The organism is Pseudomonas sp. MWU16-30322, from assembly GCF_020515535.1.
Classification (GTDB): domain Bacteria; phylum Pseudomonadota; class Gammaproteobacteria; order Pseudomonadales; family Pseudomonadaceae; genus Aquipseudomonas; species Aquipseudomonas fluorescens_H.
This window is the reverse complement of record NZ_JAIWYL010000017.1, coordinates 1-95320: the sequence shown is the minus strand read 5'-3', so window position 1 is coordinate 95320 and position 95320 is coordinate 1. Positions and strand designations below refer to the sequence as shown.

Below are 95320 nucleotides of genomic sequence, written 5' to 3'. Positions count from 1 at the left end.
AGCAGTATATTGCCCAAACCCAAAGCAACACCCTGCTCTCACCTTCGGATGATGCCTCGCAATGACTGACCAACCTCGCTCTCTGGCCTCAACGCTGTTCCCGGTTGGCCTGTTATTAATCGCCATGGCTTCCATCCAGTCCGGCGCCTCTCTGGCCAAAAGCATGTTCCCGGTGGTTGGCGCCCAAGGGACGACCACCCTGCGCCTGGTTTTCGCCAGCGTTATCATGCTGTTGCTGCTGCGCCCATGGCGCGCCAGGCTGACCGCTCAATCCTTGCGCACGGTGATCGTTTACGGAATGGCGCTGGGCGGGATGAACTTCCTCTTCTATATGTCACTGCGCACCGTGCCACTGGGGATCGCAGTCGCACTCGAATTCACTGGCCCGCTGGCCGTCGCCATTTATGCCTCGCGCCGCGCAATCGACTTTCTCTGGATTGCCCTGGCAGCGGTCGGCCTGCTGCTTTTGATCCCGACCGGAGCGACATCAGCGGGAATTGATCTGGTTGGTGCCGGTTATGCCTTGGGCGCCGGCGTGTGCTGGGCGCTGTACATTCTGTTCGGCCAGAAGGCCGGTGCCGACAACGGCGTCACGACTGCGGCCCTCGGCGTGATGATCGCCGCATTATTCGTCGCACCGATCGGCATCGTGCATGCCGGTGCAGCGCTACTCACCCCGTCGCTGATCCCGGTCGCCATCGGCGTCGCCATCCTCTCAACCGCCTTGCCCTATACGCTGGAAATGGTCGCCCTCACCCGCATTCCAGCCCGCACCTTCGGCACCTTGATGAGCATTGAACCGGCCTTTGGTGCGCTGTCGGGGCTGCTGTTTCTGCAGGAATACCTCACGCTGTCACAATGGATGGCAATCCTCTGCATTATTCTCGCCTCGGTCGGAGCAACCATGACCATGGGCAGTTCCGCCAAGCCCGCCATTGCGGCAGATTGAAACAGGATTTGACGAAGGTCTGGCAATTGGCGTTCATTTAGGCCATGTTTAGGCCCCTTAACTCAGTGCCAGGCATGGATTTTTTCGGATAGGGATATCGAACCGCTTAAAGCGCAGGCGAATACAGGCAGACCCGAGCGCCAGACTCGCGGCTACCATAAGGACGGTAATGAAACGAATTTTGATACTGATCGCTGTATTGGCAGTAGCGGGGTGCGCAGCGACCTCCAAGACCCAAGTGAAGCACGGTAAAAAAGGGCTACACATCAACTGTTCCGGGCTGTCGTCCTCTTGGGACAAGTGCTACACCAGCGCCGCCAATGCTTGCGCCCCAAAGGGCTACAAAGTCATCGCCAAATCAGGGGACGCCGTGGAAGAGCCAGGCGACTACCCATTCGGTCTCAATCCGGCCGGCTATACCAGCCGCAGCATGATCGTCATCTGCAAATGAATCATTCTGGCTGCTCGCCTCGTCGAGCAGCCAGCTGACGCCCGATCTCCTCATGACTGGACTTCAATACCGTCCGTTGAATGTCCGGTGTCACCAGCATCCTCGCTACCACCAGTGCCCCGACACATTGCGACAGAATCGCCCATGCCAGGCTGTCGCTCTCCAGAATCTGTGCCCAACTGGCTTGCAGCCGACAAATCCACAACTCTGCCTGCTCACGAACCTGATCATCTGAACGGGCAATTTCCGCGCCCAGCGTCGGCAAGGCGCAGCCCGATTCTGGCTGCTCTACGTGGGCCATGCTCAGGTATTGTTTGAGACAGCGCTCCAGCCGCTCACGATCCTGTGCTCCCTGCCCTCCGAGTCGTTCCAGGCTTTGACACAGCTCGCGCTCGACGATGGCCGTGAACAGCGCGTCTTTCGAAGAGAAGTGACTATAGAAAGCTGCGCCACTGAGGCCGATAGCCTTCATCAAACCATCGACCCCGACAGTCGAAAAGCCCGAACGCTTGGCTGACAGCGCGCTGCTGTTCAGCAGTTTTTCTCGGGTTTCCAGCTTGTGACCAGCGGAATACCGCATGTACTTGCCCTCTTTATCGACCGCCTTGACGTTATCCGGATCCTAGCATAACGTTCGTTCACTTAACGATCGTTTACTAAAGGGATTCACCCATGAATAACAAGAAGGTCGTATTAGTGGTTGGTGCCGGTGATGCCACGGGCGGAGCGATTGCCAAGCGTTTTGCCAAAGAGGGTTTTGTCGCTTGCGTCACCCGCCGCAGCGCCGACAAATTGCAGCCGCTGGTCGACGCGATTAAGGCCGAGGGTGGCGAAGCACACGGTTTTGCCTGCGATGCGCGCAAGGAAGAAGACGTCATTGCCCTGATTGAAGACATCGAAACCCGCCTCGGCCCGATCGAAGCGTTTGTCTTCAACATCGGCGCCAACGTGCCTTGCAGCATTCTTGAAGAAACCGCACGCAAGTATTTCAAGATCTGGGAAATGGCCTGTTTCTCGGGTTTTCTCAATGCCCGCGAAGTGGCCAAGCGCATGGTCACCCGCAAACGCGGCACCCTTCTGTTCACCGGCGCCACCGCCGGGCTGCGTGGTGCTTCCGGATTTGCCGCATTTGCCGGCGCCAAACACGGTATCCGTGCACTGGCGCAAAGCATGGCGCGCGAGTTGGGCCCGATGAACATCCATGTCGCCCATGTAGTGGTCGATGGCGCCATCGATACCGACTTCATCCGCAACAGTTTCCCCGAGAAGTACGCGACCAAGGATCAGGACGGCATTCTCAACCCCGAACATATCGCCGAAAACTATTGGTACCTGCACAGTCAGCCACGGGATGCCTGGACATTCGAGCTGGACCTGCGCCCCTGGAACGAACGCTGGTAAGCCCCTCCTCCATAACAATAATCAGAGAGCAGCGAAGATGACGAAAACCGTGGAGTTCTATTTCGACCTCGGCAGCCCTGCCACCTACCTGGCCTACACCCAGTTGCCGAAGATCTGTGCCGAGACCAACAGCCAGCTGATGTACATCCCGATGCTGCTGGGCGGTGTGTTCAAGGCGACCGGCAACGCCTCACCGGCAATGATTCCGGCAAAGGGCCGCTACATGTTTCAGGATCTGGATCGCTACGCCAAACGTTATGACGTGCCGCTCAAGTTCAATCCGCACTTCCCGATCAACACGCTGACATTGATGCGTGCCGTCACCGGGATACAACTGCACCAGCCAGAACGCTTTCAGGCGTTTATCGATTGTCTTTTCAAGGCGCTGTGGGTGGAGGGGCGCCCTCTCGATGAGCCGGCCACCGTCGCTGCGGTATTGAGCGAACACGGCTTCGCCCCCGATGAAGTACTGGCCCTGACCGACGACGAATCGGTCAAGGCTGTACTCAAGAAGAATACGGAGACAGCGGTAAAACGCGGCGTGTTTGGTGCGCCGAGCATGTTCATCGGCAACCAGATGTTCTTCGGACAGGACCGGCTCGACTTCGTCGAAGAAGCCCTGCGCCAAGCCTGAATCAGCAGCAGAACTCAGGCGCTGGCAATAGCGCCTGAGCTTCAACCATTCAGATCGCCGCTGTGCGCGTGTTCAGCCACTCCAGCGCGGCCCCCTCAAGCAATGGACTCAGACGCTCACGCACTTCGGCATGGTAGGCGTTGAACCACTGCTTCTCTTCCTGCGTCAGCAAGGACGGCTCCAGGCAACGCGTGTCGATCGGGCACAGGGTCAGCGTTTCAAACTTGAGGAACTCGCCGAACTCGCTGCTTCCCGCCTCGCGGTTCATTGCCAGGTTCTCGATCCGCACGCCCCAACGACCCGGACGATAGGTGCCCGGTTCAATCGAGGTGATCATCCCCGGTTGCATCGCCGTTTGCGGTGCCGGTGCTGCCTGATAGGCGATCACCTGCGGGCCTTCGTGCACGTTGAGGAAATAGCCGACCCCATGCCCGGTGCCGTGACCGTAATCCACGCTTTCCGCCCAGATCGGCGCACGCGCGATGGCATCGAGCAACGGCGAGAGAATGCCTTTCGGGAATTGCGCTCGAGACAGAGCGATCACGCCCTTGAGCACGCGAGTGCAGTCACGCTTCTGCTCAGCCGTCGGCGTACCCACCGGCACCATTCGAGTGATGTCGGTGGTGCCACCGAGGTATTGGCCTCCCGAGTCGATCAGCAGCAAACCGTCGCCCTCGATCACCGCGTGTTCTTCTTCGGTGGCGTGATAGTGCGGCATTGCACCATTGGCATTGAACGCGGCAATAGTGTTGAAGCTCAGCGACACGTAATCCGGACGGCGCTCACGGGCAGCGGTGAGTTTTTCATCGATGGTCAGTTCGGTGATGCGCTCGCGGCCCCAGGCCGATTCCAGCCAGGCGAAGAATTCGCACAACGCCGCGCCATCCTGCTCCATGGCCTTGCGGATGTGCTGAGCATCGGCCTCGCTTTTTTGCGATTTGGCGAGGGTGGTCGGGTTCAAGCCTTCGATCAGTTTCACCGCACTGTCCAGGTTATGCAGCAAACCGCTGGTCACCCGCGCCGGGTCCACCAGCAGGCTCGCGCCGCTCGGTACAGCGCGCAAGGCGTCGGCGACTTCACGGTAATCGCGCAGGGTCACGCCGTCCCGTTCCAGCACCGCACGCAGCTCGGCATCGACTTTGCTCAAGGCCACGAACAGTGTTGCTTGCTGTTGATTGATCAACGCAAAAGAAACAAACACCGGGTTGAACGACACGTCGCCGCCACGCAGGTTGAACAGCCAGGCGATGTCATCGAGGGTGGCGATGAAGTGCCAATCGGCGCCGCGCTCCTGCAGGGTCTCGCGCAGTTTGGCGAGTTTTTCGCCACGGCTGACCGTCGCTTGCGGTGGCAGATGTTGATAGATCGGCGCGTTCGGCAGGCTCGGGCGGTCAGCCCAGACTTCATTCAACAGGTCGATGTCGGTGCGCAGACGCGCGCCGCGGGCTTCGAGCTTGCTGCTCAGGGTGCGCGCCGAAGCCACGGCCATCACCGCACCGTCGACCGCGACTACGCCACCTTCCGGGGTCTGCTCGGCCAGCCAGTCCAGCGGGCTCGGCTGCCCCGGTTGCAGCTTGACCAGTTCGATGCCGCTGCCCTTGAGTTCCTTGGTCGCCTGTTCCCAATAGCGACTGTCGGCCCAGACCCCGGCGAAATCAGCAGTCACGATCAACGTGCCAACCGAACCATGGAAGCCCGACAGCCATTGCCGCCCCTGCCAGTAGCCCGGCAGGTACTCCGACAGGTGCGGGTCAGCCGATGGCACCAGCAACGCATGAATGCCTTCGCGGCGCATCAGTTCACGGGTGTGCGCCAGGCGCTGGGGAACCGTTCCTTCGGTCAAAGTCTGGGTACTCATCATGTCTCCTGCCAATCACTTCATCGTTATTGTTCGTAGCCGTATAAACGGCTGGTTAAAGCCCTGTCGCCCAGAATGCCGGGGCACTGGCGCAGGCGCTTTTGATCAGTTCTGCCGCCTGATCGATATCGTCGGCGGTGGTGAAGCGGCCAAGGCTCAGGCGAATCGTGCGACCGGCCAGCCGTGCGTCGTGCCCCAGCGCCAGCAACACGTGAGAGGGTGTGTTGCTCGCCGAATTACAGGCCGAGGTCGCGGAAAAAGCGATCGAATGGCTCAAGGCTGCGCTGTTGAACTCACCTTCGCTGAAGGTCAGGCTCAAGGTATGCGCGATGCGCTGGCTGGCGCTGCCGTTGAGGCGCACGCCCGGCAGGCTCAGCAACTGCTCAAGCAACCGCTCACGCAGCGCCACGATGGACTTTTTCTCGGCATCGAATTCGGCAGCCGCCAAGGCGAATGCCGCGCCCATGCCGGCGATCTGATGCGTCGCCAGAGTCCCGGAGCGCAGCCCGCCTTCGTGGCCGCCGCCATGAATCTGCGCCTGCAAACGCTGTTGCGCGCGGGGGCCGACATACAACGCGCCGATGCCTTTTGGGCCATAGAGTTTGTGCGCCGAGAACGACATCAGGTCCACCGGCCACTGCTGCAGATCAATCGCCACTTTGCCGGCGCCCTGAGCGGCATCGACATGGAACAACGCCCCACGGCCGCGCACCACTTCACCGATGGCCGGGATATCGTTGAGCGTGCCGAGTTCGTTGTTGACCAGCATCAACGACACCAGAAAGGTGTCGTCGCGCATTGCTTCGCTGACCGCTTGCGGGGTGATCAGACCCTCGGCGTCCGGCACCAGATAGGTCACCGCGAAGCCGGCATCCTGCAATTGCCGGGCGGTATCGAGGATGGCTTTGTGTTCGATCTGACTGGTAATGATGTGGCCACCGGCAACGCCGCGCGCCTGGGCCACACCCTTGAGGGCGAGGTTGTTGGATTCGGTGGCGCCGGAGGTCCAGACGATCTGCGCAGCCTCGGCACCGACCAGTTCGGCGACTTGCCGACGGGCCTGCTCGACCGTTTGCCGGGCCTGCTGGCCGAAGGCGTGGGAGCTGGAAGCCGGGTTGCCGAAGTTACCGTGAAAACCCAGACAATCGATCATCACCTGGATGACCCGCTCGTCCACCGGGGTGGTGGCGGCGTAATCGAAATACAACGGACGTTTATTCATAAAAGACTCGCAGAGCGTGTTCCGGGATCAGGAGGCTCGTGTCTGCAAACGGCACAGCGCAGCCTTGTGAGCTGCGCCTAGGTTCGAGACCGTCATCAATACCTGATCGGATGCCGTTAAAGAAGAACAACTTCATTTAAAAGTGCGTAGGAACGCTCCTGAAGTCGAGCTTAACAGGCATCGGGCCGGCGGTTGAAGCAATGCGTCAGTGAAAGCTTTCGAGAAGCAGCGGGTACAGCGAAATCACCAACAGCGCCGCCATGCCCCAGTTGAACACGCGCAACCAGCGCGGGTCCTTCAGCACATTGCGCAGCAGCGTGCCGCACGCCGCCCAGACACCGACGCTGGGCAGGTTGATGATGGCGAACACCGCGGCGATCACCACCACATTGGTGAAATAACCCTGCATCGGCGTGTACGTGCTGATGGCACCGATGGCCATGATCCAGGCCTTGGGATTGACCCATTGAAACGCGGCGGCACCGAGATAGCTGATCGGCTTGGCCTCACCTTCGACGCCCTCGCCTACCGGTCCCGAATGGGCGATTTTCCACGCCAGGTAGAGCAAATACGCGGCACCGAGATAGCGCAACACGGTGTAAAGAATCGGGTAAGTCTGGAACACCGCGCCGAGGCCAAAGCCCACTGCGACCACCAATACGAAGAAACCGCAGGTAATGCCGAGCATGTGAGGAATGGTGCGGTTGAAGCCGAAGTTCACGCCCGATGCCAGCAACATGGTGTTGTTCGGCCCCGGTGTAATCGAGGTGACAAGGGCAAACAGGGCAAAGCCCAACAGCAGATCAAGCGAGAGGGTCATGGGAGCAATCCGTCGGGGGTCATTCAGGTGTTGACCCTATCGCACGGCAGCCCGCAAACCCACGGACAGTTACGCGAAAATAAGAGCAGTACAGTTTTCGATTAACTTGGACGACCGTGCAGCTGTATCGCACGTCCGGCGCTCATTTCAGCTTTCTTGTCGAATTGCGATTCGCCCAGCAGTGCCGCTTTCTTCGCGTGATATTCATCGAAGGACAAGCCGCTGCGGTTCAGCGCTTCCATCGCCAGTTCGCGGGTTTCTTCGGCGGTGTATGGCCGTTGTTCGGGGGCAACGTGGGTCGCGCAACCGGCAAGTACGGAAACAGCGAGCAGCAGCGAAACAGTCAGTAAACGATTCATGGGGAGCGTCCTGGCGAGCGGTGGTAGTCGATGGACAAAGGCTACGCCCGCGACCGTGCGGGCAAAAATCAACGCTCTCAATAGTGGCTATCAGGATTTCAGCTTTAACGCCCTCATATCTCCTAACGATCTATAAATATCGATTAACGTTCTTTTACGGAATAACCAGCAGCCGCTATAAATCCCTGCACGCGGCGAACAACTGTTGCTCCAGCAACTGTTGCCCAGGCAACAGCAGATCAACAAACCCGCCTGATATCTGCACAACCGACTCACGCCAGAACGCTCAAGCCCAGGTAATCCGGGCCTCTCAGGAATTGGTACAGCGCTTGCTCAAGCCTTGGCACTTACTCACTGCTCGCTGAGCAACTGTTGATAAAAAGGAACTCATCATGTCGCGTCCCCTGAAAGTCGTCGCCCTCTCCGGCGGCACCTGGCGTCCATCGCGCACTCTGGTGCTGACCCAAGCGCTGTTGGCCGAGTTGGCTGGGCATTTGCCAGTCGAGAGTCATCTGATCGAACTCGGCGATATCGCCCGCCCACTGGGCAGCGCTCTATCGCGTCAGGAGCTGAGTGCCGAGGTCGAGGCCGAACTGCAAGCCATCGAACAGGCCGATCTGCTGATCGTTGCCGCGCCGGTGTATCGCGGTTCCTATCCGGGCCTGCTCAAGCATTTGTTCGATCTGATCGACCTCAACGCGCTGATCGACACCCCGGTGCTGCTCGCCGCCACCGGTGGCAGCGAGCGCCATGCGCTGGTGCTCGATCACCAGTTGCGTCCGCTGTTCAGTTTCTTCCAGGCCGTGACCCTGCCCATTGGCGTGTACGCCACCGAGGCCGACTTCGCCGATTACCAGATCACCAGCGAACCGCTGAAAGCGCGGATTCGCCTGGCTGCCGAACGCGCCGCGCCACTGTTCGGCACGCAAATCAAACCGTTGCTGAAAATCGCTTAAGGAGCTGCTCATGGATGTTTTCTGGTTCCTGCCGACCCACGGCGACGGCCATTACTTGGGTACCACCCAAGGCGCGCGCCCGGTCACCCTGAATTATCTGAAACAAGTGGCGCAAGCCGCCGACAGCCTCGGCTACCACGGCGTGCTGATTCCCACCGGGCGCTCCTGCGAAGACTCGTGGGTGATCGCTTCGGCGCTGGTGCCGTTGACCGAACGTCTGCGTTATCTGGTGGCGATCCGTCCGGGGATCATTTCGCCAACCGTTTCGGCGCGCATGGCGGCGACACTCGATCGACTGTCCAATGGCCGCCTGCTGATCAACGTGGTGACCGGCGGCGACCCCGACGAAAACCGTGGCGACGGCAGCTTCCTGAGCCACAGCGAACGCTACGAAGTCACCGACGAATTCCTCAAGATCTGGCGCCGCGTGTTGCAGGGCGAATCGGTGGATTTCGAAGGCAAGCACCTCAAAGTACAGAACGCCAAGGCCCTCTATCCGCCAGTACAGAAACCGTATCCGCCGCTGTATTTCGGCGGCTCGTCGGACGCGGCGCACGACCTGGCCGCCGAGCAGGTGGACGTATACCTGACCTGGGGCGAACCACCCGCCGCCGTCGCCGAAAAACTCGCCGATGTGCGCGAGCGTGCAGCACGCCACGGGCGCAAGGTGAAGTTCGGTATTCGCCTGCACGTGATCGTTCGCGAGACCGCCGAAGAGGCGTGGAAGGCTGCGGACAAATTGATCGAACACATCAGCGACGAGACCATCGAGGCGGCACAGAAGTCCTTCTCGCGCTTCGATTCCGAAGGTCAGCGGCGCATGGCGGCGTTGCACGATGGTCGTCGCGACAACCTGGAAATCGCCCCCAATCTGTGGGCCGGCGTTGGTCTGGTACGCGGCGGTGCCGGTACGGCGCTGGTGGGCGATCCGCAGCAAGTGGCCGCGCGGATCAAGGAGTACGCCGACCTCGGTATCGAGAGTTTTATCTTCTCCGGTTATCCGCATCTGGAAGAAGCGTACCGCTTTGCCGAACTGGTGTTCCCGCTGTTGCCCGAGCCGTACGCAAGTCTGGCCGGACGCGGCGTGACCAATCTCACCGGGCCGTTTGGCGAAATGATTGCCAACGATGTGTTGCCCGGCCAAGCCAAGGCCTGAAAACGCCCATTGTAGGAGTGAGCCTGCTCGCGAAAGCGTGTATCTGCGACGGTGATGTCGACTGTGCTGACCACATCGCGAGCAGGCTCACTCCTACAGAGGATTGCATCGATTTTGAGGAACACCGTGTGACCGCCAAACCACAAAGTACCCTGCTCTCCCCGCTGCAGACTGCCCGCCAGTTGGCCGCTGAATTCGCCCTCACCGCCGTCGAGCGTGACGAGCGCGGCGGCACGCCGAAGGCCGAACGCGATGCCCTGCGCGACAGCGGCCTGCTGGCCCTGAGCATTCCCACCCGTTACGGCGGGCTCGGCGCGACATGGAGCGAAACCCTGCAGATCGTGCGCGAGTTCGCCAAGGTCGACAGTTCCATCGCCCACGTCTTCGGCTTTCATCACCTGATGCTCGCCACCGTGCGTCTGTTCTCGCGGCCGGAACAATGGCAGCCGTGGTTCGAACAGACCGCGCGACAGAACTGGTTCTGGGGCAACGCCCTCAACCCGCTCGACACCCGCACCGTGGTCAAGGATTTCGGCGGTTGGCGCGAGTTTTCCGGGAAGAAAAGCTTCTGTTCCGGCGCCAGCGATTCACAAATGCTGATCGCCTCGGCCGTCGACGAAAGTGCCGGCGGCAAATTGCTGATCGCGGCGATCCCCAGCGGTCGCAGCGGCATCACCCTGCACGACGACTGGAACAACATCGGCCAGCGCCAGACTGACAGTGGCAGCGCCACGTTCGAGCGGGTGCGGGTCGAAGAGTCCGAGCTGCTGCTTGATCCCGGCCCGTTGAGCACACCGTTCGCCTGCCTGCGTCCGCTGATTGCGCAATTGACCTTCACCCATATGTTTCTCGGCATCGCCGAAGGCGCTTTTGAAGAAGCCCGGCAATACACCCTGAGCGAAACCCGTCTCTGGCACAAATCCGTAGCCCGCAATGTGCGTGAAGACCCGTACGTGCTCGCGCATTACGGCGAGTTCTGGGTCGCGCTGGAAGGCATTCGCCTGCTGGTCGAACGGGCCGCCGCGCTGCTCGACGAGGCCTGGGCCAAAGGCCCGAACCTGACCGCAGAGGAACGTGGACATCTGGCCACGGCGATTGCCACCGCCAAGGTCGCCGCCAGTCGTCAGGGGCTGGAGATTTGCAGCCGCTTGTTCGAAGTCACTGGCGCGCGTTCGACCCTCGCCTCGCTGCGCCTCGACCGGCACTGGCGCAACCTGCGCACGCAGACCCTGCACGACCCGCTCGATTACAAACTTCATGAGCTGGGCGACTGGGCGCTGAATCAGGCGCTGCCGGTGCCGACGTTCTATTCCTGATCTTGCCTTTAATGGAGCGAGTCCCATGCAACTGCTGACCCTTCCGCCCTCACCCGCTCTGGCGACGTCGATCCGCGCCACCGCGCAGGTCTTCGAAGACCCCAAGTCCCAGGCCCTGCTCGCGCATCTGCAACAGGTCGCGCCGAGCGAAGCCAGCGTGCTGATCATTGGCGAGACCGGCACCGGCAAAGAGCTGGTGGCGCGGCATATCCACAATCTGAGTAACCGCCGGCATCGGCCGTTTGTCGCGGTCAACTGCGGTGCGTTCTCCGAATCGCTGGTGGAAGCCGAGCTGTTCGGCCATGAAAAAGGCGCCTTCACTGGCGCCCTCAGCGCCAAGGCCGGGTGGTTCGAAGAGGCGGATGGCGGCACCTTGTTCCTCGACGAAATCGGTGATTTGCCGATGGCGATTCAGGTCAAGTTGCTGCGGGTGTTGCAGGAGCGCGAAGTGGTACGCCTCGGCTCGCGCAAAAGCATTCCGATCGATGTGCGCGTGCTGGCCGCGACCAACGTGCAACTGGAGAAAGCGATCAATGCCGGCAACTTCCGCGAAGACCTGTTTTACCGATTGAACGTGGTCAATCTGGAACTCAGTCCGTTGCGCGAGCGGCCCGGTGACATCCTGCCGCTGACCCGGCATTTCATCGAGGCCTACAGCCAGCGCCTGGGTTACGGACGGGTCAGCATCAGCCCCGGCGCCGAACAGAAACTGCGCAGCTACAGTTGGCCGGGCAACATCCGCGAACTGGAAAACGTCATCCATCACACCCTGCTGATCTGCCGCAACGGCGTGATCGAGCGCGACGATTTGCGCCTGTCGAACCTGCGCATCGAGCGCCCGGACGATCAGCAGTCGAGCACCGACGACTCACCGGAAGCGTTGCTGGAGCGGGCCTTTCAAAAACTCTTCGAACAACAGGCCGGCGCCCTCCACGAAAAAGTCGAAGATGCCCTGCTGCGCGCCGCCTATCGCTTCTGCCATTACAACCAGGTGCATACCGCCGCGCTGCTCGGTCTGAGCCGCAACGTCACCCGCACGCGATTGATCAAGATCGGCGAACTGGCGGTGAACAAGCGGCGACTCACGGAGAACCTGCACGGTGAACGCCTGATTCAGTTGTCGATCTAGCCCACCAGATTGCAGTGCAGCGCATCGTCATGACTGCGGGCGATGCTGCTCAACACCTGGAACGAATTGAAGGTCACGGTTTTCGCCTGATGGGCGCGGATCAACTGCCAGAAATCCTGCTCACCGCTTTCATAGCGACAAAACGCCGCCTCTCCTGTCTCACGGCTCTGCCATTGCAGCAAGCTCAGCACCCGCCGACCGTCGTCGCTGACCTGGACGCTGGCGCTGACGAAGCCTGCGTAGCGCTGCGCCAGATGTTCGCTCTGCTGCGACAGCGCCGAGACCAATGCCGGTTGCTGGCGCGGCTCGATCTCGAATTCGATCAACTGGGTAAAACTGCGATTTTTCACTGAAGTTTGCATGAGAAGTCCCCACTCATCGTAAGACGAGTCTTGCGACTCGAAGGCCTGCAGGGTAAAACCTCTAGTTAAGTCAAGGTCAAGAGTCATTTTGCAAAATGATCACCAAGGAAAACCTGCACAAGCAACTCACCGTGGGCGAAGTCGCAGCGCGCAGCGGTGTCGCGGTCACTGCCCTGCACTTTTATGAATCGAAAGGCCTGATCAAGAGCCAGCGCAATGCCGGCAATCAGCGGCGCTATCCACGGGAAGTCTTGCGTCGGGTGGCGTTGATCAAGGTCGCGCAACGCCTGGGCATTCCGCTGGCGGAAATCGGCGAGGCACTGAAAATCCTCCCGGACGACCGTGCCCCGACGGCGGCGGACTGGAAAGTCCTGTCCGAACAATGGCGGCGCGAGCTGGACGAGCGAATCAATCAATTGACGTTGTTGCGCGACCGGCTGACCGGTTGCATCGGTTGCGGTTGCCTGTCGATGGAGGCCTGCCCGTTGCGCAACCAGGGCGATGTGCTCGGTGAGCAGGGACCGGGGGCGCATTTTCCGGACTGACGGCTCGTCGGGGAAAAATGCTGGCCGCGCAGACAGTTCTATAGTGAATCCTCCACAAATCCGGTGGAGTTCCACCCCGAAAACAAAGAACAGGGAGAACGTCATGAGCGTCAAACCCATTCCCGAGGGGTATCACAGCATTACCCCGTATCTCGGCATCCTCAAGGCCGCCGAGGCCATCGAGTTTTACAAAAAAGCCTTTGGTGCGACCCAGGTCATGCGCCTGGACATGCCCGACGGGCGCATCGGCCACGCCGAACTGCGCATAGGCGATAGCGCGATCATGCTTGGTACGCCGTGCGATCAAGGACCGTTGAGCGGCCCGGACAACGCGGTGTCGGTCGGTCTGCATCTGTATGTCACCGATGTCGACAAGTCCTTTCAGCGAGCGCTGGATGCCGGGGCGAGTGCGGTGTCGGAGGTCAAGGATCAGTTTTATGGTGATCGCAGCGGGACGCTGAAGGATCCCTATGGACACGTGTGGTTTCTGGCTACGCGCAAGGAGGATCTGACCGAGGAGCAGATCAAGCAGCGGGCGATGGAGATGTTCAGTCAGGGTTGAGATTTTCAGCGTTTGGGCTGGCCTCTTCGCGGGCAAGCCCGCTCCCACAGGGATCTCTGGTGTTTATACAATGGGTGTCACACAGAAAAACACTGTGGGAGTGGGCTTGCCCGCGAAGGGGCCGGCACTGCCGACACACATCACACTTCATGAACCACCACACCACGCTTCAACCCTTGCCCCGAATGCCGAACACTTTCAGGATGCATCCCACACGCACCTGAACAAGGATCAGCCCGATGTTTGCCGGATTCGTCAAAGACCAGCGCCACGTCAACGGCGTCGACATCGCCTACCGCCTCGGCGGCAGCGGCCCGGGGCTGTTGCTGTTGCACGGGCACCCGCAGACCCACGTGATCTGGCACAAGATCGCGGAACAACTGGCCGAGCATTTCACCGTGGTCGCCGCCGACCTGCGCGGTTATGGCGACAGCGCCCGACCGGCTGCCGATGAACAACACCGCAACTATTCAAAACGCGAAATGGCCAGAGATAACGTCGCGTTGATGCAGGCGCTGGGGTTCGAACAGTTCTCAATTCTGGCCCACGACCGTGGCGCCCGGGTCGCCCATCGCCTGGCCCTCGACCACCGCGCTGCGGTGCAACGGATGATGCTGTTGGACATCGCCCCGACCCTGGCGATGTACACGCAGACCAACGAAGCGTTCGCCCGCGCCTATTGGCACTGGTTCTTCCTGATCCGCCCGGCGCCGCTGCCGGAAACCCTGATCGAAGCCGATCCCGAAGCCTATCTGCGCAGTGTGATGGGCAGCCGCAGCGCCGGACTGGCGCCGTTCACCGAGCACGCGTTCGGCGAATACCTGCGCTGCCTGCAACGTCCCGGCAGCGCCCGGGGCATCTGCGAGGACTACCGCGCCAGCGCCAGCATCGATCTGGAACATGATCGTGCCGACATCGCCGCCGGCAATCAGCTTGAACTGCCGCTACGCGTATTGTGGGGCGCGGAAGGCACGGTCGGGCGCTGTTTCGACCCGCTCAAGGAATGGCAGCAAGTGGCAACCAGGGTCAGCGGCAAGGCGCTGCCGGGCGGGCATTATCTGGCCGAAGAAGTGCCGGAACTGCTGCTCGCCGAGGCGCTGGATTTCCTGCGCTGAACCGAGCCGTTCCTGGCCGATGCTATGCTGGCGGCTTGTGCCGCCAGTGCTCGCTCCCACATGTCCCAGAACAAAGACACCGTGCCCCTGCCCGAAGACTTGCGCGTGCTGCTGACCGTGATCCGCAAGAACGGTTTCGCCGCTGCCGCCGATGAGTTGGGCCTGTCCCCGGCCTACGTCAGCAAACGCATCCAGATTCTCGAATCGACCCTCGGCACCCGCCTGCTGCACCGCACCAGTCGCCGGGTGTCGCTGACCGAGGACGGCGAGCGGGTGCAGCGCTGGGCCTTGCGCATCCTCGATGATTTCCAGCAACTGCACGACGACCTCGCCGACGCCCACGACAGCCCGCGCGGGCGTTTGCACATCTGCAGCAGTTTCGGCTTCGGTCGCAACCATGTGGCGCCCGCCGTTTCGCGGCTGGCCGAACGGCACCCGCAATTGCAGATTCGTCTGGACCTGTTCGACCGCGCAGTGGACATCGTCAACGAGGGCTTCGATCTGGAAATCCGCGTCGGCGACGACCTGCCAGGCCAGCACATCGGCCGGCAACTGGTGAGTAATCGCCGGGTGCTGTGCGCTGCGCCCGAATACCTTGAACGCCGAGGCACCCCGCAGACCCTGGACGATCTGCAACAACACGACTGCCTGGTGATCAAGGAGCGCGACAACGCCTTCGGCGTCTGGAATCTGGACCGCAACGGCACGCAGGAAAGCGTCCGGGTCAGTGGGCCGTTGTCTTCCAACCACGGCGAGATTGTCCTGCAATGGGCGCTCGACGGACGCGGCTTGTTGCTGCGTTCATTGTGGGATGTAAAACCGTTGCTGGAACAGGGCCGACTGGTGCCGGTGCTGACCGATTACAGCCAGAGCGCCAATGTCTGGGCGGTGTACCCGACGCGGCTGGCCAACTCCGGCAAGCTGCGGGCGTGTGTGGAGTTTTTGCAGGGGCATTTCAAGGGTCTTTCTCTCTAACCCAAACACCACAAAACCCTGTGGGAGCGAGCCTGCTCGCGAAGGCGTCGGGTCAGACAATTGAGTGCTGACTGACACGACGCCTTCGCGAGCAGGCTCGCTCCCACAGAGTTAGACGTGTGTCAGGCCAGCCATGGGTTGGCGGCCAGGTGTTCGCGCTCGAACGCCTCGATCTGCTCACGCCGCTGCAAGGTACTGCCAATCGCATCCAGCCCCAGCAACAGCGCAGTCTTGCGTAAGCCATCAATCTGGAAATCGATGACTTCACCGTCCGCCAGTCGGATCTGCTGCGCGTCTAGATCGACACTGATCTGCGCCATGTCGGGCTGGCTCACCAGTCGGCCAATGCGCTGCACTTGAGCCTCATCCAGAGTGATCAGCAACACGCCGTTGCGCTGGCAGTTGTCGTAGAAGATCCCGGCAAAACTGCTGCCGATCAGCGCGCGAATGCCCATCTGCTGCAACCCCCACACCGCATGTTCGCGACTGGAACCGCAGCCGAAATTCGCCCCGACCACCAGAAAGTTCGCGCCCTGCCAGGCCGGCTGGTTCAACACGAATTCAGGGTTGGGCGTACCGTCGGCAAGAAAACGCAGATCGAAAAACAGCCCACGATCCAGACCCTGACGGTCGATACCCTTGAGAAACTGCTTGGGCATGATCACGTCGGTATCGACGTTGGCCGCAAGCAGCGGCGCGGCCCGGCCGCTGACTTGAGTGAAGGGTTGCAGACTCATGGGCGTTCTCCAAAGTGACGGATGTCAGTCAAATGGCCGTTGATCGCCGCGGCGGCGACCATGGCCGGGCTCATCAGGTGCGTACGCGCCCCCGCGCCCTGCCGGCCTTCGAAATTGCGGTTGGTGCTGGAGGCGCAGCGGTCGCCGGGGGCCAGCACGTCATCGTTCATCGCCAGGCACATCGAACAGCCGGACTGGCGCCATTCAAACCCGGCGTCGATGAAGATCTGCGCCAGCCCTTCGGCTTCGGCCTGGGCGCGGACCTCACTGGAGCCGGGCACGATCATCGCCCGCACATGCCCGGCCACCCGCCGCCCGCGCACGACGCTGGCGGCGTCACGTAAATCTTCGATCCGCGCGTTGGTGCAGGAGCCGATAAAAGCGTGACTGATGACGATATCGCGCAGCGCCATCCCCGCCTCCAGGCCCATGTATTGAAGGGCGCGGCGCATGTCCTGTCGCAGGATCGGATCGTCGATAGTCTGCGGGTCCGGCACCCGTGCACCAATCGCCGCCGCCTGATCGGGGCTGGTGCCCCAGGTGACCATCGGCTCCAGCAGACTGGCGTCGAGGTACACTTCGCGGTCGAACACGGCGCCGGAATCGCTGCGCAATTCACGCCATTTTTCCACGCCGCGCGCCCAGAGTTCGCCTCGTGGCGCGCGCGGTTTGCCGTTGAGATAAGCAAAGACTTTTTCGTCAGGCGCCATGAACGCGCCGCGCGCGCCCGCCTCGACCGCCATGTTGCAAATGGTCATGCGTGCTTCGACGCTCAGCGCATCAATGGTCGAGCCCGAGAACTCGATCGCATAGCCCGTGGCCCCCGACGCACCGATCCTGCCGATCAGCGCCATGATCACGTCCTTGGAAGTCAGCCCCGGCGCCAGTTCGCCATCCACCGTCACGCGCATACTTTTCAGGCGCTTGTAGACCAGCGTCTGCGAGGCCAACAGATGCTCGATCTCCGAGGTGCCGATGCCAAACCCGAACGCCCCCAGCGCACCGTACGTGGTGGTGTGGCTGTCGCCGGCGGCGATGACCATGCCCGGCAGGATGAAACCCTGCTCCGGGGCGATCACATGCTCGATGCCTTGGCGCTTGTCGAGAATATCCAGCAGTTCGATGCCGAAGTCCCGGCAGTTTTCCGCCAGATACGACACCTGCCGCGCACCGCCCGCATCTGGCATCGCCGCCACCCGTTTGGGGGTGGTCGGATTGACATGATCGACCACCGCCAGCGCCGTGGCCGGTCGCCAGACCTTGCGCCCGGCAGCGCGCAGACCGCTGAACGCCTGCGGGCTGGTGTATTCGTTGATCACCTGACGGTCGATATACAGCAGTACATGGCCTTGGTCGTCGAGGCGGCACACGGTGTGCGAATCGATGTGTTTGTCGTAGAGGGTTCTGGGGCTCATCAAGGCGCTCACTCAGGGAAATCCGGTGCTCTCCATCATAGGGAGCGCCGACCGGCCATCAATTGCCTGACAGTGAGCGCGGCATTCATGAATCGTGTTTGATCGGTTGATCATCAAACACCCCCTGTAGGAGCGGGCTTGCTCGCGAAGGCGTCCTCTCAGTCGACATCCTTATCGAATGAACCACCGCATTCGCGAGCAAGCCCGCTCCCACAGGGGGGTGGTGGCGTCTGGGCGGAAGTGCGAAACATTTACTTTCATATCGTCTTTCGGGATTTGTCCGGCTCATCCGTCCTATAGAGATGCAGGCCGTTCGCGTAGGCAACAGCCACGACCGCGCCTTTTACGGAGAACCATGCTGCGAAGCCCGTAGCAGAGGCTCCTCTCACCGAATCAAGACGCGCAATCATGTCAAAGAAATCCCGCTCGAAACTGTGGTTCCTGGTGCATAGCTGGCTCGCGTTGCCGATCTGGTTTTTTGTCCTGATCGTCTGTGTCACTGGCACGCTGGCGGTGGTCAGCCAGGAAATCGTCTGGCTGGCCAACCCGCAGATGCGTGCCAGCCCGCCGTCGGACGACGCACCGCTGCTCAGTTACGATCAAGTACTGGCGGCGATCAAACAAGCCGAGCCGCAGACACTGGTACAAAGCATCAGCCGTCCCGATGAGTCGCACTTTGCCCTGGACGTCGAAGTCAGCTACCCGGACGGTCGCTCGCTGACGGTCTATGTCAATCCGTACACCGGAGTCATTCAGGGCACCGCCCCCAGCTTCGACTTCAAGGCGTTCACCCGCGCCCTGCACGGCTGGTGGCTGGTGCCGTTCACCAACGGTTTCAGTTGGGGCTGGTATCTGGTGTCGTTTCTTGGCGTGCCGATGCTGGTGTCGTTGATCACCGGGTTGGTGGTCTACAAAAAATTCTGGAAAGGTTTTCTGCGCCCGACCCTGCGCATACGCCACGGCGCGCGGATCTTCTGGGGCGACTTCCACCGACTGTGCGGCATCTGGTCGATCTGGTTCATCGCGGTGATCTCCATCACCGGCATCTGGTTTCTGATCCGCGCGATCCTGTTCGATAACCAGATCTCCATTTCCAGCGAGCCGATCATTCCCGCCATGTCCCGGGATAGCGTGCCGATTTCGGCCGCCGGCACACCACCGCCGCGTATCAGCCTGGACCGCGCCGTCGAGATCGCCCAGCAGAAGATCCCAGGGCTGGAGGCCAGTTTCGTCAGCCTTCCAGGTAACGCCTACAGCCACATGAGCGTCGGCGGTCGCGGCTGGTATCCGCTGATGTTCCAGACCGCAACGCTCAATCCGTACAACGGCGACATCGCCGCGTCCCGCCTGCTGTCCGATCGCTCCTCGCTGGAGTTTGTCACCGAGTCGATGCGACCGCTGCACACGGGTGATTTCGGCGGCATCTGGATCAAGTTGATCTGGTTCTTCTTCGGCCTGCTGCTGAGCATGATGGTACTCAGCGGCTTGCTGATCTGGACCAAGCGCACGGCGCTGGCCACCGCCAATGCGCTGAAGCGCGAGGAAAAGAAAAACCGCATCCAGGCACAACCGGCCCGTACCCGTGTGCCTTCGGAGGTGAGCCTGTGAGCAAGTCCGGCACGATCACACCGCCCTCCCGACTGGCCCGTTTCTGGCACCAATGGCGCTTTCACCTGAATGTCCTGCTCCTGCTGATTCCGCTGGGCTTCATGCCCAAGTACTTCGCCGACGCTTCGCTGTTTCGCGGCGACAGCGGTTTGGGCCAACGGGAGATAGGCAACATCCAGGTCGGCCCGTGGAGCCTGCGACTGGCCGAATTGCGCAACGAAGCACCGACTCTCACCGGACCGGCCGGCTATATGAAGGATTTCAGCGCCGCCCTGTGCGATGCCTGTATCGAACAGGTCAAAGCTACCTACCTGCGCATCGGCAAGCCGCGCAGCCTGCGCGCCGCTGGCACTATCTTCTTCGGTACGCCGTACCGCATGGGCACACAAATGCCGATTCCGGAAAAGACCCGTCCCGACGCCGAACTGTGGATCACCATGGAAGGCTGGGACGGCAGCATGCATCAGGCCTCGATTCCCCTTAGCCAGGCCTCCCCCGCGACCCTCGCCTGGCTGAACCAACAAGGAGCCAAACCATGAACTGCGTTCAACGCCCTTCCCGTCTGCGGTTGCGCGCCGCGTTGCTGATGCTGTGCGCAGGCTTCAGCGCCGGCGCCCTGGCCCATAACCCGATGTGCGAATGCAAAGCCGTCGACGCCGAGCAGATCAAATGCACCGGCGGCTTTTCCGATGGCAGCGGCGCACCGGGGGTGACCCTGGACGTGATCGGTTACGACGAAACTATTCTGGTGCCGGGCAAGCTCGGCGCCGATTCGAGCCTGACCTTCAAGAAACCGGCGGCCGAATTTTATGTGCTGTTCGACGCCGGCCCCGGGCACGTCGTGGAAATCGACCAAGCCGACATCGAGGCCCCATGAGCACGCCCACCACCCAAGTCGTACGTCCGGCCGGCGCCGGGCATGAAACCCTGAATGTCCTGATCTTGTGTTTGCTGATCCTTGCCGTCGCCGGATCAGTGGTGGCATGGCGCGGGGTGTCCCATGAGCCGGAGCCGGTTTCCAGCCATCAACTCGATGCACGGCGCGACCTGAGTGCCGCCGAGCAAGGCATCTATGCCGACCTGCGGGTGACCCTCGACGAGATCCGCCTGCTGCGTGAAGAGCAGCAAAGCCTGCCGACCCCGCAAACTCTGGCCGAGGAAGGTTTCGCCCCGTTCGCTCAGGATGCCAGCTCGGTCAGCCGTGGCGGCCATGCCTGGCAGTTACTGGCGGACAGCGCCTATTACGGCCACAGCCAGTCGCCCGCCGTCGCCGGTTCGTTCGTGATGTTGCTGAGCGCCGACGCCAGTGCCGCGCCGGACATCTGGCTTAACCGCGACGCCGATCTGCAAACGCCTGCCGAGCTGACCGACGCAGCGCTGTCCGCCGCCGGCTGGAAACAGATCGTCGCGCAGTTCGATGCCGGCGTGACCCGCGAACATCGCCACTGAACCTTCGCCTTCACCCGAGAGAAGACCGCTTGCCCATGCTTATTTCACTGACTCGCCGTCCCCTCCTGCGCACTCTGCTGATAGGCCTGTGCGCGTGCCTGCTGAGCCCGCTGGCCAGCGCCGAACCGGGCAAACGCCTGCGCATCGGCATCACCCTGCACCCGTATTACAGCTATGTGGCGAACATCGTCGGCGACAAGGCCGAGGTGGTGCCGCTGATTCCCGCCGGTTTCAACCCGCACGCCTATGAGCCGCGCGCCGAAGACATCAAGCGTATCAGCGGCCTGGATGTGATCGTGCTCAACGGTGTCGGCCATGACGACTTCGCCGACCGGATGATCGCCGCCAGCGAAACGCCGAACATCAAGACCATCGAAGCCAACGAAAACGTGCCGCTGCTGGCCGCCACCGGGACCGCTGCGCGCGGCGCCGGCAAAGTGGTCAACCCGCACACGTTCCTGTCGATCAGCGCCTCGATTGCCCAGGTCAACAACATCGCCCGCGAGCTGGGCAAACTTGATCCGGACAACGCCAAGACCTACACCCAGAACGCCCGCGCCTACGGCAAACGCCTGCGGCAGATGCGCGCCGATGCGCTGGCCAAACTGACCCAGGCGCCCAACGCCGAACTGCGTGTGGCCACAGTGCATGCGGCCTACGACTATCTACTGCGCGAATTCGGCCTGGAAGTGACGGCCGTGGTCGAGCCGGCCCACGGCATCGAACCCAGCCCGAGCCAGTTGAAAAAGACCATCGACCAACTGCGCGAACTCGACGTCAAGGTGATCTTCTCCGAGATGGATTTCCCCTCCACCTACGTCGAAACCATCCAGCGTGAGTCGGGGGTGAAGCTGTATCCGCTGTCGCACATTTCCTACGGCGAATACACCGCCGACAAGTACGAAAAGGAAATGACCGGCAACCTCGACACCGTGGTGCGGGCGATTCAGGAGTCCGGGGCATGACGGTAAAAGAAACCCTCTCTGACACCCCGCCATCCCCTGTGGGAGCGGGCTTGCTCGCGAAGGCGCCGGGTCAGCCAACATCTTTATCGAATGACACACCGCATTCGCGAGCAAGCCCGCTCCCACAAGGGGTAAATGGGCCGACTCTGGATTTTGCGGAAGTCTCTCTGACCCTCGGGCGCACCACGATTCTCGACAACGTCACCTTCCAGGTTCAACCCGGCCACGTGCACGCGCTGGTCGGCCCCAACGGCGGCGGCAAGAGTTCGCTGATCAAGACCCTGCTCGGGCAAATGCCGCATCAGGGTCAACTGAGCCTGCACTGGCCCGGCCAACCCGGCACCATCGGTTATGTGCCGCAGGCGCTGGAATTCGATCGCGGCTTGCCGATGACCGTCGACGATTTCATGGCCGCCATGTGCCAGCGCCGGCCGGCGTTTCTCGGCTTGAGCAAGCACTACGCCAAGGCCATCGGCGAGGCGCTGGAACGGGTCGGCATGCAGGACAAACGCAAGCGGCGCATGGGCGCGTTGTCCGGTGGCGAACGTCAGCGCGTGTTGCTCGCGCAAGGCTTGATCCCGGCCCCGCAATTGCTGGTGCTGGATGAGCCGATGTCTGCCCTCGACGAAGCCGGGATCCAGGTGTTCGAACGCCTGCTCGGTGACTGGCGCGCTGCCGGCATCACCGTGCTGTGGATCGAGCACGATCTGGAAGCGGTCAAGCGTCTGGCCAAACGGGTCACCGGTCTCAACCGCCGCGTGCTGTTCGACGCTACGCCGCAACAGGCGCTGACTCCGGAACGCCTGTTGAGTCTGTTTTCCACCCATCCACGGAGCGCGGTCTGATGAGTTACGAAGCCTTTCGTTTGATGGTTCAGGGCTGGGCGTCGTCCGGTTACCTGCCGGAGGCGCTGGCCTACGGATTTGTGGTCAACGCGCTGCTTGCCGGCCTGTTGATCGGCCCGGTGCTCGGCGGCCTCGGCACGCTGGTGGTGGTCAAGCGCTTTGCGTTTTTCTCCGAAGCGGTCGGACATGCGGCGCTGACCGGTGTTGCCATCGGCATTCTGCTTGGCGAACCCTACACCGGGCCGTACGGCAGCCTGTTCGGTTACTGCCTGCTGTTCGGCATCCTGCTCAACTACCTGCGCAACCGCACCGGCCTGGCGCCGGACACCCTGATCGGCGTGTTCCTCTCGGTATCGCTGGCCCTCGGCGCGAGCCTGCTGTTGATTCTGGCCGGCAAGATCAACGTGCACATTCTGGAGAACGTGCTGTTCGGTTCAGTGCTCACCGTCAACGGCAATGACCTGCTGGTGCTGGCCATCGTCGGTTCGCTGGTCATGGCGCTGGCGCTGCCGTTGTACAACCGGATCATGCTCGCCAGTTTCAACCCGCAACTGGCGGCGGTGCGCGGCGTGGCGGTGAAGACTCTGGATTACCTGTTCGTGATTCTGGTGACGCTGATCACCGTCGCGGCGGTGAAGGTCATCGGCGCAATTCTGGTCGGCGCGTTGCTGGTGATTCCGGCGGCGGCAGCGCGGTTACTGAGCCAGTCGCTCAAGGGCTTCTTCTGGTGTTCGGTGCTGATTGCCACCGTCAGCACGCTATGCGGGATTCTCGCGCCGATCGTCTTCGATCTGCCGATCCCCTCCGGCGCCGCGATCATCCTGGTCGCCGGCATTGCCTTCGCCCTCGCCGCCATTGCGCGCGGGGTCGTCCCGAGTCTGAAAGGGAACCTTGGATAAATGACTTTCTCACTGCGAAAACTGACCCTGGCCATGGCCCTGTGCGGCGTGGTCGGCAGCCCGCTGATGGCGGCTGAAAACCCTGAACCGCTGCGCGTGCTGGCCTCGTTGCCCATCACTTACGGTCTGGGCGAAGTGCTGCTCAAGGGCACTGACGTCAGCCTCGAGCGCGCAGCTCCGGCGAATCTGCCGGGCAGCCGTCAGACCGCATACTTCACCGGTCGCGGCGCTCCGGCGCTGGGCAAACTGGCGAGCAATGCCGACGCGGTGATCGGCGTGCGCTCGCTGTGGGCCGATGATCCGCTGTACCCGATCGCGCGGCGCAGCAACATTCGCATCGTTGAAGTCGATGCGGCGCGCCCGGTCGACGGCGCCCTGCCGGGGATTGCCGTGCAGCCGGGGCTGAAGGTCGATGGTTTGAACAGTCAGCCATGGCTGGCGAGCAACAACATGGGACGGATGGCCGATGTGATCGCGGCGGATCTGGTGCGTCTGGCGCCGTCCGCCAAGCCGAAGATCGAGGCCAATCTGGCGGCGCTGAAACAGCGCCTGCTCAAGCTCAGCGCCGACAGCGAAGCGCGCCTGGCCGAGGCTGACAACCTGAGCGTGATGAGCCTCAGCGATCACTTCGGTTACCTGATCGGCAGCCTGAATCTGGAGCTGATCGGTCAGGACGCACGAGCAGATGCCGAGTGGACAGCCGAAGATCTGAAGAAACTCACGGCGACGCTGAAGGACAACGACGTGGCGCTGGTGCTGCATCATCGCCAGCCATCGGAGGCAGTGAAAGCGGCAATTGCCGCCTCGGGGAGTCATCTGCTGGTGTTGAGTACCGATGCGGCGGATCCGGTGGCGGAGCTGGAGGGGAATGTGGATTTGTTGCTCAAGGGGTTGAGCGGGGCGTAGTTTCAGTAATACCGCGTTATCGTTCTTCGCGAGCAAGCCCGCTCCCACAGGGGAGTTGTGTGCACCACAGATCCAATGTGGGAGCGGGCTTGCCCGCGAAGAGGCCCGCCAGAACAACACCATTGCCAGGAATGAAAAAACCCGCTGCCTGTCACCAGTCCAGCGGGTTTGTTTTTGGCGGATAAATTACTGAGCCGCCGCCTGCCCTTCCATCTTCTGACGCAGGCTCAGCGGACGCATGTCGGTCCAGACTTCCTCAATGTAGGCCAGGCATTCCTTCTTCAGGCCGCTCTTGCCCACGGTGCGCCAGCCTTCCGGCACGGCTTTGTAATCCGGCCAGATCGAGTATTGCTCTTCGTGGTTGACCACGACCTGAAAGAGGATGTCCTCGCGGTCGAATACTGACGTCATGCTGGTTCTCCATCGGTGTAAGGGTAGGCTGCACCTGGGGTGCAGCCGGGTATGTAGATAGAACGTTCAACGCTGCGAAAAATTTACTCGGCGGCGGTGGCGGCAGCCAAGGCGCGGCCGAAGATCTCGGCGACATGATCGATTTCGGCAGCCGTGATCACCAGCGGCGGCAGGAAGCGCACCACCGCACCATGCCGGCCGCCCAGCTCCAGAATCAGCCCACGCTTGAGGCATTCACGCTGCACCAGCGGTGCCAGGCGCGCGAATGCCGGCGGATGACCGAGGGCGTCCGGCGCGCCGTTCGGGTCCACCAGCTCAACGCCCAGCATCAAGCCACGACCACGAATATCGCCCAGTTGCGGGAAGTCGCGTTGCAGGATCCGCAGATGTTCGCTCAGACGCTCGCCCATGGCGGCAGCGTGTTCGCAGACCTTGTGTTCGAGCAGATAACGCATCACCGCCGAACCAGCCGCCATCGCCATCTGGTTGCCACGGAACGTGCCGGCGTGGGCGCCCGGCTGCCAGGTGTCGAGCCAGTCACGATAGACCACCACCGCGAGCGGCAGGCTGCCGCCGATGGCTTTGGACAACACCACCACGTCCGGGACAATGCCGGCGTGCTCGAAGGCAAACATCTTGCCGGTACGGGCGAAACCGCTCTGGATCTCATCGACGATCAGCGCCACGCCAGCCTTCTCGGTGATCCGGCGCAAGCCACGCAGCCACTCGATATCGGCCGGGATCACCCCGCCCTCACCCTGCACCGCTTCGACGATCACCGCCGCCGGCAACTGCACGCCGGCTTCAGGATCGTTGAGCAGGTTTTCCAGATAACTCAGGTTGGCTTTCACCCCGGCCGCGCCGCCGAGGCCGAACGGACAGCGGTAGTCATAGGGAAACGGCATGAACTGCACGCCGTTGCTGAGCAAGGCACCCAGTGGTTTCTTCGGCCCCAGGCTGCCCATCAGGCTCAGCGCACCCTGGCTCATGCCGTGATAACCGCCGGAGAACGACAGCACGGTGCTGCGCCCGGTGGCGGTGCGCACCAGTTTCAACGCGGCTTCCACCGCATCGGTGCCGGTCGGGCCGCAGAACTGGATTTTCGCCTCGGCCGCCAATGCCGGCGGCAGTAGCCCGAACAGGTCCTGGACGAACTGATCCTTGACCGGTGTGGTCAGGTCGAGGGTGTGCAGCGGCAGTTCATCGGCCAGCACTTGCTGAATCGCCTCGATCACCACCGGGTGGTTGTGCCCCAGCGCGAGGGTGCCGGCACCGGCCAGGCAATCGATGAACGTACGGCCCTCAACATCTTCGACATACAGGCCCTTGGCACGTTTGAGCGCCAGCGGAATGCGCCGCGGATAGCTGCGGGCATTGGATTCCTGCTGACTCTGCCGGGCCAGCAATGGTGACTCGTTGAACTGATACAGGGTTTCGGCCGGCGCGGAGGTGATCCGGGCCGACGACTCTTCGATAAGGCTGGTGGCGACTGACATCTCTCGACCCCTCAATACGCTATGGATAGTGACCAAAACAGCACACCGCACAGGTGCGCGTTCCGGTCGCGGGGCGCACATGCAGGTTTTCCTGTTCTGGAAACGCTTAAGCGGGGCGAGGATTTAGACCCCGGATCGAGTTGTCAGTCGGGCACCGCCAATGGCTTGTGCATTGCAACGCGGTGCAGGCCCTGATCGGTGAAGGCCGGCGCCGTCTCGCGGTAACCCAGGTGCCGATAAAAAGCCACGCCGATACGGGTGCTGGAAACGCTCACCTGTGGCACGCCACGAATCCGCAGCCAACCTTCAAGATCAGTCATCAGGGCGCGCCCTGCACCACGGCGAAACCATTCCGGCTGCACATGGCAAAAGCCGATGTCGCCGCTGCCCGCCGCCATGCCGACGCCCACCGGCTTGTCCTGCAGCAAGGCGATGTTCAAATAGAAATGCGGATCGGCAAGGTGCGCACTGATGACGTCGGCGGACTGTAGGTCAATCCAGCGGCTGAGCAGTTGCGGGTCGTTGCGGTGGTCGAGCGCACAACCGACGCGGATCGAACGCTCGATGATGCGGCTGATAAGGCCGGCGTCGGCCGGCCTGGCCGGGCAAATGCAGATCGGTGCTTCCATGGCGCGTTCCCTCAATCCATTGAGTCAGAGCAGCCCCGACCTTAACGCCGGGGCCGGCGAATCACCAATGCAGAGACGTTACATTTGATGTGCCACACCACAAATCCCAATTGTGGGAGCGGGCTTGCTCGCGAAGGCGGCGTGCCAGTCGATACGTTGCTGACTGGCACGCCGCCTTCGCGAGCAAGCCCGCTCCCACAGGGGATTTTTGGTGGTTCAGGCAGGTTGCAGCGGCATCGTCAGTTCCACCCGCAAGCCATCCGGGCGGCTGTCGAAATGCAGGGAGCAAGCGCAGCGCTGGACGATGGCTTGCACGATGGCCAGGCCGAGGCCGCAGCCGGTGCTCTGGCCGTTACGCCAGAAGCGTTGGGTCAGATGCTGCAAATCATCGGCGGCGATACCCGGCCCATGGTCGCGCACTACAAAGCGTGCGCGCTGGCCGACGGTTTCCAGACTCAATTCCACGCTAGCGTCCGCCGGGGTATGGCGCAGGGCGTTGTCGAGCAGATTGCGCAGCGCGGCAATCGACAGCACCGCCGGCATTTGCACCGGCGCACTGGAGAGCTGCTTGGGCAATTGCAGCTTGATGCGCTGACGCTCACCGCCGGCCGCATCCTGCATCGCCAGTTTCGCCACCTGCTCGGCGCTGCACTGCACGCCGTCGTCGAACGACAGACTGCCCTCGACCCGCGCCAGCAAGAGCAATTGCTCCAGCGTGCGGTGCATGCGGTCGGCGCCCTCCTCGGCCCGCGCCAGCGACTGATCGCGGGCGCTGCCTTCGGTCATGCGCGCCACCTGCAGGTGCGTCTTGATCGCCGTCAGCGGGCTGCGCAGTTCGTGGGCGGCGTCACCGGTCAGGCGGCGTTCACGCTCGATGGTCTTGCCGATGCGCTGGAACAGCTGGTTCTGCGTATCGAGCAAGGGTTTCAGCTCGCTGGGAAACGACTGCAACTGCAACGGCTCAAGCGAGTCGGCATTGCGTCGCATCAAGGCTTCGCGCAGTCGATTGAGCGGCGCCAGGCCCTGGCCGATGCCCAGCCACAACAGGCACAGACAACCGAGCAATGCCACGCCGACCGGCACCGAGGCTGCCAGCAGGATCGACATGTTCAGGGCTTCGCGCTCGATCTGCCGATCGGCGGTGGTGATCCGCACATCACCTCGCGCAAGGGTAAAACTGCGCCACGGCGCGCCATCGATCATCTGGTCATGGAAGCCCATTTTCTCGGCTTCCAGGGTTTGCTCGGGGCTGCTGTGGCTGCGGGCCAGAATCTCTCCGCGCAGCGAACTGACCTGACAGGCCATGCCGCCGGGAATGTTCAATTGTTCGGCACTGAAATGGGTGCCCTCGCCCTTGCTCGGCAGCGGCGGCAATTGCTCCAGCAACCCAGCGACCATGCGCGCCGAGGCTACCAGACGCTGGTCGAGGGAAAACATCATCTGATTGCGCAAGTCGCTGAGCATCCAGGCCGCGGCCAGCGCCCAGATCAGGGCGAAAGCGGCACCGAGGGTCAGACTCAGGCGCAGACGCAGACTCATCACTTCTGTTGTTCTCCATCATCGGCCGGCCCGAGGCGATAGCCCAGACCGCGCACGGTTTCGACAATACCCTTACCGAGCTTGCTGCGCAGGTGATGGATGTGCACGTTCAGCGCATTACTTTCCAGCTCGTCATTGAAGCCATAGACGCTGTCCTTCAACTGCTCGGTGGACAGCACCCGGCCACGGTTGTGCAACAGCGCCTGCAACAGCGATTGCTCGCGACGCGACAATTCCACCGGTTTCCCGGCCAGCGTGGTTTCACGACTGCTCGGATCGTAGGTCAGCGCACCGTGTTCAATCAGGTTGACGCTGCGTCCGGCGACCCGGCGCAACAGGGTTTGCAGACGGGCGAACAGCTCCCGTAAATCGAACGGTTTGAGCAGGTAATCGTCAGCCCCGGCCTGCAGGCCATCGACCCGATCGGTCACCGAGTCGCGCGCGGTCAGGATCAGCACCGGAATTTCCAGACCCTGCTGACGCAGTTGTTGCAGCAACTTGAGGCCATCTTCGTCGGGCAGGCCGAGATCGAGCACCATCACGTCGAATTCGGCGACCTTGAGCATCGCCCGTGCTTTCGAGGCGGTGTTGACGTGCTCGACCGTCAGGCCCTGCGCCGTGAGACCGGCCACGATACCGCTGGCGATCAGTTCATCGTCTTCACAAACCAGTACGTGCATGGGGGCTCCATGAGCAAAAACGCCATTCAAGCAGCCGAAGATTAAGCCGCAGTTATGCCAAGTGTACCGTTTAACGAGAGAAACGCTGCGTAGCCGCACCCACTACCGCAGTACGTCAGGTAAAGAGTCGGTCATCTACCTGCGTTCCAATCCGATCGACAACCGCCAGGCGCAACTTTCAAATTGAAACATACCGGGCATATTAAAAATCAAACTGTGCAACTAACATCGACTGCACACGATTAACAACAACGCTTTCTTCAACAACCATTAAAGGACTAAACATGTCTCGATTAGGAAAGGCCGTCGCTGTTGACTGGCGCTCAGGCAAAGACCAGATTTACTTCTTTTTCACGCACTACAACATATACTCGCGCTTCAGCCTGGCAGAAAACAAAGTACCTGAAAAATATCCTTTGGAGGTATCCGGGAATTGGGATGACTTTCATGACGCCTATCAGTTGCGGTTTGGTTTTACGACCACTGGACTCGACACTGACAGGATAGACGGAGACTTCCTGTGGCTATTTCATTATGGAGAGGATCGACTCACTCCCTATGTCACCAAATATGATCAGGACGATGAACGCTGCATCAGCACGGTTCCAGTTCAGGAATCACGCTGGCATAAACTTGTGCCTTACTTCGACCGGATCATTGCAGGAACGTGGTGGCAAACCATGCCGGGCCGAGCACAGTTGTTCCGTTTCCTGATGGACAACGGTAAGGCGCTCAGGCTTGATTTTGGTTATGAGACACTTGTCGAAGAAATCATTAATGATGAAACATGGCCTGGGCTGGCCCAGTATCAAGACCGAATCATGACGGGTGCGCAAAACGATCGTACGCTGGCGGACAGTTATTGGTATCTGTTTTTGGACAAGGATGAATACATCCGCTACAACATTCAGAAAAATCAGATTCAGTCCGGACCCACCCCGATTGACGACGAATCCTGGCCAGGACTGCTGCGCGGCTAAAAACACTTTTTTCAAGTAAGTTATTGTTGGCGATCAAGCATCGATTAATCGCCAACAATACTACACACCTTGTCCCTACCCGCCAGAACAGTCAAACCCGCAATCATATTAATAAGCTTTATCAAGCGAAGTTTAGCCATTGGCAAACAGCAAGATATCAGCGGCAACGAATAACTCCGAGTTACGAAATCTTGCCTTTATGTTTATCTGAATGACAACCGGCCCGCCGATATGATCAAGAGGCGAAAAAAACATGTGGCGCGTATACAATCTCCGAAATCCGCTGGCCCGGGTTGCTGATAACCCGAGACCTCTTGCAGGCATCAGCGCATCTGCTTCGGGCCGTCCATCGGACAGCGTGCGGGGCGGTTAATCATCGGTTAATCGCCATCCACCATTGTGCCCACACTTGCACAGGGACAAGGCTCCTCCATGCGTCATTTTTTTCTTTTGTTTGCACTGCTGATTTCCGGCCTGGCCCAGGCCGGGAGCAATCCATTCGAGACCAAACCGGAGTTTCTGCCGGTCGACAAAGCCTTCGTGCTGACTTCCGAACGCCTTGAATCCGGGGAAACCCAGCTGTTCTGGCAAATCACCGACGGCTATTACCTGTACCAGAAACGTCTGAAATTCGACGGTTTGCCGGCCGAGCAACAGCCGGCGTTGCCCGAGGGCGAGTCGCACAGTGACGAGTTCTTCGGTGAACAACCGGTATATCGCCAGGGGCTGGAAGTCAAAGTCCCGGCCTCGGCCAGCGGTCAGATCAAGGTCAGTTACCAGGGCTGTGCCGATGCCGGCCTGTGTTATCCGCCGCAGACCCGGGTTATCGATCTGGGCGGCAAAGCGACGTCGACAGCCAGTGCCGAAGCGCCGGATCAGGCCTTGGCCAGCAGCCTGCAACAACGGGCGCTGGGCTGGAGCCTGCTGGTGTTCTTCGGCCTCGGCCTGTTGCTCGCGTTTACCCCATGTTCGTTGCCGATGCTGCCGATTCTGGCGGGCATGATTGTCGGCAGTGGTGCCACCCCGCGCCGCGGTTTCGCCCTGGCCAGCAGTTATGTGATCTGCATGGCACTGGTGTATGCGGCGATGGGGGTGATCGCCGCCCTGCTCGGCGCCAACCTTCAGGCATGGCTGCAAAATCCATGGCTGCTGGGTGCGTTTGCCGCAGTGTTTGTGGTGCTGGCACTGCCGATGTTCGGCTTCTTTGAATTGCAGTTGCCGGTGGCCTTGCGGGATCGCCTCGAGCACGCCTCGCGCAGTCGCAGCGGTGGCAGCCTGATCGGTGCCGGTGTACTCGGTGCGTTGTCCGGTCTGCTGGTCGGCCCGTGCATGACCGCGCCACTGGCCGGCGCTTTGTTGTACATCGCGCAGAGTGGCAATGCGCTGCACGGTGGTTTGATTCTGTTTGCGCTGGGCATCGGTATCGGGGTGCCGCTGCTGCTGCTGGTGACCGTCGGCAATCGCTTCCTGCCGAAACCTGGCGCGTGGATGAACCTGCTCAAGGGCATCTTCGGTTTCCTGTTCCTGGCCACTGCGCTGCTGATGTTGCGCCCGGTGCTGGACGCCTCGTTGTGGCTGGGCTTGTGTGGCGCGTTGCTGCTGATCGCCGCGTTCTGTGCCTGGAAGCAATCGGAAGGCTTCGGCCGGGTCGCCCAGGTGTTCGGCGCCAGTTCGTTGCTGCTCGGCCTGTGGGGCAGCCTGCTGCTGATCGGTGCTGCCGGTGGCAGTGACGATCCGTATCAGCCGTTGCAGGTGTACAGCGCCGGCCGGGGCGTCAGCGCCACGCCGAGCGGGCATGAGGCGTTCACCACGATCAAGGATCCCGCAACCCTGCAACGCGAACTGGATAGCGCCAAGGCTCAGGGCCAATGGGTGCTGCTCGATTACTACGCCGACTGGTGCGTGTCGTGCAAAGTCATGGAGAAACAGGTGTTCGGCAAGGACAAGGTCATGCAGGCGCTGAGCGATGTGCGCCTGCTGCGCCTCGACGTCACCGCCGACAATGCCGCCAGCCGCGAGCTGCTCGGCCGCTACAAAGTCCTAGGGCCACCGAGTTTTGTCTGGATTGGCGCCGACGGCGAAGAACGGCGTAGCCAGCGCATCACCGGCGAAGTCGATGCCGATACATTCCTGCAACGCTGGACCACCACTCGAGACGCCAACTGATGCTGACGTTCACCCTCGGCACCTTCGCCATCGCGCTTAACCACCTGCTGCTGATCAGTGCCTTGGCGCTGGCGACCTTTGTCGGCTGGCGGGTGGCCAAGCGTGGCGGCGATAACCCCGAGTCGGCGCTGTTCAGCCTGTTCCTGTTGGGCATGCTTGCGGCGCGCGTGGCGTTCGTCGCCCTGTATTGGGGGCACTATCGCAACGACCCGTGGCAGATCATCGACCTGCGCGACGGCGGTTTCCTCGCCTGGCCGGGGGTGATCGTACTGCTGCTGGCTGCACTTTATCGCGGCTGGCGCCGCCCGGGCCTGCGTCGGCCACTGGGTTTTGGTGTGGCCAGCGGCGTGCTGTTCTGGCTGCTGGCGACCCTGTCGCTGAACATCTACGAACAAGGCACGCGCCTGCCGGAAATCACCCTGCGTAACGCCGCCGGTGAGACCATCCAGCTCAGCGACTATCAGGGCGGCCCACTGGTGATCAACCTCTGGGCAACCTGGTGCCCGCCCTGCCGGCGTGAAATGCCGGTGCTGGAAAACGCTCAACAACAACGCCCGGACCTGACCTTTCTGTTCGTCAATCAGGCCGAAAGCATGCAAAGCGTTGCCACCTTCCTCGAAACCCAGGGCTTGAGCCTGAACAACGTACTGTTCGACCGCAGCGGCCGACTGGGTCAAGCCGTGGGTTCCATGGCGCTGCCGACTACGCTGTTCTACAGCCCTGACGGACGTTTGCTGAGCAGCCACCTGGGCGAACTGTCGAACGCCAGCCTGGCCCGCGCCCTGGAAAACTTCGACATCCCGAATCCAACCGCCGCACCGGCCACCTCTGCAAGGAAACTGCCATGCCCCGCCTCCGCCACCTGCTGACGTTGACTCTGGGCACTGCCCTGCTGCACCTGCCGTCGGTTCAGGCCGCCGAAGAATTGCCCGCCGCGATCAAGCAGATCGAAGCCAAGGGCGCGAAAATCGTCGGCCAGTTCGACGCGCCGGACGGCTTGCGCGGTTATGCAGCGCAGTACCAGAACCGTGGCATGGCGCTGTACCTGACACCGGACGGCCAGCACGTCTTGCTCGGCAATCTGTACGACGCCGACGGCAAGGACTTGAGCAGTGAGCCGTTGCAGAAACTGGTCTACGCGCCGATGGCCAAGGAAATCTGGGGCAAGTTCGAAGCCAGCAACTGGATTCAGGACGGCAACAAGGATGCACCGCGTACCGTGTACCTGTTCAGCGATCCGAACTGCCCGTACTGCAACATGTTCTGGGAACAGGCGCGGCCATGGGTCAAGGCCGGCAAGGTACAACTGCGGCACATCATGGTCGGGATCATCCGCGAAGACAGCCCGGCCAAATCCGCTGCACTGCTGGCTGCGAAAGATCCGGCCAAGGCGCTGGAAGACCATGAGAAGGCTGGCAAGGCCAGCACACTCAAACCCTTGAAAGACATCCCGGCGGCAGTGCAGACCAAACTCGCGGCGAACATGCAGTTGATGGAAGACCTGGAATTGCAGGCGACTCCGGCGATTTTCTACATGGATGACAAGGGTGAGCTGCAACAGCAGCAAGGGGCACCTTCGCCGGAGAAACTGGCGAAGATTCTCGGGCCGAAATAAGTCCGGATTCTTTATTGCCTGATCTGGCCTCTTCGCGAGCAAGCCCGCTCCCACAGGGATCACCGCGGTCACTGTGGGAGCGGGCTTGCTCGCGAAAAGAACGATGACACGGTTTAACGGTTGCGCTCAGCCAAAAAGGTAAACAACACCTCGCTCACAAACTGCGGATTCTCCAGACTGGAGATATGCCCCGCCTCCGGCACCAGCACCCACGGGCAACCGATCAGTTCGGCCATTTCCTGAGCCTCTGACGGTGGCCGTGGTTTGTCCTGGTCGCCGCACAGCACCAGGGTGGTCGCGGCGTTCAGCTCGCCCAGACGCGGCAACAGGTCATCACGGCTGAACGTGATTCGGCCCATCGGAACGATGCTTTCGCGCAGGCGATCCGTGGTGTAGGCCGCCAGTTTGGCGCGGAAGTCCTGATACAGCGGCGACTGCGGATCGATGCCCGGACGGAAGAAGATCGGCACCACGATGTCGAGCAACTGTGGCGCAATCTCGCCGCTTTCCTCGATCTGCTTGAACAGCGAGAAATAGTATTGACGGGTAGGCTCAGGCTCGACGCCGACGTAGGTGTCCATCAGCACCAGCCCGTTGATCCGCTGCGGGGCCGACAAGGCCAGCCGCACGCCCCACATGCCGCCGACCGATAGCCCCGCCAGAGTGATCCGCTCAATCTGCAGATGATCGAGCAAGGCCTCAGCCTGCCGCGCAATGTCATCCAGCGACGTGGTGCCTGGCGGCAAACGCCCGGATTCGCCGTGGCCCCACAGGTCCAGGGCAATCACCCGGTAGTGCGACGACAGCGCAGCGATCTGGGGTGCCCACATGGCCGTGTCCCACAGATAACTGCCGGCCAGCAACACGGCCGGCCCGGTGCCTTGATCAATGTAGTGCAGCGCTTGTCCGTCAACCGTGAAGAAAGGCATCGACCACCCCCGCGACAAAAAAGAGAACCGGCAGACTGAGCTGCCGGTTGTTGATCGTCAACCGTGTAAATGTCTGAAAATGTGCCGCCCCCAATCGCGAGCAGGCTCACTCCTACAAGGGAACGAATACCCAATGTAGGAGTGAGCCTACTCGCGAAGGGGCCGGTGAAGACGCCGGAATTACAAGCCCTCCAGCTCCGCCATCAGATCATTCAAGCGATCCACCTTGTCCTCAGTCATGTCACTGGCCGCCAGGCCTTCGATGTACTCGGCCAGTTCCTGCACCGTGCTGCACTCGAACATCGCCCGCAGCGGCACATCGCGTTGCAGGGTTTTCTGCACCCGCGAGGCGATCTGCGTAGCCAGCAGCGAATGACCGCCCAGTTCGAAGAAGTTGTCGCGCACGCCGACCTTGTCGACCTTGAGCACCTCGCCCCAGATGTCGGCCAGGGTCTGCTCCAGTTCGTTGCGCGGGGCCAGGTAGTCCTGGCTCTGCAACTGGCCGATCTCCAGCGCCGGCAAGGCCTTGCGGTCGAGTTTGCCGTTGGCGTTGTGCGGCAACTGATCCAGCCACAACCAGTGCAGCGGCACCATGTATTCCGGCAGTTCGCTGCGCAGGCGTTGCTTGATCCGCTCCAGACGTTCGCTCGGGTTGAGCGCCGAATCCGCCGCGACCAGATAGCCGACCAAGTGCTTGCCATTCACGCCTTCCTGCACGCCGACCGCCGCATCGCGGACTTCCGGCTGTTCGTGCAGGCGCGCCTCGATCTCCCCCAGTTCGATCCGGTAACCGCGAATCTTCACCTGATGGTCAACCCGGCCAACGTACTCCAGCACCCCGTCACTGCGCCGCCGCGCGAGGTCACCGGTGCGATACAGACGCTCGCCCGGCGCGCCGAAGGGGTTGGGCACAAATACCGGCGCGGTGCGCAGCGGATCGCTGACGTAACCGCGACCGACACCCGTCCCGGCCACGCACAACTCACCCACCGCGCCCAACGGCACCAGTTCCAGCGCGCCATCGACCAGGTACAGCACGTTGTTGTCGGTCGGCGTACCGATCGGCAAATAGCTGCCGCGAGTCGAGGCCAGGTCGACGCGGAAGAACGCCACGTCATCCGAGCATTCCGCCGGGCCGTAAGCGTTGACCAGACCGATGTCCGGGTAACGCAGCAGCCACTGGTGCGCCAGTTCCGGCGGCATCGCTTCACCGGTCGGCAGCATCCAGCGCAGGCCGTCGAGGCTCAGGCGATCGGAGGCGAGCATGCCCTGAATCAGCGACGGCACACTCTCGAGCACGGTGATGCCCTGCGCCTGCACATGCACCAGCAAGCCCTGCGGATCGTGGGCGATGGTGTTCGGCACAATGTCCACCCGCGCGCCGAACAACGGCGCGGCGAGGAACTGCCAGACCGAAATATCGAAGCTTTGCGAGGCGGTCTGCGCGATCACGTCGGCGTCCGTCAGTTTCAGGTACGGCACCTTGCTCAACTGGTTGTTGAGCATGCCGCGCTGCTCGACCATCACGCCCTTCGGCAACCCGGTCGAACCCGAGGTGTAGATCACGTACGCCAGGTTATCCGGGCCACTGTAAATGCCCGGGTTGTGCAGCGCCGTCGCCAACGCCTGCACCTCTTCCCAGACCAACAGCCGTGGACGGTTGGCGCAGCTGAATTCATCGAGCAAGGTCTGCGCCTGTTCGCGGCAGGCTTCGCTGCACACCAGCACCGGCGTGCGGCTCAGCTCGATGATGCGTTGCAAACGCTGGCTCGGCAGGCCCGGGTCCAGCGGCAGGTAACCGGCACCGGCCTTGAAGCTGCCGATGATCATCCCCAGCAGATCGAGATTACGCTCGGCCAGCAATGCCACCGGTTGATCCATCTGCACCCCGGCCGCGACCAGCGCATGGCCGAGACGGTTGGCGTTGTGGTTGAGCGCGGCATAGCTCAGTTGCTGATCGAGGCAAGTGGCGGCGATGCGCTGCGGGTGCGCCGCGACCTGCGCTTCGAACAGCGCCACGTAGCTCTGCTCCAGCGGATAGTCGTGGGCGCTCTGGTTGCAGCCGTGCAGCAGGAAGTCCTGCTCCTCGGCGCCCAACAGCGGCAGATCGGCCATGTCGCCGTGGAAACCCTCGACCAGCGCCAATAGCAGGCGCTTGAACTCGCCGAGCATGCGCTCGATGGTCGACTCGTCGAAATAGCGCTGGTCATACGACAAATGCAGACCGAGGTCATCACCCGGGTAGCACACCGCCGTCAGCGGGAAGTTGGTGTGGGTGCGACCGGAGTCCGAAGTCGCATTGAGGCTCTGCGCGCGGTCCAGTACCGAGACTTCCACCGGGGCGTTTTCGAACACGAACAGACTGTCGAACAGCGGCTGGCCTTTCGGCAGTTCACTCTGCTCCTGAATGTTCACCAGCGGCAGGTATTCGTACTCGCGCAGCTGCATGTTGCTGTCGAGCAGGCCGCTCAACCACTGGCGCACACTGGCGCGCTGATCGTCCGCCGGGATCTGCACCCGCAGCGCGATGCTGTTGATGAACAGGCCGACGGTGCGTTGCATCTCCGGCATTTCCACCGGACGCCCGGCCACGGTCACGCCGAACAGCACGTCGCGATCACCGCTCAGGCGTCGCAGCACCAAGGCCCATGCCGCCTGAGCGAAGGTGTTGATGGTCAGTTGATGGGCCTGGGCCAGCTCACGCAGACGGGCGCCATCTTCAACGTTGAGACGGGTATAGCGATCACCGACGATCATGCCGCCGCTTTCGCCGGCGTGTTCGCGCAGGAACGGCCGGTCGCTCGGGATCGGCGTGGTGCGTTCGAAACCTTGCAGGTTCTGCTGCCACCACTGGCGTGCCTCGGCCAGGCTCTGGCGTTGCAGCCAGCCGATGTAGTCGCGGTAACGCGGCGGCACCGACAACTGTGCCTCGCGACCTTCACCGAGGGCGGTGTAGATCTCGAAGAAATCGTTCATCAGCAGCGAGCGGCACCAGGCATCGATGAGGATGTGGTGGTTGCTCATCATGAACCAGTAACGCGCCGCGCCGACCTTGATCAGGCGCAGGTGGAACGGTGCCTGATTGAGCAGATCGAACCCGGCCTCGCGCTCGCTTTTCAGCAGTGCCTGCAGCTTCGGTTCTTGCTCGGCATCGCTGATGGCGCTCCAGTCCAGATACTCGACCGGTGTGCGACCCGGGCTGTGGATCACTTGCAGCATGTCTTCGCCGACGTTCCAGCAGAACGACGCACGCAGCGCTTCATGACGGGCGACCACGGCTTGCCAGGCCTGAGCGAAACGCTCGGGATCGAGTTCGCTGTTGATGCGGTAGCGATCCTGCATGTAGTACAGGCCGGTGCCCGGTTCGAGCAAGGTGTGCAGCAGCATGCCTTCCTGCATCGGCGTCAGCGGGTAGACGTCTTCGATCTGCGCCGCCGGCACCGGCAGTGCATCGAGTTGCGCCTGGGTTAGTTTCGCCAGCGGGAAGTCTGACGGCGTCAGGCCACCGGCCTGGTCTTGCAGGCAATGTTCGATCAGGCTTTGCAGCTCGCCGAGGTAGGCGTCGGCCAGATCGTTGATGGTTTGCGCCTCGTAACGCTCGCCGCTGAAAGTCCAGCGCAGCAGCAGTTCGCCGCCGTACACCTGACTGTCGATGCTCAACTCGTTGGGCAACGGCGCTTGCGGATCGTGGGCCGCACCGACCGGCTCGTCCAACGGACGGAACAGCGCATCGCTGGCGAAACTCTGGTCGAACTGGCCGAGGTAGTTGAAGGTCACCGGAGCATTCGGCAACGCCGCCATGCTGCGCTGGCTGAGGTCATCGGCCAGATAGCGCAGCACGCCATAACCGAGGCCTTTGTGCGGCACCGCGCGCAGTTGCTCCTTGATCGCCTTGATCGAAGCGCCCTGCCCGGCCGCCTCTTCGATGTTGTGCGGGGTCAGGCGTAATGGATAGGCGCTGGTGAACCAGCCGACGGTGCGAGTCAGGTCGATCTCGTCGAACAGGGTTTCGCGGCCGTGGCCTTCCAGTTGAATCAATGCCGACGGCTGCCCGCTCCAGCGGCACAGCACACGGGCAAGCGCGGTCAGCAGCAGATCGTTGACCTGCGTGCGGTAGGCGCGCGGCGCCTGTTGCAGCAGTTGTTGGGTGCGCTCGGCATCGAGGCGCACGCTGACGGTTTGCGCGTGACGATTCTGCTGTCCGCCCTGCGGGTTTTCGCACGGCAGCTCGGCGCTCGATCCGGCCAGTTGGGTCTGCCACCAGTTCAGTTCCTCGCGCAGCGATTCGCTGCCGGCATAGGCCTGCAAACGTGCCGCCCAGTCCTTGAAGGCACTGGTTTTCGCCGGCAGTTTTACCGACTGCTCGGCATCGAGCTGGCGGTACACGGTTTGCAGATCGTCGAGCAATACGCGCCAAGACACACCGTCGACCACCAAGTGATGGATCGCAATGAACAGCCGTTGCTGACCCTGCGGACCATCCACCAGCAAGGCGCGCAGCAGCGGGCCGTTTTGCAGATCGAGACTGCGCTGGGCATCGGCGAACAGTGCTGCGCACTGGTCCATCGCCGCCACCCGCACCTGCCACAACACCTCGGCGTCGGACACTGGTTGATGCGTGGCCTGCCATTGTTCGTTGACCTGGGTGAAACGCAGACGCAAAGCATCGTGCTGCTCGATCACTGCCAATAGCGCTTGCTCCAGACGATGCGGTTCCAGCGCCACGCTCGGCTCCAGCAGCAGCGCCTGGTTCCAGTGCTGACGCTCAGGAATATCAGTATCGAAGAACCAGTGCTGGATCGGCGTCATGGCCGACTCACCGACCACCAGTCCCTGCTCGGCAGTGACTTGCTCGCTGCGGCTGGCGACAGCGGCGAGGGTCTGCACCGTTTGATGCTGGAACAGATCCCGCGGGCTGAAATGAATGCCTTGCTGCCGCGCACGGCTGACCACTTGAATCGACAGGATCGAGTCACCACCGAGTTCGAAGAAGTTGTCGTTGAGACCGACCTGCTCGACGTTGAGCACCTCGCACCAGATCTGCGCCAGGGTCTGCTCCAGCTCATTGCTCGGGGCGACGTAGTGCTGACGGTTCAGCTCGGGATCCGGTGCCGGCAAGGCGCGGCGGTCGAGTTTGCCGTTGGCGGTCAGCGGCATGCTCGCCAGCAGGATCAGGTGTGTCGGCACCATGTAATCCGGGAGTTGTGCCTTGAGGTGCGACTTCAGTGCTTCACGCAACTCGGCTTGTTGCGCTTCGCCCTGCTCGGCGACTTCGCTGACCAAGTAGCCCACCAGTTGCTTGCCGCTCGGCGCATCCAGCGCCAGCACCACCGCTTCGCGGACCGAGTGGTGATCGAGCAGACGGGTTTCGATCTCGCCCAGTTCGATGCGGAAACCACGGATTTTCACCTGATGGTCGATCCGGCCCAGGTATTCCACCAGACCATCGGCACGCTGGCGCACCAGATCGCCGGTGCGGTACATGCGTCCGCCATCGGCGGCGAACGGGTCCGCCACGAAACGCTCGGCGCTGATGCCCGGACGGTCGTGATACCCCTGCGCCAGACCGGCGCCGCCGACGAACAATTCACCGGTCGCGCCTTGTGGCACCAACGCCAGATCGGCGTCGAGAATGTACGCCACCCGGTCACCGATCACGCTGCCGATCGGCACGCTGCCGGCGCCCTCTTCCAGCACTTCCGGGGCGAGACCGGCCAGTGGCATGACCACGGTTTCAGTCGGGCCATAGGCGTTGAAGAACAGACTCGGTTTGAACGCAGCACGAATCCGTTGCAGGTGCTCGCCAGTCAGCGCTTCGCCGCCGGTGATGATCATCCGCACCGGCAGAGTTTCATTCTGCGTGGCGAGGAACTGCGCCAGCTGGCTGCCGTAGCTCGGGGTGAAGCCGAGCACGTTGATCCGATGGGTGCGGATCAACCCGCAGATTTCTTCCGCATCCCACTGCCCTTGCGCTCGCAGCACCACTTGCGCGCCGCTGAGCAACGGCACCAGCAGACGCTCGGTGGCGGCGTCGAAGTTGATCGAATAGAAGTGCAGCTCGCAGTCGTCCGGGCGCATGCCGAAACGTTCGATCACGGCCTGGCAATGCATGGCGATTTCACCGTGGGACACCACCACGCCTTTCGGTTTGCCGGTCGAACCCGAGGTGTAGATCAGGTACGCCTGATGCTGCGGCAGGCTGATAAAGGGCAACTCGCTGACCGGGTAATCCACCAGCGCCGCGCTGTCGTCTTCCAGGCACCAGCGCGCCACGTTCGACGGCAGAGCGCCAAGCGCATTGAACATCGCCCGATCGCTGAGCAGCAGACCGATGCGGCTGTCTTCGATCATGTAGTGCAGACGGTCGAGCGGGTATTCCGGGTCCAGCGGCACGTAAGCGCCGCCCGCCTTGAGGATCGCCAGCAGGCCGACGACCATGTCCAGCGAACGCTCCAGCGCCAGACCGACCCGCACTTGCGGGCCGACCCCACGCTCACGCAGGGCCCAGGCCAGACGATTGGCGCGGGCATCAAGTTCGGCGTAGCTCAGGGTCTGGCCGGCGAAGGTCAGGGCCGGGGCGTCTTTGCGCATCAGCGCCTGCTCGGCGAACAGGTGATGAATGCACTGATCGAGACGATGCTTGCCCGGTTCGACGCCGAGGCTGTCGAGCAGTAGTTGTTGCTCTGGGGCATCGAGCAGCGGTAATTGGCTCAGACGCTGTTGCGGATCGGCGATCAACGCTTCCAGCAGGTTGCGCCAATGCTTGGCCATGCGTGCGATGGTCGGTTCATCGAACAGATCGGTGCTGTACGTCAGGCAGCAACCGAGGCGATGGTCGAGGTCGGTGACTTCCAGGTTGAGGTCGAACTTGGTCGCTCGCGCATCGTTGGCCAGGTACTCGACGGTCATCCCGGCGAGCATGCGGCTCTGCTGGAACTCCCAGCGCTGCACGTTACACATCACCTGGAACAGCGGGTTGTACGCCGCGCTGCGGGGTGGTTGCAGCGCTTCGACCAGATGATCGAACGGCAGATCCTGATGCGACTGGCCCTCAATCACGGTGTGACGCACTTGCTCGAACAACTCGCCGACCGACATCTGCCCGTCGAGCTGGCAACGCAACACCTGAGTGTTGAGGAATGCACCGATCAGCCCTTCGCTTTCCGGGCGGATACGGTTGGCCACCGGCGCGCCGATGCGCAGGTCGGTCTGACCACTGTAGCGGTAGAGTAACGTGGCGAGCGCGGCGGTCATGGTCATGAACAGGGTCAGACCGTTTTGCGCATTGAACGCACGGACGCGGGCGGCAAGATCGTCGCTCAGGTCGAAACGGAACAACTCGCCCTGGTGGCTTTGCACCGGCGGACGCGGACGGTCGCCGGGCAGTTCCAGCAGCGGATGTTCGCGACCGAGTTGCGCGGTCCAGTAGTCGAGTTGACGCTGACGTTCACCGGACTCCAGCCACTGCCGTTGCCAGACGCTGTAGTCGAGGTACTGCACCGGCAACGCTTCGAGCGGCGAGTCGCGGTCATCGACAAAGGCTTCGTACAACGCGCTGAGTTCGCGGGCAAAAATATCCATCGCCCAGCCTTCGGTGACGATGTGATGCAGGGTCAGCACGAAGTAATGCTCCTGCTCGGCGGTCTTCACCAGACAGGCGCGCAGCAGTGGGCCGCTTTCCAGATCGAACGGCAGATGCGCTTCTTCGTCGGCCAGTTGCTGGACCTGTTGCTCGCGCTGGTCCGCCGGCAGTTTCGAGAAATCTTTCCAACCCATGCGCACGCCGGTCTCGGCATGCACTTGCTGACGGGCCACGCCATCGACGCTCGGGAACGTGGTGCGCAGGGTTTCGTGGCGCAGGATCAGCGCCTGCAAGGCCGCCTCGAAATGCTCGACGTGCAACACGCCGCGCAGGCGCGCCATGCCGCCGACGTTGTACGCCGGGCTGTCCGGCTCCATCTGCCAGAGGAACCACATGCGTTGTTGCGAGTACGACAGCGGCACCGCTTGGCTGCGATCGACTTTGGCAATCGGCGGCTGCTTGTTGGTCTGGCCGCTGGCCTGGATCAGGCGGATCTGCTCGGCGAAGTCCCCGAGTTCGCTGTGCTCGAACAAGGCGCGTAACGGCAACTCGACGTCACAGGCCTGACGGCTGCGCGAGATGATTTGTGTGGCCAGCAATGAGTGCCCGCCGAGGGCGAAGAAGTCGTCGCGCAGGCCGATCCGCGGCAAACCCAGCACTTCGCGCCAGATCGCGGCGATCTGTTGTTCCAGCTCGGTGACCGGTTCGACGTGTTCACGCACCTGCCACTGCGGCTCGGGCAAGGCGCGGCGGTCGAGCTTGCCGCTTGGGCTCAGGGGCATTGCGTCCAGGCGCATCAGTTGCGCCGGGACCATGTATTCCGGCAGTTCGGCGGCCAGTGCGGTTTTCAGACGAGCGATTTGCGCGTCCTGATCTTCGCGGGCATCGATGGCAGTGAAGTAGCCGATCAATTGCGCGCCAGCGGCGGTTTCCCGCACCAGTACCACGGCTTGAGCGACGCCGTCCTGGGCCAGCAGGCGCGCTTCGATTTCTTCCGGCTCAACGCGGAAACCACGCAGTTTGACCTGCTGATCGAGACGCCCGAGGTATTCAATCACGCCGTCAGCGGTCCAGCGTGCACGGTCACCGGTGCGATACAGACGTGCGCCCTGCTCGCCCAGTGGGTCGACCACGAAACGCTCCGCAGTCAGCGCCGGGCGACCGAGGTAACCCCGGGCCAGACCGATGCCGCTGATGCACAGTTCGCCCGGCACACCGGCCGGCACGGGATTGAGATCGGCGTCGAGCACGCGGCAGATCACGTTGCCCAGCGGCCGGCCAATTGGCGAACGCTCGCCATCGGCCGTGGTGCAGTGCCAATGGGTGACGTTGATTGCGGTTTCGGTCGGGCCGTAACGGTTGTGCAGTTGCACCGCCGGCAGTTGCGCCAGCACGCGGTTGCGCAGTTCCGCCGGCAGCGCCTCACCGCCGGAGAATAACCGGCGCAGGCTGGTGCATTCGGCGCTCAGCGGTTCGTCGATGAACAGCGCGAGCAGCGGCGGCACAAAGTGCAGCGTGGTCACACCGTATTCCTGAACCAACTGGGCGATGCGATGCGGATCGCGGTGTTCACCGGGGCCGGCGATCAGCAGACGTGCGCCAGTGATCAGCGGCCAGAAGCACTCCCACACCGACACGTCGAAACTGATCGGTGCCTTTTGCATCAGCACGTCGCTGTCGTTCAGGCGGTAGCTATGCTGCATCCATTGCAGACGTTCGGCCAACGCGGCGTGGGTGTTGCCGACGCCTTTCGGTTGGCCGGTGGAGCCGGAGGTGTAAATCACGTAGGCGAGGTTGTCGCCATGCAGGTGCAGACCCGGCGCCTGGCTCGGCCAGCTCTCCAGATGCAGCGCGTCCATGGCGATCACGCTGACGCCGTCGCTGGCCGGCAGACGGTCGAGCAATGCGGTCTGAGTCAGCAGCAGCTCGACACCGCTGTCGCTGAGCATGTAAGCCAGGCGCTCGGCGGGGTAATCCGGGTCCAGCGGCACATACGCGCCACCAGCCTTGATGATCGCCAGCAGACCGATCAGCAGTTGCGGCGAACGCTCGGCAGCAATCGCCACGCACACATCCGGGCCGACACCTTTGTCGCGCAGATAATGCGCGAGGCGGTTGGCCTGGGCGTGCAATTCGGCGAAGTCGAGACTGCCGCCGTCCCACACCAGCGCGGTGCGTTCCGGGGTCTGCCGCGCCTGTTCGTTGAGCAGTTCCGGCAGCCATTGTTGCGCCGGGGTGCACGGGGCGATGCTCCATGCCTGCTGCTGTTCGTGCTCGCACGGAGTGAGCAATGGCAGGTCGCCGATCGCCTGTTGCGGCTGTTCGCAAACGGCGCGCAGCAGGTTGCTGAAGTGCTCGGCCAGACGCGCGATGGTCGCTGCGTCGAACAGCTCATCGGCGTAGTCGAAGGACAGGGTCAGGCGCCCGTTGCGATCTTCTTCGCTGTGCAGTTGCAGGTCGAACTTGGCTTCGCGGCTGTGCCACGGCAACTCTTCGGCGAGCAGGCCCGGCAGGCGCTTGAGCGCACTCAAGTCGCGCTGCTGATGGTTGAACATGACTTGGAACAGACCCTGCTCGCGGGCCTGCGGGAACGCCTCGAGCAGTTGTTCGAACGGCAGATCCTGATTCGCCAGAGCGCCCAGTGCAGCGTCGCGGGTCCGCGCCAGCAACTCGACAAATGACAGCCGTGAATCAACCTCGGCCCGCAGCACTTGAGTGTTGATGAAGAAGCCGATCAGGCCCTGGGTTTCCAGGCGCGGACGGTTGGCGTTGGGGATACCGATGCGGATTTCGCGCTGACCACTGTAACGGTGCAGCAGGCTCTGGAAGGCCGAGAGCAACAGCATGAACGGCGTCGACTGGTGAGCCTGGGCGGTCTGCTTGATCGCATCGCTGAGGCTGACGCCGAGGCGCACACTGTGGCGCGCAGCGCTGTGCAATTGTCTGGCCGAACGCGGATGATCGGTGGCCAGTTCCAGTACCGGATGCTCGTCGCCCAGTTGGGCTTTCCAGTACGCCAGTTGCCGCTCGCCCTCGCCTTGCGCCAGCCATTGGCGCTGCCACCTGCCGTAGTCGGCGTATTGAGTCGGCAGCGGCGCGAGTTCGGCGCGCTGGCCTTGAGAGGCGGCAGCGTACAGGCGCGAGAACTCGTCGATCAGTACGTTCAGCGACCAGCCGTCGGCGATGATGTGGTGCAGCGTCACCAGCAACTGGTGATCTTCGTCGTCGAGACGCACCAGCGTCACCCACAGCAGCGGGCCTTTTTCCAGGTCGAACTGGGTGCGCGCTTCGTCCTCGCGGATCTGTTGCGCGCGGGCTTCACGTTCGTGCGCCGGCAGGTCGCTGATGTCGATCAGTTGCAGGTTGAATTCCGGCGCGGCGTCGACTTGTTGCAGCGCCACACCGTCGCGTTCGAAGAAGCGTGTGCGCAGCGATTCGTGGCGCTCGATCAGTTGCTGGAAGCTCGCACGCAACGCGTCTTCGTCCAGCTCGCCGCGCAGACGCAGGGCGCCGGGAATGTTGTAGGCGCTGCTTTGCGGGTCGAGTTGCCAGGTGATCCACAGCCGGTTTTGCGCCAGCGATTGCGGCAGTGCTTCGCTGCGCGACAAGGTGGTTATTGCGCCTTGGGCGCTGCCGCCGTCCTGTTGCTGCTGCGCCACGGCAGCGGCGAATGCGGACAGGGTCGGGGCTTCGAACAACAGGCGCAGATTCAGCTCCAGCGCCAGTTCTTCACGCACTCGGGCGATCACTTGCGTGGCGGCAATCGAGTTGCCGCCGAGCAGGAAGAAGTGGTCGTCGGCACCGACCTGTCTGACGTTGAGTTGTTCGGCCCAGATCTTGCCGATCAAGGCTTCCAGCTCGGAGGCTGCCAGGGTCGACTCGTTACTTTGCACCTCGGCGGACGGGAACACCGCGTAGCTGTCGAGGCTGCCATCGGCCAGACGATTGCGGCACGCCGAGCGTTGCAGCTTGCCGCTGGACGTCTTCGGCAGCGCGCCCGGATTGAGCAGCACCACCACGCTCGGCGCTTGTTGACAGGCCTCGGCCACCGCTTGGCGAATGGCTTTGATCAGCGCTTCCGGCGGCAGGATTTTTTGCACGCTGCGGCTGATTTCCGCGGCGATGCCGATGCCTTCTTCACCATCCTGAGTGACCGCGAATGCCGCGACCCGGCCCTTGCGCACCACTTCCACTTCGTTCTCGACAGTTTTCTCGATGTCCTGCGGATACAGGTTGTGGCCGCGCACGATGAGCATGTCTTTCAGGCGACCGGTGATGAACAGTTCACCGTCGCGGCTGAAGCCCAGGTCACCCGTGCGCAGCCAGGTGCGGCCGGCGTGTTGGACGAAAGTCTTGGCACTGGCCTCGGGATTGCGCCAGTAGCCGTGAGCGATACTCGGGCCGGCGGCCCAGACTTCACCGACGAGGTTGTCAGCCAGTTCGTTTAGCGTTACCGGATCGACGATCAGCACCGCATGCTCAGGCTGGCTGATGCCGCAACTCATGATCGGGCTGCCGTCGCCCGGCTCGGCGCGATTTTGCGTCAGCGCCTGATCATCGACGCGCAGCGCAGGAATACCAGCGCCACGGGGGGTGCCGGCGACGAACAGGGTCGCCTCGGCTAGACCGTAGGAGGCCATGAAGCTGTCTTCACTGAAACCGCACGGGGTGAACTTCTCGGCAAAGCGTTCAAGTGTGTCTAGGCGGATCGGTTCGGAGCCGGAATAGGCCACGCGCCAGCGGCTTAGATCAAGGCGTTCCAGCGCCGATTCGCTGACCCGCTCGCTGCACAAACGATAGGCGAAATCCGGTCCGCCACTGATGGTGCCGCCGTATTGGCTGATCGCTTCGAGCCAGCGCAACGGGCGGCCAAGGAAGTACGCAGGTGACATCAAGATGCACGGCACGCCGCTGAAAATCGGTTGCAGCAGGCCGCCGATCAGGCCCATGTCGTGGTACAGCGGCAGCCAACTGACGATCACGTCATCGGGGTTCACATCGATGCCGAAACCGTGACGAATCAGCAGCTCGTTGGCCACCAGATTGCCGTGACTGACCTGCACACCTTTGGGCAACGCGGTGGAGCCGGAGGTGTATTGCAGGAAGGCAATGTGATCTTGCGGCAGAGCCGGCTCAACCCAGCGTTCAGCCTGCGCGCTGTCGAGCGTATCGACGCACAGCAGCGGTGGCGCACCTTCGATTTGCTGCAAGGCATCGCGCAGGTCGGCGCTGGTCAACAGCAGGCGCGGTTCGGCGTCCGCGATGATCGACAGCAGGCGTTCCTGATGATGACGGCGGGCGGACTCCGGCGGATAGGCCGGCACCGCAATCACCCCGGCGTACAGGCAACCGAAAAACGCCGCGACGTAATCCGCGCCGCTGGGAAACAGCAGCACCGCGCGATCACCGAATTCAGCCTGGGCCTGCAACGCGGCAGCAATGGTCCGCGCGCGCTGATCGAGTTCGCGGTAACTGAGCACCACGCCCTGCTCCTCGGTTTCGGCGAGAAAGCGCAGGGCCAGGCGATCCGGCGTCTGTGCCGCACGGCGCTGGAGGGCTTGGACCAGAGTGCTGGGGAGTTCGAACGCGTCGGTCATGAGGTTTCCTGCCTGAATTCGGCTTGTTAAGTGGAATCGGGTGGCTGCGTCACGCCGGTCGAGGGCGTGCAGGGCGCGGTCTGTGCCGACCGCGCGAGGCTTGGGAATGCTGTCTGGCCGGGGCTGTGCGCCCGAAGCCATTCACCAATGAGAACGGATGACCTGGGGAAATAATTAGTCGGCGCGCAGGATCGCCAACGGGGGCCGAGGTGTGGCGGTGTGTCGCAGTTCTCGATTCGCACCTTTACGGAGCATTAGTTCTCTTTCTCAATTGACAATCATTATCATTCAACATAATTTGTCGCTCGATGTGTAGGACGGCCCCGTCCCCCAGGCGTCCCACTAACCTATTGGCAGCAAGGTGATTTCCATGACGGAACAAGTATCCACAAGCAGGTGCGATTCACCGCTACTTCAGGCCTTCGTCGACAATCGACTGATTCTGGTGAAGATTGCAGCCCGCATTACCGGCTGCCGTTCGCGCGCCGAAGACGTGGTTCAGGATGCGTTCTTCCGACTGCAGTCGGCTCCACCGATCACGTCGTCAATCAAGGCTCAATTGAGTTACCTGTTCCAGATCGTGCGCAATCTGGCCATCGATCACTACCGCAAACAGGCGCTGGAGCAGAAATACGCAGGCCCGGAAGAGGAAGGGTTGAACGTGGTCATTCAAGGCGCTTCGCCAGAAACCTCGCACATCAATTTCTCGACACTGGAACACATCGCCGACGCGCTGACCGAACTGCCCAGCCGTACCCGCTACGCCTTCGAGATGTACCGCCTGCACGGGGTGCCGCAAAAGGACATCGCCAAGGAACTCGGCGTCTCGCCGACCCTGGTCAACTTCATGATTCGTGATGCGCTGGTGCACTGCCGCAAGGTGTCGGGCAGTCGTGGGGATGCGGCTTCGATGGGTCGTCGCTAAGCCCTGAATTCGGCGTCAAGCCATTCGCGAGCAAGCCCGCTCCCACATTTGACCGGCGTACACAGGTCGATGTGGGAGCGGGCTTGCTCGCGAAGGCAGACTTGAGACCGCAATAGAACCCAGGCCTTGTCACCTCAGGCCAGCTTGCACCGATCGAAAAACCGCTCACGCCCCAGAATCATCAATGCCGCACGCTTGTGCGGAAAGTCGAATTCCTTCTCGCAGTGGAAGCACTGGTTGTGCATGTGGCCGATCATCTTCGCGTTGTCGGCACGCGGTTCGGCAACCACGCGCTGAGTGCGCGGATCATCCAGAAACAGGTAGTGCACCAGCGCCGACAACCAACTCGCGACTTTGTGCGGGCCACGGTGATTCTCCTCCCCCACCAGCATGTGAATGCCACGGTCGTAATTGTCGGCGTCGTAGAACGGCGCAATACGATCTTCCTTGGCCCAGTAGGCTTCGAAATAGGCAAACGGCTGATCGTCGAAACAACCGATCAGCGTCAGGGTGTGCGGATCGGCGTCGAGCTTGCTCAGGTATTCGCGATGCTGCTCAAGACTGCCCTCCTCCTGCCAGAAACTGGCGACCCGCGGACTGTTCTGCCAACGGTTGAAGCGCGCCAGATCCTGCTCGATTTCCACCGTGCGCAGGGAAATCCACGCACCGAGACGCGCATCGAAGCGCCGATAGACTTCACCGCGCGGCTTCACCGGGCGCAGCGGGTGGCGCTTGCCCTGGCTGATCACCATTTGCTGCGGGTAGCTGCCGCTCAAAGAGGTGCCGAGCCATGGCTGCGGCAGTTGCCAGAACAGTGTGCGTTCGCAGCGATACTCACCGGCCACCTCGGTACTCACCAGCAAACCGCTGAGCAAGGCTTCGGTGGGTGGCTGATCCAGCTGCCAGAGCAATTGCTGGCGCTCCGGCTCACGGGCGAACAACCAGTAACAGGCCGCCCACAACGCCAGGCCGGGCGGCAGGGCAAAACGCTCATCGAGCTGAATCGGGCCGTTGCCGCCACGATCCATACGCAGGCGAATCAGCGGTTGCCCGTCCAGGCTCAGGCTCAGACGGCTTTCAGTTGCATCGGCTACCAATTGGCTGCCCGAAGGCAAGGCCAGGGCAGTCAGGTCATTCAGATTGGACATGGGTCGGGCTCACGATAATCGTCGACAGTTCAACGATGGGACGTGAGCCAGGGGAGGAAATTTAGCCGCCGGGGTGAAAAACGCTCAGGGCTGCGGCACCGGCACCACGGCAATCTTGTACGGCTCGAAGATTTTCAGCATCTGGCCGTTGTTGCGCAGCCCCTGCAGTAACTTGCTGAACGCCTCGCCGGTGATCGGTGCGCTCGGGCGCAAAATGGCGTAGTGGTGATAAATCTGATCGATGCGCTGCGACACCAACAGCTCATCTTTAACCTTTTCATTGCGCTTCAGATAATCGAACAGGTAGGAGCGCGTCACCAAGGCAATGTCGGCGCGCCCGCGCAGAACCATCAACAGGTTGCTGTCGTGGGAATAGGTCAGCGTGGCGTTGAACGTATCAGCAAGGTATTTGGGATCGGCATTGAAGTTGGCGAACTCATAGTGATAACCGCTGTACAGCGCCAGGCGCTTGCCCTTGAGATCGGAAAAATAGTTTTCCTGGCGAGCATCTTTGCGTTGCGCGACAAAAATCTCGGCATCTTCCAGACCCATATCGACCGTGGTATGTGGAATGTCCTTCCAGCCCCACTCGGGGTTTTCGAAGATGGCCATGTCGGTGCGACCTTCCTTCAGATCGCCGAAACGCCGGGGAATCGAGGTCGGTACCAAGACAAACTGATAGTCCGTCTGCAACGCGTTGAGCGCTTCGACCAATTCCGGCAGCAGCCCGGTATCGGCGCCGCTTTCCGGGCGAATGGTGTAAGGGGGAAAGTGCGCGGCGCCCACTCGAACCAGTTGCGCCGCCTGCGCAGGCAACCCTGAAAATGCCGTCAGCGCGACGAGTACCAGACCCGTGGCCGTCCGAATTGGCGAAGACTTCAAAACACCCCACTCCCCGAAAAAATACCGATCAATGCATTCAAGCTAGGCGGTTTCGCCCAGTTAGCCAGTTTCCCGACCTTATAGAAAAATGGGTTAACGCTCTTCGAGCACCAGAATCAGCGCTTCATCGGCCAACTGATCGAGGCTCAGGCTGCCGCCGGCACGGAACCAGGTGGTGGTCCAGGACAGCGCGCCGGTGAGAAAACGTCGGGTAACGAATACATCGCCACGGATAAAACCGGCCTCCTTGGCTTCCCCCAGCACCTGCAGCCAGATGTCCTCATAGACATCGCGCAGGGCCAGCACCCGGGCCTGACCGTCTTCGGACAACGAGCGCCATTCGTAGACCAGCACCGCCATGGCTTCGCCGCTGCCGCCCATGATCGATTGCAATTCGCAGCGGATCAGCGCCAGCACCCGCTCGCGCACATGGGTGGCTTCGGCCAGCGCGGCGCGCATCAGCGCGGTGTTGTAGCGGATGGTCTCCTCCATCACCGCACGGAGGATTTCATCCTTGCTTTTGAAGTGATGAAAAATGCTCCCGGACTGAATCCCCACCGCCCCCGCCAGGTCACGCACCGTCGTGCGCTCGTAGCCCTTGTTGCGGAACAGGTGAGCCGCCACTTGCAGCAGTTTGCCGCGGGCACTGTCAGGGTCGGTCAACTGGCCCTGGTCGACCAGTTCGCGCATGACCCTCAGGGCTTTTTGCTCGTCCACCCGTTCTCTCCTACAGTCGATCAGTCTGTTGCCCCCTGAACACGCAGGGTTGCGCGCAATTTAAGCCGCGGGCCGCAACCAAGCAAGCGCTTGGGCAGAAGATATTTCAGTGGTTTACAAACCAAGCGCTTGCTTGGTAGCCTCCAGACACTTCTGTCGCAGGTTCCTGAGTCGGAGATAAAAATGCCCACCACCGTTCGGATCGGATGCGCTAGCGCATTCTGGGGTGACACCAGTACCGCCGCCGCACAACTTGTGGCCGGCGGACAGCTGGATTATCTGGTGTTCGATTACCTGGCCGAGATCACCATGTCGATCATGGCCGGCGCCCGTATGAAGGACCCGCAGGCCGGGTTCGCCGGGGACTTCGTCGAAGTGCTCGCGCCGCTGCTGCCGCAACTGGCTGAACAGAAAATCCGCGTCATCAGCAATGCCGGCGGGATCAATCCAAAAGCCTGTGCCGCCGCTCTGCAAGCCGCCTGCGACAAGGCCGGGATCAAGCTGAAAATCGCCGTGCTGCTCGGCGACGACCTGCAACCGCAATTCAAGCAACTTGCCGCCCAAGACATCCACGAAATGTTCAACGGCGCGCCGCTGCCGCCGATGTGCGTATCGACCAACGCCTACCTCGGCGCACCGGGCATCGTCGAAGCCCTGCGCCTGGGCGCCGACATCGTCATCACCGGGCGCGTGGTCGACAGCGCGGTGGTCAGTGCGGCGCTGGTGCATGAATTCGGCTGGGCGTGGCACGACTACGACAAACTGGCCCAGGGCGCGCTGGCCGGGCACATCATCGAGTGCGGCGCGCAATGTACCGGCGGCAACTTCACCGACTGGCGCGACGTGCCGGATTACGAACACATCGGTTTCCCCATCGTTGAAGTCAGCGCCGACGGCCAGTTCACCGTCAGCAAACCCGAAGGCTCCGGCGGCCTGGTGACGCCGCTGACCGTTGGCGAGCAGATGCTCTATGAAATCGGTGATCCGCAGGCGTATCTGTTGCCGGATGTGGTCTGCGATTTCACTCAGGTCAAACTGCAGCAACAAGGCAAAAACGCCGTGCACGTCCACGGCGCCAAAGGCCTGCCACCCAGCGACAAATACAAGGTCAGCGCGACCTGGCCGGACGGTTTCCGCTGCACCGCCAGTTGCCTGATCGCCGGTATCGATGCGGTGGACAAGGCCCGGCGCGTCAGCCAGGCGATCATCGACAAGACCTCGGAAATGTTCAGCCAACGCGGCTGGCCAGCGTACAGCGAAGTCGACATCGAACTGCTCGGCAGCGAAGCCACTTACGGCCCGCACGGCCAGCGTCGTGACAGCCGCGAGGTGGTGATCAAACTCGCGGTGCGCCATCCACTGAAACCGGCGCTGATCCTGTTCTCCCGGGAAATCGCCCAGGCTGCCACCGGCATGGCTCCGGGGCTGACCGGCATCGTCGGCGGACGGCCGACGGTATATCCGTTGATTCGCCTGTTTTCGTTCCTGATCGATAAAAACGCCTGCACCCTGCAAGTCGATATGGCCGGTGAACAGCACCCCTGCGCCCTGCCCGCGCAAACACCACTCGACAGCCACGATCTGCCCACCCCCGACCAGCCACCGAAACCCCAGGGCCGTGCCGACGCCAGTGTGCCGTTGGTGAAACTGGCGGTGGCGCGCTCCGGTGACAAGGGCAACCACAGCAACATCGGCGTCCTGCCGCGCCGCCCCGAATACCTGCCGTGGATCGCCGAAGCGCTGACCCTGGCAGTGATTGTCGACTGGATGAGCCACGTGCTCGACCCGATTCATGGCCGGGTCGAGCGCTGGTACCTGCCCGGCACCCACAGCCTGAATTTCCTGCTGGAAAACGCCCTCGGTGGTGGCGGTGTCGCGAGTTTGCGTATCGATCCACAGGGCAAGGCCTTCGCCCAGCAGTTGCTGGAAATCCAGATCCCGGTGCCGCAGAGCATCGCCGAACAGCTCGACTAGAGGATTCGCGTCATGGCTTATGAGTCAATTTTCCGTGCCGATCTGTTCAGCGGCCAGAACATCATCGTCACCGGTGGCGGCAGCGGCATCGGGCGCTGCACCGCGCATGAACTGGCGGCGCTCGGGGCCAATGTGCTGCTGGTCGGGCGCAAGCCGGAAAAACTGCAAAAGGTCGCCGCTGAAATCACCGAAGACGGTGGCCGCGCGCACTGGCAAGCCTGCGACATCCGTGATGAGGAAGCGGTGAAACAACTGGTCACTGAGTTGATCGCCGAACACGGGCCGATCCACGGTCTGGTCAACAATGCCGGCGGCCAGTACCCGTCGCCACTGGCCTCGATCAATCAGAAAGGCTTCGAAACCGTGCTGCGGACCAATCTGGTCGGCGGCTTCCTGATGGCCCGGGAAGTGTTCAACCAGTCGATGAGCAAGCACGGTGGCAACATCGTCAACATGCTCGCCGACATGTGGGGCGGCATGCCCGGCATGGGCCATTCCGGCGCGGCACGTTCGGGGATGGACAACTTCACCAAGACCGCCGCGTTCGAATGGGGTTACGCCGGGGTGCGGGTCAATGCAGTGGCGCCGGGCTGGATCGCGTCCAGCGGCATGGACACTTATGAAGGCGCGTTCAAAGCAGTGATCCCGACCCTGCGCGAACATGTGCCGCTCAAGCGCATCGGTACCGAATCGGAAGTCAGTGCGGCGATCGTTTTCCTGCTCAGTCCGGCGGCGGCGTTCATCAGCGGCAGCACCTTGAAAATCGATGGCGCAGCCAGTCTCGGCAGCCGCGCATGGCCGTTGCCCAAGGCGAGCCACAGCGAGTCGTTCAACGGTTTCCATCGGGCGTACCTGCCCGACGTGCTCAAGGACAAGGAGTAAGCCATGCCGCAGATCCAGTCCCAACTCGATCCGCACAGTGAGGCCTTCGCCCGCAATCAGACGGCGATGCTCACGGCCATCGAGCACGTCCAGCAACTGGAACAGAACCTGCTGAACAAGGCTGCCGAAGCCAAGGCCAAATTCGACAAGCGCGGGCAACTGCTGCCCCGTGAACGCCTGAATCTGCTGCTCGACCCCGGCGCACCGTTCCTCGAACTGGCGAGCCTGGCCGGTTACAAACTGCACGACGACAAGGACGGCAGCGCCGCCGGCGGTGGCCTGATTGCCGGCATCGGTTACGTGTCCGGCATACGCGTGATGGTGGTGGCCAACAACAGCGCGATCAAGGGCGGCACCATTTCCCCGACTGGCCTGAAAAAGTCCCTGCGCCTGCAACAGATCGCCCAGGAAAACAAACTGCCGGTGATCACCCTCGCCGAAAGCGGCGGGGCCAACCTCAACTATGCCGCGGAGATTTTCGTCGAGGGTGCGCGCAGCTTTGCCAATCAGGCGCGGATGTCGGCCATGGGCCTGCCGCAAATTACCGTGGTGCACGGTTCGGCCACGGCGGGTGGCGCGTATCAACCGGGGCTGTCGGATTACGTGGTGGTGGTACGCGGCAAGGCCAAGCTGTTTCTTGCCGGGCCGCCGCTGCTCAAAGCCGCGACGGGCGAGGTCGCCACCGATGAAGAGCTGGGCGGCGCCGAGATGCACGCGCAGGTCGCCGGCACCGCCGAGTACCTGGCCGAGAACGATGCCGATGGCGTGCGGCTGGTGCGCGAGATCCTGCGCATGTTGCCGTGGAACGAGCAACTGCCGTGGCTGCCCGAGCTGCAATACAAGGCGCCGCTGTACCCGATCGACGAACTGCTCGGACTGATCCCCGACGACCCGAAAAAGCCCTACGACGTGCGCGAAATCATTGCGCGGATTGCTGATGAATCCGAGTTCCTTGAATTCAAGGGCGAGTTCGATCAACACACCGTTTGCGGCCAACTGAAAATCCACGGTCGCGCCTGCGGTTTGATCGGCAACAACGGCCCGATCACCCCCGCCGGGGCGAGCAAGGCCGCGCAGTTCATTCAGCTGTGCGACCAGAGCCAGACGCCGCTGCTGTTTTTCCATAACACCACCGGGTTCATGGTCGGCACCGAATCCGAGCAGCAAGGCGTGATCAAACACGGCTCGAAACTGATTCAAGCGGTGGCCAATACGCGAGTGCCTAAACTGACGATTGTCGTCGGCGGTTCCTACGGTGCCGGCAACTATGCGATGTGCGGGCGCGGTCTCGATCCACGCTTCATTTTTGCCTGGCCCAACAGCCGCACCGCGGTGATGGGCGGCGCGCAGGCCGGCAAGGTGCTGCGCATCGTCACCGAGGCCAAACAGCTCAAAGAGGGCTTGGTGCCGGACCCGAAAATGCTCGACATGCTCGAACAGGTCACCGCGCAGAAACTCGACAGCCAGTCCACCGCGCTCTACGGCAGCGCCAACCTGTGGGACGACGGCCTGATCGACCCACGCGATACCCGCACCCTGCTCGGATACCTGCTGGATATTTGCCATGAAGCCGACATCCGCACGCTGCAACCCAACAGCTTCGGCGTCAGCCGCTTCTGACTGCCACGGATCCCAAGGAGAACAATAAAAATGATCTTCACCCCGGAACACGAAGCACTGCGCCGCACCGTCCGCCAATTCGTCGAGCACGAAATCAACCCGCACGTCGATGAATGGGAACAGGCCGGGCGCTTTCCGATCCACGAGATTTTCCGCAAGGCCGGCGACCTCGGGTTGCTGGGGATTTCCAAGCCGGAAAAATTCGGCGGCATGGGCCTCGACTACAGCTATTCGATTGTCGCCGCCGAAGAGTTTGGCACCATCCACTGCGGCGGCATTCCGATGTCGATCGGCGTACAGACCGACATGTGCACCCCGGCGCTGGCCCGCTTCGGCTCCGATGAATTGCGCGACGAATTCCTCCGCCCCGCGATTAGCGGCGAGCAGGTCGGCTGCATCGGAGTCTCGGAAGTCGGTGCCGGCTCCGACGTCGCCGGGCTCAAGACCAGCGCGCGCAAGGACGGCGACGACTACGTGATCAACGGCAGCAAGATGTGGATCACCAATTCACCGAGTGCCGACTTCATCTGCCTGCTGGCCAACACCTCGGACGACAAGCCGCACATCAACAAGTCGCTGATCATGGTGCCGATGAACACCCCGGGCATCAGCCTCAGCTCGCACCTGGACAAGCTCGGCATGCGCAGCTCGGAAACCGCGCAGGTGTTTTTCGATAACGTGCGTGTGCCGCAGCGCAACCGCATCGGCCACGAAGGCGCCGGGTTCATGATGCAGATGCTGCAGTTCCAGGAAGAACGCCTGTTCGGCGCGGCGAACATGATCAAGGGTCTGGAATATTGCGTCGACAGCACCATCGAGTACTGCAAGGAGCGCAAGACCTTCGGCAACGCGCTGATCGACAATCAGGTGATTCACTTCCGCCTCGCCGAATTGCAGACCGAAATCGAATGCCTGCGGGCGCTGGTCTATCAGGCCACCGAGCAGTATGTGAAGGGCCAGGACGTCACACGCCTGGCGTCGATGGCCAAGCTCAAGGCCGGACGCCTCGGTCGTGAAGTCAGCGACAGCTGTCTGCAATATTGGGGCGGCATGGGCTTCATGTGGGACAACCCGGTGGCCCGCGCCTATCGCGATGTGCGGCTGGTGTCGATTGGCGGCGGCGCCGACGAAATCATGCTGGGGATCATCTGCAAACTGATGGGCATCCTGCCGGGGAAAAAGAAATGAGCGCCCTGCCCGACTGCCAGACGCTGCTGCTGGAACAGCACGGCGGCGTGCTGCACATCACCCTCAATCGCCCGGAAAGCCGCAATGCGATGAGCCTGCAAATGGTCGCCGAGCTGCGTGCGGTGCTGGCGGCGGTGCGCGATGACCGCGGGGTGCGCGCTCTGGTCCTCAGCGGTGCCGGTGGGCATTTCTGTGCGGGTGGCGACATCAAGGACATGGCCAATGCCCGTGCCCAAGGGGCCGACGCTTACCGCGAGTTGAACCGCGCCTTTGGAGCCCTGCTGCAAGAAGCTCAGGACGCACCACAAGTGCTGATCACCGTGCTGCAGGGCGCAGTGCTCGGTGGTGGTTTCGGACTGGCATGTGTCAGCGATATCGCAATGGCCGACCATCAAGCGCAGTTCGGTCTGCCGGAAACCAGCCTCGGTTTGCTGCCGGCGCAGATCGCTCCGTTCGTGGTGCAACGCATCGGCCTGACCGAAACCCGTCGCCTGGCACTGACCGCCGCGCGCTTCGATGGCCATCAGGCCCGGCGGTTGGGGCTGGTGCATTTTGTCGAGCAGGATCCGCAAGCGCTGGCCGAACGCCTCGATGAAGTGATCGACCATGTTCTGTGCTGCGCGCCCGAAGCGAATGCGGCAACCAAAAAGCTGCTGCTGGCCAGTGCCGGTCAGCCTTCGAGTGAATTGCTGGATGAAGCGGCGCGGTGGTTCAGCGAAGCGGTGACCGGGGCCGAAGGGATCGAGGGCACCCTGGCTTTTGTGCAAAAACGTAAACCTGGGTGGGCCCCTTAAAAGCTTCGCGAGCAGGCTCACTCCTACAAGGGGGTTTGGGCCGTTCACAAAACCTGTAGGAGTGAGCCTGCTCGCGATGAGGCCAACACATTCACCGCCACAATTTCAGGAACAAGACCATGCCCGCCATCCACAAAATCCTGATCGCCAACCGCGGTGAAATCGCCTGCCGCATCCAGCGCACCGCCCAGGCCCTCGGCTATCGCACCGTTGCCGTATTCAGCGATGCTGACGCCAATGCCCTGCACGTGCAGATGGCCGATCAAGCGGTGAACATCGGCGCCGCCCCGGTGCAGCAGTCCTACCTGAACATCCCGGCGATCCTCGACGCCGCCCGCCGCAGCGGTGCCGACGCGATTCATCCCGGCTATGGCTTCCTCTCGGAAAATGCCGGATTCGCCCGCGCCTGCGCAGAGGCCGGCCTGACCTTTATCGGCCCCAGCGCCGACGCCATCGAACTGATGGGCAGCAAGCGCCTGTCGAAAATCGCCATGCTCGACGCCGGCGTGCCGTGTATTGCCGGCTATCAAGGCGCCGCGCAGGACGACGCCACGTTGCTGCGCGAGGCCGAGCGCATTGGCTACCCGCTGATGATCAAGGCCAGCGCTGGCGGCGGTGGACGCGGGATGCGCCTGGTGCACAGCAGCGAGGAGTTGCCGGCGCAATTGCGCACCGCTCGCTCCGAGGCGCTGAACGGTTTCGGCAGTGATGAGCTGATCCTCGAACAGGCGCTGATCGAACCACGGCACGTCGAGGTGCAACTGTTCGGCGATCATCACGGCAACCTGATCTACCTCGGCGAGCGCGACTGCTCGGTGCAGCGTCGCCACCAGAAAGTCATCGAGGAGGCGCCCTGCCCGGTGATGACCCACGAGTTGCGCCAGGCCATGGGCGAAGCGGCGCTCAAGGCTGGCCGGGCGGTGAATTACCTAGGTGCCGGCACCGTCGAGTTTCTGCTCGATGCCCGTGGGCAGTTCTACTTTCTGGAAATGAACACGCGTCTGCAGGTCGAGCATCCGGTGACCGAGTTGATCACCGGGCAGGATCTAGTCGCCTGGCAATTGGCCGTCGTCGAAGGGCAGCCGCTGCCGTTGACTCAGGATCAGGTCGCGCTGAACGGCCACGCCATGGAAGTGCGTCTGTATGCCGAAGATCCGACGCAGAATTTCCTGCCGCAGACCGGTCGTGTACAAGCCTGGGAACCGGCGGGGAGTCCTGGGGCGCGGATCGATCACGGCTTGCGCGAAGGTCAGTGGGTCAGCCCGTTCTACGACCCGATGCTCGGCAAACTGATTGCCCACGGCGCCACCCGCGAAGAAGCGCGGCGCAAACTGTTGCGCGCGGTGCAGGACAGCGTGCTGCTCGGCGTGCAGACCAATCAGCGTTTGCTGGTCAGCCTGCTGCAACATCCGCAGTTCATCAGCGGCGAGTTCAGTACCGCGTTCATTGCTCAGCACTTCACTGACCACCCTTGCCTGCACGCCTACGCCCCCGGTGCGGAGGAACTGGCCATCGCCGCCGTGCTGTTTTATCAGTCTGGCGCGCGGGCGCATCGTGCGCCACTCAAGGGCTGGCGCAACAATGCCGGCGTGCCGCTCAATTTTCGTCTCGGTGTGGAAGAACGGGACTGGACCTTGCAGCTGCTTGCGGACGGCGCTGGCCGATTCACCGTGAACGTGATGCAGCGCGCGCTGGCGCTGACCGTCATCGATTGCGACGAGCGCGCGGTGACGCTGGAAGTCGACGGCCTGCGCCAGCGTCACGCTTATCGGGTCGATGGTGAAGAACTCTGGCTGTTCACCCACCCCGGCAGCCTGCGCCTGGAGGATCGAACTCATGCGCTCATCAGCAGTCAGAGCAGCGTCAGCTCCGGCACACTCAAGGCGCCGATGGACGGTGCCATCGTCGACGTGCTGGTCAGCGAAGGCAGCACGGTCAGCAAGGGTCAGTTGCTGGTGGTGCTGGAGGCAATGAAAATGGAGCACCCGCTCAAGGCCGGCATCGACGGCGTGCTCAAGCGGGTGCAGGTCAAGGTCGGCGATCAGGTAAAAAATCGTCAGGTTCTGTTGCAGGTCGAGTGAGTCGCCAGGCGCAAACGCGAGGTTTGACTACGCTCTGATCTATCAGGACGCGTAAATCAGGAAACCTGCGATGCCCCATTGGCTGGTCATTGATCTGGAAGCCACCACAGATGAAGGTGGCTGGCCGGTTACGGAAATGGAAATCATCGAAATCGGCGCGACGCTGGTCGATCGTGCCGGTCGCGAGCAGGATCACTTTCAGCGGTTCGTCAAACCGACCCGGCGGCCATTGCTGACGCCGTTCTGTCGGGAGCTCACACACATCACCCAAGCCAACATCGACGCCGCGCAGCCGTTGAGCGATGTCTGGCCGGCGTTCGAACGCTGGCTCGGACAACACCAGACGCGCCTCGAGGGCTGGGCCAGTTGGGGCGATTACGACCGCAAGCAATTGCTCCAGGAGTGGCAACGCCTGCAACTCGACAGCGTACTGAGCCGGGTGCAGCACATGAACCTCAAACAGCGCTTTGCCAAGGCGCGGCGACTGGAACGACCGTTGGGTCTGAACGGTGCGCTGCAACTGGCCGGCATGCAGTTCAGCGGTCAACAGCATCGGGCCCTGGAAGATGCGCGCAACACCGCGCGGTTGCTGCCGCTGGTCTTGCCACTCTGAAGTCAGGGCGAGAACTCGCCGGACACGCCCCGGGCAGGTGACGGCGCCGGGAGCCTTGTGCATACTGGCCGGCCCTTTTTAACCCTTTTAAGCCCCATTCAAGAGGAATCGCCCATGTTCAAAGTCAACGAGTACTTCGACGGCACCGTCAAGTCGATCGCTTTTGGCACCGCTGAAGGTCCGGCGACCATCGGCGTCATGGCCCCGGGCGAATACGAATTCGGCACCGCTCAGCGCGAAATCATGCACGTGGTCTCCGGCGCACTGACCGTCAAGCTGCCGGACAGCAGCGACTGGGAAACCTTCGCTGCCGGCAGCCAGTTCAACGTACCGGCCAACAGCAAGTTCCAGCTGAAAGTCGCTGTTGATACCGCTTACCTGTGCGAATACCGCGGCTAAGCCCACGGCTTTTCCCGGTGCAAAAAAATGCCCGTGTCCATGGACACGGGCATTTTCATTTCTGGCCTCGATTATTCGAGGATTTCCACCGGCATACCGACTTCCAGTCGACCATTGCTGTCGTTGACCAGATTCTGCCCGAACATCGCGCCATCGGCCTGGGCGCGGTACTTCTGCAAGGTCGCCAGCGGTTCGCGATCGGCACTGCGCTCCCCGGTCTGCGGATCGATGGTGGTCAGGATGCAGCGCGAGCAAGGCTTGACCACCCGGAATTCGACAGCGCCGATGCGAATGCGCTTCCAGCCATCTTCGGCGAACGCCGCACTGCCCTCGATCACCAGATTCGGCCGGAAACGCAACATCTCCAGCGGTCGTCCGACCTTTTGCACCAGATCCTGCAACGACGCCTCACCAATCAGCAATAGCGGGAAACCGTCGGCGAATGCCACCTGATCATCCTCGCGGCCATAACCGGCCTGCGTCATGCGCGCGCGATCAAGTGGCACCTGCACCAGACGGGTTGGCTTGCCGATGAAATCGCTGACCCAGCGGGCCGCTTCATCACCGGCATCCGGCACGCGCAGGGTGTCACGCCAGATGGTCACGCCGCGCAGCTCGGCATCGTCCTCGGGCAACGGGATATCCAGCGCGGTGTGGTCAGGCGCACTGAGGGTCAGACCGCCCTGCGCATTCCACAGCGCCGACAGCTGGCTCATTTTCGCTTCGGCTCGTTGGGTCAGGAAGCGGCCGCTGGCCTCGTCTACCAGCATCCAGCGTCGGTCACCTTCCAGGCCAAGTTTATCCAGGCCAATCGATTGCAGAATCTCGGGCTTGCCGGATTTCAACGGGTAACGATAAAGCGCACTCAGACGCAGCATGTCCAGCTTCCTGATGGGCAAAAAAGCCACCCTATACGAGCTTTATCCGTGAATCAAAAGAGTTTGTGCACTGAAAACCTTGTGGGAGCGAGCCTGCTCGCGAAAGCGGAAACTCATTCAACACATGTGTCGATATGGAATCCGCCCTCGCGAGCAGGCTCGCTCCCACAGGAGGCTGAAGTGTCAGGATCAGGCTGGCACTTCATCGAGCATCAGGCGCTGACGCACCACATCGACCAGTTTGTCCGGCTGGAACTTGGAGAGGAAGTTGTCGCAGCCGACCTTCTTCACCATCGAGTCGTTGAAACTGCCGGACAGCGAAGTGTGCAGTACCACATACAGACCACGCAGGCGCGGGTCGTTGCGGATCTCGGTGGTCAGGCGATAGCCGTCCATTTCCGGCATTTCCGCGTCGGTGAACACCATCAGCAGTTTGTCGGTCATGTTCACCCCGGTATCGGCCCAGGCCTTGAGCATGTTCAGTGCCTTCAGGCCATCACTGGCGATGTGCATCTTCACCCCGAGCTGGCCGAGGGTGTCGCGCAATTGCGACAGCGCCACGTTGGAGTCGTCCACCAGCAGCACTTCGCGGCCGCGGGCACGTTCCAGCACCGGATCGTCGAGCTTGTCACGCGAGACCTTGGCGTTGTACGGGACGATCTCGGCGAGGACTTTCTCGACGTCGATGATTTCCACCAATTGATCGTCAACCTTGCTGATCGCGGTCAGGTAATGCTGGCGCCCGGCGCTGGTCGGCGGCGGCAGAATGGCTTCCCAGTTCATGTTGACGATGCGATCCACGCCACCGACAAGGAAAGCCTGCACCGAACGGTTGTACTCGGTGACGATGATGGTGCTGTTCGGGCCCGGCACCAGCGGACGCATGCCGATCGCCTGGGACAGGTCGATCACCGGCAGCGTCTGGCCGCGCAGGTTGACCACGCCGCAGACAAACGGGTGGCGCTGCGGCATCAGGGTCAGCTTCGGCAATTGCAGAACTTCCTGAACCTTGAACACGTTGATCGCGAACAATTGGCGTCCGGCCAGTCGAAACATGAGAATTTCCAGGCGATTCTCACCCACCAGTTGCGTGCGTTGGTCTACCGTGTCGAGAATGCCGGCCATCAATGACTCCTGGGCTTGTTCTGATGAATTCACTATTGAGGGGTTATCGGCTGTTTATGGCGATTCTTGATCCCCATAGAAATCAGTATCAAAATGCCATACACAGGCATTGATGTCACATTAACATCATGCTTTACTGGCTCGGTGTTTTCATCTGCTACATTCTCTTCTGGCGCGACCACGGTTGGCGTCACAGGTTCCCGCGTGTAAGGGAATCCCCTAGTAACAATCAGGCCCAACCTGATGTTCGCAATATCCAATAGCCATTAATGTGACGCCATTCTCATTGCATGAACGGAGTCAGGCTATTGTGTGCGATCGCAGGTCAGTGGAACCTTACCCTCTGGAAAACCTCAGCCAGTGCACTTGCACGGTGGGGCGCGATCTCCCGACGATTCATGATCGTCGACACACACGGCATTCCCTCATCAGACATGACGCTGTGGAGATAAGCATGCCAATCGACCGCAAAGACTGGGCACAACGCTTCCCCGAATTTCTCGTCGAAGCTGAAACACTCCTGGCCAAGTCCGAAGAATGCCTGAGCCACCTGCAACTGATCAGCAACGACAAGGACGCCATCGACTGCATGCGCAGCACCCTGCTCAAGCTTGCGAGCCGTGCAGAAGCGTTGGCATTGGAGGCGATCTCCGAGTTTTCCCTGCATATTCACAGCCTGCTCGACCACGCGCCGGAACATATCGACCTGCATGCACAGGCTCTGGATGCGCTCAAAGACTGTTTCACCCTGATGGCCTGGCAAATCGAACTGGTCGATCAGAACACTGGCCAGTTGAGCCTGGATGCCAGCGAACAGACCTCCCTGATCGAAGCCTTCGCGTTCCAGGTAGGTCAAGGCGAATTTCAGCCGTCACTTGCGACTCAACCGTTGTCACTCATGTCTTATTCGGAACGGCAGGCCTGATTCAGTGCTGAAATTGCACGAATCCAGATAGCCGATCCGCATCGCTGAATGTCGCAATTGAATAGTTCATACCTGCCAGCGACAAACCGAATTAAATAATCACACCTGACACCAGCGGAAATTTTCCTGCGGCCTCAGGGTTTGCCTGTGTCCGTGTCACGATCAACTTTGAGCAACATCGATATCTATCGAACACAATAAAGCGACTTTTCCATTATGGAACTCACGTCCAACATGGCCTCTTTCATGACTCAATGGACATATATGGCAAACGCGACCAACGGTATCTTAAGTGGTATTATGCCGGCCATTAGTTGCTTTCAATTTAATGGCACAGTGATTCAGTGACAGGCACCCATCGAAGTTTGCGGTCAAATGTCGTTCACTGACCCCGGTTAAAATCAATAACATAATTGACAGCATTTTCAGACAGAGATCCGCCCGCCACCGGCCGGTCTGCCCGCAGCGAACATCTATTGGCTCCATCCGTTATGTACGCCAGCCTCAAGTCAATCACCACATGGCCACCCTCCCGGGAAAATGCACGCCGGTTCACTCTCATATTGTGTGTCAGCGCAGCCGTTGGCAGCTTGCTGACCTACGGTTTTTCGGCGCCACTCTCGCTCGGTCTGCTGCTGTTGAACATCGCCGCCACCGCTTGTGTCTGGGTGCAATATCGGCTGTCACGCAAATCGATCAAGTTCCAGCCTCAGGAGCTCGCCGACCGCTTGCTGGAAGTCCAGGAAAACGAACGGCACCGGCTCAGCCGCGAACTGCACGACGATATCGGTCAGTTGCTGACGGCGGCCAAGCTGCAAAGCGAATGGCTGAAAAGACGTCTGCCGCAAGACCTGCAAGAGCAATGCTCGACACTCTGCGAAACCCTTGAGGAAACCCTGAACAAGGTGCGCGACGTGTCGGCTATCCTCAATCCGCGCCAACTGACCAGCCTCGGGCTGGAGGCCAGTCTGCGTGCGCACTTGCTCAAGACTCTGGCCAACACGCCGGTGCACTGGAGCCTCGATTGCCAGCAGCGGCTCAACGGGATTCCCGAAGAAATGGCAGTCGCCGCCTTTCGCATTGCCCAGGAAGCGGTCACCAACATTCTGCGTCACGCGCAGGCCAGCAACCTGTTGATCCGCGTGCAACGACTGCCGCAAGGCCTGACGCTGTTGATCAGCGACGATGGCCAAGGGTTTGCGCCTGCTGCGGATCCGGGGCGGGAAGGACAGCGCGGCATGGCCGGGATGGCCGAAAGGATCGAACAGTTGGGCGGCACGCTGAGCGTCATCAGCGAGCCGGGCAAAGGTACTCAAATCGAAGCACTATTCCCCTGGGCGCCCCGTGCACTCGAGCGGGCCAGTACGAATAAGGTTATGCGTTGACTTGTAACTTACTTCTGGTGGATGACCACTCGCTGATCAGGGCCGGCGTGCGTGCTCTGGTGCTCGACATTCCCGGTTACGCAGTCGTTGGCGAAGCCAGCGATGGCTCGCAGCTGCTCGAAATGGTCGAGCAACTGGTACCCGATATCGTGTTGCTGGATATCTCGATGAAGGAAACCGGAGGCCTGGAAGCCCTGCAACGGCTCAAGCGCGTGCGGCCACAAAGCAAGGTATTGATCCTGTCGATGCATACCGATCCGGCGCTGATCATGCAGGCACTGGAATCCGGGGCGCACGGTTATCTGCTCAAGGACACGACGGCCACCGAGCTTGAACATGCCCTCGAAGCCCTGCGCAACAACGAACGCTACCTGAGCCCGGCGATCGCCCACACCGTGATCAACCAGGCGCTGACCCGCACGCAGAAAAACCAGCCGGAAGTGGCCGACTCGCACAACCTGACGGCACGCCAGCTGGAAATCCTGCGGTTGATCGTGCGCGGCAAATCCACCCGGGAAATCGCCAACGGTCTGGGCCTGAGCATCAAGACTGTCGAAACCCATCGTTCGCAGATCATGAAACGCCTGCAGATCTACGACGTGGCGGGCCTGGTACTGTTCGCGGTACGCGAGCAGATCATCAGCCTGGACGACTGACCGACCGGGCACTGCCCAACAGCGGCGAATGCTCGGGCAAGTGCACCCGCAATGCTCCCGGACGGGCCTCGAAGCGCAGGCTTTCGCCTGTCAGCGGCTCGCCGTCAAGATTGATGCTCAAGCCCTCGGCGACCTTGATTTCGACCCAGGGCAAGCGGGCGCGCACAAACATGTTATCGAGGCCGAAACCATCGCTGAGCAGATTCTTCAGCGTGCCCACCAACTCCTGTGGCGCGGGCAAAATACTGATGTCCAACAGGCCATCATCCGCCAGCGCCTCCGGGCACAATACGTGTCCACCGCCCGCCTGACGACCGTTGCCGATGCCCAGCGCGAGCAGCTCGCCACGCCAGTGAAAGTCCGGCCCCTGCAGTTCGCCATAGGCCGCGTGCAACTCACTGAAGCGCGATAACCCGGTGAACAGATAGGCGGCCCCGCCCAACACTTTTTTCAGATCCTCGGACGTATTGGCCGTCACCTGGCTACCGAAACCGCCGGTCGCCATGTTGAGGAAAATCTGCCCGCCAACTTCGCCCAGATCAATATCACGCGGCGGTACATCGAGAAGCTCAAGTGCCTCGGCCGGCTCCAGCGGGATCCCCGCCGCGCGGGAAAAATCGTTGGCCGTCCCGAGCGGCAACAGCACCAGACTGGCCTTGTGCGAATGCGCCGCCAGGGCTTCAGCGATATCCCGCAACGTACCATCACCACCCCCGGCGATGATCTGCCGATAACCGCCTGCCAGTGCCTCCTCCACCAGACGCTGAGCGTCACCGGCCTCCCAGGTCAGACGCACCGCCAGCTCCCAGCCCTGCTCACGCTTTGCTTCGACGGCGGCGCGCACCGCCTCATTGAGTGCCTGCTTGCCATGCAAAATCAACAGCGCCCTGCGCTCACTCATAACGGTCACTCCCCACGGTTGAATCGGTATGAAACATCTTGACCTCTCGCACTCGCAAAAAAGCCATGGCAATCCCATTTAATTCAAACGATTGCCTGTTGCAGTCCTACACAGCGGTATTTTTTCTTACGATATGTGAGGAATCGGCTCAATTGACCATACTCGATCATTGATTCACCGTGTGCAGGTGGTATCAATCTTCGATTTAACAACACAAGGACGTGCAGGTAATGAGTGGATACACCCTCGGTGCTGGTGACAGTTGGAATGACGGGAAGGCCAGCGCGCTTACATTTGAAACAGCCGATGGACATTTCCATGTCCAGCCATGAAGCCAAAATTCCAACTAGTCCGATTGTCCCTCTCGGTGAAAGTCGCACCAGTCACAAATCCGATTTCAAAAAAAACGCCAGAACCGCTGGAGAAGTTGATATGGAACCGCGCGTGACCGAACTGGAAACCCACCTCAAATACATTCGTCGCGATATGGACGAAGTCCGCGGGGATGTAAAGACCATCAAGCACCGTCTCGCCTATTCGGCGGGTGCTACGGCGGTGGTCTTGGGATTGTTGGGATGGGTTGCCAACAGCCGGTTCGATCAGTTGGTCACACTGATGAGCCATTGACGGAAGAAATGCAGGCATCGACTCGGTATCGGTCGAGCCTGCAGTCACCAGGCGCGGATCAGCCGAGCAGGTCGCTCAATGGAATGAACCCAACCTCATCGCCTTCTGCCAGCGTACGGCCTTCCAGCACTTCTACCAGGCCATCCGCCCAGGCTGCACTGCGCAGCACACCGGAACTTTGATTGCGGTAAATGACGGCCCGCCCTTGTTCGAGTCGACCGCGCAAGTATTCGCGCCGATTGCCGGCCACAGGCCAGACGAAGCCTGCCGGCACCGTAAACTTCAGAGGTTCTGAATCCTGTACGCCCTGACGCCTCAACAAATAGGGCCGCGCGAGCAGAGCAAAGGTCACCAGAGTCGAAGCAGGGTTACCCGGCAGGCCGATGACCGGCACTTTGCGAAAATGCCCGAAGGTCAGCGGTTTGCCCGGTTTGATTGCCAGTTTCCACAGCGCCAGCTCGCCCTCTTCCCTCAACGCGATGCCAAGAAAATCCGCTTCGCCCACCGAAACGCCGCCGGTCGACAGAATCAGGTCGACATCCTGCAAGTCGCCCAAACGCGCCCGCGTAGTGGCCAGATCGTCCGGAAGAATGCCGGCATCAACTACCTCACAACCCAGGCGCTGCAACCAACTGCACAACACCACCCGATTACTGTTGTAAATCTGCCCCGGCCCCAACGGCTGACCCGGCTCGACCAGTTCATCGCCGGTGGACAGCACCGCGACTCGCACCTTGCGTACAACATTCAGGCCAGCACACCCCAGCGACGCCGCCAGACCTTGCTCGATCGGTCCCAGTCGGGTACCTGCCGCCAGGATCAACTCACCGACAGTGGTTTCCTGCCCCTGCGGGCGAATGTTCTGACCGACACTCATGGTTTCGATGAAGCGCACGCTGCCGTCGGTCAGAACCTCGGCGTTCTCCTGCATTTCCACGCAATCGGCCCCGGCTGGCACTGGCGCACCGGTGAAGATCCGCGCGCAGGTACCGGGCTTCAATGGCTCAGGTGCCTGCCCGGCGAATACTTTCTGGCTGACCGGCAGCGGTTTGCCGGTCCAGTCCGCCAGATTCAGGGCATAACCGTCCATGGCGCTGTTTGGCCAGGGCGGCAGATCCAGAGTCGAAATCAGGTCGTCGCCCAGCACCCGCCCCTCTACTTCAGCCAACGGCAGAAACTCGCGCTCGACAATCGGCGAAGCGTCAGCCATTTCCAGCAGGCGGGCCAGCGCTTCCTCGACAGGCATCAGACTGCCAGTCTTGCCCGGCTTACCCACGGGATTCACAAGGCGCTGCCTGTTTCAGGTGAGGTACGAAATTGCATGGGCGATGCCGAGAGTCCAGCTGTTCGGCGAGAATCCCGTCCCAACCGGTGCGCACCGCATTGGTTGAACCTGGCAGGCAGCACACCAGCGTGCCATTGGCCAGACCGGCCAGAGCTCGCGACTGCACGGTTGACGTACCGATATCAGCCACCGAGATCTGGCGGAACAGTTCACCGAATCCGTCAACCTGCTTGTCGAGCAGACAAGCCACGGCTTCAGGCGTGCTGTCACGCCCGGTAAAACCGGTGCCGCCGGTAATCAACACAACCTGCACCACGTCCTCGGCAATCCAGTGGGCAACTTGCGCGCGGATCTTGTACAGATCATCTTTGAGCAGGACCCGCTCGGCCAGACGGTGGCCGGCAGCGGTCAGACGGTCGACGAAGACCTGGCCTGATGTGTCGGTTTCCAGGGTTCGGGTGTCGCTGACAGTCAGCACCGCAATGTTCAGCGGTGCAAAAGGTACATCGGCCTTGGCTTTCATTAGGCTCGTCCAGTTGTAGGAGAAACAGCCCGGTGTTATATCACAGCGCCCGAATTTTTCGCCGCCCTGCTGGAGAGCTGCCATGACCTCGAATACGCCATTGCCCCCTTGTTCCATTTTGCTCCTGGCAGGCGGACGCGGCCAGCGCATGGGCGGCCAGGACAAAGGGCTGATCGAGTGGCAGGGTGAGCCGCTGATTGCGCACTTGCAGCGCAAGGTCCGGCCGCTGACTGACGATCTGATCATCTCCTGCAATCGCAATCGTGAGCGTTATGCCGCGTACGCCGATCAATTGGTCAGCGATGAAGAGGGCGATTTTCCCGGTCCTCTGGCCGGTATCCTTGCCGGACTCAAAGCCGCCCGCCTGCCGCACTTGCTGGTGCTACCCTGCGATGTGCCGCGAATCGACGCAGCACTGCTGCAGGACATGCGTGAAACCGCCGGCCAGTTTCCTGACAAACCTTTAATGCTGCGTCACGATGACCATTGGGAACCGCTGCTGTGTGTGATTCCGGTCGCGCTGCTGCCCGTGTTCGAAACCGCCTGGAATACCGGCGAACGCAGCCCTGGCCGGGTCATGCGCAACCTCGGCGCGACGGCCCTGCAATGCCCCGACAATGACCCGCGCCTGGCCAACCTGAACACCCCCGAACTGTTAAATGCGCATAACACTGTGTCAGACTGACAGCATTCAAGGAACTCTCACGCCTTGTACACGTCTCAAGCTCAGTAACCAAAGTATTCCCATTCGGAGACACACCCATGACTCAACGGACCCTCGCCACTTTCATGCTCGCACTGGGCCTGGCAACTCTCGCTGGTTGCTCGTCGCCAACAGTGATCACCTTGAATGACGGTCGCGAAATCCAGGCCGTCGACACCCCGAAATACGATGAAGATTCGGGCTTCTACGAGTTCAAACAACTCGACGGCAAAGAGACCCGCATCAACAAGGATCAGGTTCGTACCGTTAAAGAGCTGTAAGCTTTACGTCGACACCGGATACAGAAAAGCCCGCATTAATGCGGGCTTTTTCATGGGAGCGGGGAAAGTGAATGGCTTCACCACTGCAGGGTGATCTGACTTTCGAACTCGCGTTCTTCGCCGGTCACCGGGTCGATAAACCGCAGCCCCTGTGCCAACAGCTTCAACGGATTAGCATAGTCATCCTCAACGTCTTTCAACACATCCGGGTAGAACGGATCGTTACAGATACTCGCCCCTAGCGCGGTCATATGCACCCTTAGCTGATGCTTCTTGCCAGTCACCGGGTACAGGCCGTAGCGCCACAGATCACCATTCTTTTCCCGGACTTCCACCGCCGTTTCAGTATTGGCGACACCTGGGCCTTCCTGCATGCGGAAGAACGGTTCGCCGTCGATCAGGCGACTTTTATGCACCAGGGGAAATTCCAGTTCCGGCAGCGCACGGGCGATCGCTTCATAACGTTTATCGATCTGCCGGGTCGGGAACAACGACTGATAAGCCGAGCGGGTTTGCGGGTTGGCGGAAAAGATCACCAGCCCCGCCGTGTGCCGGTCAATGCGATGCAGTGGCACCAGATGCGGATTATCGAGGCGACGGATCAGACGGCGCAGCAACGTCTGCTCGACGTATTCACCGGCCGGTGTCACCGGCAGAAAATGCGGTTTGTCCGCCACCACCAGATGCTCGTCCGCATACAGGATCGACTCGAGCACCGGAATCGGTTTTTCATCCGGCACTTCGCGGAAGTAGTGAATGCGCAGGCCTTCCTTGTACGGCAGATCCACCGCAATCGGCTGCCCCTGACCATCCAGCACCCGGCCCCGGGCGATTCTGTCCAGCCATTGCTCGCGGCTGATCGCACTGAAATGCTCACACAGGCAATCCAGCACGGTAAGCCACGCACCGGGAGGCAGGTAAAGGGTGCTGGCCTGATTCTGAGCAGCGGAAAATGTTGGTGTGGACATACGGAAATTCGAACCCTCAATGCAGGCCGGCATTATCGAACACTGAGCGCAACGAACCTAGCGCAGAATCTGCGGCCTGCTCAGGCCGGAATCGACTTGAGCGCCGCGGCTTCGGTGAACTCCTTGAGCCAGCGCAGCACATCGACCGCCTCCCAGCGCCCCGGGTCATACAAGGCGTACAGCAAGCCCTGATAACCGACCACATCCAGCTGCTTGTGATAACCGGCACGCTGGAACAGCGCCTCGATCTCGGCAAAACAGATGTTGAAATGCAGTTTGTTGAAAGGCGTCTTGCCCTCCGTGACCAGCCCGTCCAGGCGCAACTCGAGGACCGCCTCGCGCACCACGTCAACCGACATCCGGTTCACGCTGTTCTTCAACTGTTCGACATTGACCACGGTTCGTCCCTCTGACTGCCGGATTCACCTGCTCAAGTCATCAAAAGCAGCAGGTCTTTCCAATTACTGTATGAACATACAGTAACCGAATAAACCCTAGAGTGCCAAGGACTGCCTGTGCAGGAGTGACCAGCGGAACGAGGATCAACGCAGGAAAGCAACCACTTGATCGGCGTCGAAAGGCCAGTCCAACTCGGCCCCGGTATCAATTCGGCGCAGTACCGGAATTCTTAGCCCATAAGACTCAACCAACGGCTCACTTTCAGCGATGTCCACCAGCTCCACCAACAGCCCATGCTCGACAAGCGGCATCAGTTCGGCCTCTGCCAACTCACACAAATGGCATCCCAAGGTGCCGAACAACTGACATTCAGGAGGCATGATCGCTCAACCGGAAAAGTGAGAGTTCATTCTAGGCCTGCCTCGAAAACCCGTCGAGCGACTGCTGCCCGAAGACGCGAACACGGCGGGAAACACGCAAAACCCTGACGCAAATCAGTCCACGGAAAAGCCAATCAGGCGATGCTCCCGGGCTTTTTGCCTCTACGCTTGAGAAGCCTGAGCCTGACATCGGAGTGTCTTGTGTTTGCCAACCTGTTGATCATCCTCGCCTCATCCCTGGTGATGATTGCCCTGTTCCGCCGCCTGCGTTTGCCGCCGGTGCTGGGCTATCTCTGCGTGGGCCTGATGGTGGGACCGACCGCGTTCAACTGGGTCAACGAGAGCGAACACCTGCCGGACGTGGCCGAGTTGGGCGTGGTGTTCCTGCTGTTCTCACTGGGCCTGGAGTTTTCCCTGTCGAAAATGATCGCGCTGCGCCAGGTAGTGTTTCGCCTGGGCAGTCAGCAGGTATTGCTCAGCACCGGGGTGCTCGGGCTGGTACTGATCCTGCTGGGCATGCCGCTGGCCCCGGCAATGTTGCTCGGCGCCGGGCTGTCGTTGTCGTCGACGGCGATTGTCACCAAGGAGTTGAGCAGCCTGGGCGAAGTGTTCAGCAGCCACGGGCAGAACGCAGTCGGGGTCTTGCTGTTTCAGGACGTGGTCGCGGTGTTGTTGCTGACCCTGGTGCCGGTGTTCGCCGGGAGCAGCGCGCAAGCCTGGTACTGGGCCTTGCCGCTGACGCTGGTGAAGACCGTGGTGCTGTTTTTCGGTCTGTTGCTGGCCAGCCGCTGGCTACTGCCACGGCTGTTCCATGAAGTGGCCGCGTCGCGCTCGGCGGAATTGTTCGTGCTGCTGGCGCTGGTGATTGTGCTGCTGACCGCATGGCTGACGCATCTGCTGGGCCTGTCCCCTGCCCTTGGCGCATTTCTGGCCGGGATGCTGCTCGGCGAGAGCCACTATCGCCATCAGATCGAGGCCGACATCCGGCCGTTTCGCGACATCCTGCTCGGGGTGTTTTTCGTCAGCATCGGCATGCTGATCGACCTGCAACTGTTCATCAGTCACAGCGTGCTGATTCTCGGCCTGACCCTCGGCCTGATGCTGATCAAGGGCACGGTCGTCGCACTCCTGATCAAGTGGCGCGGCAGCGATCATGAAACTGCCTGGCGCAGCGGCCTGGCCCTGGCGCAGGGCGGGGAATTCTGCTTCGCCTTGATGGCGCAGATGCAACAGAACCAACTGCTCCCTGCCGAGTTGGGCGCCCTGCTGCTCGCGGCCACCTTCTGCTCGATGCTGCTGACACCGTTGCTGTTGCGCGCCGCGCCGAAAATCGCCGCGCGCCTGCACCGCAAGCCGAACCAGGAGGCACAAATCGAGGAAATCAGCGCCCTCAATGCCGGTCTGGATCAACACGTAGTGATCTGTGGCTACGGCCGAGTCGGCCAGTCCATCGGCCGCTTCATGCGCAATGCCAATCAGCCTTATATCGCGTTGGACAACGATCCGGTGCGCGTGCAGGAAGCCGCGTCCGGCGAAAGCGAGGTGCATTACGGCGACTCGTCACGCGGCGACCTGCTGACCGCGGTCGGACTGTTGCGCGCCCGGCTGCTGGTGATCGCCGTGGATCAGAGCGATGTCAGCCTGCGGATTCTCAAGGAAGCGCGCCGGCTCAATGCACAGATCCCGATTCTGGTGCGCACCCGCGACGATAGCCAATGGGCTGAACTCAAAGCGGCCGGCGCCACCGAAGTGGTGCCGGAGCTGTTGGAATCGAGCCTGATGCTCGCCTCCCACGCCTTGATCATGCTCGGCCTGCCGGCGCATCAGGTGCAGGAGCAGATCGATCAGGTGCGCATCGACCGCTATCGCCTGTTGCACGGGTTTTATCCCGGCGCCGAAGACAAGGAAGCCTAGTCCTGACTCACCGCGCCGATCTTGTGCAGCGACAGGTCGGCGCCGTAATACTCTTGTTCCTGACTCAGGCGCAGGCCGTGCAAGGCCTTGATCACACCGTATACGACGAAGCCGCCGAGCAACGCCACCAACACACCCAGCGCGGTGCCGATCACCTGACTGATCAGGCTGACGCCGCCGAGACCACCCAGCGCAGTCTGGCCAAAGATGCCGCAGGCGATCCCGCCCCACACCCCGCACAAACCGTGCAACGGCCAGACGCCGAGTACATCGTCGATATGCCATTTGACTTGCGCGGCGGTAAAGCACCAGACAAACAGTGCACCGGCAATCGCGCCGGTCACCAGCGCACCCACCGGGTGCATCAGGTCGGAACCGGCGCAGATCGCCACCAGCCCGGCCAACGGACCGTTGTGCAGGAAGCCCGGGTCATTGCGCCCGACGATCAACGCCGCCACCGTGCCGCCGACCATGGCCATCAGCGAGTTGACCGCCACCAGACCGCTGACGCCCTGCAAGGTCTGCGCGCTCATCACGTTGAAGCCGAACCAGCCGACAATCAGAATCCACGAACCCAGCGCCAGAAACGGAATGCTCGACGGTGCGAACGCCACCAGACGCCCGTCGCGATAACGGCCGTTGCGCGGGCCGAGCAGCAAAACCGCCGCCAGTGCCAGCCAGCCGCCCATGGCGTGCACCACCACCGATCCGGCGAAATCATGGAACGCCGCGCCAAAACGTGCCGTCAGCCAGGCCTGCAGACCGAAGTTGCCGTTCCAGACCATGCCCTCGAAAAACGGGTAGATGAACGCCACGATCAGCGCCGTTGCACACAACTGCGGAACGAAGCGCGCACGCTCGGCAATCCCGCCGGAGATGATCGCCGGAATTGCCGCTGCAAACGTCAGCAGGAAGAAAAACTTCACCAGCCCATATCCGTGATCGGCACTCAGCACCGCAGCCGGTTGCATGAAGTTGACCCCATAGGAGATCCAATAGCCTATAAAGAAATAGGCCAAGGTCGAAACGGCAAAGTCGCTGAGGATCTTCGACAGTGCGTTGACCTGGTTCTTCTGGCGCACCGTGCCGACTTCAAGGAAGGCGAAACCGGCGTGCATCGCCAGCACCATCACCGCACCGATCAGAATGAACAACGTGTTGGAGCTGTGAACCAGCGTGTCCACAGCGCTTTGCAGATTTTCCATAAAGAGGCAGACCTGAAGGCTAAAAAGGCACCAAAGCGGTTCGCGCGGACAATTCATGCACCAAGTTGCGACCGGTCGGCCTGCGCATTGAAGCTGCGATGAACCGGTTTGGCGCACAAGGTCGATGTCCTGACACGAACCAGGATTATTTGAGTTAAGGTTTTGCTGCATGTACGCCCGCCAACAGCGCACGGCGGCAGCAGGACGCACCACGACATAGCAAAAGCTGTACCAGTCATTTGTACTGAACCTTCGCGCAAGGCTCATACTCGAACGCTTCAGACGTCACTTACGGAGATCCACCCATGGCCAGCATCAAGGCAAAGACTGCTCAAGAAATCCTGATGAACGACTTCCAGACTCTGGTGGCCGATACCGAACGGTTGCTCGAACACACCGCGTCCCTCGCGGGCGATCAGGCCGATGAGCTGCGTGATCAGATCCACGACAGCCTGTTGCGCGCCCGGGAAACCCTGAAGCTGACCGAAGACACCCTGCGCGATCGCGGTCAGGCGGCGGTCACCGCCACCGAAGACTACGTGTCCGCCAATCCTTGGCAGTCGGTGGGCATCGCCGCCGGGGTGGGCTTCCTGATTGGCCTGCTGGCCACTCGGCGCTGATCATGTCGATCGGCGAATCCGGCCTGGGGTCGGGCACCACCTCCTCCACGCGGCGCCTGGGCGCCGCCGTTCTCGGCCTGCTGCACAGCCATGTCGAACTGTTCGGCATCGAGCTGCAGGAACAGAAAGCACGCACCGTCAGCCTGTTGTTGTTCGCAGGGCTGGCGCTGGTGTTTGCGCTGCTGTTGCTGATCGGCCTGTCTGCCTTGGTGTTGATCCTGCTCTGGGACACTTATCGCCTGGCCGGGATCATCGGCCTGTGCGTGTTCTACGTCCTGGCGGCGGGGTTCTGTGGATTGCGTCTGAAGGCTGCGGTCTTCGATGAATCCTCGCCCTTCCACGGCACCCTGGAAGAATTGGCCAACGATCGGGAGCGCCTGTTGCCATGAGCCTGCCTGAACTGCCACACAACAGCTCGCGCCGGGAAATGCGCAAGGCGCTGATTCGCCTGCGCATGGAAATGCATCGTCAGGAAATCCGCCACGAAGCCGGGCAAGTGCTGCAACCCTTGCAGCGCATGCGGGGGATGAAGCAAAACCTGCAAGACGGCTTCGGCATCAAGCATGCGCCGCTATGGGGCGTGGCCGCCGTCACCCTGCTGGGTTTCATCACCGGCAAAGGCGCAAAAAGCGGTGGCGTCGGCGGGTTGACCCGGCTGATCCGTCTGGGCACCACCCTCGGGCCGCTGATCAGACTGGTGATGCAGAGTTCGGGCAAACGCTGAACCGACGTATCTGGCTGCATTCTTGCAATATCCGGGATTGAACCTCCTTACCCCGAGGTTCAATCCCGCACGCCTATCCGGCCGGCAGGGTTTACCTCGAACAAGAACGACTAAGGAGGCCCCGTGATCGACGGGCAACCGCTCGCCTGCTTTCAACCTTTCATCGATACCGCTACCGGACGAATTGCAGGCGTCGAAGCCCTCGGTCGACTGCGCCAGCCTGACGGCCAACTGGCCTCGGTCGGGCCCTTGTTCGCTGACCCGCGCACACCTGCCATCGCCCTGCGGCGCCTCGACCGCCAGATCCGTGACCACGCCCTGAGCCGACTGCATGAAGCCCCTGCCGAATGGTTTCTGAGCCTGAACATGTCGCCGCGCTGGATCAGTCGCCTGCGCGCGGATCAGCCCCTGCCCAGTCTCAAGCAAATGCTGCGACACGGCGTCGATCCGCAACGCATTGTGTTCGAGATCACTGAACTGGGCGGCAACAGTCAGCGTCTGACCGACGTGGTCGGCCGTTATCGTGAGGCCGGCGCGCGGATTGCCATTGATGATTTCGGTGCCGGTTACTCGCAGCTCGATCGGGTGCTGGCGTTGCAGCCGGACATTCTCAAACTCGACATGCGCCTGTTTCAGGCGGCGGCGCTGGGCGGGCCGAGCAGCGAGGTGGTCAAGGCCCTGGCGCAAATGGCTGAGAAAACCGGCTGCTGGATCATTGCCGAAGGCGTGGAGACCGAAGCGCAGCTGAATTTCGCCCTGGAATGCGGATCACGTTACGTTCAGGGTTTCCTGTTCGCCCGGGCGCAGGAAGCCTTCTATCCGACCGATGCCTTCGTGCAGCGCTTCGCCGAACTGCGTCAGCGGTACGTGCGGCAGAAGCTGGCCGAACGCGGGCGCTTGATGCAGACGCGCCAGCAGCTCGGCGAACTGATGGCGATCCTCCAGAGCTGGGCTCAGGCCCACGCGCCGCTCAGTGCGCTGCCGCAACTCGAAGCCTTCCCGTGGTTGCTGCGGTTCTACCAATGCGACCGGCATGGCACCCAACTCACGCCCAACCTTGAATGGCGGCATAACCGTTGGGTCGCCGACAACCGCTACCTGGGGCACAACTGGTCATGGCGTCCGTACTTCTATCATTTGCTCGCCGAAGGCTGGGAGGAGCGGCGCCTGACCCTGTCCAGCACCTACCGCGATGCCACCAGCAACCAGTATTGCCTGACCGCCGGCCAGTTCTTCGACAACGGCGAACGCCTGCTGCTGATCGACATTGATGCAGCCGGCTTGTAGTTCCGCTTGCAGGGGCGTGGCCGAACCGGGAAGCTAGGGCATTGATCATTCCAGTCACCGACGGAGAGAACCAGCCTTGGATTGGCAGACCCTGCTTAACCGCGAACGCCTTGGAAAGCCGCTGCACAGCCCGCAAGAGCTGGGTCGCAGCCCGTTCCACAAAGACCACGACCGCATCATTTTCTCCGGCGCCTTCCGCCGCCTGGGACGCAAGACCCAGGTGCACCCGGTATCGAGTAACGACCACATCCACACCCGTCTGACCCACTCGCTGGAAGTCAGCTGCGTCGGCCGTTCGCTGGGCATGCGCGTCGGTGAAACCTTGCGCAGCGCCCTGCCCGACTGGTGCGACCCGAGCGACCTGGGCATGGTCGTGCAATCGGCCTGCCTGGCGCATGACATCGGCAATCCACCGTTCGGTCATTCCGGGGAAGACGCGATTCGCCACTGGTTCCAGCAGGCAGCCGGGCGCGGCTGGCTCGACGGCATGAGCGAAGCCGAGCGCGGTGACTTCCTCAATTTCGAAGGCAACGCGCAAGGCTTTCGCGTGCTGACTCAACTTGAGTACCACCAGTTCGACGGTGGCACCCGACTCACCTACGCCACCCTCGGCACCTATCTGAAGTATCCGTGGACCGCCCGTCACGCCGACTCGCTGGGCTACAAGAAACACAAGTTCGGCTGCTACCAGAGTGAATTGCCGCTGCTGGAGCAGATCGCCCACAAACTCGGCCTGCCGCAACTGGAAGACCAGCGCTGGGCGCGGCACCCGTTGGTGTACCTGATGGAGGCGGCCGACGACATCTGCTATGCGTTGATCGACCTCGAAGACGGCCTGGAAATGGAGCTGCTGGAATACGCGGAAGTCGAATCGCTGCTGCTCGGCCTTGTGGGTGACGACCTGCCGGAAACCTATCGCCAGCTCGGCCCGCAGGATTCGCGCCGACGCAAACTGGCGATCCTGCGCGGCAAGGCCATCGAGCACCTGACCAATGCTGCCGCCCGGGCATTCGTCGAGCAACAGGACGCGCTGCTGGCCGGCACGCTGCACGGCGACCTGGTGGAACACATGCACGGCCCGGCCAAACGCTGCGTGCTCAACGCCAAGGACATCGCCCGCAAGAAAATCTTCCAGGACAAGCGCAAGACGCTGCATGAAATCGGCGCCTACACCACGCTGGAAATCCTCCTCAACGCGTTCTGCGGCGCAGCGCTGGAACAACATGGCGGACGCACGCCGTCGTTCAAGAGTCGTCGCATCCTCGATCTGCTGGGCAACAATGCACCTGATCCCCACGGGCCGCTGCACACCTCGTTCCTGCGCATGATCGACTTTATCGCCGGAATGACCGACAGCTACGCCAGCGACATGGCGCTGGAAATGACCGGGCGCTCCAGCCACTGACGGAGCATCTTCCTCAACCGGGTCAGCGCGACTGCCCGGTTGAGTGCCTGATCCATTAAAGCGGCTCTGCGGTATTCAATGACCGCGCAGACCAAACGTAATCCGTTTAACTTCAAAACAACACAGACAAACGCTGTTTCTTCAATACTCTACAAGCAACTTAAAACATTCAGATAAACAAATACTCTAAACACCTCCTTACGCGACATTGAGTTTGGTCGTAGTCAATTTCCCTTTAGGGTGTAGGACTTATCCTATATTGCTGCTAGAGCCATGTGAGTTCATGCGGCCGCTCATTTATCTGAGCTAAGGTGCGCGCTTTATTCGCGCACGTATGGGATTTGATTATGAACTCCGTTTTTATTGTCGATGATCACCCCGTCATCCGACTTGCCGTTCGAATGCTGCTCGAGCATGAAGGTTATAGGGTCGTCGGCGAAACCGATAATGGGGTCGATGCCATGCAGATGGTTCGCGAATGCATGCCCGACCTGATCATCCTCGATATCAGCATCCCCAAGCTCGACGGCCTGGAAGTCCTCGCCCGTTTCAACGCCATGGGCACTCCGCTCAAGACCCTGGTACTGACGGCGCAATGCCCGACACTGTTCGGTATTCGCTGCATGCAGTCCGGCGCGTCCGGTTATGTGTGCAAGGAAGAAGACTTGAGTGAACTGGTCAGCGCCATAAAAGCGGTACTTTCCGGTTACAACTATTTCCCAAGTCAGGCATTGAATCCGGTACGCAGTGACGATGTACGTTACGCCGAACTGGAATTATTCAAAGCCGTGAATGACCGCGAACTCATGGTCCTGCAGTTATTTGCACAGGGGCGGACCAACAAGGAAATTGCCAAAGGCATGTTTCTCAGTAACAAAACCGTCAGCACTTACAAAAAACGCTTGATGCAGAAACTGAAAGCCAGATCCCTGGTGGAACTTATCGAGATGGCCAAACGCAACGCGCTAGTGTGAGAGCCTGAATGCCCAGTCGTTTGAAGATCTATCTCGTCATATTGTGTGCGAGCCTGTGCCTGACTTCTCAGGCCTATGCCGACCTCGTCACAGCGCAAGATTATGTGCTGCGCAGCCGTTCGAGCCACGAAGCGCTGTCCATTTCTCTGCAGCCCGCGCAACGGCAATGGTTACAGACTCGCAGCGAACTGAGACTGGGCACCTCCGCACCGGATTATCCGCCGTTCGACATGACCGCCAGCGGCCGCGATTACGAAGGTTTTACCGCCGACTACGCCGGCCTCCTCGCACAGGCTGTCGGTTTACCAGTCCGGGTCAAGCGCTTTGCCTCACGGGAAGCCGCCTTGCGCGCACTGATAGCCGGACAGGTCGATATGCTCGGTACGGCCAACGGTTTCGAGGCCAGTAATCCAGACATTCTGCTTTCAATCCCCTATGCCATCGATCAGCCGGTACTGGTCACCCGTGAAGACGAGACCCGTACGCTCACCGAGGGCCTGGCTGGTCTGCGCCTGAGCATGGTCTATCACTATCTGCCGCAGGAGGAAGTCAAGGCGCTGTACCCCAAAGCCATCCTGACGTCCTACCCTTCCTATCAAAACGCAATCAATGCGGTGGCTTTCGATCAGGCCGACGTGTTTCTGGGCGATACCATCTCCACCCACTACATGATCAACAAGGGCTATCTGAACAACATTCGCATGGCCAATTTCGGCAAACAGGAAGCCCACGGTTTCAGCTTCGCCGTGCACACCGACAATCCGCAACTGCTCGCGATCATCAACACCGCGCTCCAGGCCATACCGGCCAGTGAACGCGACCGCATCGCCAAGCGCTGGAGCGCTGGCAGCGACATCCTGCTGACCGACCAGAAGCTGCAATTGACCCACCATGAAGAGCAGTGGCTCAAACAGCATCCGGTGCTACGCGTCGTCGTCAACGAGGCTTTCGCGCCGCTGACGTTCTTCGACAGCGACGGCAATCTGCGTGGCATCACCGCAGACCTGCTCGAACTGCTGCGCCTGCGCACCGGCATGCGCTTCGAACTGGTACGCAGCCGCAGCGACGGCGACATGGTCGAGCAGATCAATCAGCACCGGGCCGATCTGATCGCGGCGTTGCTACCCAGCCCGCAACGGGAAAAGACCCTGCAATTCAGCCGTCCCTACCTGGAAAACTCTTTCGTCCTGCTCACCCGCAAAGCCACTGACAGCCCGACCCATCCGACGCAGCTCAAGGACAAATACCTGGCGATTGCCCAAGGCAGTCCCATGGCCGATTACCTGCGCCGCGAGTTCCCCAATATCCACCTGACCGAAACCTCCGACACCTTTGGCGCCGCGACCTTGCTCGCCGAAGGCAAGGCCGATGGCGCCGTCGCTTCGCTGGTGATCGCCAACTATCTGATTTCGTCGCGGATCTTCGAGCATCAGTTGCAGATCACCACCACCCTCGGCACCCGTCAGGCAGCCTTTTCGCTGGCCACGGCCCGCGACAACAGCGAACTGGGGTCGATCCTCGACAAGGCGCTGCTGAGCATCAGCCCCGAAGAACTGGGGGTGATCAATAGCCGCTGGCGCGGTTTTTCCAATGCGGCGCAAAGCAATTGGCATCACTACCAGCGCCTGTTTTACCAACTGATCGGCGCAGCCTGCCTGCTGCTGTTGCTGTCACTGCTGTGGAATGCCTACATGCGGCGCCAGATCAAGCAACGCCAGGCCGCCGAGCGGGCACTCAACGATCAGTTCGAATTCATGCGCTCACTGGTCAACGGCACGCCTCATCCGATCTATGTGCGCGACCGCCGGGGGCTGCTGCAAAGCTGCAACGACAGTTACCTCGAAGCCTTCAACGCCAAACGCGAAGACGTGATCGGCAAAAGCGTCATGCAAGGCACCCTGAGCAATGCCTTCGAAGCCCAGGCCTTCGAGGCAGATTACCAGCGGGTCGTGGCCGAAGGGACACCGATGGTACTCGACCGACCGCTGCACATCGGTGGCCGGCGTCTGACGATCTACCACTGGATCCTGCCGTACCGCGATTCCAGCGGCGATGTACAAGGGATCATCGGTGGCTGGATCGACATCAGTGAGCGCCGGCAACTGTTCGATGAACTGCGTACGGCCAAGGAACAGGCGGACAACGCCAACCGTGCCAAAAGTACCTTTCTGGCCACCATGAGCCACGAAATCCGTACGCCGATGAATGCCATCATCGGCATGCTCGAATTGACGCTCGAACGCATGACCGATCAGGCTCCGGATCGCTCATCCATCGAAACCGCCTATTGCTCGGCCAAGGACCTGTTGGGCCTGATCGGCGACATCCTTGATATCGCACGGATCGAGTCCGGGCACCTGAGCCTGAGTCCCGAGCGGGTCAATCTGGTGGAAACCGTTTCTTCAGTGGTGAGGATCTTCGACGGTCTGGCCCGGCAGAAAAACCTCGCCCTGCCCCTGACCCTCACTCCCCCGGGCCTCAATGTCGACGTGCAGCTTGATCCGTTGCGCTTCAAGCAAATCCTGTCGAACCTGATCAGCAATGCCATCAAATTCACCGAGTCCGGGCAGGTCCGGGTCAATCTGGACGTGGTGCCCGATGGCGCGGGCCAGTGTTCGCTGATTCAATTGACGATCCAGGACACCGGGGTCGGCATCAGCATCGAAGATCAACAGCGCCTGTTCAAACCGTTCGCCCAGGCTGACAGCGGCCAACAGCCCGCGCGCAGCGGCGCGGGTCTGGGGTTGGTGATCAGTCGCAACCTCTGTGAAATGATGGGCGGTCAGCTGCAATTGAGCAGTCAGCCCGGGATCGGCACTCAGGTCTGCCTGTCGCTGCCGCTGCAAACGCTGCCGTGCAAGGTCGCCGCGACGAAAACCGCGCCACCGATCCACGCCGCGGGTACGCCGCTGAACATCCTCGTGGTCGACGACCATCCCGCCAATCGTCTGCTGATGTGCCAGCAACTGGAGTTCCTCGGGCACCGCTTCAGCCTTGCCGAAGAGGGGCGAAGCGGATTCGAGAAGTGGCAGCGCGGCGCATTCGATCTGGTCATCGCCGACTGCAATATGCCAGTGATGAACGGCTACGAACTGACCGAGGCCATCCGCCAGCACGAACAAAGTACCGGGCGTGCTCCTTGTACCGTGCTGGGCTTCACAGCCAATGCGCAACCCGAGGAAGTGCAGCGCTGCAAACAGGCCGGCATGAATGACTGCCTGTTCAAACCCCTGAGCCTCAGTGCGCTGAGCCAGTGGGTCAACGGCCTTCAACCGGCAACCCCTGAACCTGCGTTCAATCTCGAGGGTTTGAATCAATTGACGGGCGGTAATCCGCTTCAGGCCCAACGCCTGCTCACGCAATTGCTCAAGAGCAGCCGCCTCGATCGCGAGGAGCTGCTGGCCCTGGCGCCGCACAATGATCGCGAGGCATTGGCGGCGGTGGCGCACAAAATCAAGGGCGCCGCCCGAATCGCCCAGGCTTCGCGTCTGATCGTGCGCTGCGATGCCCTGGAACAGGCCTGCCTGCAGACCACGTCTGTGGCGGCCATCGTGCGCTGCATCGAGGCCACCGACGCGGCGATGGTCGAACTGGAGCAGGCGCTGCAGCAACAATTGGAACCGTTCGCAGAAAGCACAATGACCGAGCCTTAACTATGCTTGGGCGCTGAGCAGTGTGTTTACTTCAATGGAGAGTCAGCAATGCCCAGCCCACTGCGCCCGGATCAACGCCGGTTCCCGTTGCACGTGCACATCAGCGTCATGTTCACGTTTCTGCTGTTGCTGACCGGCGTGGTGCTGGGGCTGTTCAATTATCGCCAGACCACCCGGATCATCCTGTCGAGCAGCGAAAACCTGTTCAATCGCATCGAACAGGACGTGCGCCTGGACCTGCATTCAACGTATGAACCGATCCGTCACCTGCTGAGCCTGCTGGCCGACAACCAGGCGGCCGGGGCCTCGAACCTGCAACAGCGTCTGGCGCTGCTCAAGCCGTTCAGTCAATCACTCAAGGACAACACCGATCTCGCTTCGCTCTATCTGGGCTACGGCAACGGCGACTTCTTCATGGTCCGGCCGTTGCGTACCAGCGCCCTGAAAACCCTGCTCAAGGCGCCGCCGGACGCGGCCTATCAGGTCTGGAGCATCGAGCACGACGCCAGCGGCATCGCGTCGTCGCAGTCACTGTTCTTCGACCAGGCGCTGATGCCTGTCGGGCGCCAGGACAATCCCGACGACCGCTACGATCCGCGCACCCGCAACTGGTACACCAACGCCCTGCAACAGGGCGATCAGATCACCACCGAACCCTATGTGTTTTTCTCCACGCACAACGTGGGCACCACCCTGGCCCGACGCAGCGGCGCAACCAGTGTGATCGGTGCCGATCTGACGCTGGAAGCACTCTCGGCCACCTTGCTCAAACACGTGGTCACCCCGTCTACCGAAATCGTGTTGTTCGATGCCGATGGCAATGCCGTGGCCTATCCGGACAGCCGCCGGCTGATTGTCGACGACAGCAGCGCACGCCTGGCCAAGGCTGCCGACCTGAGCCCGAACCTGCACGCGTTGCTGTCCACCACGCATCAGGGCAAACGGCTCGACGTCGATGGACGCCACTGGATCGTCGCCCGCAGCAATCTGCAAGAGGGCGGCCCGAGAGGACTGCAAATGGCCCTGCTGGTGCCGGAGGACGAGTTGCTGGCCGACGCCTACCGCATGCGCTGGCAAGGGGCACTGATCACCCTCGCGACCTTGCTGCTGTGCCTGCCGCTGGGTTGGCTGACCTCGCGGATTCTGGTCAAGCCGTTGCATGCGCTGGTCAAGGAAGCCGATGCGATTCGCAGCTTCGATTTCAACTTTCCGGTTACCCGTCGCTCGCCGGTTCTGGAGGTTGATCAGTTGAGCCTGTCGATGGCCCGCATGAAGGAAACACTCGCCAGTTTCTTCCGCATCACCGACAGCCTGTGCGCCGAAACCCGCTTTGCCCCATTGCTGCAACGGGTGCTGTTCGAAACGGTGCAGATCGCCCAGGCGCAAGCGGGGTTGATCTATCTGCGCGAAAACGATGGCAACCGAATGGAGCCTTACGGACTGGTAATTGATGGCGTCTCGCAGGAACCCGGCGAGTTCGCTGTGCTGGGCCGGGATCTTCTGGCCGATCAAGGGCCGGCGTGGTTCCAGCAACTGATCACCGCTGACAACGTGGTCAGCAGCCTTGGCTTTGAACAGGCCGGGGACTTGCAGAAAGTCTTGTTGGCCATGCAGTCGCCGCGCATCCACCTGATCGGTATCCGCCTGCGCAACCGGCACAACGAAACCATCGGCCTGCTGCTTCTGCTGATCAACGACAGCGGCAGCGCTCAGGACCTGGAAAAACTGCGCCCGGACCGCATCGCCTTCCTGCAAGCAGTTTCCGGCGCGGCGGCGGTGAGTATCGAAAGCCAGCGCCTGCAAGCGAAGCAGAAGCAGTTGCTCGATGCGTTCATCCAGTTGCTGGCGGGCGCCATCGACGCCAAGAGCCCGTACACCGGCGGCCACTGCCAGCGCGTGCCGGAACTGACCCTGATGCTCGCGCAGGCCGCGGCCGCCAGTCAGGCGCCGGCGTTCCAGAGCTATCAGCCGAGCGAAGACGAATGGGAAGCCCTGCACATCGCGGCCTGGCTGCACGATTGCGGCAAGGTCACGACGCCGGAATATGTCGTCGACAAGGCCACCAAACTGGAAACCCTCAACGATCGCATCCACGAAATCCGCATGCGTTTCGAGGTGCTCAAGCGCGATGCCTGGATCAGTTACTGGCAGGCACTGGCGCTGGGCGGCAACGAGGTGCAACTGAGCGACCTGCGTGACGCCACGTTGGCTGAACTGGACGACGACTTTGCCTTTGTTGCCCGTTGCAATCTGGGCGGCGAGGCCATGGCGCCAGCCGACCTGCAGCGTCTTGAGCGCATCGCCGAGCGCCGCTGGACGCGCACCCTTGATGATCGACTGGGGGTGTCATGGGAGGAAAACCGCCGTCAGGCGCAAACGCCGGTTGCGAATCTGCCGGTCAGCGAGGCACTGCTGGCGGACAAACCCGAACACCTGATCAAGCGCGCCGACAGCGAACTGATTCCGGAAGACAACCCGTGGGGGTTCAAACTGGATGTGCCGCGCTACAAATACAATCGCGGCGAACTCTACAACCTGAGCATTGCCCGGGGCACGCTGACCCGTGAGGAGCGCTACATCATCAATCACCACATGGTGCAGACGATCTTGATGCTCAGCCACCTGCCTTTCCCCGGACATCTGGGCAGCGTTGCGGAAATTGCCGGTGGTCATCACGAAAAAATGGACGGCAGCGGCTACCCCAAACGCCTGAAGCGCGACGACATGAGCCTGCCGGCGAGAATGATGGCGATTGCCGATATTTTCGAGGCGCTGACCGCGGCGGATCGGCCATACAAGAAAGCCAAATCCTTAAGCGAAGCCCTGGGGATCATGGCCACCATGTCCCGCGAGGCGCACATCGACCCCGAGTTGTTTGCGCTGTTCATCAACGACGGGGTGTACATGCAGTACGCCGCGCGGTTTCTCGATCCGCGACAGATCGATGCGGTGGACTCGGCCAGCCTGCTGCGCAAGGCTGGCCTGAGCGCCTGATCAGCAGTCGGTCAGACGCAGGAAGATCGCCGCCAGTTGCTCGATACCGGCCTGATCGTCCGCGCCGAAACGCGCGAGTTTCGGGCTGTCGAGATCGAGTACGCCAATCAACCGACCGTCCTTGACCAGTGGCACCACCAGTTCGCTGTTGGAGGCGCTGTCGCAAGCGATATGACCGGGGAACGCATGCACGTCTTCGACGCGCTGGGTTTGCCGACTGGCCGCTGCCGCGCCACACACACCGCGCCCGAACGGAATGCGCACGCAGGCGATCTGGCCCTGAAACGGACCCAGCACCAGTTCTTCGTTGCGATTGAGGTAGAAACCGGCCCAGTTCAAATCATCGAGCTGGTTGAACAGGAACGCCGAAAACTGCGCGGCGTTGGCGATGAAATCGCGCTCGTCCGCCAGCAGCGATTCCAGTTGTGCGGCCAACAGGCCATAGCCTTCGAGCCCCTGGCCGCTTTGTTGCAAATCAATCATGCCTTGTGCTCCAGCAATTTCAGTCCCACCCAGTAACGGGCGAATTGGTACGCGCAACGTCCGTTGCGATTGCCGCGCCCGGTTGCCCAGCGCACGGCGAGGATGTCCAGCTCTTCATCGCGCTGCCAGCTCAAGCCAGCCTTGGCGGCCAACTGGCCGATCCAGTGTTCGACGACGTTGAGGAAGTGTTCCTGGGTAAACGGATAAAACGACAACCACAGGCCGAAACGGTCTGAGAGCGCGATCTTGTCTTCCACCGCCTCACTCGGATGCAGTTCGCCGTCGACGCGTTTCCAGTTTTCGTTGTCGCTTTCCTTTTCCGGCACCAGATGGCGGCGGTTGGAAGTGGCGTACAGCAAGACGTTGTCCGGTGCCTGCTCGAGCGAGCCGTCGAGCACGCTTTTCAGCACTCGGTAGTCGCCTTCACCGGATTCGAACGACAGGTCATCGCAAAACAGCACGAAGCGCTGCGGCAGTTTGGCGATCTGCTCGACCACGCGCGGCAGGTCGGCCAGATGGTCACGCTCGATCTCGATCAAACGCAGACCGGCGCTGGCGTGTTCGGCCAGCAGCGCACGCACCAGCGACGATTTACCGGTGCCGCGCGAGCCCCAGAGCAGCGCGTGGTTGGCCGGCATGCCGTCGAGAAACTGTTGCGTGTTGCGACCCAGTTGCTCCAACTGACGATCAACGCCGATCAGGTCGGACAGGCGCATGTCGAGGCTGACTTCCAGCGGCAGCAAATACCCGCTGCGCCCGTCACGCTGCCAGCGCGCCGCGAGGCATGTTTCCCAGTCGATCACCGGGCGCGGCGCCGGCAACAAGGGTTCGATCCGCGCCAGAACCGACTCGGCGCGTTCAAGAAAAGCATTTAATCGGGAATCCACGTCTTCTCCTCGGGCACGTTCAAAGCAATGATGGTGCTTCAGCGACGACAATCAGATCAACAACCCCCGCTCAGGCCTTGTTACAAGGCGATTCGGGAACCTCGGTATCCATACATGATCGACTATGCTTGAGCAGCGAAGGGAAACGGAAGTGGTTCAACACCCCATGGATATCAAATTCACCCACCGGCTGTCTTACAAGCAAGCCAGATTCACTGTGCTGGTCGGGTTCATTCTGGGCACGCTGCTCAGCCTGCTGCAAATCGGCATCGATTATGCCAGTGAAGACGCCTCCATCAACCGTGAAATTCTGTCTTTGCTGGAAATCAGCCACAATCCGGCATCGCGCATCGCCTACAACATCGACGCGGAACTGGCGCAGGAACTGACCCTGGGCCTGTTGCGTTCGCCGGCGATCATCTCGGCGCAAATGACCGACAACAACGGTAACGTCCTGGCCAACGTCAAACGCCCGGAACTGCAAAGCGGTTATCGGGTGATCAGCGATTTCCTGTTCGGCGCCAAACGCCAGTTCGAAGACCGCCTGTACCTCGACCACCTGCCCAACGAATCGCTGGGCACGCTGAGTCTGGAAGTCGACACCTACGCGTTCGGCAGCCGGTTCCTGCGCCGCGCCGAAGTCACCCTGCTCAACGGTTTTGCCCGCAGCCTGATCCTCACCGGCATCCTGCTGGCGCTGTTCTACGTGATGCTGACCAAGCCACTGGTGCGTCTGATCCGTGAGCTCAGCGCGCGCGACGCACGCAGCGCAGAACCGACGACTCTGGAATGTCCGGCCGGCCACGCCAACGACGAGATCGGCGTGCTGGTCAAAGTCGCCAACCAGCAGTTCGACAACATCGCCACGGAAATCCAGCAACGCCGCAACGCCGAAAACCGCCTGACCGATTACCTCGGGCAACTGGAACACATCGTCTCGGCCCGCACCGCCGAGCTCAAGGCCATCAACACCCGGCTCAGTCAGTCCAACGAGGAACTGGAGGTGGCCCGCAGCACCGCGCTGGACATGGCCGAAGCGCGCTCGGCATTCCTTGCCAACATGAGCCACGAGATCCGCACCCCGCTCAACGGCCTGCTGGGGATGATCGCCCTGTCCCTCGACGGGCCACTGAATGCCGAGCAGCAGCAACAGCTGTCGATTGCCCACGACTCGGGCAAAGTGCTGGTGGAACTGCTCAACGATATTCTCGACCTGTCCAAGTTCGATGCGGGGCAACTGGAGCTGGAACACATCCCGTTCGACCTCGGCTCGCTGATCGAGGACACCGCCAACCTGCTGTCGCAGAACGCGGCGCCCAGCGTCGAACTGACGTGCCTGATCGACCCGCACTTCCCCGCGTTGGTGCTGGGGGATCCAACCCGGGTACGGCAGATTGTCAGCAACCTGCTGTCCAATGCCCTGAAGTTCACCCGGTTCGGCCGGGTCGATGTGCGTCTGTCAGCGCATAACGACGGGGTGCGCATCGAGGTCTGCGATACCGGCATCGGCATCGCCCAGGAAGCCCAAGTGAAGATCTTCCAGCCGTTCACCCAGGCCGGTGCCGGCATCACCCGCCAGTACGGCGGCACCGGCCTCGGCCTGGCGCTGACCTACAATCTGTGTGAAGCCATGCAAGGCCGATTGACCATCAGTTCCGAGGCCGGTTTCGGCAGTCAGTTCTGTGCCGACCTGCCGTTGCCGTGCCACACCCGGGCGGTGATGCCGCCGCCGTTGCAGGGCAAGGTTCTGGCGATCACCGCTGCCAGCAGCGGCCTGGCGGAACTGCTCAAGACGCTGTTGCCAGTGTGGGGCGTGACCTATGAACAGCGCACCATGGACGATCCGCTGCTGGGCCTGTCTCCCGACCTGGTGATCACCGACTGCCCGGAATGCCTGTTCAGCCTGCGCCCGACGCTCAGCACGCCGATCCTGGTGGTGACCGCTTATGGCAGCTTCATGCCCAGCGAAGAAGCCGCAGCGCTGGCGCCATTGCAGCAACAGGCCCGACCGCTGGCGCGCAACGCGCTGTATCAGATCCTGCGGCGCATTCTGCTGGCCGACATCACTACGATCAACGATGCGCGCCTCGAGAGCGTGCCCGTACAACGACGCGGACGGGTACTGCTGGTGGAGGACAATCCGGTCAACCAATTGGTGGCCAAGGGCATGCTCGGCAAGCTCGGTTGCGATGTGGTGGTCGCCGCCCACGGCGCCGCGGCGCTCGATCAACTGGAGCACGATGAATTCGATCTGGTGCTGATGGACTGCAACATGCCGGTGATGGACGGCTACGAAGCGAGCCGGCAGATCCGCCAGAGCGGGCGCTGGCCACACCTGCCGATCGTCGCACTGACCGCCAACGCCATGTCCGAAGAACGCGAACGCTGCCGTGCGGCCGGCATGAGCGATTACCTGGCCAAGCCGTTCCGCCGCGAAGAGCTGGCGGCGGTGCTCGACCAGTGGATTCCGACTACGTCAGTGCTTTGATCTGCCCCAACAGGTGATCAAGGCCGTTGCGCAAATCGTTGAGTCGATCGAGATCCACCCCGCTGTCGCACAACAACCGGGCCTTGAGTGGCCCGACCTGTTCGCGCAGCGCCTGACCTTGGGTGGTCAGGCTCAGATGCACTTCACGCTCGTCGCGCGCCGAACGCTGGCGCTGCACCCACTGCAATTGCTCAAGACGCTTGAGCAACGGCGTCAGGGTGCCGGAGTCCAGCGCCAGCCGCTCGCCCAAGGCCTTGACCGTCGGTTGCTCCGGCGCTTTGTCCTGCCATTCCCACAGCACCAGCATCGCCAGGTACTGCGGGTACGTCAGGCCAAGCTGATCGAGCATCGGCTTGTAAGCGCGAATCACCGCCCGGGACGCGGCATACAACTTGAAGCACAACTGACTGTCGAGCTTCAGCGAATCGTCGGGCAGGCTGTTCATTTGAGCAGGGCTTCGATCTCGCCGCTCATGTCCTGCGGCTTGGTGGTCGGGGCGAAACGCTTGACCAGTTGCCCATCCTTGCCGATCAGGAACTTGGTGAAGTTCCACTTGATGCCCTCGGAGCCGAGCAGACCCGGAGCGCGCTTTTTCAACTGTACGAACAGTGGATGCGCGTCAGAACCGTTGACGTCGATCTTCTTGAACAGCGGGAAACTCACGCCGTAGTTCAGCTCACAGAACTCGCTGATCGCACCCTCGTTGCCCGGCTCCTGCTTGCCGAACTGATTGCACGGAAACCCCAGCACCACCAGGCCCTGATCCTTGTACGTCTGCCACAGCTCTTCCAGGCCTTTGTATTGCGGGGTGAAGCCACATTTGCTGGCGGTGTTGACCACCAGAACGGCCTTGCCGGCGAAATCGGCCAAGGTCTTTTGCTCACCCTTGATGGTGGTGACAGGGATATTCAGCAGGTTGTCGCTCATGATCCGCACTCTGAATTCTGGAAGAAGGCGTAAACATAGCGAGCAATTAAATTGCGTGCAATTTAATTAACTGCACATAACCCTGTAGGAGCTGCCGAAGGCTGCGATCTGTTGATCTTGAAAATCAAAAGATCGCAGCCTTCGGCAGCTCCTACAGGGGCTCGCATCACTCGCGCGGCTCGAGATTCAGGCACACCGAGTTGATGCAATAACGCAGGCCGGTCGGTGGCGGACCATCGGGGAACACGTGGCCCAGATGCGCATCGCAGCGGGCGCATTTGACCTCGGTGCGGATCATGCCGTGGCTGGTATCGCGGATTTCGGTCATGGCGCTTTCGCCGATCGGCGCGTAGAAGCTCGGCCAGCCGCAGCCGGAATCGAATTTGGTCGTGGAGTCGAACAGTGGCTCGTTGCAGCAGACGCAGTGATAGACACCGTCAGTCTTGGTGGCGTTGTATTTGCCGGAGAACGGCCGTTCGGTCGCACTGAGCCGACACACGTTGTACTGCTCGGGGTCGAGCATCGCACGCCATTCTTCCAGGGTTTTTTCCAACTTTTCCATCATCACACCTCAGCGGCTGAAAAAGCCCGATCTGTACCTTTTCCACGGATCGGGTGGCACGTATGATTGCGCCTCGTCACACGCCAGTCTGGCAGTCAGACCGGGCGCATTCAAACGGATTCTCGGCGCCACGGCGCAAGACTCCGCCTGTGCGAAGACGCAGGAATCCCAGTACGGTTGGCCATTCGCCGTCTGGATCGTTCATTTTCGGGATCACATCGCCATGCAGTTCAGCAAATCGAACAAGCTCGCCAACGTCTGCTACGACATTCGCGGCCCGGTGCTCAAGCACGCCAAACGTCTGGAAGAGGAAGGCCAGCGCATCCTCAAGCTGAACATCGGCAACCCGGCACCGTTTGGTTTCGAGGCGCCGGACGAAATTCTCCAGGATGTGATCCGCAACCTGCCGACGGCCCAGGGCTACAGCGACTCCAAAGGCCTGTTCAGCGCGCGTAAAGCGGTGATGCAGTACTACCAGCAAAAAAATGTCGAAGGTGTCGGCATCGAAGACATCTACCTGGGCAACGGCGTGTCCGAGCTGATCGTGATGTCGCTGCAGGCACTGCTCAACAACGGCGACGAAGTGCTGGTGCCGGCGCCGGACTACCCGCTGTGGACCGCCGCCGTGAGCCTGGCCGGCGGTAATGCCGTGCACTACCTGTGCGACGAGGGCGCCGACTGGTTCCCGGATCTGGCCGACATCAAGGCCAAGATCACCCCGAACACCAAAGCGATGGTGATCATCAACCCGAACAACCCGACCGGCGCGGTGTATTCGAAGGAAGTGCTGCTGGGCATGCTGGAAATCGCCCGCGCGCACAACCTGGTGGTGTTCTCCGACGAGATCTACGACAAGATCCTGTATGACGACGCCGTGCACATCTGCACCGCTTCGCTGGCGCCGGACCTGCTGTGCCTGACGTTCAACGGTCTGTCGAAATCCTACCGCGTGGCGGGTTTCCGCTCCGGCTGGATCGCCATCTCCGGGCCGAAACACAATGCCCAGAGCTACATTGAAGGCATCGACATGCTGGCCAACATGCGCCTATGTGCCAACGTGCCGAGCCAGCATGCGATCCAGACCGCCCTCGGTGGCTACCAGAGCATCAACGATCTGGTGCTGCCGCAAGGTCGCCTGCTCGAGCAGCGCAACCGCACCTGGGAGTTGCTCAACGACATTCCGGGCGTCAGCTGCGTGAAGCCGATGGGCGCGCTGTATGCATTCCCGCGGATCGACCCGAAAGTCTGCCCGATCCACAACGACGAGAAATTCGTCCTCGACCTGCTGCTCTCCGAGAAGCTGCTGGTGGTGCAAGGCACGGCGTTCAACTGGCCGTGGCCGGATCACTTCCGTGTGGTCACGCTGCCACGTGTCGACGATCTCGAGATGGCCATCGGCCGCATCGGCAACTTCCTCAAGTCCTACCGCCAGTAACCGGTCGACAGTGCGCAACGTGTTCTGCGTTGCGCGCTGTCTGATTCAGCAACACTTCTGCCCTCCCCGCCTCACTGCGCCTTCTACACTTGCGATTGATATGGCTTATACGCGCCTGACGTAATGGCGGCGGGTGGCGGCCGCCTGTCAGCCCTTTCGGTTTCGGTCGTGGGCAATGACCTGCAGACCTTGGAATCCGCTGTAGGACACAGTTTGAAATAGTCACTCGGTTGAATCACCCGGTGCCGCACCTTATATACCCCGCAGTACGCTACATCTTTAGCTTGAGGAGATTTCTACAACCATGATGCGCATCCTGCTGTTTTTGGCCACTAACCTGGCGGTCGTGCTGATAGCCAGCATCACCCTGAGCCTGTTCGGCTTCAACGGGTTCATGGCGGCCAACGGGGTTGATCTCAACCTCAGTCAGCTGCTGGTTTTCTGTGCGGTCTTTGGTTTCGCCGGTTCGCTGTTCTCGCTGTTCATCTCCAAGTGGATGGCGAAGATGAGTACCAGCACCCAGATCATCACCCAGCCACGCACCCGGCATGAGCAATGGCTGCTGCAAACCGTCGAGCAACTGTCCCGCGAAGCCGGGATCAAGATGCCCGAAGTCGGTATTTTCCCTGCCTACGAGGCCAACGCGTTCGCCACCGGCTGGAACAAGAACGACGCGCTGGTCGCGGTCAGCCAAGGCCTGCTCGAGCGCTTTTCGCCGGATGAAGTGAAAGCCGTGCTGGCCCACGAAATCGGTCACGTGGCCAACGGTGACATGGTCACCCTGGCGCTGATCCAGGGCGTGGTGAACACCTTCGTGATGTTCTTCGCGCGGATCATCGGCAATTTCGTCGACAAGGTGATCTTCAAGAACGAAGAAGGCCAGGGCATCGCCTACTACGTGGCAACGATCTTCGCCGAACTGGTTCTGGGCATCCTCGCCAGCGCCATCGTCATGTGGTTCTCGCGCAAGCGCGAATTCCGTGCCGACGAAGCCGGCGCACGTCTGGCGGGCACCAACGCAATGATCGGCGCACTGCAACGTCTGCGTGCCGAGCAGGGTCTGCCGGTGCACATGCCGGACACCCTGAATGCCTTTGGCATCAACGGTGGCATCAAACAGGGCTTTGCCCGCATGTTCATGAGCCACCCGCCGCTGGAAGAACGTATCGACGCGTTGCGTCGTCGCGGTTGATCGGTTTGACGCATGTCTAGTCCTGAAATAGGTTTACACCTGTTTCAGTCTCA

General features: G+C 61.4%; 83 protein-coding genes. 51 read left to right on the top strand and 32 right to left on the bottom strand.

Annotated elements, in window-relative coordinates; all coding sequences use genetic code 11:
• Positions 1-61: 61 nt before the first annotated feature.
• Both rhtA and LCH64_RS27530 read left to right on the top strand, forming a co-directional pair.
• Positions 62-949: a threonine/homoserine exporter RhtA gene (gene rhtA, locus LCH64_RS27535; protein WP_226501895.1), complete on the top strand. Its 888-nt coding sequence runs from the start codon at positions 62-64 to the stop codon at positions 947-949.
• 169 nt (positions 950-1118) lie between these two features.
• Positions 1119-1400: a hypothetical protein gene (locus LCH64_RS27530; protein ID WP_007965435.1), complete on the top strand. Its 282-nt coding sequence runs from the start codon at positions 1119-1121 to the stop codon at positions 1398-1400.
• Between the two features lies 1 nt (position 1401).
• On the opposite strand, the gene LCH64_RS27525 is transcribed toward LCH64_RS27530, so the two are convergent.
• Positions 1402-1980: a TetR/AcrR family transcriptional regulator gene (locus tag LCH64_RS27525; RefSeq protein ID WP_103486599.1), complete on the bottom strand. Its 579-nt coding sequence runs from the start codon at positions 1978-1980 to the stop codon at positions 1402-1404.
• A gap of 92 nt (positions 1981-2072) precedes the next feature.
• Here LCH64_RS27525 and LCH64_RS27520 point away from each other — a divergent pair, with 92 nt between their 5' ends.
• Both LCH64_RS27520 and LCH64_RS27515 read left to right on the top strand, forming a co-directional pair.
• Positions 2073-2801 (top strand): SDR family oxidoreductase, encoded by a 729-nt coding sequence (locus tag LCH64_RS27520; protein WP_103519756.1) that lies wholly within the window; start codon positions 2073-2075, stop codon positions 2799-2801.
• Positions 2802-2838: 37 nt separating this feature from the next.
• Positions 2839-3435, top strand: coding sequence for a 2-hydroxychromene-2-carboxylate isomerase (locus LCH64_RS27515; RefSeq protein ID WP_226501894.1), 597 nt, complete (start codon positions 2839-2841; stop codon positions 3433-3435).
• Between the two features lie 49 nt (positions 3436-3484).
• Here LCH64_RS27515 and LCH64_RS27510 read toward each other — a convergent pair whose 3' ends face one another.
• From LCH64_RS27510 to LCH64_RS27495, 4 genes are all read right to left on the bottom strand, one after another.
• Positions 3485-5293, bottom strand: a complete 1809-nt coding sequence (locus LCH64_RS27510; RefSeq protein WP_226501893.1) for an aminopeptidase P family protein — start codon at positions 5291-5293, stop codon at positions 3485-3487.
• A 55-nt stretch (positions 5294-5348) separates the two neighbouring features.
• Entirely contained in the window at positions 5349-6515 is a 1167-nt protein-coding gene (locus tag LCH64_RS27505) for an aminotransferase class V-fold PLP-dependent enzyme (protein ID WP_226501892.1), read from the bottom strand.
• Positions 6516-6720: 205 nt separating this feature from the next.
• Positions 6721-7335, bottom strand: a complete 615-nt coding sequence (locus LCH64_RS27500) for a LysE family translocator (RefSeq protein WP_003226640.1) — start codon at positions 7333-7335, stop codon at positions 6721-6723.
• Between the two features lie 101 nt (positions 7336-7436).
• On the bottom strand, positions 7437-7694 hold the full coding sequence (locus tag LCH64_RS27495; RefSeq protein ID WP_103486595.1) for a hypothetical protein: 258 nt from the start codon (positions 7692-7694) through the stop codon (positions 7437-7439).
• 392 nt (positions 7695-8086) lie between these two features.
• On the opposite strand from LCH64_RS27495, the gene msuE reads away from it, so the two are divergent.
• The 4 genes from msuE to LCH64_RS27475 all read left to right on the top strand — a co-directional run bounded on the left by msuE (position 8087) and on the right by LCH64_RS27475 (position 12251).
• Positions 8087-8650 carry an FMN reductase gene (gene msuE / locus LCH64_RS27490; RefSeq protein ID WP_201136976.1) on the top strand — a complete coding sequence of 188 codons (564 nt, stop codon included), beginning with the start codon at positions 8087-8089 and terminating at the stop codon, positions 8648-8650.
• 10 nt (positions 8651-8660) lie between these two features.
• Positions 8661-9806, top strand: coding sequence for an FMNH2-dependent alkanesulfonate monooxygenase (ssuD, locus tag LCH64_RS27485; protein WP_003226647.1), 1146 nt, complete (start codon positions 8661-8663; stop codon positions 9804-9806).
• Positions 9807-9934: 128 nt separating this feature from the next.
• On the top strand, positions 9935-11122 hold the full coding sequence (locus LCH64_RS27480; protein WP_226501891.1) for an acyl-CoA dehydrogenase family protein: 1188 nt from the start codon (positions 9935-9937) through the stop codon (positions 11120-11122).
• Between the two features lie 25 nt (positions 11123-11147).
• A complete protein-coding gene (locus LCH64_RS27475) occupies positions 11148-12251 on the top strand; it encodes a sigma-54 dependent transcriptional regulator (protein WP_226501890.1) in 1104 nt (367 codons plus the stop codon).
• Here the strand turns inward: LCH64_RS27475 and LCH64_RS27470 are convergent.
• Positions 12248-12613 (bottom strand): antibiotic biosynthesis monooxygenase, encoded by a 366-nt coding sequence (locus tag LCH64_RS27470; protein ID WP_226501889.1) that lies wholly within the window; start codon positions 12611-12613, stop codon positions 12248-12250. The two genes, LCH64_RS27475 and LCH64_RS27470, sit on opposite strands and share 4 nt — an antisense overlap.
• Positions 12614-12708: 95 nt before the next feature.
• Between LCH64_RS27470 and soxR the strand changes: the two genes are divergently transcribed.
• From soxR to LCH64_RS27450, 4 genes are all read left to right on the top strand, one after another.
• A complete protein-coding gene (gene soxR / locus LCH64_RS27465) occupies positions 12709-13158 on the top strand; it encodes a redox-sensitive transcriptional activator SoxR (RefSeq protein WP_003226652.1) in 450 nt (149 codons plus the stop codon).
• A gap of 103 nt (positions 13159-13261) precedes the next feature.
• On the top strand, positions 13262-13720 hold the full coding sequence (locus tag LCH64_RS27460) for a VOC family protein (protein WP_003226653.1): 459 nt from the start codon (positions 13262-13264) through the stop codon (positions 13718-13720).
• 239 nt (positions 13721-13959) lie between these two features.
• Positions 13960-14835, top strand: coding sequence for an alpha/beta fold hydrolase (locus LCH64_RS27455; protein ID WP_226501888.1), 876 nt, complete (start codon positions 13960-13962; stop codon positions 14833-14835).
• Positions 14836-14859: 24 nt separating this feature from the next.
• On the top strand, positions 14860-15810 hold the full coding sequence (locus LCH64_RS27450) for a LysR substrate-binding domain-containing protein (RefSeq protein WP_226501887.1): 951 nt from the start codon (positions 14860-14862) through the stop codon (positions 15808-15810).
• Between the two features lie 122 nt (positions 15811-15932).
• Here LCH64_RS27450 and leuD read toward each other — a convergent pair whose 3' ends face one another.
• Positions 15933-16547 (bottom strand): 3-isopropylmalate dehydratase small subunit, encoded by a 615-nt coding sequence (leuD, locus tag LCH64_RS27445; protein ID WP_226501886.1) that lies wholly within the window; start codon positions 16545-16547, stop codon positions 15933-15935.
• Entirely contained in the window at positions 16544-17962 is a 1419-nt protein-coding gene (gene leuC, locus LCH64_RS27440; protein WP_226501885.1) for a 3-isopropylmalate dehydratase large subunit, read from the bottom strand. Before leuC ends, leuD begins: the two co-directional genes overlap by 4 nt.
• A gap of 408 nt (positions 17963-18370) precedes the next feature.
• Between leuC and LCH64_RS27435 the strand changes: the two genes are divergently transcribed.
• Genes LCH64_RS27435 through LCH64_RS27400 form a run of 8 tightly spaced genes read left to right on the top strand, consistent with a single transcriptional unit; the run spans position 18371 to position 24634 of the window.
• The gene (locus LCH64_RS27435; protein ID WP_226501884.1) at positions 18371-19570 is read left to right on the top strand and encodes a PepSY domain-containing protein; all 1200 of its coding nucleotides are present in this window, start codon (positions 18371-18373) and stop codon (positions 19568-19570) included.
• Entirely contained in the window at positions 19567-20109 is a 543-nt protein-coding gene (locus LCH64_RS27430) for a thiamine pyrophosphate-binding protein (RefSeq protein ID WP_226501883.1), read from the top strand. Before LCH64_RS27435 ends, LCH64_RS27430 begins: the two co-directional genes overlap by 4 nt.
• Positions 20106-20447, top strand: a complete 342-nt coding sequence (locus tag LCH64_RS27425; RefSeq protein ID WP_003226659.1) for a hypothetical protein — start codon at positions 20106-20108, stop codon at positions 20445-20447. The genes LCH64_RS27430 and LCH64_RS27425 overlap by 4 nt, the downstream gene beginning before the upstream one ends.
• Positions 20444-21019, top strand: coding sequence for a DUF6162 family protein (locus LCH64_RS27420; protein WP_226501882.1), 576 nt, complete (start codon positions 20444-20446; stop codon positions 21017-21019). The genes LCH64_RS27425 and LCH64_RS27420 overlap by 4 nt, the downstream gene beginning before the upstream one ends.
• A gap of 35 nt (positions 21020-21054) precedes the next feature.
• Positions 21055-21984, top strand: a complete 930-nt coding sequence (locus LCH64_RS27415; protein WP_226501881.1) for a metal ABC transporter substrate-binding protein — start codon at positions 21055-21057, stop codon at positions 21982-21984.
• Positions 21981-22829, top strand: coding sequence for a metal ABC transporter ATP-binding protein (locus LCH64_RS27410; protein WP_226501880.1), 849 nt, complete (start codon positions 21981-21983; stop codon positions 22827-22829). Before LCH64_RS27415 ends, LCH64_RS27410 begins: the two co-directional genes overlap by 4 nt.
• A complete protein-coding gene (locus tag LCH64_RS27405; protein WP_003226663.1) occupies positions 22829-23728 on the top strand; it encodes a metal ABC transporter permease in 900 nt (299 codons plus the stop codon). Before LCH64_RS27410 ends, LCH64_RS27405 begins: the two co-directional genes overlap by 1 nt.
• Positions 23729-24634, top strand: coding sequence for a zinc ABC transporter substrate-binding protein (locus tag LCH64_RS27400; RefSeq protein WP_226501879.1), 906 nt, complete (start codon positions 23729-23731; stop codon positions 24632-24634). It begins immediately after the preceding gene.
• A 186-nt stretch (positions 24635-24820) separates the two neighbouring features.
• Here LCH64_RS27400 and LCH64_RS27395 read toward each other — a convergent pair whose 3' ends face one another.
• The 5 genes from LCH64_RS27395 to LCH64_RS27375 form a co-directional block, all read right to left on the bottom strand.
• Positions 24821-25045: an MbtH family protein gene (locus tag LCH64_RS27395; RefSeq protein ID WP_003226665.1), complete on the bottom strand. Its 225-nt coding sequence runs from the start codon at positions 25043-25045 to the stop codon at positions 24821-24823.
• 83 nt (positions 25046-25128) lie between these two features.
• A complete protein-coding gene (locus LCH64_RS27390; protein ID WP_226501878.1) occupies positions 25129-26541 on the bottom strand; it encodes an aspartate aminotransferase family protein in 1413 nt (470 codons plus the stop codon).
• Between the two features lie 143 nt (positions 26542-26684).
• Entirely contained in the window at positions 26685-27170 is a 486-nt protein-coding gene (locus tag LCH64_RS27385; RefSeq protein WP_226501877.1) for a GNAT family N-acetyltransferase, read from the bottom strand.
• A 216-nt stretch (positions 27171-27386) separates the two neighbouring features.
• Positions 27387-28709, bottom strand: a complete 1323-nt coding sequence (locus tag LCH64_RS27380; RefSeq protein ID WP_226501876.1) for an ATP-binding protein — start codon at positions 28707-28709, stop codon at positions 27387-27389.
• Positions 28709-29389, bottom strand: a complete 681-nt coding sequence (locus LCH64_RS27375; RefSeq protein WP_226501875.1) for a response regulator — start codon at positions 29387-29389, stop codon at positions 28709-28711. The genes LCH64_RS27380 and LCH64_RS27375 overlap by 1 nt, the downstream gene beginning before the upstream one ends.
• Positions 29390-29673: 284 nt before the next feature.
• Between LCH64_RS27375 and LCH64_RS27370 the strand changes: the two genes are divergently transcribed.
• The 4 genes from LCH64_RS27370 to dsbG all read left to right on the top strand — a co-directional run bounded on the left by LCH64_RS27370 (position 29674) and on the right by dsbG (position 34150).
• Positions 29674-30369: a hypothetical protein gene (locus LCH64_RS27370; protein WP_226501874.1), complete on the top strand. Its 696-nt coding sequence runs from the start codon at positions 29674-29676 to the stop codon at positions 30367-30369.
• A gap of 432 nt (positions 30370-30801) precedes the next feature.
• Positions 30802-32535, top strand: a complete 1734-nt coding sequence (dsbD, locus tag LCH64_RS27365) for a protein-disulfide reductase DsbD (RefSeq protein ID WP_226501873.1) — start codon at positions 30802-30804, stop codon at positions 32533-32535.
• Positions 32535-33404 carry a TlpA disulfide reductase family protein gene (locus tag LCH64_RS27360; RefSeq protein WP_003226672.1) on the top strand — a complete coding sequence of 290 codons (870 nt, stop codon included), beginning with the start codon at positions 32535-32537 and terminating at the stop codon, positions 33402-33404. Before dsbD ends, LCH64_RS27360 begins: the two co-directional genes overlap by 1 nt.
• Complete coding sequence (gene dsbG, locus LCH64_RS27355) at positions 33380-34150, top strand: thiol:disulfide interchange protein DsbG (protein ID WP_201136961.1); 771 nt, start codon at positions 33380-33382, stop codon at positions 34148-34150. Before LCH64_RS27360 ends, dsbG begins: the two co-directional genes overlap by 25 nt.
• Positions 34151-34263: 113 nt before the next feature.
• Here dsbG and LCH64_RS27350 read toward each other — a convergent pair whose 3' ends face one another.
• Positions 34264-35079, bottom strand: coding sequence for an alpha/beta fold hydrolase (locus LCH64_RS27350; protein ID WP_226501872.1), 816 nt, complete (start codon positions 35077-35079; stop codon positions 34264-34266).
• Positions 35080-35259: 180 nt separating this feature from the next.
• Positions 35260-48258 carry a non-ribosomal peptide synthetase gene (locus LCH64_RS27345; RefSeq protein ID WP_226501871.1) on the bottom strand — a complete coding sequence of 4333 codons (12999 nt, stop codon included), beginning with the start codon at positions 48256-48258 and terminating at the stop codon, positions 35260-35262.
• 370 nt (positions 48259-48628) lie between these two features.
• Here LCH64_RS27345 and LCH64_RS27340 point away from each other — a divergent pair, with 370 nt between their 5' ends.
• On the top strand, positions 48629-49183 hold the full coding sequence (locus LCH64_RS27340) for an RNA polymerase factor sigma-70 (RefSeq protein WP_003226680.1): 555 nt from the start codon (positions 48629-48631) through the stop codon (positions 49181-49183).
• Positions 49184-49317: 134 nt separating this feature from the next.
• Here the strand turns inward: LCH64_RS27340 and LCH64_RS27335 are convergent, their stop codons facing one another.
• The 3 genes from LCH64_RS27335 to LCH64_RS27325 all read right to left on the bottom strand — a co-directional run bounded on the left by LCH64_RS27335 (position 49318) and on the right by LCH64_RS27325 (position 51930).
• Positions 49318-50331 carry a GNAT family N-acetyltransferase gene (locus LCH64_RS27335; protein WP_226501870.1) on the bottom strand — a complete coding sequence of 338 codons (1014 nt, stop codon included), beginning with the start codon at positions 50329-50331 and terminating at the stop codon, positions 49318-49320.
• A gap of 84 nt (positions 50332-50415) precedes the next feature.
• Positions 50416-51213 carry a transporter substrate-binding domain-containing protein gene (locus tag LCH64_RS27330; protein WP_226501869.1) on the bottom strand — a complete coding sequence of 266 codons (798 nt, stop codon included), beginning with the start codon at positions 51211-51213 and terminating at the stop codon, positions 50416-50418.
• Positions 51214-51306: 93 nt separating this feature from the next.
• Positions 51307-51930 (bottom strand): TetR/AcrR family transcriptional regulator, encoded by a 624-nt coding sequence (locus tag LCH64_RS27325; RefSeq protein ID WP_103521051.1) that lies wholly within the window; start codon positions 51928-51930, stop codon positions 51307-51309.
• 183 nt (positions 51931-52113) lie between these two features.
• Here LCH64_RS27325 and LCH64_RS27320 point away from each other — a divergent pair, with 183 nt between their 5' ends.
• From LCH64_RS27320 to LCH64_RS27285, 8 genes are all read left to right on the top strand, one after another.
• Complete coding sequence (locus tag LCH64_RS27320; RefSeq protein ID WP_226501868.1) at positions 52114-53904, top strand: acyclic terpene utilization AtuA family protein; 1791 nt, start codon at positions 52114-52116, stop codon at positions 53902-53904.
• Positions 53905-53916: 12 nt separating this feature from the next.
• Entirely contained in the window at positions 53917-54786 is an 870-nt protein-coding gene (locus LCH64_RS27315; RefSeq protein WP_226501867.1) for an SDR family oxidoreductase, read from the top strand.
• Positions 54787-54789: 3 nt separating this feature from the next.
• Complete coding sequence (atuC, locus tag LCH64_RS27310) at positions 54790-56406, top strand: acyl-CoA carboxylase subunit beta (protein ID WP_226501866.1); 1617 nt, start codon at positions 54790-54792, stop codon at positions 56404-56406.
• 30 nt (positions 56407-56436) lie between these two features.
• Positions 56437-57594 (top strand): citronellyl-CoA dehydrogenase, encoded by a 1158-nt coding sequence (gene atuD, locus LCH64_RS27305; RefSeq protein WP_003226692.1) that lies wholly within the window; start codon positions 56437-56439, stop codon positions 57592-57594.
• On the top strand, positions 57591-58388 hold the full coding sequence (locus tag LCH64_RS27300; RefSeq protein ID WP_226501865.1) for an enoyl-CoA hydratase-related protein: 798 nt from the start codon (positions 57591-57593) through the stop codon (positions 58386-58388). The genes atuD and LCH64_RS27300 overlap by 4 nt, the downstream gene beginning before the upstream one ends.
• Positions 58389-58507: 119 nt before the next feature.
• Positions 58508-60469: an acetyl/propionyl/methylcrotonyl-CoA carboxylase subunit alpha gene (locus tag LCH64_RS27295; RefSeq protein ID WP_226501864.1), complete on the top strand. Its 1962-nt coding sequence runs from the start codon at positions 58508-58510 to the stop codon at positions 60467-60469.
• A 70-nt stretch (positions 60470-60539) separates the two neighbouring features.
• Positions 60540-61082, top strand: coding sequence for an exonuclease domain-containing protein (locus LCH64_RS27290; RefSeq protein ID WP_226501863.1), 543 nt, complete (start codon positions 60540-60542; stop codon positions 61080-61082).
• Positions 61083-61196: 114 nt separating this feature from the next.
• Entirely contained in the window at positions 61197-61481 is a 285-nt protein-coding gene (locus LCH64_RS27285; protein ID WP_003226701.1) for a pyrimidine/purine nucleoside phosphorylase, read from the top strand.
• Between the two features lie 71 nt (positions 61482-61552).
• Here LCH64_RS27285 and LCH64_RS27280 read toward each other — a convergent pair whose 3' ends face one another.
• Both LCH64_RS27280 and LCH64_RS27275 read right to left on the bottom strand, forming a co-directional pair.
• The gene (locus LCH64_RS27280; protein WP_003226703.1) at positions 61553-62359 is read right to left on the bottom strand and encodes an MOSC domain-containing protein; all 807 of its coding nucleotides are present in this window, start codon (positions 62357-62359) and stop codon (positions 61553-61555) included.
• A 189-nt stretch (positions 62360-62548) separates the two neighbouring features.
• A complete protein-coding gene (locus LCH64_RS27275) occupies positions 62549-63484 on the bottom strand; it encodes a chemotaxis protein CheV (RefSeq protein WP_003226705.1) in 936 nt (311 codons plus the stop codon).
• Between the two features lie 454 nt (positions 63485-63938).
• Between LCH64_RS27275 and LCH64_RS27270 the strand changes: the two genes are divergently transcribed.
• From LCH64_RS27270 to LCH64_RS27260, 3 genes are all read left to right on the top strand, one after another.
• The gene (locus tag LCH64_RS27270) at positions 63939-64409 is read left to right on the top strand and encodes a hypothetical protein (RefSeq protein ID WP_103483810.1); all 471 of its coding nucleotides are present in this window, start codon (positions 63939-63941) and stop codon (positions 64407-64409) included.
• 491 nt (positions 64410-64900) lie between these two features.
• The gene (locus LCH64_RS27265) at positions 64901-65794 is read left to right on the top strand and encodes a sensor histidine kinase (RefSeq protein WP_226501896.1); all 894 of its coding nucleotides are present in this window, start codon (positions 64901-64903) and stop codon (positions 65792-65794) included.
• Positions 65791-66450 carry a response regulator transcription factor gene (locus LCH64_RS27260; protein ID WP_003226712.1) on the top strand — a complete coding sequence of 220 codons (660 nt, stop codon included), beginning with the start codon at positions 65791-65793 and terminating at the stop codon, positions 66448-66450. Before LCH64_RS27265 ends, LCH64_RS27260 begins: the two co-directional genes overlap by 4 nt.
• Here the strand turns inward: LCH64_RS27260 and yegS are convergent.
• A complete protein-coding gene (gene yegS, locus LCH64_RS27255) occupies positions 66434-67351 on the bottom strand; it encodes a lipid kinase YegS (protein ID WP_226501862.1) in 918 nt (305 codons plus the stop codon). The genes LCH64_RS27260 and yegS overlap by 17 nt on opposite strands.
• Before the next feature lie 318 nt (positions 67352-67669).
• On the opposite strand from yegS, the gene LCH64_RS27250 reads away from it, so the two are divergent.
• Positions 67670-67978 (top strand): hypothetical protein, encoded by a 309-nt coding sequence (locus tag LCH64_RS27250; RefSeq protein ID WP_177434688.1) that lies wholly within the window; start codon positions 67670-67672, stop codon positions 67976-67978.
• A 58-nt stretch (positions 67979-68036) separates the two neighbouring features.
• Here LCH64_RS27250 and glp read toward each other — a convergent pair whose 3' ends face one another.
• Together glp and moaB are read right to left on the bottom strand one after the other, a co-directional pair.
• Entirely contained in the window at positions 68037-69263 is a 1227-nt protein-coding gene (glp, locus tag LCH64_RS27245; RefSeq protein ID WP_226501861.1) for a gephyrin-like molybdotransferase Glp, read from the bottom strand.
• Complete coding sequence (gene moaB / locus LCH64_RS27240) at positions 69247-69786, bottom strand: molybdenum cofactor biosynthesis protein B (RefSeq protein WP_003226719.1); 540 nt, start codon at positions 69784-69786, stop codon at positions 69247-69249. Before moaB ends, glp begins: the two co-directional genes overlap by 17 nt.
• 82 nt (positions 69787-69868) lie before the next feature.
• Here moaB and mobA point away from each other — a divergent pair, with 82 nt between their 5' ends.
• Positions 69869-70471, top strand: a complete 603-nt coding sequence (mobA, locus tag LCH64_RS27235) for a molybdenum cofactor guanylyltransferase MobA (RefSeq protein ID WP_226501860.1) — start codon at positions 69869-69871, stop codon at positions 70469-70471.
• A gap of 77 nt (positions 70472-70548) precedes the next feature.
• Positions 70549-70770 (top strand): YgdI/YgdR family lipoprotein, encoded by a 222-nt coding sequence (locus LCH64_RS27230; protein ID WP_003226722.1) that lies wholly within the window; start codon positions 70549-70551, stop codon positions 70768-70770.
• A gap of 77 nt (positions 70771-70847) precedes the next feature.
• Here the strand turns inward: LCH64_RS27230 and LCH64_RS27225 are convergent, their stop codons facing one another.
• The 3 genes from LCH64_RS27225 to LCH64_RS27215 form a co-directional block, all read right to left on the bottom strand.
• Entirely contained in the window at positions 70848-71738 is an 891-nt protein-coding gene (locus LCH64_RS27225) for a pseudouridine synthase (RefSeq protein ID WP_226501859.1), read from the bottom strand.
• Between the two features lie 80 nt (positions 71739-71818).
• Complete coding sequence (locus LCH64_RS27220) at positions 71819-72136, bottom strand: transcriptional regulator (RefSeq protein ID WP_226501858.1); 318 nt, start codon at positions 72134-72136, stop codon at positions 71819-71821.
• Positions 72137-72280: 144 nt separating this feature from the next.
• A complete protein-coding gene (locus LCH64_RS27215; RefSeq protein ID WP_226501857.1) occupies positions 72281-72517 on the bottom strand; it encodes a glutaredoxin family protein in 237 nt (78 codons plus the stop codon).
• A 201-nt stretch (positions 72518-72718) separates the two neighbouring features.
• Here LCH64_RS27215 and LCH64_RS27210 point away from each other — a divergent pair, with 201 nt between their 5' ends.
• On the top strand, positions 72719-74431 hold the full coding sequence (locus tag LCH64_RS27210; RefSeq protein ID WP_003226730.1) for a monovalent cation:proton antiporter-2 (CPA2) family protein: 1713 nt from the start codon (positions 72719-72721) through the stop codon (positions 74429-74431).
• Here LCH64_RS27210 and LCH64_RS27205 read toward each other — a convergent pair.
• The gene (locus LCH64_RS27205) at positions 74428-75636 is read right to left on the bottom strand and encodes an ammonium transporter (RefSeq protein ID WP_226501856.1); all 1209 of its coding nucleotides are present in this window, start codon (positions 75634-75636) and stop codon (positions 74428-74430) included. The genes LCH64_RS27210 and LCH64_RS27205 overlap by 4 nt on opposite strands.
• Positions 75637-75941: 305 nt before the next feature.
• Here LCH64_RS27205 and LCH64_RS27200 point away from each other — a divergent pair, with 305 nt between their 5' ends.
• From LCH64_RS27200 to LCH64_RS27165, 8 genes are all read left to right on the top strand, one after another.
• Positions 75942-76256 (top strand): DUF883 family protein, encoded by a 315-nt coding sequence (locus LCH64_RS27200; RefSeq protein ID WP_003226733.1) that lies wholly within the window; start codon positions 75942-75944, stop codon positions 76254-76256.
• Between the two features lie 2 nt (positions 76257-76258).
• On the top strand, positions 76259-76645 hold the full coding sequence (locus LCH64_RS27195; protein WP_003226735.1) for a phage holin family protein: 387 nt from the start codon (positions 76259-76261) through the stop codon (positions 76643-76645).
• Positions 76642-76980, top strand: coding sequence for a hypothetical protein (locus LCH64_RS27190; RefSeq protein WP_226501855.1), 339 nt, complete (start codon positions 76642-76644; stop codon positions 76978-76980). Before LCH64_RS27195 ends, LCH64_RS27190 begins: the two co-directional genes overlap by 4 nt.
• Positions 76981-77103: 123 nt before the next feature.
• Positions 77104-78267 (top strand): EAL domain-containing protein, encoded by a 1164-nt coding sequence (locus LCH64_RS27185; protein ID WP_226501854.1) that lies wholly within the window; start codon positions 77104-77106, stop codon positions 78265-78267.
• 76 nt (positions 78268-78343) lie between these two features.
• On the top strand, positions 78344-79672 hold the full coding sequence (locus LCH64_RS27180) for a deoxyguanosinetriphosphate triphosphohydrolase (RefSeq protein ID WP_003226741.1): 1329 nt from the start codon (positions 78344-78346) through the stop codon (positions 79670-79672).
• 347 nt (positions 79673-80019) lie between these two features.
• On the top strand, positions 80020-80646 hold the full coding sequence (locus LCH64_RS27175; protein ID WP_003226744.1) for a response regulator transcription factor: 627 nt from the start codon (positions 80020-80022) through the stop codon (positions 80644-80646).
• 8 nt (positions 80647-80654) lie between these two features.
• Complete coding sequence (locus tag LCH64_RS27170) at positions 80655-84299, top strand: transporter substrate-binding domain-containing protein (RefSeq protein WP_226501853.1); 3645 nt, start codon at positions 80655-80657, stop codon at positions 84297-84299.
• A 48-nt stretch (positions 84300-84347) separates the two neighbouring features.
• Complete coding sequence (locus LCH64_RS27165) at positions 84348-87293, top strand: HD domain-containing phosphohydrolase (protein WP_226501852.1); 2946 nt, start codon at positions 84348-84350, stop codon at positions 87291-87293.
• Here LCH64_RS27165 and LCH64_RS27160 read toward each other — a convergent pair whose 3' ends face one another.
• On the bottom strand, positions 87294-87776 hold the full coding sequence (locus tag LCH64_RS27160; RefSeq protein ID WP_003226750.1) for a GAF domain-containing protein: 483 nt from the start codon (positions 87774-87776) through the stop codon (positions 87294-87296).
• The gene (locus tag LCH64_RS27155; RefSeq protein ID WP_003226753.1) at positions 87773-88663 is read right to left on the bottom strand and encodes an ATP-binding protein; all 891 of its coding nucleotides are present in this window, start codon (positions 88661-88663) and stop codon (positions 87773-87775) included. Before LCH64_RS27155 ends, LCH64_RS27160 begins: the two co-directional genes overlap by 4 nt.
• 166 nt (positions 88664-88829) lie before the next feature.
• On the opposite strand from LCH64_RS27155, the gene LCH64_RS27150 reads away from it, so the two are divergent.
• Complete coding sequence (locus LCH64_RS27150) at positions 88830-91151, top strand: response regulator (RefSeq protein WP_226501851.1); 2322 nt, start codon at positions 88830-88832, stop codon at positions 91149-91151.
• Here the strand turns inward: LCH64_RS27150 and LCH64_RS27145 are convergent.
• The 3 genes from LCH64_RS27145 to msrB all read right to left on the bottom strand — a co-directional run bounded on the left by LCH64_RS27145 (position 91135) and on the right by msrB (position 92640).
• Positions 91135-91596: a MarR family transcriptional regulator gene (locus LCH64_RS27145; protein ID WP_045122566.1), complete on the bottom strand. Its 462-nt coding sequence runs from the start codon at positions 91594-91596 to the stop codon at positions 91135-91137. The genes LCH64_RS27150 and LCH64_RS27145 overlap by 17 nt on opposite strands.
• Positions 91593-92078 (bottom strand): glutathione peroxidase, encoded by a 486-nt coding sequence (locus LCH64_RS27140; protein WP_003226757.1) that lies wholly within the window; start codon positions 92076-92078, stop codon positions 91593-91595. Before LCH64_RS27140 ends, LCH64_RS27145 begins: the two co-directional genes overlap by 4 nt.
• 166 nt (positions 92079-92244) lie before the next feature.
• A complete protein-coding gene (gene msrB / locus LCH64_RS27135) occupies positions 92245-92640 on the bottom strand; it encodes a peptide-methionine (R)-S-oxide reductase MsrB (RefSeq protein WP_003226759.1) in 396 nt (131 codons plus the stop codon).
• A gap of 223 nt (positions 92641-92863) precedes the next feature.
• Between msrB and LCH64_RS27130 the strand changes: the two genes are divergently transcribed.
• Together LCH64_RS27130 and htpX are read left to right on the top strand one after the other, a co-directional pair.
• Positions 92864-94075 carry a pyridoxal phosphate-dependent aminotransferase gene (locus LCH64_RS27130; protein ID WP_003226761.1) on the top strand — a complete coding sequence of 404 codons (1212 nt, stop codon included), beginning with the start codon at positions 92864-92866 and terminating at the stop codon, positions 94073-94075.
• Between the two features lie 304 nt (positions 94076-94379).
• Positions 94380-95267 carry a protease HtpX gene (gene htpX, locus LCH64_RS27125; protein WP_045122567.1) on the top strand — a complete coding sequence of 296 codons (888 nt, stop codon included), beginning with the start codon at positions 94380-94382 and terminating at the stop codon, positions 95265-95267.
• The last annotated feature ends 53 nt before the right edge of the window (positions 95268-95320 follow it).

Bases quoted from the DNA above. Each gene is read 5' to 3' on its own strand.
- LCH64_RS27385 (WP_226501877.1), bottom strand. From the start codon at position 27,170: ATGGAAGCACCGATCTGCATTTGCCCGGCCAGGCCGGCCGACGCCGGC.
- LCH64_RS27460 (WP_003226653.1), top strand. From the start codon at position 13,262: ATGAGCGTCAAACCCATTCCCGAGGGGTATCACAGCATTACCCCGTAT.
- LCH64_RS27150 (WP_226501851.1), top strand. From the start codon at position 88,830: ATGGATATCAAATTCACCCACCGGCTGTCTTACAAGCAAGCCAGATTC.
- atuC (WP_226501866.1), top strand. From the start codon at position 54,790: ATGCCGCAGATCCAGTCCCAACTCGATCCGCACAGTGAGGCCTTCGCC.
- LCH64_RS27475 (WP_226501890.1), top strand. From the start codon at position 11,148: ATGCAACTGCTGACCCTTCCGCCCTCACCCGCTCTGGCGACGTCGATC.
- LCH64_RS27300 (WP_226501865.1), top strand. From the start codon at position 57,591: ATGAGCGCCCTGCCCGACTGCCAGACGCTGCTGCTGGAACAGCACGGC.
- LCH64_RS27450 (WP_226501887.1), top strand. From the start codon at position 14,860: ATGCTGGCGGCTTGTGCCGCCAGTGCTCGCTCCCACATGTCCCAGAAC.
- LCH64_RS27140 (WP_003226757.1), bottom strand. From the start codon at position 92,078: ATGAGCGACAACCTGCTGAATATCCCTGTCACCACCATCAAGGGTGAG.
- LCH64_RS27500 (WP_003226640.1), bottom strand. From the start codon at position 7,335: ATGACCCTCTCGCTTGATCTGCTGTTGGGCTTTGCCCTGTTTGCCCTT.
- LCH64_RS27435 (WP_226501884.1), top strand. From the start codon at position 18,371: ATGTCAAAGAAATCCCGCTCGAAACTGTGGTTCCTGGTGCATAGCTGG.
- htpX (WP_045122567.1), top strand. From the start codon at position 94,380: ATGATGCGCATCCTGCTGTTTTTGGCCACTAACCTGGCGGTCGTGCTG.
- LCH64_RS27230 (WP_003226722.1), top strand. From the start codon at position 70,549: ATGACTCAACGGACCCTCGCCACTTTCATGCTCGCACTGGGCCTGGCA.
- LCH64_RS27290 (WP_226501863.1), top strand. From the start codon at position 60,540: ATGCCCCATTGGCTGGTCATTGATCTGGAAGCCACCACAGATGAAGGT.
- LCH64_RS27280 (WP_003226703.1), bottom strand. From the start codon at position 62,359: ATGCTGCGTCTGAGTGCGCTTTATCGTTACCCGTTGAAATCCGGCAAG.
- LCH64_RS27455 (WP_226501888.1), top strand. From the start codon at position 13,960: ATGTTTGCCGGATTCGTCAAAGACCAGCGCCACGTCAACGGCGTCGAC.
- LCH64_RS27390 (WP_226501878.1), bottom strand. From the start codon at position 26,541: ATGTCAGTCGCCACCAGCCTTATCGAAGAGTCGTCGGCCCGGATCACC.
- LCH64_RS27200 (WP_003226733.1), top strand. From the start codon at position 75,942: ATGGCCAGCATCAAGGCAAAGACTGCTCAAGAAATCCTGATGAACGAC.
- LCH64_RS27195 (WP_003226735.1), top strand. From the start codon at position 76,259: ATGTCGATCGGCGAATCCGGCCTGGGGTCGGGCACCACCTCCTCCACG.
- rhtA (WP_226501895.1), top strand. From the start codon at position 62: ATGACTGACCAACCTCGCTCTCTGGCCTCAACGCTGTTCCCGGTTGGC.
- msuE (WP_201136976.1), top strand. From the start codon at position 8,087: ATGTCGCGTCCCCTGAAAGTCGTCGCCCTCTCCGGCGGCACCTGGCGT.
- LCH64_RS27415 (WP_226501881.1), top strand. From the start codon at position 21,055: ATGCTTATTTCACTGACTCGCCGTCCCCTCCTGCGCACTCTGCTGATA.
- LCH64_RS27400 (WP_226501879.1), top strand. From the start codon at position 23,729: ATGACTTTCTCACTGCGAAAACTGACCCTGGCCATGGCCCTGTGCGGC.
- LCH64_RS27250 (WP_177434688.1), top strand. From the start codon at position 67,670: ATGTCCAGCCATGAAGCCAAAATTCCAACTAGTCCGATTGTCCCTCTC.
- ssuD (WP_003226647.1), top strand. From the start codon at position 8,661: ATGGATGTTTTCTGGTTCCTGCCGACCCACGGCGACGGCCATTACTTG.
- LCH64_RS27165 (WP_226501852.1), top strand. From the start codon at position 84,348: ATGCCCAGCCCACTGCGCCCGGATCAACGCCGGTTCCCGTTGCACGTG.
- LCH64_RS27530 (WP_007965435.1), top strand. From the start codon at position 1,119: ATGAAACGAATTTTGATACTGATCGCTGTATTGGCAGTAGCGGGGTGC.
- LCH64_RS27145 (WP_045122566.1), bottom strand. From the start codon at position 91,596: ATGAACAGCCTGCCCGACGATTCGCTGAAGCTCGACAGTCAGTTGTGC.
- LCH64_RS27395 (WP_003226665.1), bottom strand. From the start codon at position 25,045: ATGACGTCAGTATTCGACCGCGAGGACATCCTCTTTCAGGTCGTGGTC.
- leuC (WP_226501885.1), bottom strand. From the start codon at position 17,962: ATGAGCCCCAGAACCCTCTACGACAAACACATCGATTCGCACACCGTG.
- LCH64_RS27215 (WP_226501857.1), bottom strand. From the start codon at position 72,517: ATGCCTCCTGAATGTCAGTTGTTCGGCACCTTGGGATGCCATTTGTGT.
- LCH64_RS27320 (WP_226501868.1), top strand. From the start codon at position 52,114: ATGCCCACCACCGTTCGGATCGGATGCGCTAGCGCATTCTGGGGTGAC.
- LCH64_RS27170 (WP_226501853.1), top strand. From the start codon at position 80,655: ATGCCCAGTCGTTTGAAGATCTATCTCGTCATATTGTGTGCGAGCCTG.
- LCH64_RS27370 (WP_226501874.1), top strand. From the start codon at position 29,674: ATGTCTCGATTAGGAAAGGCCGTCGCTGTTGACTGGCGCTCAGGCAAA.
- LCH64_RS27515 (WP_226501894.1), top strand. From the start codon at position 2,839: ATGACGAAAACCGTGGAGTTCTATTTCGACCTCGGCAGCCCTGCCACC.
- LCH64_RS27525 (WP_103486599.1), bottom strand. From the start codon at position 1,980: ATGCGGTATTCCGCTGGTCACAAGCTGGAAACCCGAGAAAAACTGCTG.
- mobA (WP_226501860.1), top strand. From the start codon at position 69,869: ATGACCTCGAATACGCCATTGCCCCCTTGTTCCATTTTGCTCCTGGCA.
- soxR (WP_003226652.1), top strand. From the start codon at position 12,709: ATGATCACCAAGGAAAACCTGCACAAGCAACTCACCGTGGGCGAAGTC.
- LCH64_RS27130 (WP_003226761.1), top strand. From the start codon at position 92,864: ATGCAGTTCAGCAAATCGAACAAGCTCGCCAACGTCTGCTACGACATT.
- msrB (WP_003226759.1), bottom strand. From the start codon at position 92,640: ATGGAAAAGTTGGAAAAAACCCTGGAAGAATGGCGTGCGATGCTCGAC.
- LCH64_RS27265 (WP_226501896.1), top strand. From the start codon at position 64,901: ATGTACGCCAGCCTCAAGTCAATCACCACATGGCCACCCTCCCGGGAA.
- LCH64_RS27345 (WP_226501871.1), bottom strand. From the start codon at position 48,258: ATGACCGACGCGTTCGAACTCCCCAGCACTCTGGTCCAAGCCCTCCAG.
- moaB (WP_003226719.1), bottom strand. From the start codon at position 69,786: ATGAAAGCCAAGGCCGATGTACCTTTTGCACCGCTGAACATTGCGGTG.
- yegS (WP_226501862.1), bottom strand. From the start codon at position 67,351: ATGAGTGAGCGCAGGGCGCTGTTGATTTTGCATGGCAAGCAGGCACTC.
- LCH64_RS27175 (WP_003226744.1), top strand. From the start codon at position 80,020: ATGAACTCCGTTTTTATTGTCGATGATCACCCCGTCATCCGACTTGCC.
- LCH64_RS27275 (WP_003226705.1), bottom strand. From the start codon at position 63,484: ATGGCCGGCATTCTCGACACGGTAGACCAACGCACGCAACTGGTGGGT.
- LCH64_RS27495 (WP_103486595.1), bottom strand. From the start codon at position 7,694: ATGAATCGTTTACTGACTGTTTCGCTGCTGCTCGCTGTTTCCGTACTT.
- LCH64_RS27315 (WP_226501867.1), top strand. From the start codon at position 53,917: ATGGCTTATGAGTCAATTTTCCGTGCCGATCTGTTCAGCGGCCAGAAC.
- LCH64_RS27270 (WP_103483810.1), top strand. From the start codon at position 63,939: ATGCCAATCGACCGCAAAGACTGGGCACAACGCTTCCCCGAATTTCTC.
- LCH64_RS27410 (WP_226501880.1), top strand. From the start codon at position 21,981: ATGACGGTAAAAGAAACCCTCTCTGACACCCCGCCATCCCCTGTGGGA.
- LCH64_RS27225 (WP_226501859.1), bottom strand. From the start codon at position 71,738: ATGTCCACACCAACATTTTCCGCTGCTCAGAATCAGGCCAGCACCCTT.
- LCH64_RS27380 (WP_226501876.1), bottom strand. From the start codon at position 28,709: ATGAGTCTGCGTCTGCGCCTGAGTCTGACCCTCGGTGCCGCTTTCGCC.
- LCH64_RS27285 (WP_003226701.1), top strand. From the start codon at position 61,197: ATGTTCAAAGTCAACGAGTACTTCGACGGCACCGTCAAGTCGATCGCT.
- LCH64_RS27375 (WP_226501875.1), bottom strand. From the start codon at position 29,389: ATGCACGTACTGGTTTGTGAAGACGATGAACTGATCGCCAGCGGTATC.
- LCH64_RS27295 (WP_226501864.1), top strand. From the start codon at position 58,508: ATGCCCGCCATCCACAAAATCCTGATCGCCAACCGCGGTGAAATCGCC.
- LCH64_RS27340 (WP_003226680.1), top strand. From the start codon at position 48,629: ATGACGGAACAAGTATCCACAAGCAGGTGCGATTCACCGCTACTTCAG.
- LCH64_RS27420 (WP_226501882.1), top strand. From the start codon at position 20,444: ATGAGCACGCCCACCACCCAAGTCGTACGTCCGGCCGGCGCCGGGCAT.
- leuD (WP_226501886.1), bottom strand. From the start codon at position 16,547: ATGAGTCTGCAACCCTTCACTCAAGTCAGCGGCCGGGCCGCGCCGCTG.
- atuD (WP_003226692.1), top strand. From the start codon at position 56,437: ATGATCTTCACCCCGGAACACGAAGCACTGCGCCGCACCGTCCGCCAA.
- LCH64_RS27160 (WP_003226750.1), bottom strand. From the start codon at position 87,776: ATGATTGATTTGCAACAAAGCGGCCAGGGGCTCGAAGGCTATGGCCTG.
- dsbD (WP_226501873.1), top strand. From the start codon at position 30,802: ATGCGTCATTTTTTTCTTTTGTTTGCACTGCTGATTTCCGGCCTGGCC.
- LCH64_RS27335 (WP_226501870.1), bottom strand. From the start codon at position 50,331: ATGTCCAATCTGAATGACCTGACTGCCCTGGCCTTGCCTTCGGGCAGC.
- LCH64_RS27520 (WP_103519756.1), top strand. From the start codon at position 2,073: ATGAATAACAAGAAGGTCGTATTAGTGGTTGGTGCCGGTGATGCCACG.
- LCH64_RS27360 (WP_003226672.1), top strand. From the start codon at position 32,535: ATGCTGACGTTCACCCTCGGCACCTTCGCCATCGCGCTTAACCACCTG.
- LCH64_RS27350 (WP_226501872.1), bottom strand. From the start codon at position 35,079: ATGCCTTTCTTCACGGTTGACGGACAAGCGCTGCACTACATTGATCAA.
- LCH64_RS27505 (WP_226501892.1), bottom strand. From the start codon at position 6,515: ATGAATAAACGTCCGTTGTATTTCGATTACGCCGCCACCACCCCGGTG.
- dsbG (WP_201136961.1), top strand. From the start codon at position 33,380: ATGCCCCGCCTCCGCCACCTGCTGACGTTGACTCTGGGCACTGCCCTG.
- LCH64_RS27205 (WP_226501856.1), bottom strand. From the start codon at position 75,636: ATGGAAAATCTGCAAAGCGCTGTGGACACGCTGGTTCACAGCTCCAAC.
- LCH64_RS27510 (WP_226501893.1), bottom strand. From the start codon at position 5,293: ATGAGTACCCAGACTTTGACCGAAGGAACGGTTCCCCAGCGCCTGGCG.
- LCH64_RS27425 (WP_003226659.1), top strand. From the start codon at position 20,106: ATGAACTGCGTTCAACGCCCTTCCCGTCTGCGGTTGCGCGCCGCGTTG.
- LCH64_RS27470 (WP_226501889.1), bottom strand. From the start codon at position 12,613: ATGCAAACTTCAGTGAAAAATCGCAGTTTTACCCAGTTGATCGAATTC.
- LCH64_RS27190 (WP_226501855.1), top strand. From the start codon at position 76,642: ATGAGCCTGCCTGAACTGCCACACAACAGCTCGCGCCGGGAAATGCGC.
- LCH64_RS27405 (WP_003226663.1), top strand. From the start codon at position 22,829: ATGAGTTACGAAGCCTTTCGTTTGATGGTTCAGGGCTGGGCGTCGTCC.